The organism is Streptomyces africanus (assembly GCF_030816955.1).
In the GTDB taxonomy this organism is placed as follows: Bacteria; Actinomycetota; Actinomycetes; order Streptomycetales; family Streptomycetaceae; genus Streptomyces; species Streptomyces africanus.
The window spans coordinates 2,438,907-2,551,484 of sequence record NZ_JAUSYP010000001.1 but is presented as its reverse complement, the minus strand read 5'-3'; the positions used below and the strand labels follow the sequence as shown (position 1 = coordinate 2,551,484).

General features: G+C 71.8%; 104 protein-coding genes, 1 other RNA gene and 4 pseudogenes (2 of these 109 running past the window's edge). 53 read left to right on the top strand and 56 right to left on the bottom strand.

Going from position 1 to position 112,578, the window contains the following annotated elements:
• On the bottom strand, positions 1–167 hold the 5' end (the start) of the coding sequence (locus QF034_RS11850) for a DUF8825 domain-containing protein (protein WP_307174909.1). Its footprint begins 187 nt before the window's first position; the window shows 167 of its 354 coding nt (coding positions 1–167); it begins with the start codon at positions 165–167; its stop codon lies off the left edge, out of view.
• A 66-nt stretch (positions 168–233) separates the two neighbouring features.
• Positions 234–1,136, bottom strand: a complete 903-nt coding sequence (locus tag QF034_RS11845; protein ID WP_307174908.1) for a ketopantoate reductase family protein — start codon at positions 1,134–1,136, stop codon at positions 234–236.
• A gap of 102 nt (positions 1,137–1,238) precedes the next feature.
• On the opposite strand from QF034_RS11845, the gene QF034_RS11840 reads away from it, so the two are divergent.
• Entirely contained in the window at positions 1,239–1,469 is a 231-nt protein-coding gene (locus QF034_RS11840) for a DUF2277 domain-containing protein (RefSeq protein ID WP_307174907.1), read from the top strand.
• A 20-nt stretch (positions 1,470–1,489) separates the two neighbouring features.
• Here the strand turns inward: QF034_RS11840 and QF034_RS11835 are convergent, their stop codons facing one another.
• The 5 genes from QF034_RS11835 to QF034_RS11815 all read right to left on the bottom strand — a co-directional run bounded on the left by QF034_RS11835 (position 1,490) and on the right by QF034_RS11815 (position 7,294).
• A complete protein-coding gene (locus tag QF034_RS11835; RefSeq protein WP_307174906.1) occupies positions 1,490–2,086 on the bottom strand; it encodes a DedA family protein in 597 nt (198 codons plus the stop codon).
• Between the two features lie 216 nt (positions 2,087–2,302).
• On the bottom strand, positions 2,303–2,755 hold the full coding sequence (locus QF034_RS11830; protein WP_307174905.1) for a DoxX family protein: 453 nt from the start codon (positions 2,753–2,755) through the stop codon (positions 2,303–2,305).
• An 80-nt stretch (positions 2,756–2,835) separates the two neighbouring features.
• The gene (locus QF034_RS11825; RefSeq protein ID WP_307174904.1) at positions 2,836–4,749 is read right to left on the bottom strand and encodes an FAD/NAD(P)-binding protein; all 1,914 of its coding nucleotides are present in this window, start codon (positions 4,747–4,749) and stop codon (positions 2,836–2,838) included.
• A gap of 182 nt (positions 4,750–4,931) precedes the next feature.
• The gene (locus tag QF034_RS11820; protein WP_307174903.1) at positions 4,932–6,569 is read right to left on the bottom strand and encodes an alkaline phosphatase D family protein; all 1,638 of its coding nucleotides are present in this window, start codon (positions 6,567–6,569) and stop codon (positions 4,932–4,934) included.
• A gap of 80 nt (positions 6,570–6,649) precedes the next feature.
• Positions 6,650–7,294 (bottom strand): HNH endonuclease family protein, encoded by a 645-nt coding sequence (locus QF034_RS11815; protein ID WP_307174902.1) that lies wholly within the window; start codon positions 7,292–7,294, stop codon positions 6,650–6,652.
• A 399-nt stretch (positions 7,295–7,693) separates the two neighbouring features.
• Between QF034_RS11815 and QF034_RS11810 the strand changes: the two genes are divergently transcribed.
• Together QF034_RS11810 and QF034_RS11805 are read left to right on the top strand one after the other, a co-directional pair.
• Positions 7,694–8,275, top strand: coding sequence for a TMEM165/GDT1 family protein (locus QF034_RS11810; RefSeq protein ID WP_307174901.1), 582 nt, complete (start codon positions 7,694–7,696; stop codon positions 8,273–8,275).
• A 185-nt stretch (positions 8,276–8,460) separates the two neighbouring features.
• On the top strand, positions 8,461–9,120 hold the full coding sequence (locus QF034_RS11805; RefSeq protein ID WP_307174900.1) for an HAD-IA family hydrolase: 660 nt from the start codon (positions 8,461–8,463) through the stop codon (positions 9,118–9,120).
• A 32-nt stretch (positions 9,121–9,152) separates the two neighbouring features.
• On the opposite strand, the gene cpt is transcribed toward QF034_RS11805, so the two are convergent.
• Positions 9,153–9,683 (bottom strand): chloramphenicol phosphotransferase CPT, encoded by a 531-nt coding sequence (gene cpt / locus QF034_RS11800; RefSeq protein WP_307174899.1) that lies wholly within the window; start codon positions 9,681–9,683, stop codon positions 9,153–9,155.
• 27 nt (positions 9,684–9,710) lie between these two features.
• Positions 9,711–10,610 carry a peptidoglycan-binding domain-containing protein gene (locus QF034_RS11795; RefSeq protein ID WP_307174898.1) on the bottom strand — a complete coding sequence of 300 codons (900 nt, stop codon included), beginning with the start codon at positions 10,608–10,610 and terminating at the stop codon, positions 9,711–9,713.
• Between the two features lie 1,254 nt (positions 10,611–11,864).
• Between QF034_RS11795 and QF034_RS11790 the strand changes: the two genes are divergently transcribed.
• Entirely contained in the window at positions 11,865–13,916 is a 2,052-nt protein-coding gene (locus tag QF034_RS11790; protein WP_307174897.1) for an MFS transporter, read from the top strand.
• Positions 13,917–13,934: 18 nt separating this feature from the next.
• On the opposite strand, the gene QF034_RS11785 is transcribed toward QF034_RS11790, so the two are convergent.
• On the bottom strand, positions 13,935–14,426 hold the full coding sequence (locus QF034_RS11785; RefSeq protein WP_307174896.1) for a GNAT family N-acetyltransferase: 492 nt from the start codon (positions 14,424–14,426) through the stop codon (positions 13,935–13,937).
• Between the two features lie 157 nt (positions 14,427–14,583).
• Here QF034_RS11785 and QF034_RS11780 point away from each other — a divergent pair, with 157 nt between their 5' ends.
• Complete coding sequence (locus QF034_RS11780; RefSeq protein ID WP_307174895.1) at positions 14,584–15,300, top strand: hypothetical protein; 717 nt, start codon at positions 14,584–14,586, stop codon at positions 15,298–15,300.
• 5 nt (positions 15,301–15,305) lie between these two features.
• The gene (locus QF034_RS11775; protein ID WP_307174894.1) at positions 15,306–15,806 is read left to right on the top strand and encodes a hypothetical protein; all 501 of its coding nucleotides are present in this window, start codon (positions 15,306–15,308) and stop codon (positions 15,804–15,806) included.
• 22 nt (positions 15,807–15,828) lie between these two features.
• Here QF034_RS11775 and QF034_RS11770 read toward each other — a convergent pair.
• Positions 15,829–16,226, bottom strand: a pseudogene (locus tag QF034_RS11770) (DnaJ family domain-containing protein).
• Positions 16,227–16,314: 88 nt separating this feature from the next.
• Between QF034_RS11770 and QF034_RS11765 the strand changes: the two are divergent.
• On the top strand, positions 16,315–16,707 hold the full coding sequence (locus QF034_RS11765) for an FHA domain-containing protein (RefSeq protein ID WP_307174893.1): 393 nt from the start codon (positions 16,315–16,317) through the stop codon (positions 16,705–16,707).
• A gap of 9 nt (positions 16,708–16,716) precedes the next feature.
• Here the strand turns inward: QF034_RS11765 and QF034_RS11760 are convergent, their stop codons facing one another.
• Both QF034_RS11760 and proP read right to left on the bottom strand, forming a co-directional pair.
• Positions 16,717–17,388, bottom strand: coding sequence for an O-methyltransferase (locus QF034_RS11760; protein WP_307174892.1), 672 nt, complete (start codon positions 17,386–17,388; stop codon positions 16,717–16,719).
• 104 nt (positions 17,389–17,492) lie between these two features.
• Positions 17,493–18,866 carry a glycine betaine/L-proline transporter ProP gene (proP, locus tag QF034_RS11755; protein WP_370880784.1) on the bottom strand — a complete coding sequence of 458 codons (1,374 nt, stop codon included), beginning with the start codon at positions 18,864–18,866 and terminating at the stop codon, positions 17,493–17,495.
• A gap of 287 nt (positions 18,867–19,153) precedes the next feature.
• Here proP and QF034_RS11750 point away from each other — a divergent pair, with 287 nt between their 5' ends.
• Positions 19,154–21,220 carry a bifunctional glycosyltransferase 87/phosphatase PAP2 family protein gene (locus QF034_RS11750; protein WP_307174891.1) on the top strand — a complete coding sequence of 689 codons (2,067 nt, stop codon included), beginning with the start codon at positions 19,154–19,156 and terminating at the stop codon, positions 21,218–21,220.
• Positions 21,221–21,223: 3 nt separating this feature from the next.
• Here the strand turns inward: QF034_RS11750 and QF034_RS41460 are convergent, their stop codons facing one another.
• From QF034_RS41460 to QF034_RS11730, 4 genes and pseudogenes are all read right to left on the bottom strand, one after another.
• The gene (locus QF034_RS41460; RefSeq protein WP_370880939.1) at positions 21,224–23,095 is read right to left on the bottom strand and encodes a WD40 repeat domain-containing protein; all 1,872 of its coding nucleotides are present in this window, start codon (positions 23,093–23,095) and stop codon (positions 21,224–21,226) included.
• A 1,060-nt stretch (positions 23,096–24,155) separates the two neighbouring features.
• Positions 24,156–25,430: pseudogene (locus QF034_RS41455) on the bottom strand (AAA family ATPase); the annotation flags it as partial.
• Positions 25,427–26,260, bottom strand: a complete 834-nt coding sequence (locus QF034_RS11735; protein WP_307174888.1) for a hypothetical protein — start codon at positions 26,258–26,260, stop codon at positions 25,427–25,429. The gene QF034_RS11735 and the pseudogene QF034_RS41455, both read right to left, overlap by 4 nt.
• Positions 26,261–26,290: 30 nt before the next feature.
• The gene (locus tag QF034_RS11730) at positions 26,291–26,701 is read right to left on the bottom strand and encodes an ATP-binding protein (RefSeq protein ID WP_307174887.1); all 411 of its coding nucleotides are present in this window, start codon (positions 26,699–26,701) and stop codon (positions 26,291–26,293) included.
• Positions 26,702–26,794: 93 nt separating this feature from the next.
• Here QF034_RS11730 and QF034_RS11725 point away from each other — a divergent pair, with 93 nt between their 5' ends.
• Both QF034_RS11725 and QF034_RS11720 read left to right on the top strand, forming a co-directional pair.
• Positions 26,795–27,643: a helix-turn-helix domain-containing protein gene (locus QF034_RS11725; protein ID WP_307174886.1), complete on the top strand. Its 849-nt coding sequence runs from the start codon at positions 26,795–26,797 to the stop codon at positions 27,641–27,643.
• Entirely contained in the window at positions 27,603–27,881 is a 279-nt protein-coding gene (locus QF034_RS11720) for a DUF397 domain-containing protein (protein ID WP_307174885.1), read from the top strand. The genes QF034_RS11725 and QF034_RS11720 overlap by 41 nt, the downstream gene beginning before the upstream one ends.
• On the opposite strand, the gene QF034_RS11715 is transcribed toward QF034_RS11720, so the two are convergent.
• A complete protein-coding gene (locus QF034_RS11715) occupies positions 27,865–29,034 on the bottom strand; it encodes a steroid 3-ketoacyl-CoA thiolase (protein WP_307174884.1) in 1,170 nt (389 codons plus the stop codon). The two genes, QF034_RS11720 and QF034_RS11715, sit on opposite strands and share 17 nt — an antisense overlap.
• Before the next feature lie 217 nt (positions 29,035–29,251).
• Here QF034_RS11715 and QF034_RS11710 point away from each other — a divergent pair, with 217 nt between their 5' ends.
• On the top strand, positions 29,252–30,487 hold the full coding sequence (locus QF034_RS11710) for a cytochrome P450 (RefSeq protein ID WP_307174883.1): 1,236 nt from the start codon (positions 29,252–29,254) through the stop codon (positions 30,485–30,487).
• 3 nt (positions 30,488–30,490) lie between these two features.
• Here the strand turns inward: QF034_RS11710 and QF034_RS11705 are convergent, their stop codons facing one another.
• Positions 30,491–31,081 (bottom strand): TetR/AcrR family transcriptional regulator, encoded by a 591-nt coding sequence (locus QF034_RS11705; protein WP_307174882.1) that lies wholly within the window; start codon positions 31,079–31,081, stop codon positions 30,491–30,493.
• Positions 31,082–31,205: 124 nt separating this feature from the next.
• Here QF034_RS11705 and QF034_RS11700 point away from each other — a divergent pair, with 124 nt between their 5' ends.
• Positions 31,206–32,126, top strand: a complete 921-nt coding sequence (locus QF034_RS11700; protein WP_307174881.1) for an alpha/beta hydrolase family protein — start codon at positions 31,206–31,208, stop codon at positions 32,124–32,126.
• Between the two features lie 235 nt (positions 32,127–32,361).
• On the opposite strand, the gene QF034_RS11695 is transcribed toward QF034_RS11700, so the two are convergent.
• The 5 genes from QF034_RS11695 to QF034_RS11675 are packed head-to-tail and all read right to left on the bottom strand — an operon-like array spanning position 32,362 to position 37,822.
• The gene (locus QF034_RS11695; protein ID WP_307174880.1) at positions 32,362–33,186 is read right to left on the bottom strand and encodes an ECF transporter S component; all 825 of its coding nucleotides are present in this window, start codon (positions 33,184–33,186) and stop codon (positions 32,362–32,364) included.
• Positions 33,183–34,838, bottom strand: coding sequence for an ABC transporter ATP-binding protein (locus tag QF034_RS11690; protein WP_307174879.1), 1,656 nt, complete (start codon positions 34,836–34,838; stop codon positions 33,183–33,185). The genes QF034_RS11695 and QF034_RS11690 overlap by 4 nt, the downstream gene beginning before the upstream one ends.
• Positions 34,835–35,992 (bottom strand): energy-coupling factor transporter transmembrane component T, encoded by a 1,158-nt coding sequence (locus QF034_RS11685; RefSeq protein WP_307174878.1) that lies wholly within the window; start codon positions 35,990–35,992, stop codon positions 34,835–34,837. The genes QF034_RS11690 and QF034_RS11685 overlap by 4 nt, the downstream gene beginning before the upstream one ends.
• Positions 35,985–36,611, bottom strand: a complete 627-nt coding sequence (locus QF034_RS11680) for an SCO2322 family protein (RefSeq protein ID WP_307174877.1) — start codon at positions 36,609–36,611, stop codon at positions 35,985–35,987. The genes QF034_RS11685 and QF034_RS11680 overlap by 8 nt, the downstream gene beginning before the upstream one ends.
• Positions 36,608–37,822 carry an SCO2321 family membrane protein gene (locus tag QF034_RS11675; RefSeq protein ID WP_307174876.1) on the bottom strand — a complete coding sequence of 405 codons (1,215 nt, stop codon included), beginning with the start codon at positions 37,820–37,822 and terminating at the stop codon, positions 36,608–36,610. Before QF034_RS11675 ends, QF034_RS11680 begins: the two co-directional genes overlap by 4 nt.
• 297 nt (positions 37,823–38,119) lie before the next feature.
• On the opposite strand from QF034_RS11675, the gene QF034_RS11670 reads away from it, so the two are divergent.
• Both QF034_RS11670 and QF034_RS11665 read left to right on the top strand, forming a co-directional pair.
• Positions 38,120–38,797, top strand: coding sequence for a phosphotransferase (locus QF034_RS11670; RefSeq protein WP_307174875.1), 678 nt, complete (start codon positions 38,120–38,122; stop codon positions 38,795–38,797).
• A gap of 45 nt (positions 38,798–38,842) precedes the next feature.
• On the top strand, positions 38,843–39,658 hold the full coding sequence (locus QF034_RS11665) for an SAM-dependent methyltransferase (RefSeq protein WP_307174874.1): 816 nt from the start codon (positions 38,843–38,845) through the stop codon (positions 39,656–39,658).
• A 21-nt stretch (positions 39,659–39,679) separates the two neighbouring features.
• Here QF034_RS11665 and QF034_RS11660 read toward each other — a convergent pair whose 3' ends face one another.
• The gene (locus QF034_RS11660) at positions 39,680–40,585 is read right to left on the bottom strand and encodes a Sco1979 family transcriptional regulator (protein ID WP_307174873.1); all 906 of its coding nucleotides are present in this window, start codon (positions 40,583–40,585) and stop codon (positions 39,680–39,682) included.
• A 166-nt stretch (positions 40,586–40,751) separates the two neighbouring features.
• Positions 40,752–41,777: a Strvi_7410 family MBL fold metallo-hydrolase gene (locus QF034_RS11655; protein WP_307179856.1), complete on the bottom strand. Its 1,026-nt coding sequence runs from the start codon at positions 41,775–41,777 to the stop codon at positions 40,752–40,754.
• Between the two features lie 113 nt (positions 41,778–41,890).
• Between QF034_RS11655 and QF034_RS11650 the strand changes: the two are divergent.
• Positions 41,891–43,343, top strand: a pseudogene (locus QF034_RS11650) (aldehyde dehydrogenase).
• 2 nt (positions 43,344–43,345) lie between these two features.
• Positions 43,346–43,579 (top strand): ferredoxin, encoded by a 234-nt coding sequence (locus QF034_RS11645; protein ID WP_307174872.1) that lies wholly within the window; start codon positions 43,346–43,348, stop codon positions 43,577–43,579.
• Positions 43,580–43,672: 93 nt separating this feature from the next.
• Here the strand turns inward: QF034_RS11645 and QF034_RS11640 are convergent, their stop codons facing one another.
• The gene (locus QF034_RS11640) at positions 43,673–43,993 is read right to left on the bottom strand and encodes a GYD domain-containing protein (RefSeq protein ID WP_307174871.1); all 321 of its coding nucleotides are present in this window, start codon (positions 43,991–43,993) and stop codon (positions 43,673–43,675) included.
• Positions 43,994–44,366: 373 nt separating this feature from the next.
• On the bottom strand, positions 44,367–45,029 hold the full coding sequence (locus QF034_RS11635; RefSeq protein WP_307174870.1) for a TetR family transcriptional regulator: 663 nt from the start codon (positions 45,027–45,029) through the stop codon (positions 44,367–44,369).
• Positions 45,030–45,240: 211 nt separating this feature from the next.
• Between QF034_RS11635 and QF034_RS11630 the strand changes: the two genes are divergently transcribed.
• The 3 genes from QF034_RS11630 to QF034_RS11620 are packed head-to-tail and all read left to right on the top strand — an operon-like array spanning position 45,241 to position 48,511.
• On the top strand, positions 45,241–46,701 hold the full coding sequence (locus QF034_RS11630) for a glycosyltransferase family 4 protein (protein ID WP_307174869.1): 1,461 nt from the start codon (positions 45,241–45,243) through the stop codon (positions 46,699–46,701).
• Positions 46,695–47,444, top strand: a complete 750-nt coding sequence (locus QF034_RS11625) for a class I SAM-dependent methyltransferase (RefSeq protein ID WP_184983240.1) — start codon at positions 46,695–46,697, stop codon at positions 47,442–47,444. The genes QF034_RS11630 and QF034_RS11625 overlap by 7 nt, the downstream gene beginning before the upstream one ends.
• Positions 47,441–48,511, top strand: coding sequence for a prenyltransferase (locus QF034_RS11620; protein ID WP_307174868.1), 1,071 nt, complete (start codon positions 47,441–47,443; stop codon positions 48,509–48,511). Before QF034_RS11625 ends, QF034_RS11620 begins: the two co-directional genes overlap by 4 nt.
• 122 nt (positions 48,512–48,633) lie before the next feature.
• Here the strand turns inward: QF034_RS11620 and QF034_RS11615 are convergent, their stop codons facing one another.
• The 7 genes from QF034_RS11615 to QF034_RS11585 all read right to left on the bottom strand — a co-directional run bounded on the left by QF034_RS11615 (position 48,634) and on the right by QF034_RS11585 (position 54,983).
• Positions 48,634–48,927: a hypothetical protein gene (locus tag QF034_RS11615; RefSeq protein ID WP_010048443.1), complete on the bottom strand. Its 294-nt coding sequence runs from the start codon at positions 48,925–48,927 to the stop codon at positions 48,634–48,636.
• 53 nt (positions 48,928–48,980) lie between these two features.
• Positions 48,981–49,991, bottom strand: coding sequence for an LLM class F420-dependent oxidoreductase (locus QF034_RS11610; protein ID WP_307174867.1), 1,011 nt, complete (start codon positions 49,989–49,991; stop codon positions 48,981–48,983).
• A gap of 97 nt (positions 49,992–50,088) precedes the next feature.
• Positions 50,089–50,919 (bottom strand): DUF5336 domain-containing protein, encoded by an 831-nt coding sequence (locus QF034_RS11605; protein WP_307174866.1) that lies wholly within the window; start codon positions 50,917–50,919, stop codon positions 50,089–50,091.
• A 159-nt stretch (positions 50,920–51,078) separates the two neighbouring features.
• Positions 51,079–52,044 (bottom strand): N-acetylmuramoyl-L-alanine amidase, encoded by a 966-nt coding sequence (locus QF034_RS11600; RefSeq protein WP_307174865.1) that lies wholly within the window; start codon positions 52,042–52,044, stop codon positions 51,079–51,081.
• A 63-nt stretch (positions 52,045–52,107) separates the two neighbouring features.
• Entirely contained in the window at positions 52,108–52,395 is a 288-nt protein-coding gene (locus tag QF034_RS11595) for a hypothetical protein (RefSeq protein WP_307174864.1), read from the bottom strand.
• Positions 52,396–52,502: 107 nt separating this feature from the next.
• Entirely contained in the window at positions 52,503–53,153 is a 651-nt protein-coding gene (locus QF034_RS11590; RefSeq protein ID WP_307174863.1) for a class I SAM-dependent methyltransferase, read from the bottom strand.
• A 90-nt stretch (positions 53,154–53,243) separates the two neighbouring features.
• Positions 53,244–54,983, bottom strand: coding sequence for an MFS transporter (locus QF034_RS11585; protein WP_307174862.1), 1,740 nt, complete (start codon positions 54,981–54,983; stop codon positions 53,244–53,246).
• 193 nt (positions 54,984–55,176) lie between these two features.
• On the opposite strand from QF034_RS11585, the gene QF034_RS11580 reads away from it, so the two are divergent.
• Entirely contained in the window at positions 55,177–56,604 is a 1,428-nt protein-coding gene (locus QF034_RS11580) for an MFS transporter (protein WP_307174861.1), read from the top strand.
• Positions 56,605–56,636: 32 nt separating this feature from the next.
• Here QF034_RS11580 and QF034_RS11575 read toward each other — a convergent pair whose 3' ends face one another.
• The 3 genes from QF034_RS11575 to QF034_RS11565 form a co-directional block, all read right to left on the bottom strand.
• Positions 56,637–57,254, bottom strand: a complete 618-nt coding sequence (locus tag QF034_RS11575) for a response regulator transcription factor (RefSeq protein ID WP_307174860.1) — start codon at positions 57,252–57,254, stop codon at positions 56,637–56,639.
• A complete protein-coding gene (locus tag QF034_RS11570) occupies positions 57,251–58,489 on the bottom strand; it encodes a polysaccharide pyruvyl transferase family protein (protein ID WP_307174859.1) in 1,239 nt (412 codons plus the stop codon). Before QF034_RS11570 ends, QF034_RS11575 begins: the two co-directional genes overlap by 4 nt.
• A 159-nt stretch (positions 58,490–58,648) precedes the next feature.
• Entirely contained in the window at positions 58,649–59,959 is a 1,311-nt protein-coding gene (locus tag QF034_RS11565; protein WP_307174858.1) for a sensor histidine kinase, read from the bottom strand.
• Between the two features lie 331 nt (positions 59,960–60,290).
• Between QF034_RS11565 and chsH3 the strand changes: the two genes are divergently transcribed.
• The 3 genes from chsH3 to QF034_RS11550 are packed head-to-tail and all read left to right on the top strand — an operon-like array spanning position 60,291 to position 63,213.
• The gene (chsH3, locus tag QF034_RS11560) at positions 60,291–61,148 is read left to right on the top strand and encodes an enoyl-CoA hydratase ChsH3 (protein ID WP_307174857.1); all 858 of its coding nucleotides are present in this window, start codon (positions 60,291–60,293) and stop codon (positions 61,146–61,148) included.
• A gap of 31 nt (positions 61,149–61,179) precedes the next feature.
• On the top strand, positions 61,180–62,256 hold the full coding sequence (locus QF034_RS11555) for a Zn-dependent alcohol dehydrogenase (RefSeq protein WP_307174856.1): 1,077 nt from the start codon (positions 61,180–61,182) through the stop codon (positions 62,254–62,256).
• A 9-nt stretch (positions 62,257–62,265) separates the two neighbouring features.
• The gene (locus QF034_RS11550) at positions 62,266–63,213 is read left to right on the top strand and encodes a 3-oxoacyl-ACP reductase (protein WP_307174855.1); all 948 of its coding nucleotides are present in this window, start codon (positions 62,266–62,268) and stop codon (positions 63,211–63,213) included.
• A gap of 69 nt (positions 63,214–63,282) precedes the next feature.
• Here the strand turns inward: QF034_RS11550 and QF034_RS11545 are convergent, their stop codons facing one another.
• Positions 63,283–63,459: a hypothetical protein gene (locus tag QF034_RS11545; RefSeq protein ID WP_086565458.1), complete on the bottom strand. Its 177-nt coding sequence runs from the start codon at positions 63,457–63,459 to the stop codon at positions 63,283–63,285.
• Between the two features lie 97 nt (positions 63,460–63,556).
• Positions 63,557–64,834 carry a hypothetical protein gene (locus QF034_RS11540; RefSeq protein ID WP_307174854.1) on the bottom strand — a complete coding sequence of 426 codons (1,278 nt, stop codon included), beginning with the start codon at positions 64,832–64,834 and terminating at the stop codon, positions 63,557–63,559.
• Between the two features lie 199 nt (positions 64,835–65,033).
• Here QF034_RS11540 and QF034_RS11535 point away from each other — a divergent pair, with 199 nt between their 5' ends.
• Genes QF034_RS11535 through QF034_RS11525 form a run of 3 tightly spaced genes read left to right on the top strand, consistent with a single transcriptional unit; the run spans position 65,034 to position 67,985 of the window.
• A complete protein-coding gene (locus QF034_RS11535) occupies positions 65,034–65,888 on the top strand; it encodes a Nif3-like dinuclear metal center hexameric protein (RefSeq protein WP_307174853.1) in 855 nt (284 codons plus the stop codon).
• Positions 65,885–66,628 (top strand): zinc ribbon domain-containing protein, encoded by a 744-nt coding sequence (locus QF034_RS11530; RefSeq protein ID WP_307179855.1) that lies wholly within the window; start codon positions 65,885–65,887, stop codon positions 66,626–66,628. Before QF034_RS11535 ends, QF034_RS11530 begins: the two co-directional genes overlap by 4 nt.
• A 19-nt stretch (positions 66,629–66,647) precedes the next feature.
• A complete protein-coding gene (locus QF034_RS11525; RefSeq protein ID WP_307174852.1) occupies positions 66,648–67,985 on the top strand; it encodes a bifunctional RNase H/acid phosphatase in 1,338 nt (445 codons plus the stop codon).
• Here QF034_RS11525 and eda read toward each other — a convergent pair.
• The 4 genes from eda to QF034_RS11505 form a co-directional block, all read right to left on the bottom strand.
• Complete coding sequence (gene eda / locus QF034_RS11520) at positions 67,960–68,619, bottom strand: bifunctional 4-hydroxy-2-oxoglutarate aldolase/2-dehydro-3-deoxy-phosphogluconate aldolase (RefSeq protein WP_307174851.1); 660 nt, start codon at positions 68,617–68,619, stop codon at positions 67,960–67,962. The two genes, QF034_RS11525 and eda, sit on opposite strands and share 26 nt — an antisense overlap.
• Positions 68,620–68,705: 86 nt before the next feature.
• Positions 68,706–69,488, bottom strand: coding sequence for a peroxide stress protein YaaA (yaaA, locus tag QF034_RS11515; protein WP_307174850.1), 783 nt, complete (start codon positions 69,486–69,488; stop codon positions 68,706–68,708).
• Positions 69,489–69,531: 43 nt separating this feature from the next.
• Positions 69,532–70,110, bottom strand: a complete 579-nt coding sequence (locus QF034_RS11510; RefSeq protein WP_307174849.1) for a hypothetical protein — start codon at positions 70,108–70,110, stop codon at positions 69,532–69,534.
• A complete protein-coding gene (locus tag QF034_RS11505) occupies positions 70,107–70,862 on the bottom strand; it encodes a MerR family transcriptional regulator (protein ID WP_307174848.1) in 756 nt (251 codons plus the stop codon). The genes QF034_RS11510 and QF034_RS11505 overlap by 4 nt, the downstream gene beginning before the upstream one ends.
• Positions 70,863–70,961: 99 nt before the next feature.
• Between QF034_RS11505 and QF034_RS11500 the strand changes: the two genes are divergently transcribed.
• The 5 genes and pseudogenes from QF034_RS11500 (at position 70,962) to QF034_RS11480 (ending at position 77,965) form a co-directional block, all read left to right on the top strand.
• Entirely contained in the window at positions 70,962–71,801 is an 840-nt protein-coding gene (locus tag QF034_RS11500; protein ID WP_307174847.1) for a helix-turn-helix domain-containing protein, read from the top strand.
• 19 nt (positions 71,802–71,820) lie between these two features.
• Positions 71,821–72,600, top strand: a pseudogene (locus QF034_RS41450) (DMT family transporter); the annotation flags it as partial.
• Positions 72,601–72,715: 115 nt separating this feature from the next.
• Positions 72,716–73,121, top strand: an RNA gene (gene rnpB / locus QF034_RS11490) — RNase P RNA component class A.
• Between the two features lie 571 nt (positions 73,122–73,692).
• Entirely contained in the window at positions 73,693–75,582 is a 1,890-nt protein-coding gene (locus tag QF034_RS11485; protein WP_307174845.1) for a DUF2075 domain-containing protein, read from the top strand.
• Between the two features lie 412 nt (positions 75,583–75,994).
• The gene (locus QF034_RS11480; protein ID WP_370880783.1) at positions 75,995–77,965 is read left to right on the top strand and encodes a DUF2075 domain-containing protein; all 1,971 of its coding nucleotides are present in this window, start codon (positions 75,995–75,997) and stop codon (positions 77,963–77,965) included.
• A 55-nt stretch (positions 77,966–78,020) separates the two neighbouring features.
• Here QF034_RS11480 and QF034_RS11475 read toward each other — a convergent pair whose 3' ends face one another.
• Positions 78,021–78,149, bottom strand: a complete 129-nt coding sequence (locus tag QF034_RS11475; protein ID WP_307174844.1) for a DUF6408 family protein — start codon at positions 78,147–78,149, stop codon at positions 78,021–78,023.
• Between the two features lie 417 nt (positions 78,150–78,566).
• On the opposite strand from QF034_RS11475, the gene QF034_RS11470 reads away from it, so the two are divergent.
• From QF034_RS11470 to QF034_RS11405, 14 genes are all read left to right on the top strand, one after another.
• Complete coding sequence (locus tag QF034_RS11470; protein WP_370880782.1) at positions 78,567–80,540, top strand: NERD domain-containing protein; 1,974 nt, start codon at positions 78,567–78,569, stop codon at positions 80,538–80,540.
• 576 nt (positions 80,541–81,116) lie between these two features.
• On the top strand, positions 81,117–82,175 hold the full coding sequence (locus QF034_RS11465; protein ID WP_307174843.1) for a lytic transglycosylase domain-containing protein: 1,059 nt from the start codon (positions 81,117–81,119) through the stop codon (positions 82,173–82,175).
• 56 nt (positions 82,176–82,231) lie between these two features.
• Positions 82,232–83,347, top strand: a complete 1,116-nt coding sequence (locus tag QF034_RS11460) for a sigma-70 family RNA polymerase sigma factor (protein ID WP_307174842.1) — start codon at positions 82,232–82,234, stop codon at positions 83,345–83,347.
• Positions 83,348–83,655: 308 nt separating this feature from the next.
• On the top strand, positions 83,656–84,585 hold the full coding sequence (locus QF034_RS11455; protein WP_307174841.1) for an ABC transporter ATP-binding protein: 930 nt from the start codon (positions 83,656–83,658) through the stop codon (positions 84,583–84,585).
• Positions 84,582–85,352 carry an MlaE family ABC transporter permease gene (locus QF034_RS11450; protein ID WP_010036858.1) on the top strand — a complete coding sequence of 257 codons (771 nt, stop codon included), beginning with the start codon at positions 84,582–84,584 and terminating at the stop codon, positions 85,350–85,352. Before QF034_RS11455 ends, QF034_RS11450 begins: the two co-directional genes overlap by 4 nt.
• A 3-nt stretch (positions 85,353–85,355) precedes the next feature.
• Positions 85,356–86,159: an MlaE family ABC transporter permease gene (locus tag QF034_RS11445; protein ID WP_307174840.1), complete on the top strand. Its 804-nt coding sequence runs from the start codon at positions 85,356–85,358 to the stop codon at positions 86,157–86,159.
• A gap of 8 nt (positions 86,160–86,167) precedes the next feature.
• The gene (locus tag QF034_RS11440; RefSeq protein ID WP_307174839.1) at positions 86,168–87,409 is read left to right on the top strand and encodes an MCE family protein; all 1,242 of its coding nucleotides are present in this window, start codon (positions 86,168–86,170) and stop codon (positions 87,407–87,409) included.
• Positions 87,406–88,443: an MCE family protein gene (locus tag QF034_RS11435; RefSeq protein ID WP_307174838.1), complete on the top strand. Its 1,038-nt coding sequence runs from the start codon at positions 87,406–87,408 to the stop codon at positions 88,441–88,443. The genes QF034_RS11440 and QF034_RS11435 overlap by 4 nt, the downstream gene beginning before the upstream one ends.
• Positions 88,440–89,606: an MCE family protein gene (locus QF034_RS11430; protein ID WP_307174837.1), complete on the top strand. Its 1,167-nt coding sequence runs from the start codon at positions 88,440–88,442 to the stop codon at positions 89,604–89,606. The genes QF034_RS11435 and QF034_RS11430 overlap by 4 nt, the downstream gene beginning before the upstream one ends.
• Complete coding sequence (locus QF034_RS11425; protein WP_307174836.1) at positions 89,603–90,727, top strand: MCE family protein; 1,125 nt, start codon at positions 89,603–89,605, stop codon at positions 90,725–90,727. The genes QF034_RS11430 and QF034_RS11425 overlap by 4 nt, the downstream gene beginning before the upstream one ends.
• Positions 90,724–92,028 (top strand): MCE family protein, encoded by a 1,305-nt coding sequence (locus QF034_RS11420; RefSeq protein WP_307174835.1) that lies wholly within the window; start codon positions 90,724–90,726, stop codon positions 92,026–92,028. The genes QF034_RS11425 and QF034_RS11420 overlap by 4 nt, the downstream gene beginning before the upstream one ends.
• On the top strand, positions 92,025–93,299 hold the full coding sequence (locus tag QF034_RS11415; RefSeq protein ID WP_307174834.1) for an MCE family protein: 1,275 nt from the start codon (positions 92,025–92,027) through the stop codon (positions 93,297–93,299). Before QF034_RS11420 ends, QF034_RS11415 begins: the two co-directional genes overlap by 4 nt.
• Positions 93,296–93,784, top strand: coding sequence for an Rv1363c family protein (locus tag QF034_RS11410; protein ID WP_307179853.1), 489 nt, complete (start codon positions 93,296–93,298; stop codon positions 93,782–93,784). Before QF034_RS11415 ends, QF034_RS11410 begins: the two co-directional genes overlap by 4 nt.
• 57 nt (positions 93,785–93,841) lie before the next feature.
• Complete coding sequence (locus QF034_RS11405; protein ID WP_307174833.1) at positions 93,842–94,624, top strand: Rv1363c family protein; 783 nt, start codon at positions 93,842–93,844, stop codon at positions 94,622–94,624.
• An 18-nt stretch (positions 94,625–94,642) separates the two neighbouring features.
• On the opposite strand, the gene QF034_RS11400 is transcribed toward QF034_RS11405, so the two are convergent.
• Positions 94,643–94,987: a MazG-like family protein gene (locus QF034_RS11400; RefSeq protein ID WP_307174832.1), complete on the bottom strand. Its 345-nt coding sequence runs from the start codon at positions 94,985–94,987 to the stop codon at positions 94,643–94,645.
• A gap of 45 nt (positions 94,988–95,032) precedes the next feature.
• Positions 95,033–95,590 carry a DoxX family protein gene (locus tag QF034_RS11395; RefSeq protein ID WP_307174831.1) on the bottom strand — a complete coding sequence of 186 codons (558 nt, stop codon included), beginning with the start codon at positions 95,588–95,590 and terminating at the stop codon, positions 95,033–95,035.
• 155 nt (positions 95,591–95,745) lie between these two features.
• On the opposite strand from QF034_RS11395, the gene QF034_RS11390 reads away from it, so the two are divergent.
• The 3 genes from QF034_RS11390 (at position 95,746) to QF034_RS11380 (ending at position 98,387) form a co-directional block, all read left to right on the top strand.
• Positions 95,746–96,072, top strand: coding sequence for a nuclear transport factor 2 family protein (locus QF034_RS11390; RefSeq protein ID WP_307174830.1), 327 nt, complete (start codon positions 95,746–95,748; stop codon positions 96,070–96,072).
• 60 nt (positions 96,073–96,132) lie between these two features.
• Positions 96,133–97,119, top strand: a complete 987-nt coding sequence (locus QF034_RS11385) for an aldo/keto reductase (protein WP_307174829.1) — start codon at positions 96,133–96,135, stop codon at positions 97,117–97,119.
• A gap of 125 nt (positions 97,120–97,244) precedes the next feature.
• Positions 97,245–98,387 carry a D-alanyl-D-alanine carboxypeptidase family protein gene (locus QF034_RS11380; protein WP_307174828.1) on the top strand — a complete coding sequence of 381 codons (1,143 nt, stop codon included), beginning with the start codon at positions 97,245–97,247 and terminating at the stop codon, positions 98,385–98,387.
• Between the two features lie 277 nt (positions 98,388–98,664).
• Here QF034_RS11380 and QF034_RS11375 read toward each other — a convergent pair whose 3' ends face one another.
• On the bottom strand, positions 98,665–99,453 hold the full coding sequence (locus QF034_RS11375; protein WP_307174827.1) for an SDR family oxidoreductase: 789 nt from the start codon (positions 99,451–99,453) through the stop codon (positions 98,665–98,667).
• A gap of 79 nt (positions 99,454–99,532) precedes the next feature.
• Positions 99,533–100,567 carry a Gfo/Idh/MocA family protein gene (locus tag QF034_RS11370; RefSeq protein ID WP_307174826.1) on the bottom strand — a complete coding sequence of 345 codons (1,035 nt, stop codon included), beginning with the start codon at positions 100,565–100,567 and terminating at the stop codon, positions 99,533–99,535.
• 85 nt (positions 100,568–100,652) lie between these two features.
• Between QF034_RS11370 and QF034_RS11365 the strand changes: the two genes are divergently transcribed.
• Together QF034_RS11365 and QF034_RS11360 are read left to right on the top strand one after the other, a co-directional pair.
• Positions 100,653–102,020, top strand: a complete 1,368-nt coding sequence (locus QF034_RS11365) for a multidrug effflux MFS transporter (RefSeq protein ID WP_307174825.1) — start codon at positions 100,653–100,655, stop codon at positions 102,018–102,020.
• 11 nt (positions 102,021–102,031) lie between these two features.
• The gene (locus QF034_RS11360; RefSeq protein WP_307179852.1) at positions 102,032–103,147 is read left to right on the top strand and encodes a serine hydrolase domain-containing protein; all 1,116 of its coding nucleotides are present in this window, start codon (positions 102,032–102,034) and stop codon (positions 103,145–103,147) included.
• A gap of 64 nt (positions 103,148–103,211) precedes the next feature.
• Here the strand turns inward: QF034_RS11360 and QF034_RS11355 are convergent, their stop codons facing one another.
• Positions 103,212–104,429, bottom strand: coding sequence for an ABC transporter substrate-binding protein (locus tag QF034_RS11355; RefSeq protein WP_307174824.1), 1,218 nt, complete (start codon positions 104,427–104,429; stop codon positions 103,212–103,214).
• Between the two features lie 212 nt (positions 104,430–104,641).
• Between QF034_RS11355 and QF034_RS11350 the strand changes: the two genes are divergently transcribed.
• The gene (locus QF034_RS11350) at positions 104,642–105,628 is read left to right on the top strand and encodes a small ribosomal subunit Rsm22 family protein (protein ID WP_307174823.1); all 987 of its coding nucleotides are present in this window, start codon (positions 104,642–104,644) and stop codon (positions 105,626–105,628) included.
• Between the two features lie 28 nt (positions 105,629–105,656).
• Here the strand turns inward: QF034_RS11350 and QF034_RS11345 are convergent, their stop codons facing one another.
• Positions 105,657–107,003 carry a S28 family serine protease gene (locus QF034_RS11345; RefSeq protein WP_307174822.1) on the bottom strand — a complete coding sequence of 449 codons (1,347 nt, stop codon included), beginning with the start codon at positions 107,001–107,003 and terminating at the stop codon, positions 105,657–105,659.
• Between the two features lie 116 nt (positions 107,004–107,119).
• A complete protein-coding gene (locus QF034_RS11340) occupies positions 107,120–107,329 on the bottom strand; it encodes a DUF6243 family protein (protein ID WP_307174821.1) in 210 nt (69 codons plus the stop codon).
• Between the two features lie 108 nt (positions 107,330–107,437).
• Here QF034_RS11340 and QF034_RS11335 point away from each other — a divergent pair, with 108 nt between their 5' ends.
• A complete protein-coding gene (locus QF034_RS11335; protein WP_307174820.1) occupies positions 107,438–108,064 on the top strand; it encodes a TetR/AcrR family transcriptional regulator in 627 nt (208 codons plus the stop codon).
• Here the strand turns inward: QF034_RS11335 and QF034_RS11330 are convergent.
• Entirely contained in the window at positions 108,043–108,951 is a 909-nt protein-coding gene (locus QF034_RS11330) for a glycerophosphodiester phosphodiesterase (protein WP_307174819.1), read from the bottom strand. The genes QF034_RS11335 and QF034_RS11330 overlap by 22 nt on opposite strands.
• A 210-nt stretch (positions 108,952–109,161) precedes the next feature.
• Here QF034_RS11330 and QF034_RS11325 point away from each other — a divergent pair, with 210 nt between their 5' ends.
• Positions 109,162–109,893 carry a bifunctional DNA primase/polymerase gene (locus tag QF034_RS11325; protein WP_307174818.1) on the top strand — a complete coding sequence of 244 codons (732 nt, stop codon included), beginning with the start codon at positions 109,162–109,164 and terminating at the stop codon, positions 109,891–109,893.
• 24 nt (positions 109,894–109,917) lie between these two features.
• Here QF034_RS11325 and QF034_RS11320 read toward each other — a convergent pair whose 3' ends face one another.
• The 3 genes from QF034_RS11320 to efeB all read right to left on the bottom strand — a co-directional run.
• Positions 109,918–110,919, bottom strand: coding sequence for an SCO2278 family lipoprotein (locus QF034_RS11320; RefSeq protein WP_307174817.1), 1,002 nt, complete (start codon positions 110,917–110,919; stop codon positions 109,918–109,920).
• A gap of 407 nt (positions 110,920–111,326) precedes the next feature.
• Positions 111,327–112,172 (bottom strand): iron uptake transporter permease EfeU, encoded by an 846-nt coding sequence (gene efeU / locus QF034_RS11315; RefSeq protein ID WP_307174816.1) that lies wholly within the window; start codon positions 112,170–112,172, stop codon positions 111,327–111,329.
• A gap of 5 nt (positions 112,173–112,177) precedes the next feature.
• On the bottom strand, positions 112,178–112,578 hold the final stretch of the coding sequence (gene efeB, locus QF034_RS11310; RefSeq protein ID WP_307174815.1) for an iron uptake transporter deferrochelatase/peroxidase subunit. The gene runs 844 nt beyond the window's last position; only the last 401 of its 1,245 coding nucleotides appear in the window; the start codon falls outside the window, past its right edge; it ends in the stop codon at positions 112,178–112,180.

Below are 112,578 nucleotides of genomic sequence, written 5' to 3'. Positions count from 1 at the left end.
GAGGCGGGGCGCTCCACCTTGCGCCAGCCGTTGTCGTCGCTGAAGCCGTCCAGTGGTTCGACCGACCAGGGGAGCCGCTTCAGCAGGGCCGACAGTTCGGCCCGGACCTGATGGAGTTCCTCCTGACCGGCGAGGAGGTCACTCGGAAAGTCATAGGTCGTTGCCACGGCCCAATGATACGCCTGTTCGAATTAGCCAGGCGAGTTTCTTCCCGTGGTTCACGCGGCGTGCCGCTACGGATGTGCCCCGGCGGACAGCTCGCCCACCACCCGGGCCGTCACCGGAGCCGGTACGCCGTGCCGCTCGGCCGCGCGGAGCAACGCGCCGCCGATGGCGTCCAGTTCGAGCGGCCGGCCCGCCTCGGCGTCGCGCTGCATCGAGGACTTCATCGGTGGCGGGAAGGCGTCGTAGCGAGCGAGGGCCCGCGCCGGGTGCGCCGGGCCGCCGCACGCGCGGCTGATCGCGGCCGTCTCCTCGACCAGTGCCGTCAGTTCGTCGCGGTGACGGGTGCGGACGTCTCCGAGAGGGACGCCGTGGCGGGTGGTCAGCAGGGCCATGGGGGCCAGGAACGACATCTTCGCCCACAGGGTCGCCGTCTCGTCGTCCTGGACCCGGGTGGCCGGGCCGGCGGCGGTGAGGGTCTCGGCGAGGGTGTCCAGGCGCGCCCGGGGCACCGCCGTGCCGGTCAGGTCGATCTCCGCGAAGGGGCTGCCGTGGTCGATGACGCCCGGGGCGACGCGGGTCGACTCGACGCGGATGACGGCGGGGGCGACGCGGTCGGGGCGGTAGCGGGCGCGCAGGGTCGCGGGGTGTTCGACGCCGTTCAGGAACGGCACGAGGAGTCCGTCGGCCAGCGCGGGCGCGGGGACGCGCGCCAGGGCGGCGTCGAGGGCGGTGTGTTTGACGGCCACCAGGCACGCGTCGACGGGTTCGCGCAGGTGCGTGTCCGCCTCGACCCGGGCCGTGAAGTCGCCGAAGTGTGCGCTGCGGACCCGGATGCCGTCCGTGCGCAGGGTACGGGCCGTTTCCTCGCCGGACAGGCAGATCACCCGGTGGCCGGCGCGGGAGAGCAGGGCGGCGAGCAGACCCCCCACGCCGCCGGGGCCCAGGACGGCCACGGTGAGTTCGTTCCCCATGTCGGGTTCCTCTCGTCGGTCGGCCCCACGGTGGTGGCCGCCTCGCGGAGATCATGGCAGTCGGCGCTGTCGTACGGGGGCCGAAAGGGCGAGACTGGGGGCATGTGCCGGAGTATCAAGACCCTGCGTCCGCCCGCCCTGCCCGAAGAGGCCACGGAAGCGGACATTCGGGCTGCCGCGTTGCAGTACGTGCGGAAGGTGTCGGGCTTCCGCGCCCCCGCCGCTCACAACCAGGAGGTGTTCGACCGCGCCGTGGAGGCCGTCGCACAGGCCACGGCCGAGTTGCTGGACGGGCTGGAGATCCGCGGCGCCCAGGCGCAGCGGGCAGGCTAGCGCCCCTGGCCCGCGGAGCCCTACGACACCCCCGGCTCCCTGCGCACCAGGTACGCCGCCCCCGCCCCGGCCCCGAACAGCGCCGCCACCGACACCGCCGTCCCCAGCCAGCTCGCGCCCAGCCAGTGGGCGCCGAAGTAGCCGAGGGCGACGCTGTACACGGCCCAGGTGAGACCCGCCAGGGCCGACCAGGGGAGGAAGTCGCGAGCGCGATGGCGGGCGGCGCCCGCGCCCAGGGAGACGACCGAGCGGCCGGCGGGCGCGAAGCGGGCGAGGACGACGAGGGCGCCGCCACCCCGCGCGAGGGCCGTGCCGAGACGTTCCTGCGCGGTGGTCAGGCGCCGGGAGCGGGAGATCGCCCGGTCCAGCCGGTCGCCGCCGCGCCAGGCGAGGCGGTAGGCGGCCAGGTCACCGAGGACGGAGGCGGTGGCCGCGCAGAGGGTCAGTACCAGGATGTCGGGCACGTCGGCCGCCGTACCCGCGGCCGCCGCCGTCGCCGCCGTGATCACCAGGACGCCGCTGGGCAGCACCGGCAGGAACACGTCGAGCAGGACGGACAGGGTCACCACCGCGTAGATCCATGGGCTGCCGAACAGCGACCCCACATGCTCCAGCACCGCGACTCCCCGTTGGTCCCCCGTGGGCCAGACCGTGCCGCGATGGCGCGGCGGAGCGGCAGGAGTGGCCGATGACAGCCATACAGCGTACGCCTGGGCGTGACGGGCGGTTCACGGGGGTTCGGCACGGAAACCCTGCGCACGCGGCAAGCAGAACGGCGCCTCCCCTCACGCGAGGGGAGGCGCCGCTTCGCTCAGTGCGGTCCGAGCCGCGGCTCAGGCCGCCACCGGCGTCTGGTCCGTGGCCTGCCGGCCCTGCGCCGAGGTGCGCTTGGCGAGCAGCCGGTCCACGCCGAACGCGCCGGAACCCGTGAAGATCAGCAGGAACATCGACCAGCAGTACATGGCCGCGCCCTCGCCGCTGTTCTCGATCGGCCACAGGCCCTGCGGCTGGTGGACCTTGAAGTAGGCGTACGCCATCGCGCCGGAGGCGACGAACGCCGCGACGCGGGTGCCCAGGCCCAGCAGCACCAAAGCGCCGCCGACGAGTTCGATGACGGCCGCGTACCAGCTCGGCCAGGCGCCGGTCGACGCGGTGGCGCCCTTGCCGTCCACACCTCCGAGGACACCGAAGAGTGCGACGGCGCCGTGGCAGGCGAAGAGCAGGCCGATGACGATCCGGAACAGTCCGAGAGCGTACGGCTGCGCGCCATTGAGGCGTGCGGTCATGTGGGGGTCTCCTTCGGTCGGCCGGCCTGGGGAGGGCCGGTCCGGGGACAGAACCGATGAGTAACCCACGTTAGGCGCGCCTAATAGATGGTTGCAAGTTCAACATTTGGCCACTGGTTCACCTGTGGTTGGGGCTCGATTTGCGTCACAGCCGCACGTAGAGCGGCTCTCGCCACCGCGTCCGCGTCCGAAAGTGTGACCGAATCCACCCCCGGGCGAGCCCCCGCCGCCGTCACCCAGTGCACGCCCTCTGTCGGCACACCGAAGGCGAACCGACCGCTGTGCGCCACTCCTTGACGGTCTATCAGATGATAAGGGCGCGGTGTCACATCCAACCCGCCTGTCTCGTAACCGTCGACGGTGTGCGGACGGCACCGCCCGGTCCGCAGCAGCTCCGCAAGGAGTCCGTCGGCTGATTTCCGCAGGTCGGGTTCCGGCAGACGGGCCTCTATGAGGGTTCTCACGCGGACGGCCGAACCCGGCACGTCGGGTGAGTGCGCCGCCCAGGCCCCGTCCGCCTCCGTCACCCTCAGGCGCGGCCCGAGCACCCGCACCACCCCCGCCTCCACCAGGGCCGCCAGCTCCTCGACGCGGCGCCGGGGCGGGCCGATGGACAGGAAGGCGTTGAGCGGGGTGTACCAGCGGTCCAGGTGGTCCCGGCGGGAGGCGCCGGCGAGACCGCCGTGGTCGACGATCAGCCGGAGCTCGTTACGCAGGTCGCGCAGCACGTCGAGAGCCGCCTTCAGCGGGCCGCGCACATTGCCCAGAGCCGCCTGCGCGGCATCCTCGCGCAGATACGACAGCAGCCAGTCACGCCACTCGCCGGGGTGCGCGAAGTCCCGTCCGGCATACGGCCGCGAGATCCGCTCCCAGCTCCAGCGGTCGCCCTCCGCCACGCCGAACTCGCCCAGCAGCACGGCCTCCTGGGGATCTCCGTGCGGTACGGACAGGAAGTGACCGGTGAACTCCTGGCACCGGCGCGCGGAGGCTCCCGCCCGCCGGAGCAGCGCGGTGCAGTACACCGTCTCCACCTCCTTCGCGACCAACGGCCATATCTCCGCCAGGAAGTCGGGCGCCTCCCCGGAGTCGGCGCGCTTGCGGAAACCCGCGATCACGTCCACCGTGAGGACCAGCGGGACGTGCCGGCCGTACGCCCCCTTCGCGTTGTCGCCGCGCGCCTGGTACGGGACGCCGCGCCGGGAACCGGCGTACAGCCGCGGTTCGCGGCCGGAGGGGAGATAGCGCAGGCCCCGGGCGTCCGGTACGAAACGGCCGCCGCGGCCGGTCGTCAGCAGGGCCGTGTGGTCGAAGAAGTTGAGGCCGAGGCCGCGCAGCAGGACCGGCTCGCCGGGCGGTACGCAGGACAGGTCGACGTCGGCCGGGTTGGCGGGCGGGACGTGGCGCAGGCCGTGGTGTGCGGCGTGGGCCGCCAGGCGCCGCTCGGCCGGGTCAGCGGTCGCCGGCAGGTGCCCCTGCGCCAGGACCACGGCGGACAGGCCGGTCAGGGTGCGGCCGTCGTCGAGGGTGAGGGCCTGGTGACCGCCGGGGGTGTCGTCGAGCCGTGTCGCACGGGCGCGGTGGGTCTCGACGCGGACGGTCGCCGGCGCGTCCCGTACGACGCGTGCGAACACCCACTCCAGGTAACGGCCGTACTCCGCCCGGGTCGGGTACTCGTCCGGGCCGAGCGTGCCGCGCGCCCACTCGTGCAGGCTCGGGCCCGGGCGGATCGGGCCCGAGCAGTCCACGCTGTCGTCGGTGAACAGGGTCACCTGGCAGGCCACGGTGTTCATCAGCAGCTCGGGCGACTGGTCGGTACGCCAGACGCGGCCCGGGCCCGGCGGGTCCGGGTCGATCACGTGGACCGTCAGCCGGGCTCCGGGCGGGAGGAGCTCCGGGGCGGAGGCGCAGAGGCGTTCCAGGACGCTGGTTCCGCGCGGGCCGGCACCGACCAGGGCGACGGCGAACAGGGCGGATTCTGCGGTCGGCGCAGGCAAGGGTGGGACTCCCGGGCGTGTGGGGCGCGGTGGGCGGTCCGTCGGTGGGGAAGCGGACGGTCCGCCTCATCATGCCGTCGCCGGGAGCGGGAACCGAGGACCGTGGCGAAGGATTGACCTCGCTGTGGGGCGCGTCACGAGCATCACGGGTCACAGGGCAACAAACGGGCGGAACAGGCTCCTTATCGGGCAAGCTCGGAGTCCAGGAGGGTCGTCAGGCGCGGGCCCTTCCCCTCCCGCGTCCGCGCCTGCTCCAGCCGCAGCCGTGCCGAACGGCCGCGCAGGGTCAGCGTCATGAGCTGGTTGCCGAACCAGGGGCCGCCCGTCTTGCGCCAGCTCACCGGCGGCCGGGGGAGGCGTCCGTGCCGGGCGAGCCCGCGGCCCAGCCCGCGCGCCACCGCGCTCCAGCCGATGCGGAAGCCCATCCGGATCGACGCGGGGACGGAGTTGTGGACGGGCGAGCAGACGAGCTGCACCACCCGGGCGTCCGGGCCCTGCCCGGGCCACGAGGGCTCGGCGACGTAGGCGTGGTGCACGTCCCCGGACAGCACGCACACCGTCGCCGGGGCGTCCCGTCCCGAGCCGGCCTCGGCGATCAGCTCCGCCAGCCCGGCGAACGACTCGGGGAACGCCGACCAGTGCTCCAGGTCCGCGGCCCGCCGCACCTTCTCCCCGAACCGCGCCCAGCGCTCGCCCCGTTCGCCCCGGCACAGCGCCGCGTTCCAGCCCTCGGCGTCGTGCACCAGATGCGGCAGCAGCCAGGGCAGCGAAGTGCCGAGGAGGAGGTGGTCGTACGACCCGGAGCTGTCCAGCACCTGCTCGCGCAGCCAGGCCTCCTCGCCCGGGTCGAGCATCGCGCGGCTGTCTTCGGCGAGGACCCGGGCCGCCCGGCTGTCGATCATGAGCAGGCGGACGCGTCCGAAGTCGCGCCGGTAGCTCCAGCGGGCCGTGGCCGGGTCGGCGTCGGCCCGGGCGGCGAAGGTGCGCAGTACGTCGGTGCCGTCGGGGACCTTGCGGACGCCCTCGTACACCGGGTCGGCCGCCAGCTCCGCCGGGGAGAGGTTCCCCAGGTGCTGGTGGACCCAGTACGACATCAGGCCGCTCAGCAGCCGCTCCCGCCACCAGTCGGTGGCCCGCATGTCGGCGAGCCAGGCGGCGGAGGTGTTCCAGTCGTCGATGACGTCGTGGTCGTCGAAGATCATGAAGCTGGGCACGGTGGACAGCAGCCAGCGGATGCGGGGGTCGAGCCACGACTCGTAGTAGAGGTGCGTGTATTCCTCGTAGTCCGCGACCCCGTTGCCCGGCGGTTCGTCGAGGTCGCGGCGGGCCGCCAGCCAGCGCTGCGTCGTTTCGGAGGTCTCGTCGGCGTACACCTGGTCGCCGAGCAGCAGCAGGACGTCGGGCCGCTCGTCCTCCGGGTCGGCCACGAGGCGGGTGGCCAGCGCGTCCAGGGCGTCCGGGCCCACCGGGTCGTGCCCGCCCGCCGGGGGCGCCGCCCAGCGGCAGGAGCCGAAGGCGACCCGGAGGCCGTCCTCGCCGCCCGGCGCGTGGATCGCCGAGGGCGGGAAGGGGGATTCGGGCAGCGGCCACACGCGGGTGCCGTCGAGGAAGACCTCGTACGTCGTGGCCGTACCGGCGGTGAGCCCGGTCACCGGGATCAGCGCGTAGTGGTGGCCCGCCACCTGGAAGGTCGGGGCCGTGCCGCCGGCGCCGTCGGCGCAGCGCACCGCGGCCGTGCACGGACGGCTCGTCTCGACCCATACGGTCGCGGACGAGCCGTCGGTGTACCTCAGCAGCGGTCCGAGCCGCAGTCCGGCCATCGCCGATCCCCTCTCCGTCGCCCCGTACGGTACGCAGCGACGGAGGTCGGCGGGGAGGTCCCGGCGCGAAATCGCGCGTGTCAGCAGTTCGCGAGGTAGTTCTGGAGCGCGGACTTCTCGGCCGAGTCGACCGAGAGGCCGTAGTAGTACTTCACCTGGACCCAGGCGCGGACGTAGGTGCAGCGGTACGCCGTCCGGGAGGGCATCCAGGTGGCCGGGTCCTGGTCGCCCTTGGCCTGGTTGACGTTGTCGGTGACCGCGATGAGCTGCGGGCGGGTCAGGTCGTTGGCGAAGGACTGGCGGCGGGAGGTCGTCCAGGAGTCGGCGCCGGAGTCCCAGGCCTCGGCCAGCGGGACCAGGTGGTCGATGTCGACGTCGGCGGCGGCGGACCAGGTCGCTCCGTCGTAGGGGGAGTACCAGCTGCCGCTGGTGGCGGCGCAGGAGGAGTCCTGCTGGACGTTCGTGCCGTCGCGCTTGAGGACGACCTCGCGGGTGTTGCAGGCGCCGGACTGGGTGATCCAGTGCGGGAAGAGGTCGCGGTCGTAGCCGGTGCGGTCCTCGGTGGCCACGGTGAGCGAGGCGAGGTAGGAGCGGGCGGTGGCCCCGCTGACGGGGGTGGGCAGGGCGGCGGAGGCGGCCGGGCCGTTGAGCAGCCCGGCCGAGGCTATGAGACCGGTGAGGCCCGCGAGTATGCTGAGCCGTCGACGCGCGTAGAACTTCGGCATGCGAACTCCCTTGTGGGGTGGGGGCGTTGGGCTGCGAGCGAGGGAATGCTCGTCGCGCCGTGTTGCGGGGAGGTGTGCGCCCGGTGAGAAGTTAGTGACGCGTGCATGACATGACAAGCTTTAAGGCGGAACTTTTCGCTCCAGGGGTGTCGCGTACCATGGACGGCGCAGAAGGGGAGTAGCTCTTCGCCGGACCGTCGACATACTGCTCAGCTCGTCTGAGCCGGCGCCCGGAGGCAGGTCCTACTGGTCCGTCCAGGGGCCCCGCCAGCGAGACCTTCGGCAAGCAGTGCACGCCCGTGCCCCACGGCACGGGCGCCGAGTGTGCTGCCGTGCCGAGGTGTCGTGTGTGAGGATCCAGCACTCTCGGTGGGGCAGCCCCGACCGATTGAGGAACCCTTGATCAGCCTGACCGTGACGGCCGTCGTCTTCGGCGTCGTCTTTCTCGCCGAACTGCCGGACAAGACCGCCCTGGCCGGCCTCGTCCTCGGCACCCGTTATCGCGCCTCCTACGTCTTCGCCGGTGTCGCCGCCGCGTTCGCGCTGCATGTCGCGCTCGCGGTCGCGGCCGGCAGTGTGCTGACGCTGCTGCCGCAGCAGCTCGTGCAGGCGCTGACCGGCGTGCTCTTCCTGGGCGGGGCCGCGGTGCTGCTGCTGAAGAAGGGCGAGGACGAGGAAGAGGTCCGCAAGCCGGAGAATCAGTCCTTCTGGAAGGTCTCGGGGGCGGGCTTCATGCTCATCCTGGTCGCCGAGTTCGGTGATCTCACGCAGATCATGACGGCGAACCTGGCCGCCCGCTACGACGACCCGCTCTCCGTCGGCCTGGGCGCGGTGCTCGCGCTGTGGGCGGTGGCCGGGATCGGCATCGTCGGCGGAAAGGCGCTGATGAGGAAGGTGCCGCTGCGGCTGATCACGCAGATCGCGGCGCTGGTGATGCTGGCTCTCGGGGTGTGGAGCCTGTGGGAGGCCGTGGCCGGATGAGCCGGGGTGAGCTGAACGGGGAGTGAACGTCTGCGTTGAGGCCCTGGCCGATCCGGGGATTGTTTTGTACCGTGGAGAAACAAAGTGGCTCCCGCCCGTTTTCCCTGACCGGCGGGCGGGGCCGCCTTGTCCCTCCCGGGGGCTGAGTTGCGCCCTCGTTCGCGTCCTGAGCCTTGGAGCTGCCGATGACGGCCACCGCCGTGCTCACCGCCCGCGCCCTCCTGCTGGACATGGACGGCACCCTCGTCAACTCCGACGCCTCGGTCGAACGCGTCTGGCGGCGCTGGTCCGAGCGGCACGGGCTCGACCCGGACGAAGTCATGAAGGTCGTCCACGGACGGCAGGGATACGCGTCGATGGCGCTGCTGCTGCCCGGCCGGCCGATGGAGCAGAACCACGCGGACAACGCCCGGATGCTCGCCGAGGAGACGGCCGACACCGAGGGCGTCGTGCCGATCCCCGGGGCGCCGGAGTTCCTCGCCTCGCTGCGGGGGCTGCCGCACGCGCTCGTGACCTCGGCCGATGTTCCGCTGTCGACGGCGCGGATGGCCGCGGCCGGGCTGGACCTGCCCGAGGTGCGGGTGACCGCGGAGTCCGTCGGGGCGAGCAAGCCCGACCCGGAGGGCTTTCTGAAGGGCGCCGCCGAGCTGGGTGTGGCGCCTGAGGACTGTGTGGTGTTCGAGGACTCGGGGGCCGGGATCGCGGCCGGGCGCGCCGCCGGGATGACGGTGGTCGGGGTCGGGTCCCGGGCCGCGTTCCACGAGCCGGACGTGGTGGTGGCCGATCTGACGCGGGTGCGCGTGGAGGCCGTGGGGGACGGGACGATCCGGCTGCACGTCGGGTGAGGACCGCTCGGGGGTGTCTGTCGTCCGGTCGGTCAGACGTGGGCGGCGATGGTGTGCGCGCACGCCAGAGCCTCGGTGTGGGTGGTGTCCACCTCCACGTCGTAGCGCACGCCCTCGTGGACGACGTGTGCCTGTGACGCGGCCATGCCCCGGACCCGGTCGCCTCGGGCGATCTCACGCCCCTCGGCGACCGCGCCGTCGCACCTGACGCCGACCCACAGCACGTCGAGTCCGGCCAGGGCCTTCTGCCAGCGCTCCCGGGAGTGCGGTCCGCCGAGGAAGACGTCGTCGACGATGACTCCGGCGCCGGCGCGGGCCATCGCGGCGATGCCCTCGGCCCAGGCCGCGTCCAGTGCGCGGAACTCCGCGCCCACGCTCACCCCGCCGTCCGCCGCGAAGGTGATCCCTTCCTCCGAACCCTGCATCTTCGCGGGCAGCGCCTCGACGAACGAGTCGACGCCGAAGGCCAGCCACGGGTCCGGCAGCACGTCTTGCAGACACCGTACGATCCCGGACTTGCCCGAGCTCGAACCGCCGTTGAGCACGATCACCTGTGTGGTCACGGCGTCACAGTAGGGCGGCCGGGGCGGTCATGGCTTCTTGGTTTCCGACTCCAGCTTCTCCCGCGTCTCCCGGTCGTAGACGCCGAGGTCGTCGGTCTTGATGCCGCGTGACCACTGGTAGTTGCGGACGGCCTCCTCGAGCCGGCTGTCGTAGTCGCCGTCGGGGTCCTCGCCGTAGAGGTACAACTGGCGCAGCCGGAGCTGGAGTTCGGCGACCTCCGGGCCGCGGTCGCCGAGGCGCAGCACGGTGGGGCCGCCGCTCTGGCGGGAGTTGTCCGGGGGTGCTTTCCCCGGCCCGGTGGCCGTGGCGGACGTCCGGGGCGCCGACGGGCTGGCCGACTGCGACGGGCTCGGCGAGGCGCTCGACGCGGACGGCGACGGGGAGGCCGACGGGCTCCCGGTGGCCGACGGCGACGGCGGCGGTGCGGCGGGGGCCGGCGGAGTGGCCTGTGCGCTCCGCGCCGGGGGCGTGGACGCCGGGCTGCTCGACGGGGCGTCCGGCACGCTCGCCCGGAGGTCGTCCGGCAGCGCGGTGTCCCGGGACGGGGCCTCGTAGGTGAACAGCCCGCTGGCGTACCCGGCCGCGGCCACGACGGCGACACAGGCCCCGGCGGCCACACCGAGCAGCGCGCCCCGCCGCCGACGCCGGGTCCTCGACCCGGCCTCATCCGGTTCCGCCCTGCCCGGCCCCCGTCCGTTGCCGTCGAAAAGCCGCAGGTCGGTGACGCTGGGCTCGGTGGGGGAGGGGACCAGGGGGGTCGGCAGGGCGGAGGTGTCCGGGAAGGACGGTAGTACGGAAGTGTCCGGCGAGGCCGGCAGCACGGTGGTCGCGTCCGGGTCGACCGGGCGCAGGGGCATGGTCGTGTCGGCGGGGGAGGGCGGCGGGGCGGCGCCTTCAGCGCGCGAGGTGTGCCCGGGGTTCGTCACGGGCCGTCGCGGGGCGTCTTCGGTCGCCCGGCTGGGAGCATCGGCAGGTGAGGCCTGGCCATGCCGGGGTGAGGCGGAGTGGTCAGCCGGGGACGGTTGTGCGGGGCCGTCGGCGTGTCGGGGTTCCGTCGGGTGGGTCCGGGGCGGTCGCGGGGTGCTGTCGGGTGTCTGCCCGAGGGGCTGGCGCGGGGCGCCTTCGGTCGCCCGTGCGGGCTCCGGGCGCGAGAGCGGGCCGTTCGCATGCGTTTGCCGTGGGGTGCCGTCGGCCGGCCGCGCTAAGGCTTGGGGGTGTGAGTTCTCTGCCGACGAGGGCCGGCCGTCTGCGTGCCGTCGCTGCAGGGCGCCTTCGGCGGCCCGGCCGGGAGCGTCGGCCGGCGAGGTCCGGCCGTGCCGTGGTGAGGCGGCGTGGTTCGCCGGGGACGGCTGTGTGCGGCCGTCGGCGTGTCGGGGTTCCGTCGGGTGGGTCCGGGGCGGTCGCGGGGTGCTGTCCGGTGTCTGCCCGAGGGGCTGGCGCGGGGTGCCGTCGGGCGCCCGGGTCGGCTCCGTGGGGGAGAGCGGGCCGTCCGCGTGCGTTCGCCCTGGGGTGCCGTCGGGCGCCCCCGTGGGGCGCTCGGGGCCCGAGGCCTTCGCGTGCCAGAGCGCGGTCGGGACGTCCGCGCGGGCGGGGGCGTCCGCCGGGGACGGCTGTGCGGGGGCGTCGGAGCGCCGGGGCTCCGACGGGTGGGTCCGGGGCGGTCGCGAGGCGGCGTCGGGCGGCTGCCCCGGGGCCTCCGCGGGTGTGGGCGGGCCGTCCGTGCGGTTTTGCCGGGCCGCTTCGGCTGCCCGCGCGGCAGCGTCGGTGCGTGTGGGCGAGGCCTGCGCCGACGGGGCGCGTGGGGTGCGCTCGTCCCCGGAGGGGGCCGTGACCGTTTCGGGCGTGAGTTCGACGTACGGGCGGATGCGGAGTGGGTCGAAGTCCTCCGCTGCCGCCGCCTGAGTCGTACGGGTGTTGCGGAGGGCCTCCGCGGCGCGGTGCGTGCAGGTGCAGGACGGGGTGTTGTCCGGCTGTCTGGGCGTGCCGCACTCCGGGCACGGGTGGCCGTTCGGCTGTTCCACGCGTTCCTCCCTCCCCTCGCGAACTCCAGAGATTATCCAGATCTTCTCCACAGTGCGGACGGCCAGCTCCCGGAATGAAAGCTTCCAAAAGGACTCGGCGGGCCATAACAGGTCGCACCGGTCACGATGGAAAATGTCACAGGAGTCACGGGAGGTCTCATGGCCGGGCATGTGCACGCCACGAACGCTTCGGGCCAGGGCGCCGCCGTCCGGGAGCAGGTGCCCGGGAACGTCCTGGTCTCCATCGGCGCCCTGCTGCTCGGCATGCTGCTCGCCGCCCTCGACCAGACCATCGTGTCGACCGCGCTGCCCACCATCGCCAGCGACCTCGGCGGCCTGGATCACCTGTCCTGGGTGGTCACCGCCTATCTGCTGGCCGCGACCGCCGCGACTCCGCTGTGGGGCAAACTCGGCGATCAGTACGGCCGGAAGAGGCTGTTCCAGACCGCGATCGTGATCTTTCTCGTCGGCTCCGCGCTGTGCGGCACGGCGCAGGACATGACCCAGCTCATCGCCTTCCGGGCCGTGCAGGGGCTCGGCGGCGGCGGGCTGATCGTGTTGTCGATGGCCATCGTCGGGGATCTCGTGCCGCCCCGTGAACGCGGGCGCTACCAGGGGCTGTTCGGGGCCGTGTTCGGGGCGACCAGTGTGCTCGGGCCGCTGCTCGGCGGGCTGCTCACCCAGCACGCCAGCTGGCGTTGGGTGTTCTACGTCAATCTGCCCGTCGGGGTCGTCGCGCTCGCCGTGATCGCGGCCGTGCTGCACATTCCGCGCAGGGCCACGCGGCACGTCATCGACTACCTCGGCACGTTCCTCATCGCGGCCGTCGCCACCTGCCTGGTGCTCGTCGCCTCGCTCGGGGGCACGACCTGGGGATGGGGATCCGCGCAGATCGTCGCGCTCGCGGTGCTGGGCGTCGTCCTCGCCGCCGCCTTCGTGGCCGTCGAGCGGCGGGCCGCCGAACCCGTCCTGCCGCTGAAGCTCTTCCGGGTCCGCACCTTCACGCTGGCCGCCGTGATCAGTTTCGTCGTCGGCTTCGCCATGTTCGGCGCGATGACCTACCTGCCGACGTTCCTCCAGGTCGTGCAGGGCATCAGCCCGACCATGTCCGGTGTGCACATGCTGCCGATGGTGCTGGGACTGCTGCTGGCCTCGACGGCCTCCGGGCAGATCGTCAGCCGGACCGGCCGCTGGAAGATGTTCCCGATCGCTGGCACCGGCGTCACCACCCTCGGGCTGCTCCTGCTCCACCAGCTCGACGAGCACAGCTCCACCGCCGAGCTGAGCGGTTTCTTCTTCGTCTTCGGACTCGGCCTCGGCCTGGTGATGCAGGTCCTCGTGCTCATCGTGCAGAACGCCGTCCCGTACCAGGACCTGGGCGTCGCCACCTCCGGCGCGACCTTCTTCCGCTCCATCGGCGCCTCGTTCGGCGTGGCCGTCTTCGGCACGGTCTTCGCGGGCCGGCTCGGCGACCAGCTCACGGACGCCTTCCGGGGAACCCCGCTGCCGCCCGGCGTCTCGGTGGGCGCGCTGGAGGCCGATCCGCGCGGCATCGCCGCCCTGCCGCCCGGCCTGCGCCCGCCGGCCCTGCATGCGTACTCCGTGTCCATCACGGACGTCTTCCTGTACGCCGCCCCGGTCGCGCTCCTCGGCTTCGTGCTGGCCTGGTTCCTGAAGGAGGACCGGCTGCGCGGCTCGGTCACCGCGCCCGACGTCACGGAGACCCTGGCCAGCAACCCCGTCGAGCGGTCCTCGTACGACGAGGTGTGCCGTGCGCTGTCGGTGCTCGGCACCCGCGCGGGGCGGCGCGAGATCTACCGGAAGATCACCGCCCGGGCGGGCTACGACCTGCTGCCCGCGGCGAGCTGGCTGCTGCTGCGGATCAGGCGGTACGGCTCGGTGGAGCCGGCCGTGCTGGCCGAGCGGATGCCCGTGCCGCTGGCCGTGATCATGGAGGCCGTACGCCAGGTCGAGGAGCGGGGGCTCGCCGTGCGCACGGGCCTCGACATGGTGCTGACCGACCGGGGACGTGAGGTCGCCGAGCGGCTGGCCGAGGCTCGTGAGGCGTCCCTCGCCGAGCTGCTCGGCGACTGGTGGGGCCCGGACCGGCCGACCGATCTCGTACAACTCGTGCGGGAGTTGAACGACGAGCTGTGCGGCTCGCGCCGGGAGCGGCCGTATGCCGAGCGGCCGGTGGAGCGGGCGGTCTGAAAAGAAGAGGGCCCTGGTTCAGGTGAGGCTCTTGGCGAACCAGTGCTCGGCGTACGCGTCGTCGTTGTACCGCTCGGTCTCCTCGTAGCCGAGCCGGGCGTACAGCGCGCGGGCCTCGACGAGGTCGCTGCGGGTGTCCATGATCATCCGCCCCGCACCGAGCGCGCGGGCGGCGTGCTCGGCGGCCCGGACGAGCAGCGCGGCACCGCCCTTGCCGCGCATCGGCTCGCGCAGGAAGACCCGCTTGAGCTCGGCGGTCGTGCCGTCGATCAGCCGTACGCCCGCGGTGCCGGCCGGCTCACCGCCGTACCGGGCGACCAGCAGCCGCCCGCCGGGTGGGGCGAGATCGGTGCCCGGCTCCTTGGCGATCTCCCGCTCCAGCTCGTCCGGGTCGGTCCGGCGCCCCTCGTGCAGCAGGTACCAGCGGTCGCTGACCTCGGTGTAGTACGCCCGCCACAGGGCGGCGGCGACGGGGGAGTCGTACGGTTCCGGGGTCACGGTCCAGGTCATGACCGGCATTCTCCGAGGGGGCCGTAGCGGGTCCGCAACCCAATAACCCCGGGGGCGTGCGGGCCCCGGCGCCGTTTGGGGGCCTGCTTGCGGGCTACCCGGTCGGCGAACCGGCTCGCGAGGAGAGCCGGTTGGGCCGAGAACCCGGAAGGCATTCATGTCCACTGGCCTGATCATTGCTCTGATCGTGATCGCGGCGGTCGTCGTCATCATCGCGGCCGCCATGACCCTGCGCGCCCGAGGGGCTCGGCGCGGCCCGAGCCTGAAGCGGCGCTTCGGACCCGAGTACGACCTGGCCGTCGCCCGGCACGACGGCGACGCCAAGGCCGCCGAGCGCGAGCTGGCCGGGCGCGTGGAGCGCCACGGCGAGCTGCGCGAACGCGCGCTGGAACCGGCGCAGCGCGAGCAGTACGAGGCGCGCTGGACGGCCGCTCAGGAGCGGTTCGTCGACTCGCCGCGGGAGGCGGTCGCCGAGGCGGACCGGCTGCTCGCGGAACTCGCCGGTGCCCGGGGCTTCCCGGACGGCGGGCAGTACGAGGAACAGCTCGCGGCGCTGTCCGTGCACCACGCCCACCACGTGGACGGCTACCGGCGTGTCCACCGCGCGGCGCACCTGCGCGCGGACGACGCCCGGGACGGCGGCACCGGTACGGAAGACATGCGTGAGGCCATGGTGGCGGCCCGCGCCCTGTTCGAGGAGCTGGTGCGTCCGGCCCGCCACGACGGCGGAGACCACGTCGCCGGCCCGCACCTGGGCGGACGCCATGAGGGCGGACGGCACAAGGCCGGGCTGAACGGCGGCCGCGAGGCTCCGGCCGGCCGCGGCGGCCACATGCCGTGGGCGATGCACCGACGTCAGGCGAAGGAGAGTTGAGATCGATGTCCGACATGACCCGACCGCCCGGCGACGACACCCGCGACGCGCAGGTCACCTCTGACACTCGCGTCACCCCGGGCACCTCCCACACCCCCGGCACCCGTGGCTCCTCCGCCGGCCCCGACGCCCGAGGCGAGACCGCCCTGGGCACCGGCCACGGCACAGGCCTCACCGGTTCCCGGGAACGGGAAGGCACTCCCCAGGGCACGCCCACGCACCTGCTCCCGCACGACGAGTCCGACAAACTCGTCTCCCAGTTGCACCACGCCGTCGCCGAGTTCGTCGACGCGCCCCGGGCCGCCGTCGAGGAGGCCGACCACGTGCTGGAGGAGATCGCGGCCCGGTTCACCGAGGCCGTGACGCAGCGCCGCCGCACCCTGCGCCACTCCTGGCAGTCGGTGGAGGGCGGCGAGGGCAGGCCCGTGTCGAGCGGCGACACCGAGCAGCTGCGACTGGCCCTGAAGGACTACCGGGAGCTGGCGGAACGGCTGCTGCACGTGTGAGCCGGGTGCTCCCGAGCCCCGGTCACCGACCCGCCCGGCGCTCCCGCCATTGCCGTACGACGTCCTCGACGTCGTACGGCTTCTTACCGAGCGCGGCGGCTTGAACATCATCTCGCGGATCTTGTCGTTGATCTCGCCGATGATCTTCCTGACGGCCTGCTCCGAGGGCGCCGCGTACGCGGCCAGGAGGGCGTCCTCCGCCTCCTTGCGCAGTGCCAGCGTCGGCGGCAGGACCGAGAGGCCTTCGCGGGCCATCTTCCGCTTGACCCACCACAGTTCGTCGTAGGTGGCGTCCACATCGGCCGGCAGCGGTTTGCCCGCCCCCGGCAGCCGCTCGAACTCGCCGCGTGTCTCCGCGTCACGGATCTGTTTGTCGACCCAGGACTCGAAGTCGACGCCGGGTGGCTTCCGCTCGGTCATGAACCCATTGTGCCGGACACCGTGCGGCCTGGCGTTCTATCATGCGGCGGGCTTGCAGTCCCACCAGGACGTCTCAGGAGGAGCGCACGTGCTCGAACTCACCATGGCCGCCGTGTCCGCGGCGGAGGAGGGTGCCACGGCCGGCATGCTCATGGCCGACGCGCCCAGCGAGCCGGGCGCCGTGTTGCGGGTGGGCCGCGACAAGTCGGTGTGCCGGCTCTCCACTCCGGACGACTGGCTGTTCGTCTCCCGCGTCCACCTGGAGTTCCTGTGCGGGCCCGACGGGACCTGGCAGCTGACCTGGCTGCGCGGCTCCCAGCCCGACCCGTCCTCCGAAGTCCGGCTCACGGTGGGGGAGTACGTCCAGCCCCTCGCCTACGGCGGCACCGTCCCGCTGCCCAGGGGCGGCAGCGGCGAGGTCATCGTCCAGGACCGCACCGCCCCGCGCAGCGTCAACGTGGGGTTTTTCCACGAGGTGTGACGCTGCGGGTCAGGCCAGCACCCGTGCCAGCGCGAAGCCGTCGTACCCCTTCATGCCGACCGTCTGGATCGCCGTGCCGCTCAACCGCGGGTGGCTGCCGATCAGTTCGATCGCGGCGCGGGTGCCCGTCACGTCCGGTGCCGTGCTCGCCGCGTCGGTCACGCGGCCGCCGCGGACGACGTTGTCGAGGACGATCAGGCTGCCCGTGCTGGTGAGCTTCAGGGCCCACTCCACGTAGTGCGGGTTGTTGACCTTGTCGGCGTCGATGAAGACCAGGTCGAAGGGGGGCGGGTTCTCGTCGGCCAGCTGGGGCAGCGACTCCAGGGCCGGGCCCACCCGGACCTCGACGAGCTTGTCCAAACCGGCGCGGGCGATGTTGCGGAGGGCGACCTCGGCGTGCGTGGGGTCGTACTCCAGGGAGACCAGGCGCCCGTCGGCGGGCAGGGCACGGCCGAGCCAGATGGTGCTGTAGCCGCCGAGCGTGCCGATCTCCAGGATGTGGCGGGCGCCCTGGATCTGTGCCAGGAGCTGGAGGAGCTTGCCCTGGTTGCCGGCGACGTTGATGTGCGGAAGCCCGGCGGCGTCGCTGTCGCGCAGTGCGGCCGCCAGGGCTTCGTCGTCCGGGGCGAGGCGGGCGGTGAAGTAGGCGTCGACCTCGTCCCAGACGTGCGACTCGCTCATGCACCTCTACCTTTCGTACGCATAGTTAGCATCCCTAACTACTGGCGTGACGAAGATACGTGGTGCCCCGGTTCACTGTCAGGGGGATTTCCCCCCGGCGTGTCTCATTCGGCCACGGACGGTGCCGACCCCGGCAGCGGGCGCCCGGCCGACTCCGCCATGCGCCACACCGCGAAACCGCCGATGACGGCCGCGGCCATCATGTAGTAGGCGGGCATCATCATGTTCCCGGTGGCGCCGATCAGGGCCGTTACCACCAGCGGCGTCGTGCCGCCGAACAGGGACACGGAGACGTTGAAGCCGATGGACAGGGAGCCGTAGCGGACCTTCGTCGGGAACAGCGCCGGGAGCGCCGAGGGCATGGCCGCCGTGAAGCAGACCAGCAGCAGGCCGAGGGCGCCCATGCCGGCGGCGACCGCGAGCAGGCTGCCCTCGCGGATCAGCAGCAGGGCCGGGACGGACAGCAGCAGGAAGCCCGCGCAGCCGGCGGCGATCACCGGACGGCGGCCGACCCGGTCGGTCAGTGCGCCGGCGAACGGCTGGACGATCATCATCAGGGCCATCACGCCGAGCACGACGAGCAGGCCGTGCGTCTCGTCGTAGTGGAGCTGACCGGTCAGGTAGCTCGGCATGTACGACAGCAGCATGTAGTCGGTGACGTTGAAGACCAGCACCAGGCCGACGCAGAGCAGCAGTGCGCGCCACTGGCCGGTGATCATCTCGCGCAGCGGCACCTTGGGGCGGTGGGTCTCGGCCTTCTCGACCTCGGCCGCGAACGCCGGGGTCTCCTCAAGACGCAGCCGCAGGTAGAGGCCGATGATGCCCATCGGGCCGGCGATCAGGAAGGGGATGCGCCAGCCCCAGGAGGTCAGGTCGTCGGCGGAGAGCAGGGCCGTCATCACCGTGACCAGGCCCGCGCCGCCGATGTAGCCGGCGAGGGTGCCGAACTCCAGCCAGCTGCCGAGGAAGCCGCGCCGCTTGTCGGGGGCGTACTCGGCGATGAACGTGGAGGCGCCCGCGTACTCGCCGCCGGTGGAGAAGCCCTGCACGAGGCGGGCCACCAGGAGCAGGATCGGCGCGCCGACACCGATCGTCGCGTACGACGGGATCAGGCCGATCGCGAAGGTGCCCGCGGCCATCATGATCATGGTGACGGCGAGGACCTTCTGGCGGCCGACGCGGTCGCCGAGCGGGCCGAAGACCATGCCGCCGAGCGGGCGGACCAGGAAGGCCGCGGCGAAGGCGCCGAACGTGGAGAGCAGCTGGGCGGTGGGGTTGCCCGAGGGGAAGAAGACCTTGCCCAGCGTGACCGCGATGTAGCTGTAGACACCGAAGTCGAACCATTCCATCGCGTTGCCCAGCGCCGCCGCCTTCACGGCGCGCTTGACGAGCGCGGGGTCGGTGACGGTGGTGTCGGGGGTTTTCGCTGCGCGGCTCTTCAGGCCGGACGCGGGAGCGACGACTGAGACAGTCGACAAGACTCGCTCGCCTACCTTTCGACGGGGACAGGGACGCGGTCCGCGCGGCGGCGCTGTCGTACGGGCCGAAAAGCGACGATAGGCGAAGAAAAGCCCTTTACGAGCGGTACGCCTTTCGTTGCAAGGTGCATCTAAACACGGGCTATGCAGGCACGTATGCCCGACTGGGAGCGGTCCCCACGAGATCTTGATGTGATCCTTCTCGCGTCACGAGAGGCAACCGCGCGCCTCGCGCACTATCGTCAACCGGACGAAGGGGGGCATACCGGGTAGAGGGTCGACGAGGCGTGGCGAACGCGGAGCGCAGCGGACGACCGGCGGAAGCCTTCGGAGCGACAGCCGTCGGCAGGACCCGCACACCCACCCGCCCACCCCTGCGCGCGGCCTGTCTCGGCCTGTGGCTGATCGTCGCCGCCCTCGCCGCGCGACAGGTGAGCGTCGTTCTGGGCACCCCGCGCGGCGAGCGGCTGACAGATCTGGAGACCTGGGTCGGGCCGAACGGCGTCCTGCACGTGAACGGCTCGCTCTACGACTCGACCCGATTCACCGGCACCCCCTTCAACGGCCTCGTCCTCAAGCCCCTCACCCGCGCGGCCGAACAGGCCCTCGGCTGGGGCTGGACCTTCGGCACGCTGCTGCTGGTCGTCGCCCTCGGCCTGATCGCCGCCCGCGCCCTGCCCCAGCCCGTCGGCCGGCGCCCGGCGCTGCTGGCCGCCCCCGTCGCCATCGGCCTTCTCATGCTGTCCCTGCCGGTCCGCAACACGCTGTGGCTCGGCCAGACCAGCATCATCCCGGTCCTGCTCGTCCTGCTGGGCTGCTTCACCGCCCACGGCCAGCGGACCAGTGGCCTGCTCATCGGCGTCGCGGCAGCGCTCCAGCCCACCCTGCTGCTCTTCACGCCCCTGCTGTGGTGCACCGGCCGCAGACGCGCCGCGCTCTCCACCGGCGTCACCTTCGCCGCCTGCACCGCACTGGCCTGGGCGGCGATGCCGCACGACTCCCACACCTACTGGGTCCACCACATGGCCGGGGTCGGCCTCGGCGGCCGGGCCGACGACCTCGGCAACCAGTCCCTGCACGGCGCCCTGCTGCGGCTCGGCCTGAACGGCCCCCTGGAGGTCGCTCTCTTCCTGTCGCTCGGCGCCGCCGTCGCCGTCCTGGCCCTGCGCCGAGCCGTGCGCTGCTTCGGCGACGGCCAGCTGCTGCTCGCCGTCGCGATCACCGGCTGCGCGGCGATCGTCGTCTCGCCCACGGCCTGGCAGCACCAGCTGCTGTGGGTGCTGCTCGCGGTCGTCGGCCGGGCCGGCAGACGCGCCGGTGACCGGTACGTCTGGACGGTCACCGTCGTCCTGGTCATGACCCTGCCGACCAGGATGATGCTGCCGGACATGCGGGCGCTGGACCCGCTGCGCACCAACCTCGTCCTGCTGGCCGCCCTCGCCGCCGCCACGGCCGTGCCGTTCCTCTCCCGCACCTCCCCGCACTACCGGGCGCCGCTCCCGCCCGAGTACGCCCCCGCCGTCCCGGCCCGCTTCCGGCACGTCCCGCTCGTGCCCTTCCTGCGCCGGGTCCTCACCAGGCCGAACCTCCTCCTGGAGCTCCTCCTCATCCGGGTCGCCTACGCCGCCTACGCCCGGGTCCGGCTCGCCGCGACCGGCGGCAGCAACTCGGCGGGCCGGGCCGAGGCCGAGGAGAACGGCCGGCAGATCCTCGGCCTGGAACGGGCCCTGCGCATCGACATCGAGCGCTGGGCCAACCACACCGTCGTCACGATCGACCGGCTGCGGGACTTCTGCGACTTCTACTACACGTCGTTGCACTTCATCGCCCCGCTGACCGTCCTCGCCGTCCTGTACTGGCGCCGCCCGGCCGACTACCGCTGGGCCCGCTCCGCCCTGGGCTTCGCCACCCTGCTCGCCCTGGTCGGCTTCTGGCTCTACCCGCTGGCCCCGCCCCGTCTGATGCCGACGCTCGGCTTCATCGACACCGTCCACGGCGTCCAGGACTTCTCCCAGCCCGACTACGGCACGCTCACGTCCCTGACCAACCAGTACGCGGCGATGCCGTCGCTGCACTTCGGCTGGTCGCTGTGGTGCGGCATCGTGATCGCCGTCCTGGCGCGCCGCTGGTGGATCAAGGCCCTGGGGATGCTGCACCCGCTGCTCACCGCGTCCTCGATCGTCGCGACCGGGAACCACTGGGTGCTGGACGCGGCCGGGGGAGCGGTGGTCGTCGGCGCGGGCTTCGCGCTGACGTACGCGCTGTCGGGGCCCCGGGCGTCCACCGCTGCCGTGCGCCGGGCATCCCGGGCGGCGGACTCCAGCCCTGGCCGGTCGACGAGTTCGGTCGGCTGACGGTCATTCCCTGCTGAACACGCCGACGTCGTTGCCGAAGGCGCAGGCCAGCAGGCCGTCGTCGCTGAGCGAAACGGCGCTGCACGGGCCGGGCAGGTGGATGACGTCGAGGGTTGTGCGGTGTTCCAGGTCCCAGATGCGGACGGTGTTGTCCGCCGAGCCTGTGAGGGCGACGGAGCGACCGTCCAGTTCGGCCAGGGTCACGGTCCAGACCGATCTGGTGTGGCCGGTCATCGGCTCGCCCACGGGGTGGCAGCCGGGGAGCTCCCAGATGTGCACGGTCGAGCTCTCGGAGCAGGTCACCGCAATGGGACGGTCGTTCAGCCGCCCAACGGTGATGGCCCTGAACGGGTGACTGTGCGGTGACTGGCCGAGGGAGCGGCCGGTGGTCACATCCAGGACACGCAACGGCTTGTCCAGAGAAACGGAGGCGGCGACAAGGCGCCCGTCGATGACGCAAGCGTCGGTCCGCATCCCGAGGTTGCCGACGGCGAAGCGCTCTGTCAACGCGCCCGTGGCCAGATCCCATACTCGAACGGAGCCCTGCATCGTGCCCGTCACCACGACCTCGCGACCGTTCAGTTCCACACAAGCCGTGAACGCCCCGAGTTCGTCGGCCTGGTCTGCGAAGGGCGGATGCATCGCGCGACCCATGGCGAGGTCCCATACCTGCGCGCCGTATGTGGTGCCGAAGATGGCGATCGGTCGGCCGTTCAGCATTTTGCACGTCAACGGGTTGACCTCACTCGTGTGGTGGTTCAGCGGCTCGGTGCTGCGGAATTCCGCCGACAGTTGCCATATGCGCATGGTGGTGTCCTCCGAGCCGGTGACAACGACCGGTCGGCCGTCCACCACCGCGTGGTCGACAGCGAGAACGCGCTGGGTGTGCCCAACGACAGGGCTGCCGAAGGCCCGACGGGACAGGTCCCAGATCCGCAGAGTGTCGTAGGCACTGGTGATGACCACCGGCTGCCCCTCCAACTCGGCGTAGGCCACCGCGAGCACGGGGAAGGCGTGACCGCAGAGGAGCGCTCCTACCGGACGACGGTCCTCAAGGTCCCAGATCTGCGCCGTCCCGTCCTGATAACCGGCGACAGCGACCTGCTTGCCGTCCATCACCGCACATGACACCGATGATGCCCAGCCCTCGTGACCTTGGAACTCGCTCAGAATCCGGCGCTTTCTGAAGTCCCAGACCCGTACCCGCCCTTGACGGTCAGCGCTGATGGCGACCGGTCGGCCGTTCAGCTCCGTGCACGTCACCGCCTTGTACCAGACGGAACCGGCTCCTCGATCCAGTCGCCTCAGGCGTCGACGGGTGGTCAGGTCCCAGAGAGCCAACGAGTCCGTCGAACCGGTGACGACGACCGGCCTGCCTTTCAGCACGACACACGCAAGCGTGTTCACCAGACCTGTGCCCGTCACCGGCTTGCCGACGGCCTGACCCGTCCCCAGGTCCCACACCCGCAGTGTGTGGTCCCAGCCACCCGTGACAGCGACCTGGCGACCGTCCAGTTCCAGGCACGCCACCGCGCGGATCCTGTTGGAGTGACCAGACATCGGCGCCCCGATCGCCCGGCACGTGCCGAGGTCCCACAGCCGTACCGACTCGTCCCGAGAGACGGTGACGGCGACCGGTCGGCCGTCCAAGTAGGTGCACGCCACCGCCTCGATCGCTCCGGTGTGCCCGGCCATGGGGCTGCCGACGGGGTCGCCCGTGATCAGGTCCCACATCCGTACGGTCCGGTCCTCCGAGCCGGTGACGGCTGTCGGCCTGCCGTTCACCTCCGTGCATGCCAGCGCCTCCACCAACCCCGTATGCCCGGTAAGCGCATTCCGCAGATTGCTCGACAACTGCCCCCCGGACGCCGCCATCGGCTTCCACGCCCGCTTGGCTGCCCTCCCGTTGAGCGCCTCGACGAGATGCGGCACGTTGAACCGCGCCGCCTCCACCGCAAGCACCTGCCGGCGTGCCGCCGCGTCGAGATGCCGGAGCACGTGCAGGCAGGAGCGGAACACCGCGGTGTTGAGCTGGGCCTCGTCGCTTTCCGCATCCAGCAGACGCGGCATGAGCGTCTCGTAGTCGGCGTGGACTAGGTACTCGATGTCGGCCAGCAGGGTGTCCAGCAGTCCGGCAACGGCGGCATGCGTCGCCAGGTGCCGCAGGGCGTACGGGTGGGCCCGCGCCCAGTCGGGCGAACCATCGACGGCGTACGGAACCGCCCGCCGCAGCACTGTCGTGAACGCCCGCTGCACCCCGCTCCGGGTCCTGGCCCTTGCGCACATACTCGGCCATCGACTCGTGGTAAAGCCGGTACACCGACCGCCCGTCCTCCACCGCCTCGACGACGTACGCGCCCGCGTCGCGCCGCAGTTGGTAGAGGTCCTGGTTGGTGTAAGGCCGACCGGCGAGCTCCGCGGCGAGCGGGGCCCAGATGTCCTCCCAGGGAAGGCCCTGGCCCTGGGCGTAGGCCAGGGGACGCAGCAGGTCGAGGATGCGTCCGGCGTCCTCGCCGAAGCGCTGGTGCAGGTCGCGGTGCATGGCGTCGGCCGCCGCGCGGGGCAGGGAGCGGAGCCAGACGGGGTCCCTGGGATCGGGAAGCTCCGGGGTCGCGGCCAGGGTGCCAGCGGTGATGCGGGCGACCAGGAAGCAGTTGCCGGCAGCGGCGGCGACCGCGTCCGCCACCCCCATGCGCACGGCGTTGGAGCAGTGGAGGTACGGGGAGTCGGGGTGGGCGTCCAGGAGATTGCGGACGGTGTAGACGAGCACGGCGTCCGGATCGGCGTACAGGGGCGAGTCGAGGTCGATGTGGCCGTCCGGATGCAGACCGAGGGGAGCGAAGAGGTGGGGGCGGGTGCCGAGGAGGAGCCGCAGGTGAGGGGCCGCCAGTTCCATCAGCGGCCGCAGCACCTGGCCGCACAGGGTCGTCGGCGTCGCCGCCTCGTCCAGGCCGTCGATGAGGATGACATGGGGGCGGTCCGGCTCGGGGCGGGCGCCGAGGTGGTTGAGCAGGTCCGCCACCGCATCCGTCGGCGGCAGCCGCAGCGCCGCGCAGACCGCCCGCACGATCTGCTGGTCGGTGAGGCTCTGCGCGTACACGGTCGTCCCGATGGCCTGCGCGGGCGGTAGCTGTGTGTGGTGAAGTCCGATCGACGCCAGCGGCACCGTGCGCCGGTACTCGGGGTCGCTCACCGCCGCCAGCAGCCCGAGTACGGCTGTCTTGCCCGAGCCGGGAGCCCCGGTGACCACCAGCGCCGGGCAGGCCTCGGCCGTCGGGTCGCCCAGCCACTCGGCGATGTCGTTCAGGGCCTGGTGGCGACCCGAGAACCACCAGCCCACCCGGCTCGGATCGCTGTGTCCCATCGCCCGCCGCAGCAGCCGGGTCCGGAACTCTACGTCCCGGCGCTTGTCCTGCTCGTCCCACTCGGCCGCCTGTTGCAGCGCCATGTCCGTATGGGAGAGGCCGCTGCTGTGCTTGGTGTTGGGCAGGAACGGCGGGATCTCGCCCGTCAGGCCGATGATCTCCAGGCCGATGTGCTGGAAGTCGGGGCGTTTGGGGTTGGTGCGCGTGGCGTTCACGACCGCGTCCAGCGCCAGCAGCGGCGGACTGTACCCGGCCGTGGCCAGACTGGTCACCGCCTCCGTCAGCAGGTCCGGGAAGGCGCCCGTCTGCGCGAGTTCCCGCGGCTGCGCCGACGTGACCACCGCCAGCCCGGACTCGCCCTCGCGCCAGTCGTTCTTCAACCGGGCCATCGTCGCCAGCAGTTCGTTGCCGCCCTGCCCCGAGAAGCACGTGTCGAGCATCAGCAGCAGCCGGCGCACCTTCGTCCCGGCGAGGATCTTGCGCGCCAGCGTGCCGGGCAGCAGCGCGTCGTACAGGTCGTCCGGCTCGGTGTCCGCGGTGAGCAGGACGTAGTCGCCGTTGTCGAGGACCTCCCCGTGCCCCGCGACGTACACGGCGACGACGTCGTCCGTACGGCGGTCCGGGGCACGGCAGAACTCGCGTAACTCGCGCAGCAGTTGCTGCTTGCCCGGGTTCAGGCCGAGGTCGGACACATGCGTGTAGCCCAGCTCGCCGGTGAACAGCTCCACCACCTTGCGGCGGGCCTCCACCAGGCCGGGCCGGTCCCACTCCAGTTCCGCGGGCGCGTTGGGGTAGTGGCTGATGGCCGTCGCGATGAGGAAGCGCCGCGGCTCGGTCCCGCTCATGCCAGACCCTCCGCCACCGCTTCGCCCGTCTCCTTCGCCGTCAGATAGAGGGCGGCGTCATGCGCGTGCGAGCCGTTGTGGACGACCTTGCCGACCACGTCCGTTCCGAAGAACAGCGACAGGTCCTTCACCGCGGCGACGACATCGCCCTCGTCGACGACGTTCGTCCACGACGAGGCCCCCGGCCACACCTCCGGCCCGGGCCGCAGCCGGTCCACCACCATCCGCATCCCCAGCGGCGACCCCAGCGTCACCAGCGCGCGCACCCCGTGCCCCGGCAGGGCGCACAGCGCCTCGAACGCGACGACCGAGCCGAGCGAGTGCGCGACCACCACCCGCGTGTCCGGGCCGATCGCCTCCTGCACCCGGCTCCTGGCCGCCGCCCGCAGTTCCTCGTCCATCAGATAGCGGCGGACCTGCTTCAGGTCGAACACCAGCGCCCTCAGGGACACATCGGCGAAGAAACGCGAGTGCTGGAGGACCCGCAGCGCCGTCTGCGCGGCACGCGGCGAGCGGGCCAGCGTGTCCCCGCCGGGCGGCGGCACGTCCGGATCGACCCGGGCAGCCGCCGCCCACCACTCCAACAGCAGCTCCGTCTCGAACCCGTCGTCCACGTCGTCCGCAGTGAACATCGGGTCACCGACGGCCAGGGTGTGCCCGGGCGGCCGGAACAGGTCACCGTAGAACGCCATCCGCAGGTTGCCCGGGGCGAGTTCCGGACCGTCCGCCCGGTCGAGCCCGTCGGCGAGCGCCGGCTCCCAGTCCTTCAGCAGCGTCTTGCTCCCCAGCCGCTGCTTGCCCACTCCGTGCACACCGACAATCCGCGCCATCGCACCCGTCCCCCGAGCCAGCAGGACTGTTCACTCTAGGGCGACAGTCTCGGCTCCGCATTCGAACCACACGGTCTTCCCGCCCCCGCGCCACGGCGACACGCCCCACTTGTCGGCCATCGCGTCGAGCAGGAGCAGCCCCCGACCGCCCTCCGCCTCCGGGTCCAAGCGGGCCGGGGAGAGCGGCAGTTGGTCACTGCCGTCCGTCACCTCGACCCGTACCCCGGCCGGCTGCCGCAGCAACAGCAGCGCGCAGCGGCGGTCCGGGACGTGCTGGACGACGTTCGCCAGCAACTCGGTCACGCCCAGCTCGACGGCGTCCGACAGCTCGGGCATGCGCCACTCTTCGAGGAAGGAGCGGACGATACGGCGGACGTGGCGGGGGGCGTGTTCACCGACGGTGAGGCGCATCGAGTACTGGGCGGGAATGTATTCGTTCACAGGACGAGGCTGACGTGCCGTGACTACTCTGGGCTACGGAACGGATACAACCGGTCCCATTGTGGGCCGAGTTGCGTGAGAGGGGCTTCTGCCGTGACCCACATCAACGCCCTTGACCCGGGTGCGTCCCCGCTCGACTACTACGGCTACGAGCTGAGGAGACACCGGGAGGCCGCCGGGCTGACACAGAAGCAGCTCGGAGAGATCCTCAACTACACGGGCTCGCTCGTCGGCCAGATCGAGACGGCCAGGAAGCTTCCGACGCCGGAGTTCAGTGAGCGGGTGGATGCGGCGCTGGGGACGGACGGTATGTTCTCCCGGCTGGTCGAGCTGGTGCTGCGCAGTCGCCTCCCGGCCTGGTTCCAGCAGGTGGCGGAGCTGGAGGCGCGGGCGACGGAGATCGGCACCTCTCAGACGCATGCGATTCACGGTCTCCTTCAGACCCCCGAGTACGCGCGTGCTGTTCTCGGGGTGCTGGACGACACCGACCTGGAGGACCGCACTGCCGTCCGGCTGGCTCGACAGCGCATCCTCGACAAGGGGCAGCCTCCGGTCCTCTGGATGGTCGTCAGCGAGTCCGTCCTGTACCAGGAGGTGGGCGGCCCGGAGACCATGCGTGGGCAACTGGCCCATCTGTTGGCCTTCGAGCACATCCCGCTGGTCAACATCCAGATCCTGCCGTTCTCGGCCGGTGCCCACGCGGGAATGCAAGGCTCGTTCACCCTCTTCCGGTTCACGAGTGACCCGGCCATCGTCTACACCGAGGGCTATGGCAGCGGGCATCCGACCGCGAATCCGGACACCGTCAGGGACTGCTCGCTCCGTTACGATCATCTTCAGGCCGCCGCGCTCTCCCTCAGGGATTCGGCGGAGCTGATCCGGCGAGTGATGGAGGAACGCTATGGCGAGCAACACGATTCCGTCGGGGATCCTGTGGCGTAAGTCCAGCTACAGCGGCGATCAAGGCGGCGAATGCGTCGAATGCGCGCCGATCGGGGCCCTGGCCTGGCGCGCGTCCACGCACAGCGGCGACCAGGGCGGCCAGTGCCTCGAAGTCGCCGAAACCCCGCACACCACCGTCGCCATACGCGACTCAAAGAATCCGGCGGGACCGATCCTCACGCTCGACCCCGCCACGTTCACCACCTTCGTCAACTGGACGACTACAACCGCTGAATGATCGTGCCGGTGGCCAAACCGCCGCCCGCGCACATCGTGATCAGCGCGAACTCCTTGTCCGCGCGCTCCAGTTCATGAAGCGCCGTCGTGATGAGCCGGGCCCCGGTGGCCCCCACCGGGTGCCCGAGCGCGATCGCGCCGCCGTTCACGTTCACCTTCTCCAGGTCCTGCTCGAAGACCTGCGCCCAGCTCAGTACGACCGATGCGAACGCCTCGTTGATCTCCACGAGGTCGATGTCCTTCAGGGACATCCCGGCCTTGCCCAGCACGGCCTTGGTCGCGTCGATCGGGCCGTCGAGGTGGAAGTGGGGGTCCGAGCCCACCAGGGCCTGGGCCACGATCCGGGCCCGGGGGCGCAGCTTCAGGGCGCGAGCCATCCTCTTCGACGCCCACATGATCGCCGCCGCCCCGTCGGAGATCTGCGACGAGTTGCCCGCCGTGTGAACGGCCGTCGGCATGATCGGCTTCAGCGCGGCCAGCGCCTCCGCCGTCGTGTCGCGCAGGCCCTCGTCCTTGTCGACCAGGCGCCACATGCCCTGCCCGGCGTGCTGCTCCTCCTCCGTCGTGGGGACCTGGACCGCGAACGTCTCTCGTTTGAAGCGCTCCTCCGCCCAGGCGTGGGCGGCCCGCTCCTGGGAGGCGAGGCCCAGGGCGTCGACGTTCTCGCGGGTCAGGCCACGGTGGCGGGCGATGCGCTCGGCGGCCTCGAACTGGTTCGGCAGGTCGACGTTCCACTCGTCGGGGAACGGCTTGCCCGGCCCGTGCTTGGAGCCCGACCCGAGCGGCACCCGGGACATCGACTCCACGCCGCAGGAGATGCCGACGTCGATCACGCCCGTGGCGACCATGTTGGCCAGCATGTGGGAGGCCTGCTGGGAGGACCCGCACTGCGCGTCCACGGTCGTCGCGGCCGTCTCGTAGGGGAGCCCCATCGTGAGCCAGGCCGTGCGCGCGGGGTTCATGGACTGCTCGCCGGCGTGGGTGACCGTACCGCCGACGATCTGCTCGACGCAGTCGGCCGGGATACCGGTGCGGCCGAGGAGTTCGCGGTACGTCTCGCCCAGGAGGTAGGCGGGGTGCAGGTTGGCGAGCGCGCCTCCGCGCTTGCCGATGGGGGTGCGTACGGCTTCGACGATCACGGGTTCGGCAGCCATGGGTGCGGGTCCTCTCCGGGAGGCTACGCGGAACTAGTACGCGTTCTAGTTCTGCCTGCAGTGTGCTGAGGGTCACTTGTCCACCGCAAGGGTCGTGCGGGTAATTGGGGGGTCCGTGCCTCTTGCTACTTGTAGAACCCGTTACTACCGTCACCGCAACTCCGCACAGCTGATGGGCCGTCAGAATCAGAGTCGGTACGAGTGGTGGGAGCCGCCCATGTCCTGTCCCGCGCTGCCCGACGGGTTCGACTTCACCGACCCCGACCTGCTGCACAGCCGCGTGCCCCTGCCGGAGTTCGCCGAGCTGCGCCGGGTGGAGCCGGTCTGCTGGGTGCCGCAGCCGGCGGGTCTCGCCGGTTTCCAGGACGAGGGTTACTGGGCGGTCACCCGGCACGCCGACGTCAAGTACGTCTCCACACACCCGGAGTTGTTCTCGTCGTACCTCAACACGGCGATCATCCGCTTCAACGAGCACATCGACCGCGACTCCATCGACGCGCAGCGGTTCATCCTGCTGAACATGGACCCGCCCGAGCACACGCGGGTGCGGCAGATCGTGCAGCGCGGGTTCACGCCCCGGGCGATCCGCGCGCTGGAGGAGCGGCTACGGGCCCGCGCCCGGGCGATCGTGGCGAACGCCGGCGCGCATACCGGCCCGTTCGACTTCGTCACCCAGGTCGCCTGCGAACTGCCCCTCCAGGCGATAGCCGAGCTGATGGGCGTACCGCAGGAGGACCGGGACAAGATCTTCGACTGGTCCAACAAGATGATCGCGTACGACGATCCCGAGTACGCCATCACCGAGGAGGTCGGCGCCGAGTCGGCCACGGAGATCATCGCCTACGCGATGAACATGGCCGCCGACCGCAAGCAGTGCCCCGCCCACGACATCGTCACGCAGCTGGTCGCGGCGGAGGACCAGGGCAACCTCAACTCCGACGAGTTCGGCTTCTTCGTGCTGATGCTGGCCGTCGCCGGCAACGAGACCACCCGCAACGCCATCACCCACGGCATGCACGCCTTCCTCACCCACCCCGGGCAGTGGGAGCTGTACAAGAGGGAGCGGCCGTCGACGACGGCGGAGGAGATCGTGCGCTGGGCGACCCCGGTCGCCGCCTTCCAGCGCACCGCCACCCAGGACACCGAGCTGGGCGGCAAACTGATCCGCAAGGGTGATCGGGTGGGGCTGTTCTACGCCTCCGCCAACCACGACCCCGAGGTCTTCGACGAGCCGGACGCCTTCGACATCACCCGCGATCCCAACCCCCACCTCGGTTTCGGCGGCGGCGGCCCGCACTACTGCCTGGGCAAGTCCCTCGCCGTGCTGGAGATCGACCTCATCTTCAACGCCATCGCCGACGCCATGCCGGGGCTCCAACTGGTCGAGGACCCCCGCCGGTTGAGGTCCGCGTGGATCAACGGGGTGAAGGAACTCCGGGTTCAGGCCCAGTAGCGGTCACTGTGGTTGGCGTAGTCCCGCGACGAGGAGCGCGACCAGTCGGCGTGCGTCGTAGCGGGGGTCGCTGTCAGCGCCGACGCAGAGGTTTCCGATGCCGCGCAAGAACGGGTAGGCGTCGAGGTCGGAGCGGATCTCACCGGACGCGGCGGCGGCTTCCAGCAGTTGGGCGCACACCGGCAGGAGGCGGTCGAGGAAGTAGGTGTGCAGCGGCCCGAAGCAGGTGCTGTCCCCCTGCAAGGCGGTGGCCAGGCCGTGCTTGGTGACCAGGAAGTCGACGAAGAGATCGACCCACTGCACCAGGGCGGCATGGGGCGTCGGGCCGGCCGCCAGCAGGGCCGGGCCGGCTTCGGCGCAGGCGTCGACCTGGTGGCGGTAGACGGCGATGACCAGGTCCGCCCGGGTGGGGAAGTGACGGTAGATCGTGCCCACCCCGACGCCCGCCTTGGCCGCGATGTCGCGCACCGGCGCGTCCACGCCCGAGCTGACGAAGACCTCGGCGGCCGCGTCCAGCAGCGTCTGCTGGTTGCGCCGGGCGTCCTTGCGCTTGGACCGGGCTGAGCTTCCGGCGCTCTGGCCGCTGTCGTTCACCGTGGCTTCCTTCCGTGCGGTTGCGTGCGGTTGTAAAACGGAACCGCGTTCCGTATCGTGAGAGTGTAATCGGAACGGCGTTCCGTTTCGTTCATGATGACAGACCTGACCGGAAGGCATCACCATGCCCGGCACTTCCCTGTCCGACTCGACCACGGTGATCTCCGCGAAGCCGGTGGTCCTGCCCGCCCCGGGCCGCGGTGAGGATCTCCAGGTCCGCGTGTCCGCACCCGCGAGCGGCGGCGATCTGCCCGTCGTCGTCTTCTCGCACGGCTTCGGCTGGTCGATGAACGGCTACGCCCCGCTGGCGGACCACTGGGCCGCCCAGGGCTTCGTGGTGGTGCAGCCCACCCACCTGGACTCCAGGGCGCTGGGCCTGCCTCCCGAGGATCCCCGCACGCCGCGGATCTGGCGCTTTCGCATCGAGGACCTCAAGCGCGTACTGGACGGACTCGACGTACTCGAAGCCTCCGTACCGGGCCTCGCCGGACGCCTCGACCGCGACCGTATCGCCGTGGCCGGCCACTCCTGGGGAGCCCAGACGGCGGGCACGCTGCTGGGCGCCCGCGTCCTCGACTCCGACGGTGTTCCCGGCGAGGACATGTCCGACCCCCGTGTGAAGGCGGGTGTGCTGCTCGCCATGGCCGGTCTGGGCGACGACCTGACCCCGTTCGCCGTCGAGCACCTGCCCTTCATGAGGCCGTCCTTCGCCACCATGACCACGCCGGCGCTCATCGTCGCCGGGGACCACGACGACTCGGCGCTGACCACACGCGGACCCGACTGGTTCACCGACCCCTACACCTACAGCCCGGGGAACAAGAGCCTGCTCACGCTGTTCGGGGCGGAGCACTCGCTCGGGGGCATCCCCGGCTACGAGGTGGCGGAGACGACCGACGAGAGCCCCGCACGCGTCGCACTGCTCCAGCGCCTCACCACCGCCTACCTGCGCAGCGCCCTCTACCCCGGGGACACGAGCTGGAAGGCGGCGGCCGTCGCGCTGGAGGAGGACCCGGAGCCGCTGGGGAAGCTTCAGAGCAAGTAGGCGAGGGCGCAGAGAGGGGCGAAGGCGGCGGCCCCGGGGATCAGGGGGCCGCCGCCTTCGGTCTGGGGGTGGGCTCGGTTTTCGGGGGTGGGCCCGGCCAGAGAAACAGGCACGCCGGGTGCCCGCAAGGAACCCGCTACTAGGTGTGGCCGTATGGGCGCGGAAGGTCTGGCCCGTGACAGGGGGGTGTTCCTACGGCCCCGCTTCGTAGGTGACGGGGGTCATGTGGGGGGCTTCACGTCCGGGACGCGTCGAACGTGACCGGCGTCTCGAAGGCCGCCCGGCGGGTGGCGCGGCGCAGCGCCCGCAGGACCGCGGGGCCGAGCGTGAGGGTCAGTACGACCGTGACGACGGCCCGGCCCAGGTCCCAGCCCAGCGAGGTGGCCAGGCAGTACGCGAGGAAACGGGCCAGGTTGGTGGCGACCGCCGCGTGCGGGTCGAAGCCGACGCCCGACGCGAGAGCGCTCATGAAGGGCCAGCCGGCCAGGTTCATGACCGTGCCGTAGGCGAAGGCCGCGAGGAAGCCGTAGACCGCGAGCAGCACGAGCTCCGCCCGGCCGCGCAGCCGGTCCGGGCCCGGCAGCAGACCCGCGCCCATCGCGAACCAGCCCATCGCCAGCATCTGGAACGGCAGCCACGGGCCCACCCCGCCCGTGAGCAGCGCGGACGCGAACATCGTCACCGAGCCGAGGACGAACCCGAAGCCCGGGCCGAGGACCCGACCGCTCAGCACCATCAGGAAGAACATCGGCTCGATACCTGCGGTACCGGCGCCGATCGGCCGCAGGGCCGCCCCCGTCGCGGCCAGCACGCCGAGCATCGCGACCGCCTTCGGGCCGAGACCGGACTCCGAGATCGTCGCGGCCACCACCGCCACGAGCAGCACCAGCAGGCCCGCGAAGAGCCAGGGCGCGTCCTGCGCGTGCGCGCTGAGCCGCGAGGTGGGCGGGGTCAGGAACGGCCAGCCGAAGCCGGTGACGCCGACCGCGCTGACGAGGGCCAGGGCGGTGACCGAGCGGGGGCCGAGGCGGACGGCGCGGGCCTGGCGCCGAGTGTTCACGAGTTGGTCCCGGGCTGGAGCGCCGCGCGGACCTGGGAGACCGTGAGCCAGTGCTGCGGGGCCAGGATCTTGGTGACCTGCGGGGCGAAGGAGGGGGAGGAGACCACGACGTCCGCCGTCGGGCCGTCGGCGATCACCTCGCCGTCGGCGAGCAGCACCACCCGGTGGGCGATCTCCGCCGCCAGCTCCACGTCGTGCGTGGCCAGCACGATGGCGTGCCCCTCGGCGGCCAGGGTGCGCAGCACCGCGACCAGGCGGGCCTTCGCCGCGTAGTCCAGGCCGCGGGTCGGCTCGTCGAGCAGGAGCAGCGGGGGCCGGGCGGTCAGCACGACCGCCAGGGCGAGGGCGAGTCGCTGCCCCTCCGAGAGGTCCCGGGGGTGGGTGTCGTCGGTGACGCCGGGGAGCAGTTCGGTGACCAGGGCGCGGCAGGTGCCGGTTGCTGCGTCCGCGTCCTGGTCGGCCGCCGTGCACTCGGCGGCGACGGTGTCGGCGTAGAGCAGGTCACGGGGTTCCTGCGGGACGAGGCCGACTTTGCGGACGAGGTCCTTCGGGCGTGTGCGGTGAGGGACGGCTTCGCCGAGCCGGACGGTTCCCGAGCTGGGGGTGACCAAGCCGACCAGGGAGTTGAGCAGGGTGGACTTTCCTGCGCCGTTGCGGCCCATGAGGGCGATGGTCTCGCCGGGGGTGATGGTGAGGTCGATGTCGTGGAGGGCTTGGATGCGGGAGCGGGTGACCGAGAGGGAGCGGAGTGCGCCTACCGGGGTGGGCTGTTCGGACAGTTCGCGGGTGCGGGTTGTTCGTGGTTGATCGCGCAGTTCCCCGCGCCCCTTCGGGGCGCTCTCCAACTGTTGCCTCACATCTGCTGCCTTGCGCCTGGCGTCGCGGACCGTCATCGGCAGGGGGGTCCAGCCCACCAGTCGACCCAGGGCCACCACCGGTGGATACACCGGGGAGACGGCCATCACCTCGGCCGGGGTGCCCAGGATCGGGGGTGTGCCCGGGGCGGGCAGGAGGGCGATCTGGTCGGCGTACTGGATGACGCGTTCCAGGCGGTGTTCGGCCAGGAGGACCGTCGTGCCGAGGTCGTGCACGAGACGCTGGAGGACCGCCAGGACCTCCTCGGCGGCGGCCGGGTCGAGCGCGGAGGTCGGCTCGTCCAGGACGAGGACGCTCGGGTGCGGGGTGAGGACCGAGCCGATCGCGACGCGCTGCTGCTGGCCGCCGGAGAGCGTGGCGATCGGGCGGTGGCGCAGATCGGCCAGGCCGAGCAGGTCGAGGGTCTCCTCGACGCGGCGCCGCATCACGTCCGGGGCGAGGCCCAGCGACTCCATGCCGTAGGCGAGTTCGTCCTCGACGGTGTCCGTGACGAAGTGGGAGAGGGGGTCCTGGCCCACCGTGCCGACGACGTCGGCGAGTTCGCGCGGCTTGTGGGTGCGGGTGTCGCGGCCGGCGACGGTGACCCTGCCGCGCAGGGTGCCGCCGGTGAAGTGCGGGACGAGCCCGCTGACCGCGCCCAGGACGGTGGACTTGCCGACACCGGACGGGCCGGCCAGGAGGACGAGTTCACCCTCCGGGACCTCGAAGTCGACGCCCTGGACGGTGGGTTCGGAGGCACCGTCGTACGTCACGGACACATCCTCGAAGCGGATCACGACGGCTCCTTGGGATCGGGGGCGACGAACGCGGGCAGCAGGCCGAGCAGGATCGCCGCCGCGGGCCAGAGGGGAAGGGTCGGGGCCACGAGCGGCACCACGCCCGGGTGCAGGGCCGCGGGGTCGCGACTCGCGGCGAGCGTGAGGAGCGCGGCGACCGCCACGCCGGAGGCGACGACCAGCCAGGCGCGCACGTCCCAGCGGTCGGGGCGGTACCGGGTGCGGGGCGACCGCCGCCCGCCGAGCCGGAGACCCGCGAGGGCGGCGGCGAGGCCCGCGAGGAGGACGGGGATGCCGTAGGCGGCGCCCTCGGCGGTGAGCAGACCGTACGTTCCGGCGCACACGCCGAGCAGGCCGCCGAGAGTGAGGGCGGCGGTGGTGCGGCGGACGCCGGCGGGGACCTCGGCGGTACGGCCGTAGCCGCGGGCGTCCATCGCGGCGGCGAGCGACACCGAGCGCTCCAGCGCGCCCTCCAGGACCGGCAGGCCCACGTGCAGCAGGCCCCTCAGGCCCTTGTCCGGGCGGCCGCGCAGGCGGCGGGCGGCGCGCAGGCGCTGGACGTCGGCGATCAGGCTGGGCGCGAAGGTGAGGGCCACGACGACCGCTACGCCCATCTCGTAGAGGGCGCCGGGGAGGGACTTGAGCAGGCGGGAAGGGTTCGCGAGGGCGTTCGCGGCGCCGACGCAGATGAGGAGGGTGGCCAGTTTGAGGCCGTCGTACAGGGCGAAGGCGAGGGCCTCGGCGGTGACCTCGCCGCCGAGGCGGATGCCCTGGGCCCAGGCGGGGAGGCCGACTTCGGGGAGGGTGAGGAGGGTGTGCGTGCCCGGGATGGGGGAGCCGAGGACCGTGGCGAAGAGCAGGCGGATGAGCAGGACGGCGAGGGCGAGTTTGACGAAGGCGCCGTAGGAGCGGGACCAGGGGGTGTCGGGGCGGCGGGTGGCTACGACGTAGGCGGAGACCGTGATGAGGAGGGTGAGGAGGAGGGGGTTGGTGGTGCGGGTGGCCGCGGTGCCGAGGGAGAGGGACCAGAGCCACCAGGCGCCGGGGTGGAGTGGGGCGGGCTGCGCAACCCGGCGTTGCGGGGTGCCGCTCTTTGGGACGGGCGCCGCCCCAGCGGCACGACTGCCCGCAGGCTGGGGCGTCGTCCTACGCACGTCGGCGTACCTGCCACACTGCTGCTCCGCCCAAGGCCACCACCACTGCGATGCCCGCCACCAAGCCGAGGGACGGGCCGTCCTCCGAGGTGGTCTTCTTCTCTGCGGTCGGCTTCTGCCGCTTGGACATCTGCTCTCCGCACCCCTTCTCCGGGTAACCCGAGATGGCGCACAGGAGGGCGCTCGTGTCGTAGCGCAGGGGCTTGGCGACTGTCGCCAGAGCCTCGGCCGTCGTCGCGTCGGGGGAGACCTGCGCGCAGGCCGTCCGGGGAGCGGGCGGGGTTTCGCCGGACGGGGCGTCCGCCTTCGTGCCGAAGTCGAGGAGCAGGGCCACCCGCTTCCTGCCGTCCCGCGCGGGCGTCTTCGCGCAGATCGTCTTGAAGTCGGCCTGGCCGCGCGGCCGGGCCGCGTCCCCGGAGTCCTCGCTCACCGCGAAGCGGAAGCCCTGGACGTCACCGTCCGAGGGGCGGGCCGTGGACGGGCCCTGGGTGGCGTAGACCCAGCGGCCGCCGTCGCGGTCCCAGAACGACCAGTACCGGTAGCCCGCGGCCTGGGCCTGGCCCGCTCCCGCGCACAGCACGAGCGAGGCCAGGAGGAGGAGAACGGCCCGGCGGATCACGGCTGCTGCTTCTTCCGGCGGCCGCTGAAGAGGAAGCCGATGCCGACACCGGCGACGAGGCAGACACCGACGTACCACCAGACGCCGAAGACGTCCGAGTCGCTCCGCTTCTCTTCCGCCGCTTGAGTCTGCTCGGCGGACTGCGGGGCCGGGCCCGTCGCGTTCAGCCGCTTCACCAGGTCGGTGCCGCCGAAGTCGCGCGGGTTCGTGCCGGTCGCGCGGGCGGCGAAGATCAGCTGGGCGTAGGCGGCGGGGCCGTTCTGGGCGGCCCAGGGCGCGGCGTTCTTCGCCAGCCAGCGCAGGGACTTCGCCGCCTGCCCGGTGTCGCCGCGCGCGGCGAGCGCGACGACCGCATCGGCGGTGTTGCCGTAGTCGGGCCGGGGGTCCGAGCCGGGGGCGGGCGAGGTGAGGTGCCCGTCCTCGGCGAGAACCTTGGTGAGGTAGGCGGCTCCGTTGGCAGCGGCCTGCTCCGGCGTCGTCCTGTCCTCGCAGGCCTGGCCCTTCCCGGCCGCGGACTTCTCCCCGGGCTTCACCACCATGCCCTGGCCCAGTGCGCCCAGCACGCCCGCGGCCGTGGCGTCGGCGTTGGCGGCCAGTTGGCCCTTCTTGTCCGGCTGGAACGCGAAGGCGCCCGCGTCGTCGCCGTCACAGCCGAGGGCGAGTGTCAGCAGTGCGTCGTAGGGCGACTTGCCGCCCTTCTCGACCTGTTGCGGCTTCTCGCCGACGGCGGTCAGCGCGCCGATGACGACGGACGTGGAGTTGGTGTCGCTGGCGCCGCCGGGTGTGTAGCCCCAGCCGCCGTCCTTGTTCTGGACGGACTTCAGCCAGGTGACGGCCTTGCCGGTGACGGCGTCGTGCCCGCCGAGGGCGGTGAGCGCCTGTATCGCGGCGGCCGTCTGGTTCGTGTCGACCAGGGTCTTGGCGTCGCACGCGGCGGTGGGATCGGCGCGGTACGGGGCGAAGGAACCGTCCGCGCACTGCTGGCGTACCAGCCATTCCACGGACTTGGCCGCCGGCTTCACCCCGACGGTGTGCTGCGCGAGCAGGGCGAGGGACTGGCGCCAGACGCCGTCGTACCGGGGGTCCTTGTCGCCGTACAGGGCGGACGGGAACGCCTGGGACGGGGAAGGGGACGGGGCGGCGGCGGCCGGTGTGGCGGCGCCGATCACGGCGACGGCGGCCAGGACCGCGGCGCTGCGGCGGACGTTCATGATCGGCGGGTGCCTCTCCCTGCGGGGAGCCGGGCAGCACGGGGCACCCCCGGCGGCTCGGCTCCGTATACCTCGACGGTGCCGTGCACCGGCGGTCCGCCGGGCACGTGAGCCGGTCACGAACCGTACGGGGCGATCCGGCTCACCACCTCGGGCGGCGGTACACGGTTGCGGGTCAGCGCCGGAATTGCACCGGCTTCCCCCTGTACGGGTGTGATGACGACCTGCTTACTGTACCCGCACGTCCAAAAACGGGCTAAGGGTGCCGAGGACGAGGTGCCGGGGTAGCTTCGGCCCATGCCGTCGACACCCCTGGGACGACTGCTCGGCTCCGGCCGCAGCGCCGACGTGTACGAGATCGACGAGGCGTGGGTGCTGCGGCGTGAACGGGAGGGCGGGGGAGACGCGGCGGGCGAGGGCGCGGTGATGGCGCACGTGCGCGCCCACGGCTACCCGGTGCCCCGGGTCCGCCCGACCGGCTCGCGCACCGACCTGGTGATGGAACGGCTCTCCGGCCCGACCCTGCTCCAGGCCTGCCTGGCGGGCACGCTGGACCCGACGGAGGCGGGCTCCGTCCTCGCCCGGCTGCTGCGCGACCTCCACACCCTCCCCGCCCTGCGCTCCACCGACCCGGCCGTCCGCGTCCTGCACCTGGATCTGCACCCGGAGAACGTGATCCTCACCCCCGACGGCCCCCGCGTCATCGACTGGTCGAACACGGAGGAGGGCGATCCGGCCCTGGACCGGGCGGTGTCCGCCGTGATCCTCGCCCAGGCCGCCGTCGCCGGTGACCACCTCGCCGGCCCGGCCCGCACCATGCTGACCGCCCTCCTCGCCGACGCGTCCCCCCTCGTCCGGCCCGCTCTGACGGAGGCCCTGCGCCGCCGGTCCGCCGACCCGGCCATGAGCAGGGGCGAAGTCGAACTGCTGGGTGAGGCCGAGGAGTTGATCCTGTCTCAGGGGCGGACAAGCTGACGGACAAGCTAACGTGTGCCTCCACGACCACACGCAGGAGCGTCCATGAGTGATCAGGCGGGGAACTCCGGGCAGGAGCCGCTTCCCAAGATCGACACCTCCGTGCCGCACTCGGCCCGGATCTGGAACTACTGGCTGGGCGGGAAGGACAACTACGAAGTCGACCGTGTGGCCGGTGACGCGTTCCGGGAGATCTTCCCGGGCATCGAGACCGGGGCCCGCGCCGCCCGCTACTTCCTTGCCCGCGCCGTCCGCCATCTCGCCGCCGAGGAGGGCATCCGCCAGTTCCTGGACATCGGCACGGGGCTGCCCAACGTGGACAACACCCACCAGATCGCCCAGGGAGTGGCCCCGGAGAGCCGGATCGTCTACGTCGACAACGATCCGCTCGTGCTGGCCCACGCCCGCGCGCTGCTCACCAGCACCCCCGAAGGCGTCACCAACTACGTCGACGCCGACCTGCGCGAGCCGGGCACGATCATCCGGGAAGCCGGCAAGACGCTGGACTTCGACCAGCCCGTCGCCCTCATGCTGATGGGCATCCTGGGCCACATCGAGGACCACGACGAGGCGCGCTCGATCGTCCGGCAGCTGGTGGACGCCCTGCCCTCCGGCAGCTACCTCGTCCAGTACGACAGCACCGACACCAGCGAGGACTACGTCCGGGCCATCGAGCAGTACAACGACGGCGGCTCGATCCCGTACATCCTGCGCAGCCCCGAGCAGATCGCCCGCTACTTCGACGGTCTGGAACTGCTCGAACCGGGCGTCACGTCGTGTTCGCGCTGGCGCCCCGACGCCGCGGCCCTGGACCTCCCCGCGGAGGTGCACCAGTACGGCGGTGTCGCCCTCAAGAGCTGAACCCGGCCCGGCCCGGCGGGATCAGGTCTCCTGGAGGATGCGGTGAAGGATGGTCGGAGTCTCGTCCGGCGACTCGGCTTCGACCACCAGCCGGTTCATCGCGTCCCAGTAGCACTCGATCTCGGCCGGCCGGTCGGGATACAGCGCGGTGGTGAGCTGTTCGAGGTAGACCACGTCGGGCAACTCACCGCCGGGCAGGCGCACGATGGTGACCGGACCGCCCTCCGCGGCGTGGCCGCCGGCGCGGAACGGCAGGATCTGGACCGTGACCTGCGGCAGCCGGCAGATCTCGATGAGATACCTGAGCTGGGCGCGCATGACGGAGAGGCCCCCGACCGGGCGGCGCAGTGCCGCCTCGTCGATCACCGCCCACAGCCGGGTCGCCGGCTGCCGGTGCAGTATCCGCTGGCGGGTCATCCGCAGCGCGACCCGGCGTTCCATCTCCCGCGCAGTGGCGTCCGGGTGGGCGAGCCGGAGCGAGGCCCGTGCGTAGTCGGCGGTCTGGAGCAGCCCGGGAACGCGCTGGACCTGGAAGCAGCGGATGACGCTCGCCGCCTGCTCGGCGCCGAGGTACGTCTGCATCCAGGCGGGCACCACGTCGCTGTAGTACTGCCACCAGGCCGGGGTGTTGGCCTGCTCGGCCAGTGCCAGCAGGGTCGCGCGCTCGGCCTCGTCCGTGACGCCGTAGAGCGTGAGCAGATCGGCGACGTCCCGCAGCTTGAACCCGTGCCGGCCGGCCTCCATCCGGCTGATCTTGGACGAGGAGGCCCGGATGACATGCCCCGCTTCCGCCCGGCCGATGCCCCGCTCCTCGCGCAGTCGCCTGAGCCGGGCGCCCAGCACCAGCCGCGGCACCATGGGCCCGGCCGATCTGCTGTCCAGGGCTCCGCTGCCGGACATCGTACGAGCGGCCTCTTCGGTGCCCATGGGCGTATCTCCTTGCGGTGGAACGCAACTCCGCAGGCCTGCGAGCGCCGCGGCACAGTCATCCTAGGGGCCCTGCCCGGACACCATCTGGCTTATGCCAAAGGCGAGTTCGCGGCCGAGCGGGCCGCGCCGCCACGTACGTCACCTACACCGCCACGTACGTCACCTACACCGCCGCGTACGTCACCGGATCACTCCCCGGCACCGCTTCCGCCCGGCCCGCCTTGACCAGGCGGCGCAGATGGGACTCGGCCTCCGAGACGGCGATGGTGCGGGAGCCGTGGGGAATGTCGGTCCAGGGGCGGTTCCACTCCATGCGTTCGGCGAGCTGCCAGGGCGTGAGCGGCTCGGCGAGGAGGGCCAGCAGGTCGGTGAGGCGGGTCTCGTGGTGGGCGAGCAGTTCGCGGACGCGGGCGGCGGTGCCGGGGAACGGGTGCTGGTGGGCGGGGAGCACCTCGGCGGGGGCGAGGCGGCCGACGCGTTCGAGGGAGTCGAGGTAGTCGCCGAGGGGGTCGGTGACGGTCGTGTCGTCGGGGTCCTCGTAGAGGCCGATGTGCGGGGTGATCTCGGGCAGCAGGTGGTCGCCGGAGAACAGACGGCCGTGGCCGGGGAGCCCGGCGGGGTGGGTCTCCTCCAGGTGGAGGCAGACATGGCCCGGCGTGTGGCCGGGGGTCCAGATCGCGCGCAGGCGGCGGCCGGGGAGGTCGAGGAGTTCGCCGGGGACGATGTCGCGGTCGGGCAGGGCGGGGGAGAGGCCGGGCAGGGTGCGGGGCCGGGCCGCGCGCAGCGGCGCGATGTGCTCCTCCGGGGCGCCGGCGGCGGCGAGCTTGGCCGTCATGTACGAGAACCAGCGCTCGGGACGGGCCTCCCGGGTCCGCCGTACGACCGCCGTGTCCGCCGCGTGCATCGCGATCCACACGCCCGACGCCTCGCGGACCCGGCCGGACAGGCCGTGGTGGTCCGGGTGGTGGTGGGTGACGACGACGCCGTGGATCTCGGCGACCGAGGTGCCGCAGGCCGTGAGTCCGGCCGTGAGGGTGTCCCAGGACGTGGGGTCGTCCCAGCCGGTGTCGATCAGAACCGGGCCGCGGTCGGTGTCGACGACGTACACCAGCGTGTGGCCGAGGGGGTTGTCCGGGATCGGGACCCGCAGGGACCGGACGCCTCCGCCGTGGTCGTACACCGCCGGTATCGGCTCGCGGTCCTGGCTGCTCTTCATGTGCCCTCCGATCCACGGCCATTGCCCACTATAACGAGAACTGGTATCAGTTCCTGAAACACCATCAGATGTGAAGGCAGTCGGCCATGACCGAGCTCGTGGAACACGGACAGCTGTTCGTCGGCGGGGAGTTGACCGACCCCCTGGGTGCGGACGTCATCGAGGTGATCTCGCCCGCACACGGAAGAGGTCATCGGACGCGTCCCGCACGCCTCGACGGCGGATGTGGACCGGGCCGTGGGAGTGGCCCGGCGGGCCTTCGACGAGGGCCCCTGGCCGCGCATGAGCCTCGACGAGCGGATCGAGGTCGTGGGCAGGATCAAGGACGGGATCGCCGCCCGGCACGACGAGATCGCCCGCGTGATCTCCGCCCAGAACGGCTCGCCGTACTCCTGGAGCGTCCTCGCCCAGGCCCTCGGCGCCGTCATGGTCTGGGACTCGGCGATCACCGTCGCGCGGAACTTCACCCACGAGGAGCGGCGCGACGGCGTGCTCGGCCGCATCCTCGTGCGGCGTGAGCCCGTCGGGGTCGTGGCCGCCGTCGTCCCCTGGAACGTCCCGCAGTTCGTCGCCGCCGCCAAACTCGCCCCGGCGCTGCTCACCGGCTGCACGGCCGTGCTCAAGCCCTCGCCCGAGTCGCCGCTGGACGCGTACCTGCTCGGCGAGATCGCGCGGGAGGCCGGGCTGCCGGAGGGCGTGCTGTCGATCCTGCCCGCCGACCGGGAGGTGAGCGAGTACCTGGTCGGGCACCCCGGCATCGACAAGGTGTCCTTCACCGGGTCGGTCGCGGCCGGCAAACGCGTGATGGAGGTCGCCGCCCGCAACCTCACCCGCGTGACGCTCGAACTGGGCGGCAAGTCGGCCGCCGTCGTCCTGCCCGACGCGGACGTCGAGACGGCCGTGGCGGGCATCGCCCCCGCGGCCTGGATGAACAACGGGCAGGCCTGCGTCGCCCAGACCCGCATCCTCCTGCCGCGCTCCCGCTACGACGAGTTCGCCGACGCCCTCGCCGCCGCGGCGGGCGCGCTGACGGTCGGCGACCCGCTGGACCCCGCCACCCAGGTGGGCCCGCTGGTGGCCCGGCGGCAGCAGCGGCGCAACCTCGACTACATCCGCATCGGACTGGAGGAGGGCGCGAAGATCCTCACGGGCGGCGGACGCCCGGCCGGCCTCGACCGCGGCTGGTACGTCGAGCCGACCCTCTTCGGCGACGTCGACAACTCCATGCGTATCGCCCGCGAGGAGATCTTCGGCCCGGTGATCTGCCTGCTGCCCTACGACGACGAGTCCGACGCCGTGAAGATCGCCAACGACTCCGACTACGGACTGAGCGGCAGCGTGTGGACGGCGGACGTCGAGCGCGGCATCGAGATCGCCCGCCAGGTCCGTACCGGCACCTACTCGGTCAACACCTTCAGCCTGGACATGCTGGGCCCCTTCGGCGGCTACAAGAACTCGGGCCTGGGGCGGGAGTTCGGGCCCGAGGGGTACGGCGAGTACCTGGAGCACAAGATGATCCACCTCCCGGCGGACGCGTAGCGATGGGCGACCGCTGGCACGTGGAGGTCGACCGCTCCCTGTGCATCGGCTCCGCCCAGTGCCTCCACCACGCACCGGACGGCTTCCGCCTGGACGCCGCCCGGCAGTCCCATCCGGCCGCCCCGGACACGGACGCGAACGAGCGGGTGCTGGCGGCTGCGGAGAACTGTCCGGTGGAGGCCATCACGATCACGCTGGGGGACAGCGGGGAGCCGGTGTTCCCGCCGGAGGAGTAGGGGTATCCGCCGCGCCGGGGTCCGTCAGACGCCGGCGGGGCGGCCGGTTCAGGAGTCCCTCACGCGCCGGCGGGGCGGCCGGTTCGGGGTCCGTCAGGCGCCGGGGGCCCGGTAGTCCACCTGCTGCCGGACTGCCTCGTCCACCTCCTCGGGCGACAGCAGGACGACCGTGCTCGTGCGGACCCCGCCCGCGGCCGAGACGACCATGCCCATGGCCGCGGCGGAGGTGTTGCCCGGCAGCTCCGCCGTGACGTAGACGTCGTCGTCGCCGAAGGCCCAGTACATCGTCTCGACCCGGCCCCCGAGGCCCTCGACCATGCGCCCGACGACGTCACGCCGCGAGCTCCCGCCCTCCTTGATCAGACCCTTCAGTCCGTCCGGGGTCAGCTTCACCTTGAAGAGGTACTTCGGCATGGGGTCGCCCTTTCACTTCCGCCCGAGAAGTCGCTTTGACTCCCTCATGTTCCTTCCGGCTCGGTGGTTCGTCGCGGCGACGTGGGCCACAAGGGGGGTATATGGATTACTCGGGACATTTAGGTAAAAAATCCCGCCCAGGGGCTTCTCTTCACGGCCAGAAGTTCTAGCCTGGAATCAGGCCTACGGGACGAGTGAGGGAGTCCGACCGGAGTTGGCCGACTCTGGCAGGAAGCTTCGGCTTCCGCCGGTGCCGACTGCGACGGTAGGGCTGAGAGGCCGGAAGGTCGAAGGGCCGAGAGGTCCGGCGACCGGAAGGCGACCCCCAGAACCTGATCCGGACCATGCCGGCGAAGGGAACCCGTCTCGTAGGTCATTCATGTGCGTCGGGCGCCGTCAGGTCGATCAGCCGGCACACCGTCTCGATGTCGATCTTGACCTGGGCGATGGAGGCGCGGCCCGACAGCCAGGTGATGAGGGCCGAGTGCCAGGTGTGCTCGATGACCCGGACCGCCGACAGCTGCTCCGGAGTGGGGTGTTCCAGCCCCATCGCGTCCAGGATGATCGCCGTCGTCTGCCGCGAGACCTGGTCGACCTCCGGGCTCACGCTGCGGTCGGCGAAGGTGAGGGCCCGGACCATCGCGTCGGCCAGATGCGGCTCGCGCTGCAGGGCGCGGAAGGCCCGCATCAGCGTCTCCGCGACCCGCTCGGCCGCCGTCTCGCCCTGCGGCGGCTTCTTGCGCAGCGTGCCGTGCATGTGCTCCAGCTGGTCCTGCATGGTGGCGACCAGCAGGTGGATCTTGGACGGGAAGTAGCGGTACAGCGTGCCGAGCGCCACCTGCGAGGACTCCGCGACCTCGCGCATCTGCACGGCGTCGAAGCCGCCCCGGCTGGCCAGCTGTGCGCTCGCGTGCAGGATGCGGCGACGGCGGGCCTCCTGCCGCTCCGTCAGGGGCGGGGAGCCGGGGGCCGTGGCTCTGGCATCCACCTTGGCCACCTTGTTCACCTTGGCGCTCACCTTGGCTTCCGCGGGCATGGGTCGGGCCCGTTCCGTGACCGTCCGTGAGGACGAGTGATCAGACAGCATGACACGGCGCCTGCCGTGGCGTGAATCACCTGATCCACTGCTCACAGCGCCCCTACCTGCCGGTAGATTCAGAGCCTCCGAACGATCAAGTCTGAAACTTGTTCTAGATTAGCGTCCCGGCGTAATCTCGCGGGACAGAGCAGTCAGAAGGGGGCCCAGAGTGACCGCTGAGGCCAGGGAGGCCGGGGCTCCTCAGGACCCCGCCGCCGACGGCTTGCGACCGCTCCACATCGCGCTCCTCACCTATAAAGGGAACCCGTTCTGCGGCGGCCAGGGCGTCTACGTCCGGCATCTCTCGCGCGAACTGGCCCGCCTCGGCCACCGGGTCGAGGTCATCGGCGCACAGCCGTATCCCGTGCTCGACGAGGGTTACGACGGGCTGAGCCTCACCGAGCTGCCCAGCCTCGACCTCTACCGCCAGCCGGATCCTTTCCGCACCCCGAAGCGCGACGAGTACCGCGACTGGGTCGACGCGCTCGAAGTCGCGACCATGTGGACCGGCGGCTTCCCCGAACCCCTGACGTTCTCGCTGCGCGCCCGCCGCCATCTGCGCGCCCGCCGCGGCGAGTTCGACGTCGTCCACGACAACCAGACGCTCGGGTACGGCTTGCTGGGAGACGTGGGCGCGCCCCTGGTCACCACGATCCACCACCCCATCACCGTCGACCGGCAGTTGGAGCTGGACGCGGCGGAGGGCTGGAAGCGGCGCTTCTCCGTGCGGCGCTGGTACGGCTTCACCCGCATGCAGAAGCGCGTCGCGCGGCGGCTGCCGTCCGTCCTCACCGTCTCCGGCACGTCCCAGCAGGAGATCATCGACCACCTCGGCGTCCGCCGAGACCGCATCCACGTCGTCCACATCGGCGCCGACACCGACCTGTTCTCGCCGGACCCCTCGGTGCCGGTCGTGCCGGGCCGGATCGTGACGACGTCCAGCGCCGACGTGCCGCTGAAGGGCCTGGTCCATCTCGTCGAGGCGCTCGCCAAGGTGCGCACCGAGCACCCCGGCGCCCACCTCGTCGTCGTCGGCAAGCGTCCGGCCGAGGGGCCCGTCGCCCAGGCGATGGAACGTTACGGCCTCGAAGGCGCCGTGGAGTTCGTCAAGGGCATCTCCGACGCGGAACTCGTCGACCTGGTGCGCTCGGCCCAGGTCGCGTGCGTGCCGTCGCTCTACGAGGGCTTCTCCCTGCCGGCCGCCGAGGCCATGGCGACCGGGACGCCCCTGCTCGCCACGACCGGCGGGGCGATCCCCGAGGTCGCCGGCCGGGACGGGGAGACCTGCCTCGCGGTGCCGCCGGGTGACTCGGAGGCACTGGCGGCCGGGCTGGTCCGGCTGCTGGGCGACCCGGAGCTGCGCGCCCGGCTCGGAGCGGCCGGGCGGGAACGGGTGCTGCGGCACTTCACCTGGGCCAGGGCGGCGGAGGGCACGGTGGCGCGCTACCGCGAGGCGATCGCCAGGTCCCAGGACGGCGGAACGGGCCGCTCGGCATCCCCCGACGACCGTTCCGCGGTGACGCCCCCGGCCTCCGGCATCCCCGGCCGTTCCGCTGCTCCCGCAGGTGCTGTTCCCGCAGCCACCACAGATGTAGAAGGCGTCAACTCCGAAAGCAGGGCCACGTGCTGACCGTCGACTTCTCCCGGTTCCCGCTCGCCCCGGGCGACCGTGTCCTGGACCTCGGGTGCGGTGCCGGCCGGCACGCGTTCGAGTGCTACCGGCGCGGCGCGCAGGTCGTGGCACTGGACCAGAACGCCGAGGAGATCCGCGAGGTCGCGAAGTGGTTCGCGGCGATGAAGGAGGCCGGCGAGGCCCCCGAGGGCGCCACTGCCACGGCCATGGAGGGCGACGCCCTCGCACTGCCCTTCCCCGACGAGTCCTTCGACGTCGTCATCATCTCCGAGGTGATGGAGCACATCCCCGACGACAAGGGCGTCCTCGCCGAGATGGTGCGCGTGCTCAAGCCCGGCGGGCGCATCGCCGTCACCGTCCCGCGCTACGGCCCCGAGAAGGTCTGCTGGACCCTGTCCGACGCCTACCACGAGGTCGAGGGCGGCCACATCCGCATCTACAAGGCGGACGAACTGCTGGAGAAGATCCGCGAGGCCGGCCTGGAGCCGTACGGCACCCACCACGCCCACGCCCTGCACTCCCCGTACTGGTGGCTGAAGTGCGCGTTCGGCGTCGACAACGACAAGGCGCTGCCGGTGCGGGCGTACCACAAGCTCCTGGTCTGGGACATCATGAAGAAACCGCTGGCCACCCGGGTCGCGGAGCAGGCGCTGAACCCGCTGATCGGCAAGAGCTTCGTGGCGTACGCGACCAAGCCGCACCTGCCGCGCCTCTCCGACACCGGGGCGGACGCCCAGTGACGACTCCCCGGACGGAACACCTGGTCCTGCCCGGGGTCCTCACCGCCGGACAGGCCGCCGCGACCGTCGCCGGCATCCTCGCCGTGCAGCGCGAGGACGGCGCGATCCCCTGGTTCCGGGGCCACCACCTCGACCCGTGGGACCACGTCGAGGCAGCGATGGCCCTCGACGCTGCCGGTGAACACGAGGCCGCCGAAGCGGCCTACCTGTGGCTGGCCCGGCACCAGAACGGGGACGGCTCCTGGTACGCGGCCTACGCGGACGGCGACTTCGCCGAGGTCACCGACCGGGGCCGGGAGACCAACTTCGTCGCCTACATAGCCGTCGGCGTCTGGCACCACTACCTCTCCACCGGCGACGACACGTTCCTGGAGCGGATGTGGCCGGCGGTGTACGCGGCCGTGGAGTTCGTGCTGCGCCTGCAGCAGCCCGGCGGGCAGATCGGCTGGCGGCGCGACGACGACGGCACGGACACGGCGGACGCCCTGCTGACCGGCAGCTCCTCCATCCACCACGCGCTGCGCTGCGCGCTGGCGATCGCCGAACAGCGTGAAGAGGCCCAGCCGGACTGGGAGTTGGCGGCGGGTGCGCTGCGGCACGCCATACGCCGGCATCCGGAGCGGTTCCTCGACAAGAACCGTTACTCGATGGACTGGTACTACCCCGTGCTCGGCGGTGCCCTGACCGGCGCGGAGGCCAAGGCCCGCATCGAGGAGGACTGGGACCGGTTCGTCGTCCCGGGGCTGGGGGTGCGGTGCGTGGTTCCCAACCCGTGGGTGACGGGGGGCGAGTCCGCGGAACTCGCCCTGGCGCTCTGGGCGATGGGGGAGTCGGACCGGGCGTTGGAGATTCTCCAGTCGATCCAGCACCTGCGCGATCCGGAGAGCGGGCTGTACTGGACGGGGTATGTCTTCGAGGACGACGCGGTCTGGCCGCGGGAGTTGACCACGTGGACCGCGGGGTCGTTGCTCCTGGCCGTGGCCGCGTTGGGGGGACATGAGGCCACGTGCCGGGTCTTCGGGGGCGAGGGTCTGCCTGTGGGGCTGGACTCGGAGTGTTGCGCCTGAGAGCTCGGGGGGTTGTTGCCGTGTTGCGGGCGCGGGTTGTGTGTGGCTTGTCGCGCCCACGCGGCGGAGCCGCATATGGACACAGCCCCGCGCCCCTGAGGGACGAGCCCCTCACGGCAATTTCAGTGCCGGTGTACTCGATTGGCGATCGCGTGGCCCACGAACAGGTAGACCACCGCTGCCAGGCCATAGCCGGCGACCACTCGGGCCCAGGCCTCGTCGAAGGTGAAGAGGTCGTGGGACCAGCCCGCCAGCCAGCGGGCCGCGTCGTGGATGAACTGGACGAAGTCGTTCGCCCGGTTCGCGTCCAGCAGGTACATCAGAATCCACAGGCCCAGGATGAGGGCCATGATGTCGGCGACGACCGCGATGACCGTGCCGGCCTGATTCGCACCGTTGCGATATCGAGGGGACATACCCTCCGGGTTGCCCTTGAAGTCTGGATGAAACCCGTACGTGCGACATTCGCTCAGGCGTTCAACTCCGCGAGCACGCGCAGCGTCTCCGGGTCCGGCGCGAGTGCCAGCAGGTCCGTCACCGGCCCCTTGCGCCACAACTCCAGTCGTTCCGCGATGCGCTGACGCGGTCCGACCAGGGAGATCTCGTCGGCGAAGGCGTCCGGCACGGCGAGGACGGCCTCCTCCCGCCGCCCGGACAGGAACAACTCCTGGATCCGGCGGGCCTCCTCCTCGTACCCCATGCGGGCCATGAGGTCGGCGTGGAAGTTGCGGGCCGCGTGTCCCATGCCGCCGATGTAGAAGCCGAGCATGGCCTTGACGGGCAACAGGCCCTCGGCGACGTCGTCGCAGAGTCGGACCTGGGCCAGGGGGGCGATGAGGAACCCCTCGGGTGCGTCGGCGAGTGAGGCCCCGTACACCTCCGGCCGCGTCGGCGACCAGTACAGCGGCAGCCAGCCGTCGGCGATGCGGGTCGTCTGGGCGACGTTCTTCGGTCCCTCCGCGCCGAGCAGGACCGGCAGGTCCGGCCGGAGGGGATGGGTGATCGGCTTGAGGGGCTTGCCGAGGCCGGTGGCGTCCGGGCCCCGGTAGGGGTGGGCGTGGAAACGGCCGGCCAGCTCGACCGGCGCCTTGCGCCGCAACACCTGCCGTACGACGTCGACGTACTCGCGGGTGGCGGTCAGCGGCGACTTCGGGAACGGGCGGCCGTACCAGCCCTCGACGACCTGCGGGCCGGACAGGCCCAGTCCCAGCATCATGCGCCCGCCGGAGAGATGGTCGAGGGTGAGCGCCTGCATGGCGGTGGTGGTCGGCGGACGGGCCGCCATCTGGGCGACCGCCGTGCCCAGCTTGATGGTGGAGGTGTGGGCGGCGATCCAGGCGAGCGGCGTGAACGCGTCCGAGCCCCACGACTCCGCCGTCCACACCGAGTCGTAGCCCAGCCGCTCGGCCTCCTGTGCGAGCGGCACATGACCGGGGGAGGGGCCGCGGCCCCAGTAACCGAGGGCGAGACCGAGCCGCACGCCTGCCTCCTGACGGATCGTCAGCCGATGTGGGCGACGACTGTACGGCAACGGCCCCCCACCCGGAAGGGCGAGGGGCCGTACGTCGCTGAGGGGCTCAGCCGCGCTGGATGCCCGACGTGTCCTGCAGGACACCGCGACGGCCGTCCTGCGTCTGGGCGACCAGGGCGGCGCCGCGCTGCTCGACGGCCAGGTACCAGGTGCCCGGCGCGAGTTCGGCGATCGGCGTCGGCGAACCGTCCTCGGCGAACAGCGGCCGCGGCACCGGCACCGCGAACCAGAACGGCGAGAAGTCCCCGGCCGGCGGCTGCGGAGACTGGGCCTGCGCCTGCTGGGGCTGCGGCTGACCACCGTACGGCTGCCCCGGCTGCGGCTGGCCGTAGCCACCGGGCTGCTGCGCGCCCGGGTAGCCGTAACCACCGGGGGGCTGGGCGCCGTAGGGCTGCGGGGCGGCCGGGCGGGGAGCCGGGACGAGGGCGCCCTTGAGGGCCGGGATGAGGGGGGTGGCGATCGCGGCGGCGGCCATCAGCAGCGTGGCGATGAGGGCGATGATCAGACCGATGCCCGGGCTCGGGAGCAGGTCCTCGTTGCTCCCCTCGATGTTGTCGTAGCCGCCGGTCACGTCGAAGATGTTGCCGAGCGCGCTCCACGCGGCGAACACCGTGAAGGCGGCACCGAACTGGCCCAGCTCGATCCCCGCGACCTTCGGGGCCTGCGGCAGGCCCCGGGAGACGACGACGAGCGCGGCGCCGATGATCCCGGCCAGCACGACGCTGAACACGACCGGGCCGCTGCCCCACAGCATGGGGAGGTCGACGCTGTCGGGGACATTGTCGAACGAGTAGAGGTCGAGGAACGACGCGATCAACAGCAATACCGCTGCTCCGATCACCACGCCGTCGCCCCGAGTGAGGGAGCGGATATTCACTTCAGGTCCTTCGTAGGTCGTCTCATCGTCGGTAGAGGCGTCGCTGCCACCATGTCGCCGTCAGGCCCCGGTGTGAAGCGCGGGGGTGACCCCTCATCGTACGAACGGACCCTATCGTCCGCCCGACCAGGGTGTCCGCCCGGAACAGCCCGCCGAGAGCTACCCGCGCAGGAAACTCACGATTCCCTCAGAGATCCCTTGCGCCGCCTTCTGCCGCCACGCGCCACTGGTCAGCAACGCCGCGTCCTTGCTATCGCGCATGTTGCCGCACTCGATGAACACCTTGGGAACCGTTGACAGATTGAGACCGCCCAGGTCCTTACGCGTGACGAGACCCGTGCCGTCGCCGATGTAGTTGGACGGTGCGCTGCCGGTGACGGCCACGAAGCGGCCCGCGACGCGTTCGCCGAGATCGCGGGAGGGGGCGACGATCGCGCGGGTGTCGGCGGCGCCGGCGTGGACCGCGCCGGGCAGGATGACGTGGAAGCCGCGGTTGCCGGCGCCCGAGCCGTCCGCGTGGACCGAGACCACGGCGTCGGCCTTCGCCTGGTTGCCGATCCGGGCCCGCTCGTCGACGCACGGGCCGTACGGCCGGTCGCCGTCCTGTGTCAGCTTCACCGTGGCGCCCTGCTTTTCGAGGAGCGTGCGCATCCGGTGCGCCACGTCCAGGGTGAACTTCGCCTCGGTGTAACCGTCGTTGGTGGAGGTGCCCGTGGTGTCGCACTCCTTCCAGTTCGTCCCGATGTTCACCTTGCGGTTGATCTCGGAGGCGTGCTGGAAGTTCTCCGGGTTGTGCCCGGGGTCGATGACGACGACCTTCCCCTTGAGCGGGCCGGAGGCCGGGGCGGGTGCGGAGGTCGAGGACGCCGTGGGTTTCCGCGACGGCGAGGCGCTCGGCTTCTTGGCGTCGTCGGCGGGTGTGTCCGACGCGGAGGACACGGGGGGCGGGGAGGACCGTACGGTCGCCCGGCCCGAGCCGCCGTCGTCTCCCGAGCCGCCCACCGTCTCGTACACGAGCCAGCCGAGCAGCGCCCCGGGCACCAGCGCGGCGAGCGCGACGGTCAGGGGGCCGCGGCGGGGGCGGCGGGGCTGGGGTGGTTCGAAGTCCGGGCCTACGTACGACACGTGTGCCACCCTAGCGGCCGTCGGCAGGGGGCAGCGGGTCGAGGACGGCCAGGCGGGTGGCGGCTACTCCTCGTTCCCGTCGGGCTCTTTGTGCCGTACCGCCTCCTTCACCCGTGCCTCGATCTCCTGGCGCGGGGTGTCCTCCTGTTTCGCGTACGCGGTCACCGCCGCCTGGACGTCGCGGGCGAGGTCGCGCCAGGCGCGCCAGGCGGTCTCCCAGGTGGTGGTCTGCTGGGCGCTCCACGTGGTCTGGGTGGGCGGACCGTAGGCGTCCTGCAGTTGCCGCACGCGGGCGTACGCCTCGTCCGCCGCACGCTGCTTCTCCACGAGCTCTGCGAAGGTGTGTGCCACGCGCCCGGATCCTTGGGCAGCAGCGGTCGCCCGCCGACGCGCCACGCCGCCCGTGGGCCGACCGGGAGGGGGTGGAGGGGGCGCAGTTCACCCGCCCAGCCGTTCGGCTAGATGCCGGGGCCGGTGCGCCGCAGGACGCGCAGGGAGTCCGTCGCCGAGATCTCGGTGAACGCGCCGGAGGCGAGGGCCCGGAGGTAGACGCGGTACGGGGCCTGGCCGGTGAACTCGTCCTCCGGCTCGGGGAAGACGTCGTGGATGACGAGCAGGCCGCCTTCGGCCACGTGCGGGGCCCAGCCCTCGTAGTCGGCGGTGGCGTGCTCGTCGGTGTGGCCGCCGTCGATGAAGACGAGGCCGAGGGGGGTCCGCCAGATCGACGCGATCTGCGGGGAGCGGCCGACCAGGGCGACGACGTGCTCCTCCAGGCCCGCCTGGTGCAGCGTGCGGCGGAACGTGGGCAGCGTGTCCATCAGGCCGAGCTCCGGGTCGACCGTCTCCGGGTCGTGGTACTCCCAGCCCGGCTGCTGCTCCTCGCTGCCCCGGTGGTGGTCGACGGTGAGCGCGGTGACGCCGGCCTCCCGGGCCGCGTCGGCGAGCAGGATCGTGGAGCGGCCGCAGTACGTGCCGACCTCCAGCAGCGGCAGCCCGAGCCGCCCGGCCTCCACCGCCGCCGCGTACAGGGCCAGGCCCTCACCCACGGGCATGAACCCCTTCGCCGCCTCGAAAGCGGCCAGGATCTCGGGCTTGGGGGCCGTGGGCATGGGGTTCCTTCCGGTCGTACGACGGTCCGGGCGCCCATGCTGCCGGACCCCCTGCCGGGGGGCGACAGGGGGTCCGGGTGGGCAGCGCGGTCAGACGGAGACCGTCTCGCCCGGCAGTGACAGGTCCAGGTCGACCGGCCGCTCGTCGCCCGTGTGGGTCGCGGACGAGGCGAGCGGGCCGTGGCCGGTGGCGCGGGCGGCCACGACGTAGTTGCCGCCGGCCGGGACGGTGAGGACGTAGGCGCCGTCCTCGGCGGAGAGCGTCGCGCCCGCCTGGCGGCCCCGGCGGTCGATCAGCGTGACCGTGGCGCGGGCGACCGGCGTGCCGTCCGCCGCCAGGACGCGGCCGCGGAAGCCGCGCAGCACCGCTTCGGCGCGCTCCAGATTGGCGTCCTCCTCGCTGCTGGCGCGCAGCTGCGGCTTGTCCGACGGGCGGCGGCCGGGCAGGAAGAGGGCCAGGAGCAGGCCCACGGCGACCGCGCCGGTCGCGATGAGGAAGGAGAGCCGGAAGCCGTGCATGGTCGGGATCGCGACGCCGCCGACGTTGTCCGCGGTGTTCGCCAGCACCATGCCGATGACGGCGCTCGACACGGACGTGCCGATGGAGCGCATCAGGGTGTTGAGGCCGTTCGCGGCACCCGTCTCCGAGGCCGGGACCGCGCCCACGATCAGCGCGGGCAGCGAGGAGTAGGCCAGGCCGATGCCCGCGCCCAGCAGGACCGAGATGACCAGGCTCTGCCAGGCGGCGCTCATCAGGCCGAGGCCGGCGCCGTAGCCGATCGCGATGATCAGCAGGCCGAGGATCAGGGTGACCTTGGGGCCGTACTTCGCGGACAGCCGGGCGTAGACGGGCGCGGTGAGCATCATCGTCAGGCCGAGCGGCGCGACGAGCAGGCCCGCGACGACCATCGACTGGCCGAGGCCGTAGCCGGTGGACTTCGGCAGCTGGAGCAGCTGGGGCAGGACCAGGGAGACGACGTAGAAGGAGACGCCGACCATGATCGAGGCGAGGTTGGTGAAGAGGACGGCCGGGCGGGCCGTGGTGCGCAGGTCGACCAGCGGGGCCTTGACGCGCAGTTCCATCACGCCCCACAGGAGCAGGACGAGCGCGGCGGCGGCGAACAGGCCGAGCGTGGTGCCGGAGGTCCAGCCCCAGTCGCTGCCCTTGGTGATCGGCAGCAGGAAGAGCACGAGCCCGGTGGACAGACCGAGGGCTCCCGGCAGGTCGAAGGAGCCCGCGGCGCGCATCGGCGACTCGGGCACGACGAGCAGGGTGAGGGCGATGGCGAGGACACCGAGGCCGGCGGCGCCGTAGAACAGGGCGTGCCAGTCGCTGTGCTGGGCGACCAGGGCGGCGGCGGGCAGCGCGAGGCCGCCGCCGACGCCTATGGAGGAGCTCATCAGGGCCATCGCCGAGCCCAGCTTCTCCCGGGGCAGCATGTCGCGCATCAGGCCGATGCCGAGCGGGATGGCGCCCATCGCGAAGCCCTGGAGCGTACGGCCGGTGATCATGAGCAGCAGGTCGCTGGTGAGCGCGCTGACCAGGGCGCCGACGACCATGACCGCCAGGCTCGTGATCAGCATGCGCCGCTTGCCGTAGAGGTCGCCGAGGCGGCCCATGATCGGGGTGGCCACCGCGCCCGAGAGGAGGGTCGAGGTCAGGACCCAGGTGGCGTCGCTGGGGGCGGTGTCCAGCAGTTGCGGCAGGTCCTTGATGACCGGGACGAGCAGGGTCTGCATCACCGCGACAACGATGCCCGCGAAGGCGAGTACCGGGACCACGGCCCCGCTCGCTCTGCCGGCGGGACGGACTGTCGTCGTCTGCGTCATTGAGGGAGGCCTCCAGGCCAGGGGTGTTCGGGAGGTACGTGCTTACGTGGGGTGTGAACCTTGTATGCGTAGGCAACTATTCCGTTGCTTCGGCACTCTAACGAAATCTTGACCTTCTCTTGGGGAAGGAGCCGGGTGCTGCCGCAGCCCTAGGTCGAAATCCCGATGCCAGGAGCATGGAGTGGTTGAGAGCATGACACCCATGCTCGAAGCCGCCGAAATGACTCGTACGTCACGCCGTGCCGCGCCTCCCACCTGGCTCGTGATCGCGCTCACCTGCGCCGGGCAGTTCCTCGTCGTGCTGGACGTGTCCGTCGTCAACGTGGCGCTGCCGTCCATGCGGACCGGGCTCGGACTGAGCGAGCAGGGCCTGCAGTGGGTGGTGAACGCCTACGCCATCGCCTTCGCCGGGTTCATGCTGCTCGGCGGGCGGGCCGGAGACCTCTACGGCCGCAAGCGGATGTTCCTCGTCGGGCTCGGCCTGTTCACCCTGGCCTCGCTGGCGGGCGGACTGGCGCAGGACGACTGGCAGCTGCTGGTGGCGCGGGCCGCGCAGGGGCTCGGGGCGGCGGTGCTGGCGCCCTCGACGCTGACGATCCTCACGGCCTCGGTCCCGGAAGGTGCCGGACGGGCCCGGGCCATCGGGACCTGGACGGCGGTCGGTGCCGGCGGCGGCGCGGCGGGCGGCCTGGTCGGCGGGCTGCTGGTCGAGACACTGTCGTGGCGGTGGGTGCTGCTGATCAACGTGCCCGTGGGGGCGGTCGTGCTGTGCGGGGCCGCCTGGTTCCTCACCGAGGGCCGGGCCGGCGACGGGCGGCGGCTCGACCTGCCGGGCGCGCTGCTCGTGACGGGCGGGCTCGGCACGCTGGCCTACGGCATCTCCCAGACGGAGGCGGCGGGCTGGACGGCGGCGGCCACGCTGCTGCCGCTGCTCGCCGGGCTCGCGCTGATCGCCCTGTTCCTCACGGTCGAGGCCCGCACCGCCAGCCCCCTGATGCCGCTCGGGCTGCTGCGCCTGCGGTCGGTGTCATCGGCCAACGTGGCGATGTTCCTGTGCGGCTCCGCCATGTTCTGCATGTGGTTCTTCATGACCCTGTACGCGCAGAACGTCCTGGGCTACACCCCGCTGGAGGCCGGGCTCGCCCTGGTCCCGAGCTCCGTGGCCGTCATCTTCGGCTCCAAGCTCGCGCCCCGGCTCATGCGGGGGCTGGGGCCGCGGAACGTGGCGGCGCTGGGCACGCTGGTCGCGGTGGTGGGCTTCGGCTGGCAGTCGACGATGACCCCCGAGGGCGCGTACGCGACGACGATCCTGATCCCCGGAGTCCTGATGATGCTCGGCGCGGGACTGGCGGCCACCCCGCTGGCATCCGTGGCCACGTCCGGCGCGGCACCCGAGGAGGCCGGACTGGTGTCAGGGCTCGTCAACACCTCCCGCACGATGGGCGGTTCCCTGGGCCTGGCGGTCCTGTCGACACTGGCCGCGACCCGCTCGGCGGGAAGCGCGACGCCGGCGGCACTGACGGAGGGGTACGCGCTGGCGTTCCGGGTGGGGGCCGGGGTGCTGGCGGCCGGCGTGACACTGATGTGGGTCTGGCTGCCGCGGACGGCAGACGAGCGGTAGGACTGCCGACTGCGGTTGAGTAAGCCGTGGTCTTACAGCCAGCCCTGGCGGCGGGCCTCGCGCAGGGCCTCCGTGCGGTTGCGGGTGCCTGTCTTGCCGATGGCGGAGGAGAGGTAGTTGCGGACGGTGGACTCCGAGAGGTGGAGTCGGGTGGCGATGTCCGCGACCGTCGCGCCGTCCGCGGAGGCCTTGAGGGCGTCGCTCTCGCGCGGGGTGAGGGGGTTGGGGCCGGCGCTGAGCGCGGCCGTGGCGAGGGCCGGGTCGACGACCGTCTCGCCGGCCAGGACGCGGCGGATCGCGGCGGCGAGTTCCTCCACGGGGCCGTCCTTCACGAGGAAACCGGTGGCTCCCGCCTCCAGGGCGCGGCGGAGATAGCCGGGCCGGCCGAACGTGGTGAGGATCAGCACACGGCAGTCAGGCACCCGGGCACGCAGCTCGGCGGCGGCGTCCAGGCCGCTCTTTCCCGGGAGTTCGATGTCGAGGAGCGCGATGTCGGGGTGGTGGGCGAGCGCCGCGTCCAGGATCGCGTCACCGGCGCCCACCTGGGCGACGACCTCGATGTCGTCCTCCATGCCGAGCAGCAGCGCGAGCGCACCGCGCAGCATGCCCTGGTCCTCTGCGAGCAGCACGCGGATGGGTCTGTCGGTCACGGGCCCAGGGTAGGGCTCCCGGTGCGCCGGGGTGCGTCCAGCAACGAGGCCAGCGTCTCGGTGAACGCCGTCGCCGAGTAGTCGGCGTGAGCACGGATGCGCGCCGCCACGGCCTCGGCCCCGCCGCCCTCCACGAGGCGCACGAGCCGGTCGATACGGCGCTCGTGGCCTTCCCTGCTGTCGGGGAGGGTGGACAGGTAGAAGTCCGTCGCGTCGTAGGCCATGTGGAAGACGTGCTTCTTCACATCGCTCAGCGTCAGATAGTCGTCGTGGGTCTTGGGAGCCGGCTCGGGTGCGCCGACGCACACCGCGGGCGTGCCGGCACCCCAGGAGTTCACGGCCAGGTGGTAGGTGTCCGTGATGACCAGGCGGTAGCGGGGCAGGACCCCCACCAGGTCGCCGATGGTGTGCCGGCCCGGGCGCTGCGCGATGTGGCCGACCGGCGCGGGGATGTCCCGGTCGAACCAGGGCAGCCATTCGAGCGGGGCGCCCAGACGCTCGGACAGGTCCTGGCAGAAGGCGGGCAGCCACTCGGGGATCCGCGTCCGCGCACCGAGGAACACGCCGATCGCACCGCCGTCCGGGACCGCCCGGGACCAGTCCGTCGTCGGGAGGTGGTCGAGGTCGCCCGGGCGGGACAGCAGCGCCGCGTCCGAACCGAAGTGGTCGGTCGTACGGTCCCCGCGCAGATGCGCGATCTTCGCCGCCGAGAGCGGGTCACGCACCCAGACGCGGCGGCTTCGCGTCACCAGGCGTGAGAACAGGGGGCCGTACTCCTTGTCCTCGTAGTCGGACTGCGCGTTGTGCAGGATCGTCCCGCCGTAGCTGAGGGTCCGCGCGAGGAGTTCGTCCGGCTGGTCCGCGAACAGCAGGGTGCGGTTCAGCAGATTGCGCGCGGCCTCTCGGTCCTCGGCGAAACCGAAGTCGAGCAGGCGGTTCGTCGCGTCCTGCTCCAGGTAGTGCCGGGTGTGGAGGAAGTCGCCCCAGAAGACGACCGCGTCGTGGTCGCGGAGCGAGTCGAGGTGCTCGGCCAGGGGGTGGAAGCGGAACGGCAGGTCCGTACCTCGCGCGCACTCGCGCAGCGGCACGGTCTGCGGGGTGTGCAGGGTGTACCAGGTGGCCTCGGTCTCGGGGGCCGTACGCCGCCGCAGGGACTCGAACGCCAAGTCGACGGTCAGCATGCCGGTGTTGCGGTACCCGATGTTCGGCGCGGTGATGACGGCGACGCTTGCCATGTGCTCCATTTCCCCTAGCGGTTGCCGGCGCCGTCGACGTGTACGCGTACGTGTACGTGTGGCGCGCGCGGACCATCGGCCAACGTACACGCCCGCGCGGGTCGTACGGCGTCCCGCCCCCGGGTCGCCCGGACGCCCCGGGCGTCGTAAGGCGAACAGTCAGGCCCGTTCCACCACCCCCGGGTGCGCGCCCGGCACGCCCGCATCGAGCGGGAGTTCCGCCGACACGGCGAATCCGCCCCTGGCCCGCGGCCCCGCCGTCAGCGAGCCGCCCGCCGCCGCGAGCCGCTCCGTCAGACCGGTCAATCCCGTGCCGACGCGGACCCCCGGTCCGTCCTGCCCGCTGCCCGCACCGCCGGAAACCGCCGCAACCGCCCCCACCCCGTCATCCACCACCGACAGACGCACCCGTTCCGCCCCACCCGACAGCGTGATCTCGCACTGTCGCGCGGCGCTGTGCCGCACGGCGTTCGTGACTGCCTCGCGTACCACCCACCCCAGCAGCGCCTCGGTCTGCGGGCCGAGTGGAGGGCCGGAGCGGGTCACCGTGAGCGTGATGCCCGCCGCCGTCAGGGCCGAGTGCGCGCGGTCGAGTTCCGTGTCGAGGCTGCCCCGGCGGTAGCCGGTCACGGCCTCCCGGATCTCCGTGAGCGCCTGGCGGCCCACGGACTCGATGTCCGTGATCTGGGCCAGCGCGGCGTCCAGGTCGCGGGCGGCGAGGCGGCGGGCCGCCTCCGACTTCACGACGATCACCGACATCGTGTGCCCGAGCAGGTCGTGCAGGTCACGGGAGAAGCGGAGGCGCTCCTTCTCGACCGCCCGGCGGGCCAGTTCCTCGCGGGCCGCACGCAGTTCGCCCACCGCCTCGGAGAGCCGCAGGATCGCCGCCGTGACCATCGTCGAGATCCACGTGGCGTACGCGATGTCGAGGCCGCCCCAGCCGTCGTGGAAGAAGGACACCGCACCCGCCAGCACCGCCACCGCCGTACCGGCGGGTCGCAGGTGCGACAGGCGCAGCGCCGCGCCCGTCGCGAGGCCGAGCAGGGGGAAGAACAGCAGCCAGTTGCCGCCGTAGCCGGCAGCGAGCGAGCAGGTCACGGCCGTCAGCAGGGCGAGGGCCACCCGCGTGGAGCGGGCCTCGCGCGTCTCTCTGCGGAACGCGCGGAACGCCACGTAGATGTAGAGCGAGTTGAAGGTGAGCAGCCCCAGCGCGCCGATCCACGGGTTCGGCGTCTGGTCCTGGAAGAGGTTGGAGAGGGCGCCCATCCCCAGCAGGAGCCACGGCAGCAGGGTGAACCCGCTGGGCGGCGGACCGGGGTGCTCGGGAAGCTCGCCCGCTTTCCGGGCGGTGCGACACCCGGCCCTGAGCCGCGTCCTGTCCGCCGCGTGGTGGCGCCGGTGCTCCCGAACCTGCCGGACGGCCGCCCGGGTCGCCTCGAAGCGGCACCCGACCTTCAGTGTCCAGGACATGTCCCCGCCCCCGATCAGAGGTTCGCCGCGCCGCGGCGGTACGACAGTGGTCTGCGTGTCATGGCAGAACGCTACGGATCCGCCGGGGTCGGGCGGCAGATGCGGTTGTACGGAGTTCGGCAGGACAAATGTCATGGGTCGCGCCTCACCGCGGCGGCAATCTGACATGGTGTCAGGAGGCTTCACAAGTGCGGGAGCCTGGGCTATACAGAGGGCGCAGGACTGGAACGCGTTCCAGTTCGGCCGCAGACGGCCTCGGCGCGGCCGACGGTGCGGACGGCCGTGCCGAGGTCTTTCCCACGGTGGTCCTTCCACGGCGATCAGGAGCCCCATGCCCATCGACGCAGCCAAGGCGCTCGCCGCCGCACCCCGGAGCGGCGAGCTCTCCTGGGACCACAAGGACGTGCAGCTCTACCACCTCGGCATCGGCGCGGGCGTCCCCGCCACCGACCCCGACGAGCTGCGCTACACCCTGGAGTCCCGGCTGCACGTCCTGCCGAGCTTCGCCACCGTCGCCGGCGCCGGATCCCCCGGCGTGATCAGCGGGCTGTCGATGCCCGGCGTCGACGTCGACCTCGCGCGCGTCCTCCACGGCGGGCAGAGCCTCACGATCCACCGCCCCATCCCCGCCCGGGGCCGCGCGACCGCCACCGGCCGGATCGCCGCCGTGTACGACAAGGGCAAGGCGGCCGTCCTCGTCATGCGCACCGAAGTCGCCGATGTCGACGGGCCGTTGTGGACCAACGACGCGCAGATCTACGTCCGGGGAGAGGGCGGCTGGGGCGGCGACCGGGGACCGTCCACCCGGCTCGAACCGCCCGCCGGCGAGCCGGACTTGGTCGTCGAACGGCACGTCCGCGAGGACCAGGCCCTGCTGTACCGGCTGTCCGGGGACTGGAACCCGCTGCACGCCGACCCCGAGTTCGCCGAACGCGCCGGATTCGACCGGCCCATCCTGCACGGGCTGTGCACCTACGGCATGACGCTCAAGGCGGTCGTCGGCACGCTGCTCGACGGGGACGTGACCCGGGTGCGCTCGTACGCCACCCGGTTCGCCGGCGTCGTCTACCCGGGCGAGACGCTGCGCATCCGCATGTGGCGCCTGGACGGCGAGGTCCGGGTCGCCGTCAGCGCCGTCGAGAGGAACGACGCGCCCGTCCTCGCCGACACCGTCGTCGCACACACCTGAGTCCCACACGTCGTACGAGGGGAGCCGCACCATGCGCGCAGCCGTACTGCACGAGATCGGCCAGGACAAGCTGGAGGTCCTCGACGACGTCGAGGCGGTGGGGTTCGGACCCGGCAAGGTGCGGATCCGGGTGCGCGCCGCGGGACTGTGCCACTCGGACCTGTCCGCGATGAGCGGCGTGCTGCCGCAGCCCGGGCCGTTCGTGCCCGGGCACGAGGGGGCGGGTGAGATCCTCGAAGTCGGCGAAGGTGTCGGCCACTTGACGGCCGGTGACCGGGTCGTCGTGTGCTGGCTGCCCGCCTGCGGCGCCTGCCCCGCCTGCAAGCGCGGACAGACCGAGCTGTGCCTGGCCGGGTTCATGAACGCGGGCACCCCCAACTTCCGGCGGCCCGGCGGGGACGTCTTCGGCATGGCCGGCACCGGCACCTTCACCGAGGAGGTCGTCGTCGACGCCGGGTGCGCAGTCCCGATACCCGACGACGTGCCCTTCGACATCGCCGCCCTCATCGGCTGTGGCGTGACGACCGGACTGGGCGCCGCGCTCAACACGGCCGACGTGGAGGCCGGTTCGTCGGTGGCGGTCATCGGGTGCGGCGGCGTGGGCATCTCCGTGATCCAGGGGGCCCGGCTGCGCGGGGTCGCCGAGATCGTCGCCGTCGACCCGGTCGAGACGCGGCGCGAGGCCGCCCTGCGGTTCGGGGCCACGCGAGCCGTCTCGCCCGACGAGCTGGCCGACGCCAAGCAGCAGGTCACCGCCGGCGAGGGCTTCGACTACGTCTTCGAGGTCGTCGGCAAGTCCGCCACGGCACGCGCCGCGTACGAGAACACCCGGCGCGGCGGCACCCTCGTCGTGGTCGGCGCGGGCGCCATGGACGACTTCCTCCAGCTGAACATGTTCGAGCTGTTCTTCGACGAGAAGCGGATCCTGCCGTCCATGTACGGCGGCGGGGACATCCTGCGCTCCTACGAACGCACCATCGCCCTGTGGCGCGCGGGCCGCGTCGACCTGGCGGGCCTGATCACCCACAGGGTCCCCTTCGCCGACATCAACGAGGCCCTGGACCAGATGCGCACCGGGACCGCCCTGCGTACGTGCATCGAGATGTGAGGACACGCCATGCCGCTGCCTCTGCCCCTGAAGGGACTGTCCGCGATCGTCACGGGCGCGGGCCGCGGGCTCGGCCGGGCCGAGGCGCTGGAACTCGCCCGGCTCGGCGCCGCCGTCATCGTCAACGACTACGGGCGGCCCGGCCGCGACGGCACCGGCGAGACCTCCGCCGGGCCCGCCGAGGAGGTCGTCGCCGAGATCCGGGCGGCCGGCGGGAGGGCGCTCGCGCACACCGGCGACGTCTCCGACTTCGAGCAGGCCCGCGGGCTCGTCGAGTCGGCCGTCGCCGCGTTCGGCAAGCTCGACATCCTCGTCAACAACGCGGGCATCCTGCGCGACCGCATGGTGTTCTCGATGGCCGAGGAGGAGTGGGACGCCGTGCTCCGCGTGCACCTCAAGGGGCACTTCAACACCATCCGGTTCGCCGCCGCCCACTGGCGGGAGCGGTCCAAGCGGGCCGGGCAGCCGGTGTTCGGGCGGATCGTGAACACCTCCTCCGAGGCGTTCCTCGCCGGTTCCTCCGGGCAGCCCAACTACGCCGCCGCCAAGGGCGGGATCGTCGGCCTGACCACCTCCACGGCCCTCGCCCTCGGCAAGTACGGCGTCACCGCCAACGCGATCTGCCCGCGCGCCCGCACCCGGATGACCGAGGACGTCTTCGCGGGCGTCGAACAGCCCCCCGGCAACGGCCTCGACCCGCTCGCCCCCGAGCATGTCGCCCCGCTCGTCGGCTATCTGGCCTCTCCCGCAGCCGCCCATGTGAACGGACAGCTCCTCGTGGTGCACGGCGGCATGGTGGCCGTCGTCGAACGGCCGCGCGTCGCCGCCCGGTTCGACAGCAAGCAGGACACCTTCACGTACGAGGAACTGGAGGCCGTCCTCGGGCCGTACTACGCGGACCGGCCGGCGGGCGAGACGTTCGCCGCGGCGGAGGTGCTGGGGCTGAAACGCGGCTGAGGAACGGGAAACGGCCCCACCCGTCACAGACGGGGTGGGGCCGTTCGCCGTACGGGCGCTGACGTTCCGTCAGGCCGCCGTCTCGGTGCGCTCGGTCCGCTCGGTCTCCGCCACCGGCTTGCGGTGGCGGCCGCGCGGAGCCGTCTCGCCGACCTGCGTGGAGATCTCGCCGCGGTGCCGGCCGTGGCCGGCGGCGGTCTCCTGGACGTCGGCTGTGTGCAGCTGGTTCGTGCTGGCGTCGCTCATCGGATGGAATTCACCCCGTCAACATGATCTTTCAAACAGCCGGGCGAGTTTAACCGGCCCCCCGCACCCCGGATCCAGGCGGCCACGCCAACCGGCACTAGTTCGTTACAAGCCGTCCCAACGGCGCCTCTTGCAGCGGGACCGGGCGGGGGGTGGAGGGGGTCGGGGGCGGAGCGGGACCGTCCGGTGTGGCGGGCCGTGGGGCCTGCGAGAGGTGTCCTGTCGCCGTGGGGGGCGCCGGTTCCGGAGGGTGTCCCGTCGTGGGAGTCGCGCCGGCGGCCGGAGCGCCAGGCCCCTGACCCTGCCCCTGCCCCGGATGCGGCGGCATGACGCCGGGCTCGGGCGGTACGGCCGGGGGCGGGCTCACCTGCGCCACGCCGCACGGCACGGCCTCCGTCGCGTACGGCAGCCGCAGCACCCCGTCCGGCGTCCACAGGCCGGCGCCCGCCAGCCACCCCTCGGGCGCCGGGAGATGGTGCACCCGCCGCTCGGCCGGCCGCCACACGCCGACCCAGCTGCCGCGCGGCCCGTCGACGCGCAGTGCCACCGCGCAGCTCTCCGGCGTCAGCATCTGCCCCGGCTGGATCGCGAACGGCGTGACGGTGCAGTCCGGCAGCCGCAGGCACTCCGGGAAGCGCACCGGCAGGGTGCTGCCCAGGACACCCCAGCCCAGCCGGTTCTGTCCGGGCGAGGGCGCGTCCGAGCGGATCAGCAGCAGCCCGCTGTCGTGGTCGGCGAGCAGCAGCCGGTCGTCGCTGTCGGCGGCGATCTGAAGCAGCGGCGACATCTCCCCGCCGCGCTCCAGGTCCACCACGACGGCCTTGGTGCGCCCGCCGGTCTCCCGGTCCAGGGCCAGCAGCCGTCCCGTACGGTCCAGCCAGACCCCGCCCGAGCAGCGGCCGGGCAGCTCGGCCAGCCGCTCGGGCCCGAAGGCACCGCCCGCCACCAGCCACACCGTCGTCGCACGCGGGCCGACGGACAGGGCGTACGCCCGCTCTCCGCCGGGGGCGGGCGGCAACAGCCGCAGCCGGGCAGTGTCGTCCGGGCACTCCACCACGCCCAGGGGCAGCTCGCCGGTGCCGGGCCCGGTCGGGTACAGCAGCGAGAAGGCGTGCCGCCCGGCCACCAGACGGTGGATGAGGACCCGCCCGTCGCCCATCGGTTGCACCTCGGTGCCGGGTTCCTCCGGCTGGTTGCGGGGCAGGGGTACCGCGTACGGCTCGGGGCCGTCCAGGGTCCAGCGCTCGGGGAACCAGGAATCGCCGGCCGACGCGAGGCGTGCGGCGTAGGCACCGTCCGCGGTGAGTGTGCATCCTGCCGGCGCGGCCTCGTCGTCCTCGTGTCCCGCCGAAGGCTCGATCGCACACGCTGTCATCGTTCGGTCACCTCCAGTGACGAACGTAGTTTTCGTACGCGTAGCCGGGGAATGCGCTGGCTCCCGACTTCACACATAAGGGTGTTCCAGGAACGATTCGCCTGAGGGAAAGGGGACGGTTGTGCTCCGCGGGACGAGGGCGGGCGGGCTGGGGCGGTGGCGGTTCAACGCCACAGATCAGACGGGTAGCCTTGCACCCGTGCCCCGTCTGTCTGAAGTCATCGCCGAGCTGGAGAGCCTGTGGCCCGCCGAGCGGGCCGAGTCCTGGGACGCGGTCGGCACCGTCGCGGGCGACCCGGACCAGCAGGTCACGCGCGTGCTGTTCGCCGTCGACCCGGTCCAGGAGATCGTCGACGAGGCGGTCAAGCTGGGCGCCGACCTGCTCGTCACCCACCACCCGCTCTATCTGCGCGGCACGACGACGGTCGCGGCGTCGCACTTCAAGGGCCGTGTCGTCCACACCCTCATCAAGAACGACATCGCGCTGCACGTCGCCCACACCAACGCCGACACCGCCGACCCCGGCGTCTCCGACGCCCTCGCGGGCGCCCTGGACCTCAGGGTCACCGGGCCGCTCGTGCCGGACCCCACCGACCCCGAGGGCCGCCGCGGCCTCGGCCGCGTCTGCGCCCTGGACCACCCGCTGACCGTCCGCGAGTTCGCCGCCCGCGCCGCCGAGCGGCTGCCCGCCACCGCGCAGGGCATCCGGGTCGCCGGCGACCCCGAGGCGCTCGTCCGCACGGTCGCCGTCAGCGGCGGCTCCGGCGACGGCCTCTTCGACCACGTACGCGCGGCGGGCGTCGACGCCTTCCTCACCGCGGACCTGCGCCACCACCCCGTCTCCGAGGCCCGCGCCCACAGCCCCCTCGCGCTGCTCGACGCGGCGCACTGGGCCACCGAGTGGCCCTGGTGCGAGCTGGCCGCGAGCCAGCTCGACGAGATCTCCGACCGTCACGGATGGGACCTGCGCGTCCACGTCTCGAAGACGGTCACCGACCCCTGGACCGCCCACGCGGCCTCAACCACTTCTGACCCCCTGGGAGCCCCGAACTGAACGCCGCGCCCGCCGACCAGATCCGACTCCTCGACGTCCAGGACCTCGACGTCCGCCTCCAGCAGCTGGCCCACCGGCGGAGGTCGCTGCCCGAGCACGCCGAGATCGAGTCGCTGACCAAGGACCAGACCCAGCTGCGCGACCTGCTCGTGGCCGCGCAGACCGAGGAGAGCGACTGCTCCCGCGAGCAGACCAAGGCCGAGCAGGACGTGGACCAGGTGCGCCAGCGCGCCGCCCGCGACCAGCAGCGCCTGGACTCCGGTGCCGTCAGCTCCCCCAAGGACCTGGAGAACCTCCAGCGCGAGATCGCCTCGCTCGCCAAGCGGCAGGGCGATCTGGAGGACGTGGTGCTGGAGGTCATGGAGCGCCGGGAGTCCGCGCAGCAGCGGGTCGCCGAGCTGACCGAGCGGGTCTCCTCCGTCCAGTCGAAGATCGACGACGCGACCGCGCGCCGTGACGCGGCCTTCGAGGAGATCGACGGCGAGATCGCCACGGTCACCAAGGAGCGCGAGGTCATCGCCGGTTCGATCCCCGCCGATCTGCTGGGGCTCTACGACAAGCTGCGCGGGCAGCAGGGCGGCATCGGCGCGGCGAAGCTGTACGCGCGCAGCTGCCAGGGCTGCCGGCAGGAGCTCGCCATCACGGAGCTGAGCGAGATCCGCAGCGCGGCGCCCGACACGGTGATCCGCTGCGAGAACTGCCGCCGCATCCTGGTGCGCACGTCCGAGTCCGGCATCTAGGCCGCGGGGAGCCTGTCCGGTGCGGGAGTTCATCGTCGAGGCCGACGGCGGGTCGCGGGGCAACCCGGGGCCCGCGGGCTACGGGGCCGTGGTGAGCGACGCGGCGACGGGGGAGACGCTGCGGGAGGCCGCCGAGTACCTCGGCGTCGCCACGAACAACGTCGCCGAGTACCGCGGCCTGCTCGCCGGCCTGCGCGCCGCCCACGAGCTGGACCCGGCCGCGACGGTCCACGTCCGGATGGACTCCAAGCTCGTGATCGAGCAGATGTCGGGCCGCTGGAAGATCAAGCACCCCGACATGAAGCCCTTGGCGGCGGACGCGGCCCGGATCTTCCCGCCCGGGCGCGTGACGTACGAGTGGATTCCACGCGAGCGCAACAAGCACGCGGACCGGCTGGCCAACGAGGCGATGGACGCCGGGGCCAAGGGGGAGCAGTGGTCGGCCTCGACTTCCACGGCGGACCTGGACACCAAGGCCGGGGCCGTCGCCCCGCCTGCTCCACCGGGCCCGCCGGGTGACGCCGCGGCAGGCGCCGCGAGGGCCCGCGAAGCCCTGGCGACCGCCAGGGCTCCGGAAGCCGGGCCTTCTCCCGTGCCGTCTTCCGTCCCCGTGCCGTCTTCCGTCCCCGGGACGACGGAGCAACCGGACGCCGACGGCAGCGTGGCCAAGGCGGATGCCGATGCCCGTGCCGCCAAGGCCGTCGCCACGCCCGGGTGGGCCCCCGCCGACATGGGGGCGCCCGCCACCTTCGTGCTGTTGCGGCACGGGGAGACGCCGTTGACGCCGCAGAAGCGGTTCTCCGGCAGTGGGGGCTCCGATCCCGCCCTCTCCGACGCCGGTCGGGAGCAGGCCGAGCGCGCCGCGGCCCTGCTCGCCCGGCGGGGCACGATCCAGGCGATCGTGTCGTCGCCCCTCGCCCGCACCCGGGAGACCGCCGGCATCGTCGCCGCCCGGCTCGGTCTCGACGTGAGCGTCGACGACGGGCTGCGCGAGACGGACTTCGGTGCCTGGGAGGGCCTCACCTTCGCCGAGGTGCGCGAGCGCCACCCCGACGACCTGAACGCCTGGCTGGCCTCCCCGGACGCCGAACCCACCGGCGGCGGTGAGAGCTTCGCGGCGACCGCCACCCGGATCGCCGCCACCCGCGACAAGCTGGTCGCGGCGTACGCGGGCCGCACGGTCCTGCTCGTCACGCACGTGACCCCGATCAAGACGCTCGTCCGGCTCGCCCTCGGCGCCCCGCCGGAGTCGCTGTTCCGGATGGAACTGTCGGCCGCGTCCCTGTCGGTCGTCGCGTACTACGCGGACGGCAACGCCAGCGTCCGGCTCCTCAACGACACGTCCCACCTGCGCTGAGCGCCGCCGCCTCGCGGGCCAGCGCCTCGACCCGGCCCCAGTCGCGCGCCGCGACCGCGTCCTGCGGCAGCATCCAGCTCCCGCCCACGCAGGCGACATTGGGCAGCGCCAGATAGTCCGGGGCGGAGGCCGGGCCGATCCCGCCCGTGGGGCAGAACCGGGCCTGGGGGAGCGGCCCCGCCAGCGACTTCAGATACGCCCTACCGCCCGCGGCCTCGGCCGGGAAGAACTTCATCTCCCGCACCCCGCGCTCCAGCAGCGCCACGACCTCCGAGGTGGTCGACACCCCCGGCAGGAACGGCACGCCGGAGCCCCGCATCGCCTCCAGCAGCACGTCCGTCCAGCCGGGACTGACCAGGAAGCGGGCGCCCGCGGCCACCGTGTCCGCGACCTGCGCGGCGTTGATCACCGTCCCGGCACCGACCACCGCCTCCGGCACCTGCCCGGCGATCTCGCGGATCGCCTCCAGCGCCGCCGGGGTCCGCAACGTCACCTCGATCGCCGGCAGCCCGCCGGCGACCAGCGCCCGCGCCAGCGGTACGGCGTCACCGGCATCCTCGATGACGACGACGGGGACGACGGGAGCGAGGTCCAGCACGGAGGCGGGCAGGGAGGCGGGCAGGGGAGAGGCCATGGCCGTATCCTGCCGTCGGCCCAACAGCATGCGCAAAGCCCATTGCGCATGCTGCAACGGCGCGCCTTTTCGGCGGCAGCAAATCCTCAGTGCACCTCGGTCACCAGCACGTCCAGCGACCACGCCTGCCCCGCCTTCGCGGGCGCCTGCGCCTCCACGACGTACCCGAGCTCCCGCAGCACCTCCACCAGCTCGGCCGGACCCTTCGGAGCGGCCCCGGCGGTCAGCAGGCTGCGCACGATCCGCCCCTTCGTCGCCTTGTTGAAGTGGCTGACGACCTTCCGCGTCGGCGCGTGCAGCACCCGCACGGCCGCCGTCCGCCCGGCGACCTCGCCCTTCGGCTTCCACGCGGCGGCGTACGCGGCGGACCGCAGATCCAGCACCAGCCCGTCCCCGGCCACCTCGGGAAGCACCGACGCCATCGGCGTACGCCAGTGCGCGCCCAGCGCGCCGAGACCCGGCAGCTTCACCCCCATCGAGCACCGGTAGGACGGAATCCGGTCCGTCACCCGGACCGCTCCCCACAGCCCGGAGAAGACCAGCAGCGACCGCGCGGCACGCCGCTTGGCGGCGGCGTCCAGCGACGCCAGGCCGAGGGCGTCGTACAGCACACCGGTGTAGATCTCCCCGGCCGGCCGGGCCCCCGCCGTGCGCAGCTCCGCGTTCTTCGCGACCTCGCCCCGCAGCCCCTCGCTCAGTCCCAGCACCTCGCGCGCCTTCTCCTCGTCGCCGGCGCACAGCTCGACCAGCTCGGTCAGGACGGCCTCCCGGGCGGCGGCCAGCCCCGGCAGCGACAGCGACTCGGGCTTCAGCGGGGCACCGCGGCCGGAGGGGGCCTTGCCTTCGGACGGCGGCAGCAGGACAAGCACGGGCACTCCTTCGATCGAACTCCGCCGACAGCGTACGGGGAGCTCAGACGCGGGCCCGGCCGAGGGCGCGGACGAGGCCGGCGGCGTCGTCGGCGTGGAAGCGGACGATCCGTACCTGCCTGCGACGCCCGAAGAAGGTGACGTGCGTGACCGGTTCGGTCAGTTCCAGCGTGACGGTGGTCTGCGACCCCACCTCGACGTCGAGCTCACCGTCGGCCCGCTCGTGCGTCATCCGCAGCTCGCGCCGGACCGAGGCGATCCGCTCCAACGGCACCCGCAGGTCGACATGGACGGAGCGGCGGATCCGCAGCGAGCCGCCGTCCGGATCCAGCACGTGCGGCCGTACGACGGACGAGGCGTGCAGCGCGACGACGAACACGATGCCGTACACGTCAAGGAAGAGAAGCACGGCGTGCGCGGTCGGCCAGTCGCGCAGCAGCACGGACATCGCGACGGTCTCGACGAGACACACGAACCCGAACCCGAACATCATCGCGCCCTGCCCGCGCGCGTACCCGAAGACGTGTCCGCCGTGCGCCCCGTGCGTGCGCCGCACCACCCACAGCACGAGACTCGCGAACAACCGCGCCTCGTGCCGTACGAGCAGCCGCGCGGTCCTCATCGCCGCTCCTCAGTGAGGAGGCGCAGCGTCCGGCGGAGCGCCTCCGCCTGGGCCGGAGCCAGGTCCTCGTAGAAGGCGCGCAGCACACTGTCGTCGTGGTCGAGGTCCCCGGTCTCCGGGAACAACTCCGGCGGAATGCAGTCGGCGAGGGCCCGGGCGGCCCCGTCGACGCGCGGATCGTCCGGCTCCGCGCCGGCGAGCGCGTCGAGCAGGGCGTACGCCTGGCCGGCCCGCGCCACGGCTCCGGGCCGGCCGAGCACCTCACCCAGCGACGACACCAGCCGCTGCCGCGCCTCGGGCGGCATGGCCGTCTCCAGGAAGGCGATGACCTCGCGGTCCTTGGCCGCCATCGGCGAATCCGACAAATGAGCGGTCCCCGCGAACAGCGCGGCCAGCTCGGGCGACACCGGCCCCTCGGCCGGCAGCCCGCCCTCCGCCTCCAGCACCGCCCGCAACCGCGCCCGTCGCTCCCGGATGGCCTCCTCCTGCCGCGCCAGATCCTCGTCCAGCTCGGTCAGCACCTCGACGAGGTCCTTGGCCGCGTCGTCCGCCAGCACGTCCCGCACCTCCGCGAGCCCCAGCCCCAACTCCGTCAGCCGCCGGATCCGCGCCAGCACGACAGCGTGCCGCAGCCCATACTCCCGATACCCGTTCGCCCGCCGCTCCGGCTCCGGCAACAGCCCCTGATGGTGGTAATGCCGCACGGCCCGCGTGGTGACACCGACGACGCCGGCGAGTTCTCCGATCCGCATGGGACCAGTAGAGACGTTGACGTTGCGGCAAGGTCAAGCACCGCATCCGGCCTGGACACCACCGACTTCCTCTGATCCCCTGTGAGCCGGGGGTACGAGATGAGCACACAGGGGCGGACACGGGAACAGGCCCGCTGGGCCAGGGCGCGGCTGGGGCGGGGCGGGCCGCCGGTGGACCTCCTCACCGCCCACTTCGACCGGCACGTCTACGCTCCGCACGCGCACGACGAACTGACCGTCGGGGTCACCGTCGGCGGGTCGGAGGCCATCGCCTACCGGGGCGGGCTGATCCGCTCCTACCCCGGCTCGATCGTCGTCCTGGAACCGGGCGAGATGCACACCGGCGGTCCGGCCGCCCGCGACGGCTACGCCTACCAGGCCCTGTACGCCGAGCCGTCCCTCCTCACCGACGGCACGCTCGGCGGCATCCCGCACTTCCGCGACCCCGTCCTGCACGACCCCGAACTGGCCACCGCCCTGCGCGCCGCCCACACCGACATCAGCGCCTGCCCCGACCCGCTGGAGGCCGAGTCCCGGCTGCCCTGGCTGCTCACGGCCCTGGCCCGTCGGCACTCCACGGCCCGGGCGAGCGAGGACACCGTCCCCGGCGCCGGCCACATCGCCAGGGCCGTACGCGACCGCCTCGCGGACGAACTGCTGGAACCGCCCTCCCTGGCCGACCTCGCCACCGACCTGGGCCTGTCCCGCTACCAGCTGCTGCGCGCCTTCCGCACGACGATGGGCATACCGCCCTACGCCTGGCTCGCCCAGCACCGCGTGACCAAGGCCCGCGCCCTGCTGGAAACCGGCCTGCGCCCCGCCGAGGTCGCCGGCCTCGTCGGCTTCGCCGACCAGGCACACCTCACCCGCTGGTTCCGCCGCGTGCTGGGCGTGACCCCGGCGGCGTACCGCAACAGCGTTCAAGACGCGGCGGGATGAGGGGACCGAAACTCGCCGTATGACTGCACGCGGCTGGTTCCTGTTCTCCCTGATGGGAGTGGTCTGGGGCGTCCCCTACCTGATGATCAAGGTGGCGGTGGACACCGTGTCCCCGTCCATGGTGGTGTTCACGCGCTGCGCGCTCGGCGCCGCGCTCCTGCTCCCCTTCGCGCTCCGCCAGGGCGGCCTCGGCCGTACCGTCCGGACCCACTGGAAGCCGATGCTGGCCTTCGCCGTCATCGAGATCATCGGCCCCTGGTGGACCCTGACCGACGCCGAACGCCATCTGTCCAGCTCCACCGCCGGACTCCTCATCGCGGGCGTGCCGATCGTCGCCCTCCTCCTGGCCCGCTTCTTCGGCGCCGCGGAACGCGTGGGCGCTCGCCGTGTCGCCGGACTCGCCCTCGGTCTCGCGGGCGTCACCGTCCTCACCCTGCCCCACCTCACCGGCGGCGATGCCCGCTCCCTGGCCGAGGTGCTGGTGACGGTCGTCGGCTATGCCACCGCCCCGCTGATAGCCGCCCGGCATCTCAAGGACGTCCCGACCCTCCAGCTGATCACTCCCTGCCTCACGCTCGCCGCCGTCGTCTACGCCCCAGCCGCTTACCTGACCCGGCCCGCCACCATGCCCTCGGCCGAGGTCCTGGCCGCCCTCGCCGGCCTCGGCATCGTCTGCACCGCGATCGCGTTCGTGGCCTTCCTGGAGCTGATCAAGGAGATCGGCCCGACCCGGGCCGGCGTGATCACCTACGTCAACCCGGCGGTCGCCGTCGCCGCGGGCGCCCTCTTCCTGGACGAGGAACTGACCCTCGGCATCGGCGTCGCCTTCACCCTGATCCTGGCGGGCTCGGTGCTGGCCACGGCCGCGGCGCCGAAACGGGAGATCCGCCGGGTACCATGGTCGACACGGCAGACGAGCCGGGCGGACGGCCGCGTGGAGTCCCCCTGACGGGGAGCTTCCCGAGGAACGTCCGGGCTCCACAGGGCAGGGTGGTGGCTAACGGCCACCCGGGGTGACCCGCGGGACAGTGCCACAGAAAGCAAACCGCCGAGAGCTCCGGCCCTCGGTAAGGGTGAAACGGTGGTGTAAGAGACCACCAGTGCCTGGGGTGACTCAGGCAGCTAGGTAAACCCCACCCGGAGCAAGGTCAAGAGGGAGCACCTCGGTGCTCCTGCGCGGACGTTCGAGGGCTGCCCGCCCGAGTCCGCGGGTAGACCGCACGAGGCCGGCGGCAACGCCGGCCCTAGATGGATGGCCGTCGCCCGGGGCTCCGCGAGGGGCTCCGGGAACAGAACCCGGCGTACAGCCCGACTCGTCTGCCGCTGCCGGCTGCTTGCCTTGGAAAGGGCATCTGATCTGGGACGGAAGTCCTTTTCGATCTTTCGGGGCTTGCCGCGTCACGCGGCGGAAGTCCCTCGGGCAGTGCTGGATGCCCTCAAAAGTTCCATGGCGCAGATTCAGAGGGCAAGGTCTCTGCGCTGGCCGTTCGCGGCAGCCGTCAGAGCATGGTGCTGGAGCTGCTGGCGGTGGGGTTGGTCTTGGCTCGGCGGGATCACGCGGCCCGATCGCGGCTCGCGCCGGTGACTTGAGCTTCAGAGCGAGGCACTCGCCGGGTACTTCGAGCCTGAGGCCCGGCCTGATGCCCGCCGAGGGTTCCTGATTGACACGGCCGCATTCGCCGGAAGCACTCCGGTATCCGGACCTCGATAGGAGTGATCGGACGCCCCAATCGCTGCTGCCACTGTGACCACCGGTACGACCGTCCGTACCGCCAGGTACCCTCAAACCCATCGTCAACGCGGCCCGACGGGCTTCCGCTCCACCTCGGTGGAGTCTCGAAGGACATGCCCCCACCCGCACGAGTCTTTTCGTGCTGCCTGGGGGAAGTTCTTGCTGTTCCGCGCGTCCGCGAAAACGGTCGCCGTCATGGCACTCGACGGTTCGCTGTTCCTGCACCTCACCGACAACTTCGTCCACATGCACGGCTATCGGCCCGGCGCCTCGGAGGTGCGTTCCTGGGAGCGCAGCATCCCCGTCCTGGCCGCCGCCCTCAACGACGCAGGCCTGGGCGACGTGGAGGTCATGCTGGAGTACTCGCTCCCGCTGAACAGCAAGCGCGTCGACGTCGTCCTCGCCGGAGTACACCCGGTCACGGGAGAGCCGTCCTACGTCGTGGTGGAGCTGAAGCAGTGGAGCCAGGCACTGCCCCACGAGGACGACCCCACCCTGTGCCACGTCGGCGCCTATGCCCACCCGGTCCTCAACCCCATCGAGCAGGTGCGCCGCTACTGCGAGTACCTCGTCAATTTCAACGGGGCGGTAGCCGAACACCGGCATCGGGTGGCCGGAGCGGCATATCTGCACAACGCCACCGAGTTCGGCGTGACCGGGCTGCGGGAGATCGAGCGCGATGGCCACGGACTGCTCTTCACCGCGGAACGGCGGGGCGCCTTCCTCGACCATCTCCGTACGAGGCTGAGCGACGAACACTCGGGGGCCCAGGCGGCGGACCAACTGCGGGCAGGAGCCACCGTGCCGTCTAAGCAGTTGATGTCCGTGGCCGCCGAGGAGGTGCGTGAACGCCAGCAGTTCATCCTCCTCGACGAGCAGCAGGTGGCGTACCGCATGGTGCTCAACGCGGTGGAGAAGGCGAAGCAGGCCGACCGCAAAGAGGTCGTCATCGTCACGGGCGGACCCGGTACCGGTAAGAGCGTGATCGCGCTCCAACTGCTCGGTGACCTGTACCGCCGCGGAGTTCCCACGTTGCACGCGACCGGTTCGCAGTCGTTCACGAGGACAATGAGGAAAGTCGCCGGAGCCCGCAAGCGGGAAGTCCAAGACCTGTTCAAGTACTTCAACAGTTTCATGACCGCTGAGAAGAACAGTTTGGGTGCGCTGATCTGCGACGAGGCGCACCGCATCCGGGAGACCTCGGCCAACCGCTACACCCGTGCAGCACTCCGCACTGGCAGGGCACAGATCGACGAGCTCATCGACGTCGCCTACGTGCCCGTGTTCTTCCTCGACGAGCATCAGGTCGTGCGCCCCGGCGAGATGGGCACCGTGGCGGAGATCAAGGCGGCGGCAGCGAAGCGGGGCATCCCGTGCCACGTCGTCCCGCTCGACAGCCAGTTCCGCTGCGGTGGCAGTGATGCCTACCTGCGCTGGGTGGTACGCCTCCTCGGTTTGGAGCCGGGTGGGCCGGTCGTCTGGGAGCCCGACGACCGCATGCAGTTGTTGGTGGCCGACAGCCCGCAGGAGATGGAGGCCTTCCTGGAAGCCCGTCGGTCCCAGGGCTACGGTGCCCGTATGTCCGCAGGCTACTGCTGGCGCTGGTCCCCGGAACCCAAGCCGGGCGAGCCGCTCGCGACCGATGTCGTCATCGGCGACTGGGCCCGCCCGTGGAACCTGCGCGGCGACCGCTCGGTCTCCGGCGCGCCCCCGGCCGCGCTCTGGGCCACCGACCCGGCGGGCTTCGGACAGGTCGGCTGCGTCTACACCGCGCAGGGCTTCGAGTACGACTGGTCCGGCGTCATCATCGGTCCCGACCTGGTCTGGCGCGGCGACCGCTGGATCACGGACCGCACGGCGTCGAAGGACCCGGTCTTCAAGAAGTCCACGCCCGACACGGACGTGGACCGCCTGATCCGTAACACATACAAGGTGCTGCTGACCCGGGGCATGGTCGGCACGATCGTGTACTCGACGGACCCGGAGACACGGGAGAAGCTACGGGAGCTGGCGGGCGGACACCGGGACCGGGAACCCGCCACGGTCTGACGGGGCAGCGGGAAGCCCGGCGGGAGCGGCAGGCGGAACGGACAGCCCATCCTCTCTGCCTCTTTCGCGATGTCGTGCCCACGGCACTGACAGCGTGATCCGGCCACGATCCTTGCGGTTCGGGCCGACAGCCGCTCTGTCGCTCCCCCTGTAGGCCACCGCCTCCTTAAGATCGTCGGTACCAATTGCGGCCCGACGGGCTTCCTCGCGAGGACACGCCCCCATCCGCACGAGTCATTCGTGCCCTGGGGGGAACCACCTCGTGTCCATGCTCCTGCTGAAGCTGGCAGCGCAGGATCTGCTCACCTTGAACTCAAGACGCCGCATGGTGCCGCATCTAGCCGCCAGGTGGCGGCATTTCCGGGGAGCGGATGCGTCGCTGACGGAGCGTTCCGCTTGGGCGGAGAGCCTGGTGAGCCTCGCTAGCGACCTGGTCGCCGCCGGTCGCGGGAACGTGGAGATGATCGTCGAGTGTGCTGCCACCCTCAGCGAGACTGACCGCCCGGATGGCCCCCGGCTCATCGATGTCGTTCTCGTGGGCCATCATCCGCACCGGCGTCAGTTGTCCGTGCAACTTGTCGAACTGAAGCGCTGGTCGATGGTGACCAGGGTGGAGCAGGCGACCGCTGATCTCGTGCACGTACCGGGGATGGGCAGGAAGAAGCACCCGGCACTGCAGTTGCGCGAGTACTACGAGGCTTTCACGGGCACCGGCGGGCCGCTGAGCGGACTCGACTTCGAATGCGGCGGCTTCGCCTACCTGCACAACGCCACGGACGAGTCCGTACGGCCCCTGATCGACATCGACATGCCGACCGGCTCCTACGCCCGTGTGTACACCAACGACGGTCGAGAGAAGCTGCTGTCCGACCTCCGCGAGAACTTCGCCGAGGAAGGTGGCGCCTCTGCGGCCGAAGTACTCATGCGGAGCATGGGGTTACGCAACACGCCCTTGCTCGACGCCATGATCTGGTCGCGCGGAGAGGACACCGTGTTCACCCTGCGCGGGCGGCAGAAGGAGGTCGCCGACCAGATCCTGGACACGGCCTCCAAGGTCCTCCCCGACCCCTTGAATCCAGCCCTCGTCCCCGACGAGCGGCGCGTGGTCTTCCTGGTGACAGGTGGCGCCGGGACCGGCAAGAGCGCCATCGGACTGCAGATCAAGGCGGAGTTGGAAGCTCGAGGCCGGACGGTCAAGTACGCCAGCGGCAGCAGGGCCTTCAATGGCGCCATCCAGGAGCATGTCGGCTACGGAGACCGGGAGTTCCGCGAGACCTTCACCTACTTCAGCAGCTTCGTCACCCCGCCGGATCCGCCTCTGGACGTGCTGATCTGCGACGAGGCGCACCGCATCCGGGACCGCTCGACGAACCGTTTCTGGAAGCCCGAGCAGCAGGGCACCCAGCCCCAGGTGGACGAGCTGCTCGACGCGTCCCGGCTGACGCTCTTCTTCCTCGACGAGGGGCAGTCCGTGCGACCGAACGATGTCGGCACCGTCGGTCTGATCGAGGACGCGGCCAGGCGACGCAACGCCCGACTCGTGCGCTACGGCCTTCGGGAGCAGTTCCGGTGTGGTGGCAGCGACGCCTACATCCGCTGGGTGCGCGCCGTGCTCGGGGTGACGGACGACGCACCGGGGCAGTGGACACCGGACGGACTGATGCACGTGGAGGTGGCGGACACCCCGGATGAACTCGAACGCATCATCCGCAGCGAAGCCCTGGCCGGCGCGTCCGCGCGCATGGTCGCTGGCTACTGCTGGCCCTGGACGAAGCCTCTCGGCGAGGAGAAGCGACTGGAAACCGACGTCCGCATCGGCGACTGGCACAGGCCGTGGAACGCGGACAGCGACAGCTTCTGCGAGAACGACGCACCACCGTCGAAGATCTGGTCCGTGCACAAGAACGGTCTCGACCAGATCGGCTGTGTGTATACGGCGCAGGGTCTCGAATGGGACTGGTGCGGCGTGATCATGGGTGAGGACATGGTGCGCCGCGACGGCCAGTGGGTGTTCCAGCGGGGCAAGGAGCACGAGGAGCCGGAAACGGGAATCAAGCGCGTCGCCACGCCGGGGTCGTTCGACCCGAAGGTGAAGGCCGGCAGTGTGGACGACGGGGAATTCGCCCGACTGGTCCGGCATGCCTACCACGTGCTGATGACTCGGGCGAGCCGTGCGACGGTGCTCTACTCCACGGACGAGGAGACCCGGACCTACCTGAAGGAACTCGTTGGCGAGGTCCAGATCCACGGACTGCGCCCCACTTGGGAGAACCTGCCGAGGGAAGCGCGCGTACCGCACCTGCCCCGGCCCCGGAGAGGAAAGCGCCGCCGCAGGAGCCGGAACACGCCGGGCTCAGAGGGATCCGATCTGCGTCTGTTCTGACGGGTGCCGGCACTGACGCGGAGTGGCGGGCTCTCCGGGCCCGCCACATGTCTGGTCAGAGGACCAGGCGTGCTGCCGCGGTCAGGGCCGCCACCACGAGATTGGCGACGACACCTACGGCGACGTCGACCAGAATCTCGCGAAGCCGGTTACGACGTGCAGGCTTGTACTCAACGGGGTTCATGGGTAACCACTCCTTGGCGTGAGCTGGGAATGGCAGGGACGGCCCTACCGGGCATCCGCACTCACACCACGTGCAGCACGCGGTGGAAACCACTCGTCAGTCACAGCCGAGGACCGGCGCCTGAACGCCGCCGACGTACCCTCCGGGAAGGTGCGCAGCGGGAAACAACGTAGTGCAGCACCAAAATGTCGGTAGCCAATTTCGGCCACCGTGATCGCCGTCGCCGTCGCTTTCGTACGACAGCCCACGGAAGCGTTTCTTCGATGGCCTCGGCTGTCCAGCCGCCGTCTGTGTTCTCGGCCTCGATGCGTTCGACCCGCTCGACTATGTGGTGGCTCGTCGCTCTGCGGCACCTTCCGTGGCGTGGCGTGGGGTGCCACGGCGGCCCCTGGAAGTCACGAGGAGCGGGGAACAGGCATGCGGGAAGGCCGGTGGGTCACGGTCACCGAGTCCGAGTTCGATCACGAACGCCGCGGCCTGGAGGCGATCCGGGAGAAGCTGCCGGACTCCGACCCTTGGCGTGCCTGGTCGAACTTCACTTTCACCGCGAACACCGGTCACGTCCGTGAGGTGGACCTGCTGGTCGTCGCTCCCGGCGGCGTCTGCATGATCGAGCTGAAGGACTGGCACGGTTCGGTCACGTCCGAGAACGGCACCTGGGTGCAGACCACTCCCGGTGGCCGCCGCCGTACGCACGGCAATCCGCTGCACCTGGTCAACCGCAAGGCCAAGGAACTGGCCGGCCTGCTCGCGCTGCCCGGCAACAAGCGCGTCTGGGTCGCCGAGGCCGTCTGCTTCACGGACAACAGCCTCCGAGTACGGCTGCCCGCCCACGACCAGAATGGCGTGTACACCGTCGACGAGCTGGTCGAGATGCTCAAGCAGCCGCCGCGCGATGAACGGCGCCGCATCACCGCGATCAGCTCCCGCGAGATCGCGGGAGCCCTGAAGAACATCGGCATCCGCAAGAGCGACGCGCAGTACAAGGTCGGCCCGTACGAGCTGGAGCGGAAGTCCTTCGAATCCGGTCCCACCTGGGCGGACTACCTCGCCCGCCACAGCGACCTCCCCGAGGCCGCCCGCGTCCGCATCTACCTCAGCGACCGCGGCTCGGACGCCTCCCTGCGCCAGTCCGTCGAGAACGCGGCCCGGCGCGAAGCCGCGGTGCTGGGCCGTTTCAAGCACCCGGGCGTGGTCGAGCTCAAGCAGTACTTCCCCTCTGGTCACGCCGCCGGCCCCGCGCTGATCTTCGACTACCACCCGGACACCCTGAAGCTGGACGAGTACCTGGTCCAGTACGGCGAGAAGCTGGACATCCTCGGCCGCATGGCGCTGGTCCGCCAGCTCGCCGAGACCATGCGCTCCGCGCACTCCAGCCGCATCCACCACCGGGCGCTCGCCGCCCGCTCCGTGCTCGTCGTCCCCCGGCCGCGCGGCAGGAAGGGCAGGGCCGTGGGGGAGGATGGACAGGGCACCGAGGGCGGCGGACGCCCGCGCCGCCGCGAGGAGACCGTCGCCCGCCAGCTCCGCGAGAACGGCCGCCTCCAGGTCGACCAACTGGAGGCGTACGGCGACTACCTCTTCGGAGCCGTCGACTTCCTGGAGGGCGAGGGCGTCTGGCACCGCGACATCAAGCCCGACAACATCGCCATCCGCATCCGCCCCAACCGCACCCGCGAACTCGTCCTCATCGACTTCTCCCTCGCCGGCTACCCGGCGAAGAGCACCAACGCGGGCACAGACGGCTACCTCGACCCCTTCGTCGACGTCATCACCCGCGGCTCCTACGACTCCCACGCCGAGCGGTACGCCGTCGCCGTCACCCTGCACCAGATGGCCTCCGGCGAGCTGCCCAAGTGGGGCGACGGAAGTGTCCCGCCCCGCATGACCGACGCGAAGGAGTGGCCGTACCCGACCATCGCGGCCGAGGCCTTCGACCCGGCCGTACGGGACGGACTGGTCGCCTTCTTCCAGAAGGCCCTGCACCGCGACGCGGGCAAGCGGTTCCCCGAGCTGAAGCCCATGCGGGACGCCTGGCGCAAGGTCTTCCTCGACGCCTCCCAGACCGTCCCGTCCAGCCACCGTTCCCGCCACCCGGCCCCCGCGACCACGGGGGGGGACACCCGCAGAGGGCGCCGCCGCGGCGGCGATCGCGGACGCCGAGCCGGAGACCGCCGAACAGCAGCGCGACCGGCTTGCCGCCGAGGTCACGCGGCATACTCCGCTGACGGTCTCCGGACTTACGCCCGCTGCCCAGTTCCGACGAAGCCGGGCACCCCGACAGGGCCGCTGCCGGCCGGCTCCGCAGGCCTGCGGGCGAAGTGGAGCTCGACGCCCGGACAGGACCGTGAACTGCGGCGGCGCGGTGAAAGACGCGGTGAGCCGGGGTGAGGTTCTCTCGCAGGCGCAGCCAGCTGTCGGTGAACCGTTGCAGGGGGTCGGCTGAGTCGAAAAGCAGCCAAGGCCGCTTCAGACGGACGCCAGCTGTTACGCCCGCACCAACTGCTCCGTCACCCCAAGGCCCCGAGTCCCGGGCCCCGACTCGTCTGCCGCTGCTGGTGCGGGTGCAGGGGTGGCTCCACTGGGACGACGTCGGGGGTGAACTCTGGGCAGCGGCGCACCGTCCGGCCCGACACGCGAGCCCCTGAGGCGCTCCGAGCCCGGTCACGAAGACCCCGCTTCCCCGTCCTCCTCGAACCGCAGCACCGCGCCGGTCGTCGCTGACGTGACAGCGCCCGTACGCGTCGAAGGCTACGTGCACGGGCTGGTCCAGCCCCCCGGCGAGCACGATGCGGGTGTCGCCGTCGCCGATGGCCACGATCCGACCTCGAAAACCTCCGCGGTGGAAACGTGCCAAACCCCGCGACGGACCCGCCCCCCTCCCCCGTAGAGCAGACGACAGGCAGCTCACAGGGAGGGGAGCAGGACGTGGCAGGGCACAGGGGCAGACGTGTCAGAGGTGCGGCGATGGCAGTGGTGGCGATGGCGGCGCTCACCGCGTCGCAGGCGCCGGCGGCCGTCCCGGCGCGGGCAGCCGCACCAGCGCGCGGTCAGGCACCTGCCGAGGACGGCCCGAGCGTGTCCGGTGACGCCCCGTACCGGACCGAGCTTCCGCCGCTGCGGACCGGGAAGCGCTCGGGCGGCGGGGCGGCGGAGGAGGAGGAAGTGGGCGGCGCGCTGCCGGCGAGTGTGTTCGCCGCCTATCGGCGGGCCGAGGACCGGCTTGCGCGCGAGGTGCCTGGCTGCCAGCTGCGCTGGCAGTTGCTGGCGGCGATCGGGCAGGTGGAGTCGGGGCAGGCGCGCGGTGGCAGGGTGACGCCGGACGGTACTACCGTGGCGCCGATCCTCGGGCCGCGGCTGGACGGCGTGGCGTTCGCGCTGATCCGGGACACCGACGGCGGCGCCCACGATGGGGACCCGGCGTACGACCGCGCGGTCGGGCCGATGCAGTTCATCCCGTCGACCTGGGCCCGCTGGGGCGCGGATGGCAACGGCGACGGCCGTACGGATCCGAACAACGTCTTCGACGCGGCACTCGCCGCCGGACGGTATCTGTGTGCCGGTGGCCGGGACCTGTCCGTTCCCGCCCAGCTGGACCGCGCGATCCTCGGCTACAACCACTCGGCGGCCTATCTGCGCACGGTCAGGGCCTGGTACGCGTACTTCCTGGAAGGGCACCGGGTGGTGCCGGACGGCTCCGCCGGGCCCTTCGCCGGGTCCTCCTCCGCGCGCCCCGAGCCGTCGCGGTCCCCCTCGAAGCCGAAGGAGGCCTCGCCGACACCGACACCCTCCACCCGGCCGAGTGCCCTGCCGTCCCGCACCCCGTCGCCCCCCGCCTCCCCGGCCCCGGCCGGCACGCGCCCCGCCACCGACCCCGAGAAGCCGGACGAGCCACGACTCCCCACCCCCGACCCGGACTTCGAGCTCCCCGGCGACGACCTGCTGCCCAGCGCCGCCCCACTGGCCAGTAACAGCGCGGACTCGATGACCGCCTCCCCCTCCACAACCGGCGATACTCGGCGGTAATGTCGCCCCACCCGCCGGACAGCACGAGACCGGTGGGTGAGCGCGAAGGGGCCCTCATGGCGACGGACATGCCTGCGGACATGCCCGCAGAGACACCTGCAGTGGTGACCGCGGCCGACGAGCGGTGGCGGCGCATGTGGAGCCACCGCGAGCACCTGCTCAAGGTGGCCCGGCGCAGGTCGATGAGTGCGGAGGACGCCGAGGACGCGGTGCACGAGGCGATGCTGCGCGCCGCCGAGCGGCCCGACCTGGACGACGAGCGGCTGGCGGCCTGGCTGACGACGGTGACGATGCGGCTGTGCGTCGACCGCTACCGGCAGGTCAACCGCGAGGCCGAGGTCCGCACCAGCCCGACGCTCATCGCCCCCGGCCCGGTGCCCGTCGAGGAGGCGGTGTGCGACCGGGCCGAGGCGAGGTGGCTGGCCGTTCGCAGTGGTGAGCTGCCCGCGCGGCAGGCCGAGGCTCTGCGGCTGAAGTCGGAGGACCTCGACGTCGGCCAGGTCGCCGTCCGGATGGGGCTGAGCTACCGGACCGTCGAGTCGCTGCTGGCCCGGGCCCGGCGGACGCTCCGGCAGTCGCTGGCGGCCACGTTCGGGGTCGCGCTGTTCCTCATCGGGTGGGGACGGCCGCGCGGAGTCGGCAGGGCGCAGTCCGTGGCGGTCGCCTCGACGGCGGCGTCTCTGGTGGTGGCGGGGTTCGTGCTGCCGTACGCCCTCGACGGCGGCGGAGGCGGGGGCGGTACGGCGCCTCGGCCCGCGGTCGCTTCGCCGGGCGCGGAGACGTTGCGGCCGGACGGCGGTGGCGGGGGTCGTACACCTCGAGGGTCCGAGCCCACGGCGGCGGCAGCCGACCGCAGAGCGGCCGGCTCCCCGGCCGATGGGGACGAATCGTTCCTCCCGCTGTCCGTCCCGTCGCTGTCGGCGGTCCCAGGCGTCCCGAATATCCCGGACGTTCCGGACTTCCCGGTGGCGCCGCTGCCCGTGCTGCCCGCGCCCGAGGTCCCGCAGGTGCCCGACGTCCCGAAGCCCGAGGTTCCCGACCTGCCGGTGGAGCCCTCCGCCGTGCCGACGGACACGGCGGTCCCGGCGGTCCCGGAAGCTCCGGAGGATCCGGAGGCTCCCGCCACACCGTCCGCCTCGCTCCCCGAGCCCACGGTGCGCCCGCTTCCGTAGCGCTCGACACTCGCCTGTAGCGTTCGAAACCCGCCCGTAGGGCACGAAAGTCGCTGGTAGCTCCCGAAGCAAGGCCGTAGTTCCCGAAATCCGCCTGTAGCTCCTGTAATCCGCCTGTAGCTCCTGTAATCCGCCTGTAGCTCCCGAAACTCGCCCATAGTGCCCGGAAGCTCACCCGTAACGTCCGAAAACCCGCCCGAAGCGCCCGGAAACCCGCTCGAAAAAAACCGCCACTCGAGCGACGGACCCCCCTCCCCTCCCCGTAGAGCAGATGTCAGAGCTGCTCCAGGGGCCGAAGGGTGGACCGGATGGGTGTCGAGATCTGTGTGGAAGGGCTGACCAAGTCCTTCGGTCACCAGGTCATCTGGCAAGACGTCTCGCTGACGCTGCCCGCCGGGGAGGTCTCGGTCATGCTCGGCCCCTCCGGCACGGGCAAGTCGGTGTTCCTCAAGACGCTCGTCGGTCTGCTCAAGCCGGAGCGCGGGTCGATCATGATCCAGGGCCGGGACATCACCAGGCTCCGCGAGCACGACCTGTACGAGGTGCGGAAGCTCTTCGGCGTGCTGTTCCAGGACGGCGCGCTGTTCGGCTCGATGAACCTGTACGACAACATCGCCTTCCCGCTGCGCGAGCACACCCGCAAGTCCGAGAGCGAGATCCGGCGCATCGTGCTGGAGAAGATGGACATGGTCGGGCTGATCGGCGCCGAGGGAAAGCTGCCCGGCGAGATCTCCGGCGGGATGCGCAAGCGCGCCGGGCTGGCCCGGGCCCTCGTCCTCGACCCGGAGATCATCCTCTTCGACGAACCCGACTCGGGTCTCGACCCGGTCCGCGTGGCCTACCTCAACCAGCTCATCGTCGACCTCAACGCCCAGATCGACGCGACCTTCCTGATCGTCACGCACGACATCGCCTCGGCCCGCCAGGTGCCGGACAACATCGGGCTGCTGTTCCGCCGCGAGCTGGTGATGTTCGGGCCGCGCGAGGAGCTGCTGGCCAGCGACGAGCCCGTCGTACGGCAGTTCCTGAACGGCCGGATGCAGGGTCCGATCGGCATGGCGGAGGAGAAGGACGCCGCCCAGGTCGAGCAGGAGCTGGCGCAGATCGACGACAGTGCGCATGTCCAGGAGCTGACTCCCCGCCTGCTGCCGGGAGCAGGCATCACCCGGCCGCCCCGCTGGCAGGCGATCGCACGGCGCGAAACCCAGCTCCACCACAAGGAGGTGGCCGGCGCATGAGCCTGTCACCCGTCGGAGCGCTGCGGCACTCGGGCAGCCTCTTCGCGATGGCGCTGGACGTCGTCCGGACGATCCCCCGACGGCCCTTCCAGGCGCGGGAGTTCATCCAGCAGACGTGGTTCGTCGCGAGCGTCACCATCCTGCCGACGGCCCTGGTCTCCATCCCGTTCGGGGCGGTCATCGCACTCCAGATCGGCAGCCTCACCCGGCAGTTGGGCGCCCAGTCCTTCTCCGGGGCCGCCTCCGTGCTCGCCGTACTGCGCGAGGCCTCACCGATCGTCACCGCGCTGCTGATCGCGGGCGCCGGCGGCACGGCGATCTGCGCCGACCTCGGGGCCCGGAAGATCCGCGACGAGATCGACGCGATGCAGGTGCTGGGCATCGACCCCATCCACCGGCTGGTCGTCCCCCGCGTGCTGGCGTCGATGCTGGTGGCGGTGCTGCTCAACGGCCTGGTGTCGGTGGTCGGAGTGGCGGGCGGCTACTTCTTCAACGTCGTCCTCCAGAACGGCACTCCGGGCGCCTACCTGGCCTCCTTCACCACCCTCGCCCAGCTCTCCGACCTCTGGGCGGCCGAGGTCAAGGCGCTGGTGTTCGGCGCGATCGCCGGGATCGTCGCCTCCTACAAGGGCCTGACCGCGAAGGGCGGACCCAAGGGCGTGGGCGACGCGGTGAACCAGTCGGTGGTGATCACCTTCATGTTGCTGTTCGTGACGAACTTCGTGATGACCGCCGTGTACTTCCAAGTCGTTCCGCAGAGGGGATGAGGCATGGCGCTGCTGAATCGTCTGGAGGAGCTGGGCGCCCAACTCTCCTTCTACGGGCGGTCGTTGGCCTGGACCGGCCGTACCGTGCGCCGCTACAAGAAGGAGATCCTGCGGCTGCTCGCCGAGGTCAGCTTCGGCCGGGGCGCGCTCGCCGTCGTGGGCGGCACGGTCGGCGTGATCGCCTTCCTGTCGTTCTTCACCGGCACGGAAGTGGGGTTGCAGGGGTATGCCGCGCTCAACCAGCTCGGCACCTCCAACTTCGTCGCGTTCCTCTCGGCGTACTTCAACACCCGTGAGATCGCCCCGCTGGTGGCCGGGCTCGCGCTCTCCGCGACCGTCGGCGCCGGGTTCACCGCCCAGCTCGGCGCGATGCGGATCAGCGAGGAGACCGACGCGCTGGAGGTCATGGGCGTGCCCTCGCTGCCGTTCCTGGTGACGACCCGGATGATCGCCGGGTTCGTGGCCGTCATCCCGCTGTACGTGATCGGCCTGCTGTCCTCGTACCTGGCCGCCCGCACCATCACCACCGGCTACTACGGGCAGTCGGCCGGCACCTACGACCACTACTTCCAGCAGTACCTGCCGCCCGTCGACGTGCTCTGGTCCTTCGGCAAGGTGCTCGTCTTCGCCGTCCTGATCATCCTGGTGCACTGCTTCCACGGCTACTACGCGAGCGGCGGTCCGGCGGGCGTCGGCGTCGCGGTGGGCCGCGCGGTGCGGACCTCGATCGTGGCGATCAACGTCCTGGACTTCTTCCTGTCGCTGGCGATCTGGGGCGCCAGCACGACCGTTCGGATCGCGGGGTGAGCCGCCGTATGAGGGTGCTGAGACTGCGGTTGTACGGCGTCGTCTTCATCGCCGTGCTCGCGTTGCTGCTGTCCCTGTCCGTCGCCGTCTACCGGCAGGTGTTCACGCCGGTCGTGCGGATCACGCTGGAGGCCGACAGCCTCGGCAACCAGCTCGATCAGCGGGCCGACGTCAAGCTGCGCGGGCTGCTGGTCGGCGAGGTGCGCGAGGTGCGGGCCGACGGGACCAAGGCGACGCTCGACATCGCGCTCAAGCCGGAGCACGTCGCCCACATCCCGTCCGACGTGCACGCGCGCCTGCTGCCCAAGACGCTGTTCGGTGAGAAGTACGTCGACCTGGTCCCGCCCGCCGGCTCGTCCGCCCGCCCCATCCGCGCCGGGGACGTCATCACCCAGGACCGCACCCGCGTCGGCATCGAGGTCCAGCAGCTGATGAACGATCTGCTGCCGCTGCTGCGGACCGTGCAGCCCGGCAAGCTCAACGCCACGCTCTCCGCGTTCGCCACCGCCCTGGAGGGACGGGGCGACCGGATCGGCGACAACCTCACGCGAGTGGAGGCCTATCTGCGCCGCCTCAATCCGCACCTGCCGTCCCTGAAAGAGGACATCGCACGCTTCGCCGACGTGGCCGAGGTCTACGGTGACGCGGCGCCCGACCTGATGGAGATCCTGCGCAACACCGTCACCACCAGCCGCACGATCACCGAGCAGAAGGACCGGCTGGCCGCGGCGCTGAAGACCACGGCCACCGTCGCGGGCACCGCCGAGGACTTCCTCGACGCCAACGGCGACCGGCTGATCACCCTCGGCCGGGTCTCCCGCCCCACGCTGGAGCTTTTCGCCCGCTACTCCCCGCAGTACCCCTGCCTGCTGGCCGGCCTGGTCCGGCAGGAGAAGGCGTCCGAGGAGGCGTTCCGGGGCGGAAAGATGCACATCACGCTGGAGGTCGTACGGCCGCAGGGTGCCTACGAACCGGGGGAGGTGCCGCGCTACGGCGAGCGGTCGGGCCCCGACTGCCGTGATCTGCCGCATCCCCCCGTGCCCGCGCCCGGTGCCCACCTCAACGACGGTTCCAAGAGCACGAGTTCGTCCCCGGGCGGCCCGTCCGGCGTCTCCGCCACCCGGGCCGAGCAGCGGGCCGTCGGCTCGCTCGTATCTCCGGTGCTGGGCGTGCCCGCCGACGAGGTGCCGCCGGTCGCGACGCTGCTGTTCGGGCCGATGGCGCGCGGGACGGCGGTGAGCGTCGCATGAGCACCACGGGAGCCCGGCAGACCGCCGCTCCGCTGATCAAGTTCAGCCTCTTCGCGCTGGTGACGGTGCTGGCCACGGCCCTGCTCGCCGCCACCATCGTGAACATCTCCTTCACCCCCGAGCACGAGTACCGCGCGGTCTTCAGCGACGTCACCGGCCTGGAGGAGGGCGATGACATCCGGGTGGCCGGAGTGCGGGTGGGCGAGGTCGAGGGCATCCGGATCAAGGACCGGACGCTGGCCGAGGTCACCTTCACGGTCAGCCAGGAGCGGCCACTGCTCAGCAGCACGGGCGCCGTCATCCGCTACCGCAACCTGGTCGGGCAGCGGTACGTCGCGCTGACCGAGGGCGCCGGCGACGGCACCCGGATGCGCCCCGGCGGCACGATCCCCCTCGCGCGCACCCAACCCGCCCTCGACCTGAACGCGCTGCTGAACGGCTTCAAGCCGCTGTTCGCCGCGCTCAGCCCGAAGGACGTCAACCAGCTCGCCACCGAGATCATCAAGACCCTCCAGGGCGAGGGCGGCACCGTCAACAGCCTGCTGACGCACACGGCGTCGCTCACCACCACGCTGGCCGGGCGCGACAAGCTGATCGGCTCGGTGATCGACAACCTCAACACCGTGCTGAAGACGCTCGACAAGCGCGGCGCCCGCTTCTCCGGCCTGCTCAAGCAGCTGCGCCGGGTCATCTCCGGCCTGTCCGCCGACCGCAAGCCCATCGGGGAGTCGCTGGTGAGCATCGGCGATCTGACGGGGGCCACCTCGGGCCTGCTGAAGGACGCCCGCCCGCCGCTCAAGGACGACATCGCGGAACTGACCGACCTCACCGGAACGCTGAACGACAACGAGAAGACCGTGGAGGGCGTGCTGAAGCGGCTGCCGAACAAGCTGAACGAGCTGACGGGGACGGCGTCCTACGGCTCGTGGTTCAACTTCTACCTGTGCGACTTCGACGGCCGGATCGTGCTGCCGAAGACGAAGCAGGTGCTCACGCCCGAGATGCACGTGGCGAGGGCGAGGTGCGGGGCATGAGCCGCAAGCGCCGTCCGGAGCCGCTGGTCAAGGTGCGGGTGGAACCGCCGAAGCTGCCTCGCGTGCGACTGCCGAAGGCACGGCTCCTGCCGCGCCGCAAGCCGCGTCCGCAGCCGCTGATCAAGGTCCGTGTCGAGCCGCCGAAGTTGCCGAAGATCCGGCTCCGCCGTCCGCGCCTCGGCCCCTTCCGCGAGCGGAACCCCATCGTCATCGGCGCGGTGGGCCTCACCGTCCTGGCGCTGCTGACCGTGGCCGCGTTCAACGCCGACCGCCTGCCGGTGATCGGCGACGGCGAGACGTACAGCGCCGCCTTCGCGGAGGCGGGTGGTCTCAAGCCGGGCGACGAGGTGCGGATCGCCGGGGTCAAGGTCGGCAAGGTCGAGGAGGTCGACCTGGACGGCGACCACGTCAAGGTCACCTTCAAGATCAAGGGCGAGCCGGGGTTCGGCACCGAGACCGGCGCGTCGATCCGGGTCAAGACGATCCTCGGCGCCAAGTACCTCGCCCTGCACCCCAAGGGGCGGGGCCGGCTGGAGCCCGGCAGCGAGATCCCGCTGAAGCGGACCGTCCCCGCGTACGACGTCGTGCAGGCGTTCAGCGATCTCACCACCACGACGGAGAAGGTCGACACGGACCGGCTGGCGAAGGCGCTGGACACCATCTCCACCACCTTCGAGGACTCACCGCAAGAGGTACGGGCCTCCCTCAAGGGCCTGTCGAAGATCTCCCGGACGGTGGCCTCGCGCGACAAGGCCCTAGGGGAGCTCCTCGACCATGCGAACGGCGTGACGGGAGTCCTCGCCGACCGGTCGGGCGACTTCACCGCCCTGGTCGAGGACGGCGACAAGCTGTTCAAGGAGATCAACAAGCGGCGGGCGGCGATCCACAAGCTGCTGAAGACCTCCGCCGCGCTCGGCATCCAGCTCTCCGGCCTGGTCCAGGACAACGAGAAGGAGATCGGGCCCGCGCTCAAGGGCCTCAACACCGTGGTCAAGATGCTCGAACGGAACCAAGCCGGCTTGGAGCGGAGCATCAAGCTCCTGGCCCCCTACGTACGGGTCTTCACCAACACCCTCGGCAACGGCCGCTGGTTCGACTCCTACGTCCAGAACCTGGTCGCCGCCCCGGTGGTGCCGCGGACGCGGACGGGGGGCGCGCAGTGAGCAACCGCTGGAAGAAGAGCCTGGCCCTGCTGACCGCCCTGGCCCTGGTCGCCGCGCTCACCTACGTCCTGTGGCCGCGGACCGAGCCGGCCCGCGTCACGGCGTACTTCCCCCGCACCGTCGGCATCTACCCCGGCTCGGACGTCCGCGTGCTGGGCGTGCGGATCGGTGAGGTCAGGAAGATCACGCCGGAGGGCGGCCGGGTGCGGGTGGAGCTGGAGTACGACGCGGACCGCAAGGTCCCGGCGGACGCGCAGGCCGCGATCATCAACTCCTCGGTGGTCAGCGACCGTTACGTGCAGCTGCTGCCGGTGTACCGGAGCGGTCCGGTGCTGCGGGACGGGGACGAGATCCCCGAGTCGCGTACGGCCGTCCCGGTCGAACTGGACCGCGTCTTCGACAGCCTGCACACCACGGCCGAGGCGCTCGGCCCCGAGGGCGCCAACAAGGACGGCGCCCTGTCCCGGCTGCTCGGCGTCAGCGCCGACAACCTCGACGGCCAGGGGAAGAACCTCCACCGGACGGTCGAGGACCTCTCGGAGGCGGTGACGACGCTTTCCGACGGCCGCACGGACCTGTTCGGCACGGTCCGCAACCTCCAGGTGTTCACGGCGGCGCTGGCGGCCGACGACAAGAGCGTGCGGTCGTTCAACAGCAGCCTCGCCAAGGTCGCCGAGCAACTCGCGGGCGAGCGCAAGGACCTGGCGGCCGCGCTCAAGAACCTCGGCACGGCCCTCGGTGACGTGTCCGCCTTCGTGAAGAAGAACAAGAAGTCCCTGACCTCGAACGTGGAGGGCCTGAGCAAGGTGACCAAGGTGCTCGTCACCCAACGGGCGGCGCTGGAGGAGCTGCTGGAGGTCGCGCCGACGGGCATGTCCAACCTGAACAACGCCTACAACCCCGCCGCCGGCACCCTCGACACCCGCAACAATCCCGACCATCCGCAGGATCCGGCCTCCCTGCTGTGCTCGATCCTGAAGACGACAGGGGAGAAGACCGACTGCCGGGACCTGAGGGACCTCTTCGACTCCCTGCCCGAAGTGCCCGAAGTGCCCGAGGGCATCGCGGCCACCGGCACCGTCGACCGCACCCTCGGCGGAATCCTGGGGGCACGCGCATGAGGCCACTGCGCAAGAGCGGGGCCGTCGCATGGGCGACCGCCCTGACGCTGCTGCTGTCCGGCTGCGAGTTCAACGGCTGGTACGACGTCCAGCTCCCCGGCGGAGCCGCCGCCGACGGCCACGCCTACCACGTCACCGTCGAGTTCCGCGACGTCCTCGACCTGGTTCCGCAGTCGGCGGTCAAGGTCGACAACGTCACCGTGGGCGCGGTGGAGAAGGTGGAGCTGGCGGGCTGGCACGCGAGGGTCCGCCTGAGGGTCGCCGACTCGGTGAAGCTGCCCGCCAACGCCGTCGCCGGGCTGCGGCAGACCAGCATGCTCGGTGAGAAGTACGTGGCGCTGGCCGGGCCGCCGGAAGGCAGGCCGGTCGGCCGGCTCCGCGACGGCGACGTGATCCCCCTGTCCCGCAGCGGCCGCAACCCGGAGGTCGAGGAGGTGCTGTCCGCGCTGTCCGCCCTGCTCAACGGCGGCGGCGTCGCCCAGCTCAAGACGATCACCACGGAGCTGAACAAGGCCCTGGAAGGCCGGGAGAACCGGGTCAAGTCCCTGCTCAAGGAACTCGACACCTTCATCGGCGGCCTGGACGACCAGCGCCGGGACATCGTCCGCGCGCTGAAGGCCGTGGACCGCCTGGCCAAACGGCTCGGCAAGGAGAAGACGACGATCGCCGACGCCGTCGACGCGATGCCCCCCGCCCTGAAGGTCCTGGCCGACCAGCGCCGCGACCTGACGAGGATGCTCACCGCCCTGTCGAAGCTGGGCAAGACCGGCACCAAGGTGGTCAACGCCTCCCACGAGGACACGGTCGCCAACCTCAAGCAGCTGCGGCCGATTCTGCGACAGCTCAACAAGGCGGGCAGTGACCTGCCCAACTCCCTGGAGCTGCTGACGACCTACCCGTTCCCGCGCAATGTGGTGGACGCCATCAAGGGTGACTACGTCAATCTGCACATCACGGCTGACCTCGACCTGCCCGGGATCTACGGCAACCTGACGGACGAGCCGGGCGGCGGGAACGGCGGGGACACTCAGGTACCGGAGCCTCCCGAGGCCCCGGACCTGCCGGACGTACCGGATCTCCCGGAGGCCCCGGATCTGCCGGACGTGCCGAAGCCCACCGCGCTGCCGAGCGGTCCGAGCGTGCCGTCGCGCCCGTCGGCCCCCTCGGGCGGCGACGACCCGCTGTGCCCGCCGGTGTGCACCGCCGGCTACGGCTCCAGCGGCTACCCCACCGGGGGCGACTGGCCCGAGGGGATCAACCTCGAACTCGCCGAGCTGATGCTGAAGGGGGTCCAGCCGTGATCACCCGTACGGTCAAGGCGCAACTGATCGCCTTCGCCACCCTCACCGCCGTAGGTGTGTCGTACGTCGGCGCCGAGTACACGGGCCTGGTGGACGAGGTCCTGGACCGCGGCTACACCGTGCGGGCCGACTTCCCCGACTCCGGGGGCGTCTTCCCCGGCGCCGAGGTCACCTACCGCGGGGTGCCGGTGGGCAAGGTCGGCGCCCTGCGCCTGACCGGCCCGGACGGCGTCTCGGTCACGCTCGACATCGAGGACGGGGCGCCGCGCATCCCGGCGGACACGCTGGCCGTGGTCGCGAACCGTTCGGCGGTGGGTGAGCAGTACGTCGACCTCCAGCCCCGCACCTCCCGCGGCCCGTACCTGCTGAACGGCAGCACGATCCCGCGCGAGAGCACGCGGGTGCCGCTGTCGACGACGGACATGGTCCTCAGTCTGGACCGCCTGGTGAACTCGGTCGGCAAGGACGACCTGGGGGTCACGGTCGACGAGTTGGGCAAGGCGTTCGCCGGTACCGGCCCGAACCTGAGCCGCCTGGTGGACTCGGGCAACACCCTGGTCGAGTCGGCGTCCGAGGCGCTGCCGGAGACGACCGCCCTGATCGAGGACTCTCGGAAGGTCCTGAAGACACAGGCCGACCAGGGCTCGTCGATCAAGTCGTTCGCGCGCGATCTTGCGGCGCTCTCGGCCCAGTTGAAGACGAGCGACGGGGACCTGCGCAAGCTGATCGGCAACGCGCGGCCGGCGGCGCAGGAGCTGAACGCGCTGCTGAAGTCGACCGGGCCGCAGCTGTCGGTCCTGCTGGCCAACCTGATCAGCGGCGGCCAGGTCACGCTGGCCCGCCTCCCCGGCGTGGAACAGGCCCTGGTCACCTTCCCGCTGATGGTCGCGGGCAGCTACACGGTCATCCCGGGCGACGGCACCACCCACTTCGGCCTGGTGCTGAACGCCGACGACCCGCCGGCCTGCACCCAGGGGTACGGCACGGCACGCCGCGACCCCGCGGACACCAGCACACGCGAGGCGAACACCGACGCCCGCTGCACGCTCCCGCGCGGCAGCCAGTCGTCGGTACGGGGCGCGCAGAACGCCCCGGGCGCGTCGGCCGACGGCGGCGCGAACCAGGCGGCGTACGTCACCCCGTACGACCCGGAGACCGGTACCACCACCGGCCCGGACGGAAGGAACGTCGAGATCGGCTCGACGGGCGGCCAGCAGGCCGTGTTCGGAAAGGAGTCGTGGCAATGGCTGCTCGTTGGCCCCGTGGCATGAGGCCGGTGCGCCCCGGAGTGATGACGGCGGGACTCGTCGCGGCGACCGTCCTCACCACAGCACTGTCACTCTGGCTGGCCTTCGGCCTCTACGAACACCGCGAGGCGGACCAACGACGCCAGGGCATCCTGGCCGCGGCCCGCCAGTCGGCGCTGAACTTCACCTCTCTCGACTACCGGCACTACGACCGCGACAGCGCGAACGTACTGGCGGCTGCGACCGGCGAGTTCAAGAAGCAGTTCACCGCCCAGACGGACCAGCTGACGAAGCTGGTGGCCCAGAACAAGTCCGTGTCGCAGGGCCAGGTCCTGGAAGCGGGCATCGTCCGCTCCGACGAGGACTCGGCCCGTGTGCTGGTGGTCGCCGACAGCAAGGTGACCAACACCGCCGCGCCCGAGGGGGAGGCGCGCACGTACCGGCTCCAGCTCGACCTCGTACACGAGGACGGCCGCTGGCTGACGTCCGACGTCGAGTTCGTCGGCTGATCCACGGGCCGATCCGCCGACCGACAAGCACCGACGAGGAGCACGAGGAGTACCACCATGCCGAAGACGACCACCGGCCGCGCCCCCGGCCCCGGCACCCGCCGCACCATGACGGCGGCCGCCCGAGCGGCGGCGAAGCGCGCGGAGCGCGGCCACCGGGAAGCGGGCGCGGCGGCGGCCGGCGACGAGGGGCCCCCGCGCCGGGCCGAGCGGCCACGCGCCGGACGCACCGTCCTCATCGAGGCCCCGAAGGACGGCTGGGACGACCCGCCGGAGCCGTCGCCGGAGTCGTTCGAGGAAGACGCGCCACAGGAGCGGAGCGAGCCCGGCCCCGGCAGGCGCCGGAGGCCGCTCACCTTGCTCCTGGCCGCCCTGCTCGCCGTCGGCCTGGTCGCGCTCGCCGCCCTGGGATGGCAGTACCGCGACGGCCGCCTGTCGGAGACCGCCCGGACCGAGGCGCTCGCGGCCGCGCGGAAAGCGGCACCGGTCGTCCTGTCGTACGACTACCGCCACCTGGACAAGGACTTCTCCAGGGCCCGCGCCCACCTGACCGGCGACTTCCGCGACGAGTACGGCAAGACCACGAAGACCGTGGTCGCCCCGACGGCCGAGAAGTACCACGGCGTGGTGAAGGCCACGGTCGCCGCCCCCGGCTCCGGCGGCACCCCGGCCGCCTCCGTCGTCTCGGCCTCCCCCGACAAGGTCGTGGTCCTGCTCTTCGTCAACCAGGTCACCGAGAGCACCCAGGTGTCGGGGGCCCGAGTGGACCAGAACCGGGTGCGGATGACGATGGACCGCACGGGCCACGGGTGGAAGGTGAGCGGGGTGGACGCGCTGTGACGGCAGCTCCGCCCCGGATCAGCGCCGTGCCGAGGCCAGCGACCGCTCCCGCACCCCCTCCAGATGCCGCCCGAACACCTCCCGCGCCTCAGGCGTCAGCGTCCGCAGCGCCATCAGCGCGGTGATGACGACATCGCACAGCTCCGACTGCACGTCGTCCCAGGTGTGCGTCACGCCCTTGCGCGGGTTCTGGCCCGTCGCGCCGATGACCGCCTCGGAGACCTCGCCGACCTCCTCGGACAGTTTCAGGATGCGCAGGAGCACGCCCTCGCGGCCCTCGGCCGGGCGGTGGGTGTCGAGCCACTCGGACAGGGTGTCGATGGTGGCCCACAGGTCGGGCACGGGCGGCGTGTGATCACTCATGGGCGGCAGCCTGCCACGAGGGTCTGACAGTGCCCCCCGCCGCTGCTACTCCATGAACTCCTCTTCGAACAGCGCGTCCTGCTCGCCCTCCTTCGCCTTCCGCAGCCGCCGGGCCCGCGCCCCCACGATCAGCGCCGTCCCCGCCGCCGTCGCCGCGAACGCCGCCGGGATCATCCAGCCCCGGTTCACGGCGTGTCCGAGCGCGTGGTCCAGGGAGAGCCGGCCCGGGCCGGTGACGGCGAGGCCGGCGGCCGTGAGGCCCAGGGACGCCGCGTACTCGTAGCCGCCGCCCTGGTTGAAGAAGCCGTTCGGCGTGTGCACCGCCGCCGCGCCGGCCATCGCACCGGCCGCCGCTGCCCCGGCCGCCGGTGTGGCCAGGCCCAGGGCCAGCAGGGTGCCGCCGCCGGTCTCAGCGAGGCCCGCGGCCGTCGCGCTCGCCTTGCCGGGGGCGTAGCCGACGGACTCCATGAACTGGCCCGTCCCCTCGATGCCGTGCCCGCCGAACCAGCCGAACAGCTTCTGCGTGCCGTGCGCGGCCAGCACACCGCCCGTCCCCAGCCGGAGCAGCAGCAGGCCCAGATCACGTCGGTCGTAACGCCTCACGTCGTCTCCCGGAGCAGACAGCAGGAACAGAACACTCCCCGTCGCGTTTCCACCGTCGCACCCCTGACACCCCCAGACACCCGCCGGGCCCGCCCGGGACGCCGTTCGGGTGGCACCGGTGGCGTGGTCCGGTGGCCGGTACGAGGCTGACTGGCATGACGATTCAGACCACGCGTCTCAGCGACCCGGCCGTCCGCGCTTTCGTGACCGCCGTGAACAACCACGACCGCGAGGCCTTCATGGCGCTTCTCGCGCCGGGCGCGACCATGGCGGACGACGGCTCCGACCGCGACCTCGCCGACTGGGTCGACCGGGAGATCTTCTCCTCCCACGGCCACCTGGAGGTCGACAACGAGTCCAACGGCGGCCGTGCCCTCATCGCCCACTACAGCAACGACACGTGGGGCGAGATGCGTACCCGGTGGAGCTTCACCGTGGACGACGACGGCAGGATCTCCCGCTTCGAGACCGGCCAGGCCTGAAAAATCCCCTCCCTCCGGGGGCTTGTGTTCGCGTGCGCTCCAACTCCTAGCCTCCCGGTCATGGAAACCACACGGTCGCTCGGACGCAGCGGCATCGAAGTGAGCGCCCTCGGCTTCGGCTGCTGGGCGATCGGCGGCGAATGGCAGGACGCGGACGGGCAGCCGCTCGGCTGGGGCAAGGTCGACGACGAGGAGTCGGTGCGGGCGGTGCGGCGCGCCCTCGACCTGGGCGTCACCTTCTTCGACACCGCCGACACCTACGGCGCCGGACACAGCGAACGCGTGCTCGGCCGGGCCCTCGGCAAGCGCCGGGCCGAGACGGTCGTCGCCACCAAGTGGGGCAACGTGTTCGACGAGGACACCCGGACCCGCACCGGCGCCGACGCCTCCCCGGCCTACCTGCGCCGCGCCCTGACCGCGTCCCTGGACCGGCTCGGCACCGACTACGTCGATCTCTACCAGTTCCATCTCTCCGACGCGGACACCGAGCAGGCCGCCCTGCTCCGGGACGCGTGCGAGGAACTGGTCCGCGAGGGGCTGATACGGGCCTACGCGTGGAGCACCGACGACCCGGCACGCGCCGCCGTGTTCGCCGAGGGGCCGCACTGCGCCGCCGTCCAGCACACGCTCAACGTGCTCCAGGACGCGCCCGCGATGATCCGGCTGTGCGAGGAGGCGGGCCTGGCGAGCATCAACCGCAGTCCGCTCGCCATGGGGCTCCTCACCGGCAAACGCCGGGCCCGGCAGCCGCTGGAGGCCGGTGACATCCGCAGCAGGCCCCCGGCCTGGCTCCAGGGTTTCGGTGACGGATCCGGCGCCGACCCGGAGTGGCTCGCCCGCATCGACGCCCTCAGGGACGTCCTCACGAGTGAGGGCCGCACGCTCGGCCAGGGCGCCCTGGCCTGGCTGTGGGCGCGCAGCCCGCGCGCGATCCCCATCCCGGGCTTCCGTTCGGTCGCCCAGGCGGAGGAGAACGCGGGAGCGCTGGAGAAGGGGGCACTGACCGGCGCGCAGCTGGCCGAGGTCGACCGGCTGCTCGGGCGGTGACCGCCCGGCGCCGGGCTGGGCGATGTCCGGGCTCACGCCGAGCACCCGTGATCATTGCGGGACCTTGGGCGAGTCTTTGAACGTTCCGTGCACGCCGAGGTGGTTTCGCTTCGTAACGTCGCGGGATGTGTGACTCCGCCCGGCTGTCCAGACGTTCCGTGCTCGCCCTGGCCGTGGCCGCCCCGGTGGCCGCCGCGGCACCGGCCCGGGCCTCCGGGCCCGTGCTCGGCGGCGACCGCCTCGGCAGCGACGCGGTGCAGGCGGGCAGTACCACCGGACTGCCCGGGAGGCTCACCGCACGGTCCTGGCTGGTCGCCGATCAGGACAGCGGCGAGGTGCTGGCCGCCTACCGGGCGCACCGGCGGCTGCCGCCCGCGTCCACGCTGAAGATGCTGTTCGCCGACACGGTGCTCGACCGGTTCCCGCACGGCAGCCGGCACACCGTCACCGCCGCCGACCTGGCCGGCATCCCGGCGGGCTCCAGCCTCGTCGGCATCCGGGCCGGGAGCACGTACGCCGTCCGCCAACTCTGGCAGGGCGTCTTCCTGCGCTCGGGGAACGACGCGGTGCACGTCCTCGCCCACATGAACGGCGGTGTGGCGAGGACCGTCGCCGAGATGCGGGCCAAGGCGCGGGAGCTCCAGGCCCTCGACACGCACGTGGTCAGCCCGGACGGCTTCGACCACCCGGGGCAGCTGTCCTCGGCGTACGACCTGACGCTCTTCGCCCGATACGGCCTGCGCGACCCCGGCTTCCGCGCCTACTGCCGGACGAGAACGGCCGACTTCCCGGCCGGGGGCGGGAAGACGTTCCAGATCCAGAACACCGACCGGCTGCTGGACGGGGCGTGGGGCCTGCGGGCGTATCCGGGGCTGATCGGTGTGAAGAACGGCTACACGACCCACGCCGGCAACACCTTCACCGGCGCCGCCACGCGGGCCGGGCGGACCCTGCTCGTCACCGTGATGCACCCCGCCGACCGCGCCGACGCCGTCTACGAGGAGGCCGCCGCCCTGCTCGACTGGGGTTTCGCGCACGGTGCGTCGGCACGGGCGGTGGGCACGCTGGTCGAGCCGGTGAGCGCGGGACAGGGGGCGGAGCCGGCGCCCAGGCGAGGGACCGCCGCCGCCGGTACGGTCGCGCCCGGACCCTCGGCCGGGCGGCTCGTGGAAGGCGCCGGTACCGCGGTCGCGCTCCTGGCGGGCGGGGCCTGGGCGCTGCGCCGGCGCGTGGCGCGCCGGCCTGCGAAGGGACGGCACCGCGAGTGACGTCCAACAGCCCTACGGCACCCCGCCCTTGACGTTTGCGGCAGTCGTTCCACTCGTACCGGTGCGTACCCCGCGGTCCCACGCGGGGTCCACCCCCACCCGGTGCCATGGAACGACTGCCGCCCACCCCCCTGGATGTGGCCGACGGAAGCTGTCTGCTCCAACTGTGAAGCTTTCGTGTAGGAGATTTGAGCATAAGTGCCCGACCGGCCGCAATGGGGCGGACGTTCATATTCCGTTTGTGCAGGTTGACGAGTTGACGAATGCCGCTCCGGGATCAGCCGCGCCCGACGTACGGCATCGCCGTGGCCAGTACGGTCGCGAACTGCACATTCGCCTCCAGCGGCAGCTCCGCCATGTGCCGGACCGTGCGGGCCACGTCGGCGACGTCCATGACCGGTTCCGGGGCGACTTCGCCGTTCGCCTGCAGGGCTCCCGTCTGCATACGGGCCGTCATATCGGTCGCCGCGTTGCCGATGTCGATCTGTCCGACGGCGATCCGGTACGGCCGCCCGTCCAGCGACAGCGACTTGGTCAGACCGGTCAGCGCGTGCTTGGTCGCGGTGTAGGCCACCGAATGGGGGCGGGGCGCGTGCGCGGAGACCGAACCGTTGTTGATGATCCGCCCGCCCTGCGGCTGCTGCTCCTTCATCTGCCGGTACGCCGCCTGCGCGCACAGGAACGCCCCGTTGAGGTTGGTGTCCACCACGTGCCGCCACGCCTCGTAGGGCAGCTCCTCGACCGGCACGCCGCCGGGCCCGAACGTGCCCGCGTTGTTGAACAGCAGGTCCACCCGCCCGAAGTGCTCGACGGTGGCGGCGAACAGGGCGGTCACGTCCTCGGGCCGTGAGACGTCCGTCCGCACGGCGAGAGTGGCACCCTCGGGCACCAGGGCCGCCGTCTCCTCCAGCGTCTCGGCCCGCCGCCCCGCCAGCGCCACCGACCAGCCGGCGCGGAGCAGCTCCACGGCGACCGCCCGGCCGATGCCGGAGCCCGCCCCGGTCACCACCGCGATACCAGTTTGCTCGGCGCCAGTTTGCTTCGCACCAGTTTGCTTCGCGTTCATGGGCCCGCAGCGTACGGGAGGGCCCGCCGTCCAAAACTCGTTCGTCAGCCGGCGGGTGCCGGGTGGGTGTCCGCCAGGCTCACGCCGGCGTGAGCTCGGCCGTGAGGTCCTCGTCCGGGGTCTCTCCCGGGTAGCGGACGCCGACCCGGTCCCGGATGGCGTCGAGCGTCCGCATCACGGCGAGCGTGCCGTCGAGCGGGACGAGCGGGGACTCGGTCTCGCCGGCGCGCAGGGCGCGCATCACCTCGGCTGCCTCGTGCCGGAGGCTGTTGCGGGGTCCGTCCGCCGGGTCGGCCGTGAACTCCTCGGGGTCGCGGCCGTCCCGGTGCAGTACGAAGCGGTCCGGGAAGAAGAAGCCGTGCGGGATGTCGATACGGCCCTGGGAGCCGGTGACCGAGGCCGAGGTCGCCGTGCCGCCCACGATGGAGCAGTGCACCGAGCCGAGAGCGCCGCTCTCCCAGGAGAGCAGTGCTCCCGTCTGGAGATCGACACCCTCATCGGAGAGCACCGCTCTCGCCGCGATGTCCGACGGCTCCCCGAGCAGCAGCTGCGCGAACGACACCGGATACACGCCCAGATCGAGCAACGCGCCCCCGCCCAGCTCGGGGTTCCGCAGCCGATGCGAGGGCGGGAACGGCCCGGCCAGCCCGAAATCGGCCTGGACCGTGCGCACTTCGCCGATCGCGCCGTCGTCGACCAGCGACTTCAGCCGCCGCACCAGCGGATTGCAGTACATCCACATCGCCTCCATCAGGAAGCGCCCGTGCTCCCGCGCCAGCGCGACGAGTTCCGCCGCCTCGCGCACGTTCAGCGTGAACGGCTTCTCGCACAGCACGTTCCGCCCGGCCGCCAGACACAGACCGGCGGCGGCCCGGTGCGCCGTGTGCGGGGTGGCGACGTAGACGACATCGATGTCCTCGTCCCGGGCGAGCGCGTCCCAGTCGCCGTACGCCCGCGGAATCCCGAAGCGCTCCGCGAACGTCTTCGCCGACGCCTCCGAACGGGACGCCACCGCCACGACTTCCGCGTCCGGCAGGTCGATCAGGTCCGCGGTGAACGCGCCCGCGATCCCCCCGGTCGCCAGGATGCCCCACCGCACCGTGTCCGCAGTCATTCCCGCCCCGCCTTCACCTCGTAACCCGAGCAGCCCGTACGAGCTGAGAGCATAGGTGGCGATCGACTCGAAAAGGGAGGGACTCATGCCCGAGGGTGGGGCGTCCATACCGAACACCGCGCAGGGGGCCGCAGCCGGGGCGGAGCCCCCCGGCCTCACAGCGCACCGCCGCACCGGGCTCCTGGTCACCTTCCTCCTCGGCAGCCTGACCGCCGTACCCCCGCTGGCGATGGACATGTACCTCCCGGCGCTGCCGGAGGTCACCCGCGCCCTGCACGCGCCCGCCGCGACCGTCCAGCTCACCCTCACCACCTGCCTGGCCGGCATGGCGCTCGGCCAGCTCGTCGTCGGGCCGATGAGCGACCGCTGGGGACGCCGCCGCCCCCTGCTCGCCGGGCTCGGCGTCTTCGTCGTCGCCACCGTCCTGTGCGCCCTCGCGCCCACCGTCGAACTCCTGGTCGCCTTCCGGCTGGCGCAGGGCCTCGCGGGCGCCGCCGCGATCGTCATCGCCCGGGCCGTCGTCCGCGACCTGTACGACGGCATGGCCATGGCCCGTTTCTTCTCCACCCTCATGCTGATCTCCGGGGTCGCCCCGATCGTCGCGCCGCTCATCGGCGGGCAGGTCCTGCGCGTGACGGACTGGCGGGGCGTGTTCGTCGTCCTCACGGCCATCGGCATCCTGATCGGGGTCCTGGTCTGGACGAGGCTGCCCGAGACCCTGCCGCCCGCCCAGCGCCACAGCGGCGGCGTCGGCGAGGCCCTGCACGCGATGCGCGGCCTGCTCGCCGACCGCTCCTTCGCCGGCTACACCCTCACCGGCGGCTTCGCCTTCGCCGCCCTGTTCGCCTACATCTCCGCGTCCCCGTTCGTCATCCAGGAGATCTACGGCGCCTCCCCGCAGACGTTCAGCCTGCTGTTCGGCGTCAACTCGGTCGGGCTGGTCCTCGTCGGCCAGATCAACGGCAAGGTCCTGGTCGGCCGGGTCAGCCTGGACCGCGTCCTGGGGATCGGACTGACCATCGTCATCACCGCCGCGACCGCGCTGCTGCTGATGTCCCTGGGTGTGTTCGGTGAGGTCTCCCTCGCGCCCGTCGCCGTCGCGCTGTTCGTCCTGATGTCCGCGATGGGCATCACCCTGCCCAACACCCAGGCACTCGCCCTCATGCGCACCAAGCACGCCGCCGGCTCCGCGTCCGCCCTGCTCGGCACGTCGTCGTTCCTCATCGGCGCGGTCGCCTCCCCGCTCGTCGGCGTCGCCGGGGAGGACACGGCCGTCCCGATGGCCGTCGTCCAACTGGCCGCCGCCCTGGTGGCGCTGGCCTGCTTCGTGGGAATGTGCCGACCCTGGAAGACGGACGGGAGGACGGAAGAGACTCCGGACCGGAATCCGGCCGAGGAGACGGACGGGAAGACGGACGGCAGGCGCGCGAGCGTGGAGGGAGCAGGGAGCTGAGCGCACCACGACTGCGCCACGGCACGCCGGAACGGGCCGGGCTCGACCGCGGGGAACTGCGTCACCTGGTCCGGGAGGTCCACGTCCTCACCACCGGCCGGCGCCCCTGGGCGCCGGGCGCGGTCCTGGTCGTCGGCCGCGGCCCGGTGATCGCCGTGGAGGAGGCGGCGGGCTGGGCCGTGCGGTACTCGGCCTACGACGAGGACACCGACACCGGCGTGGAACTGCCCGTCGAGGACCGGGTCCCGATGACCGTCGGCACCCCCTTCGACCTGGCGTCCCTGACCAAACTGTTCACAGCCGTGGCCGCCGTGCAGCAGATCGAGCGCGGCACCCTGGGCATCGACGCGCGGGTGGGGGCGTACCTGCCCGACTTCACGGCAGCCGCCCGGCACGGCATCACCGTACGGCAGCTGCTCACCCACACCTCCGGGCTGCGGCCCGACCTCCCGCTGTACGACTGCGCCGACGACGCCGGGCGGCTGGCCGCGCTGCAGTCGGAGGCGCCGGTCGGGGCACCGGGCACGTACCGCTACTCCGACCTGAACATGCTGCTCCTCCAGCACCTCCTGGAACGCCTCACCGGCCGCACGCTCGACGTCCTCTTCCGCGACGGCATCACCCGGCCGCTGGGCATGACGGCGACGGAGTTCGGGCCGTGCCCCGGGGCGGCGGCGACGGAGGACCAGCGGCGGCCGTGGGCCAAGGCGGACCGGGGGATGCTGCGGGGCGAGGTGCACGACGAGAACGCCTGGGCGCTCGGGGGAGTGGCGGGCCACGCGGGCCTCTTCTCCACGGGCCGGGACCTCGCGGTCTTCTGCCGCACCCTCCTGGCCGGCGGCTCCTACGGCCCCGCCCGCATCCTCGGCCCCGACTTCGTCGAACTCCTCTTCACGCCGCCCGGCCTGGGCTTCTCGCTCGACCAGCCGTGGTTCATGGGCGACCTGGCGGGACGCGGCGCGGCGGGCCACACGGGCTTCACGGGCACGTCCCTCGTGCTCGACCCGGCGACGGAGACGTTCCTCATCCTCCTCACCAACGCGGTCCATCCCCGTCGTCGCCGCCCGGACAGCGCGCCGAGGGCGGCGGCGGGGTCGCGGGTGGCGCGGGCGTTGCGGGGGATGTGAGACCCGCGTTCCGCCGCCGACCGCGTCGGGGGTGCCGCCACGGCCGAACCACAGGGACCGACCCTCAATCCTGCCCGGCCTGTCTTTGCACCTGCTCCAGGACCTGTTTCGCGGAACTCGTCCCGTTGAAGAGCTGGGCCCCGTACTGGTTGAGCAGGTGGTTGACCTGCTCCCAGTGTTTCGTCGTACGCAGCGGAATCGACGTGGCATTGGCGGCTTCGAGAACCTCTCGGGCGCCGGCGAGGTGGGCGCTCTCGTACCACGCGTGCTGTGCCGACTCACGTGACGGATAGGCACGTCCCACCCCGCCGAGCCACTCCAGTTGCTTCTTGGCGGTCATCAGCGTGATCGCCTTGAACGCCCGCTCCGGGTCCGGGCAGGACTTGGAGATGCCGAATCCGGAACCGGCCGAGTACGTCCTGCTTCCGTCCGGGCCGGCGGGAATCGTGGTCAGGCCCACCTGGAAGCCGGCCTGGTTCTTCAGGTTCAGCAGCGCCCACGGCCCGCTGGCGCCCATGGCCACGTCGCCGCTGAGGAACATTCTCTCGGCGAAGAATGCGGCATCGGCCCCGGGCAGGTGGGGAGCGACCTTCTTCCTGGCCGCCAGGTCGGCGTACCACTGCACGCCCCTGGTCATGGTGGCGGCGGTCAGTCGCAGGTTGCCCGCCGCGTCGGTGGGTTGCGCACCGGTCTTGGTCAGCACCATGGGAAACATCCACAGATCCTGAGGCGCCGCCACGAACCCGTACTTCCGGTCTCCGGTCAGCTTGCGTGCGACCGACTCGAACTCGGCCAGAGTCCATCCCGGCTTGGGCTCCGGCACCCCGGCGTTCCGGAACATGCCCTTGTTGTACGTGAGGATCACCGGGCCGAAGTCGTACGGCAGCGCGTACTGCTTCCCGTCGGCACTCAGACCCTTCATGATCGATTTGTCGAAATCCGTCACATCGAACTTGTTCTTGGCGATCAGATCGTCGAGCGGCAGCATGCCCTGGGTGTAGCCGGCGGTGCGGAGCGACTGCATCGAGACGATGCAGGGCGCATCGCCCCTGTCGAAGCGGGTGCCGAGCTTGGCGAAGTAGTCATCGAAGGACGAGGTCTCAAGCTTGATCGTGATCTGCGGATCCTCGCCGGACACACGGTCCGCGAGTTCACGCCAGACCTGATGTTCCTCACCGCCGTCGGCCCACATCGACCAGGTCAACGTCTTCGAGCCGCCACCGTCGGCGCCGCACGCCATGACCAGCGTCCCGGCCAGCGCCAGGGCGACGGCTGCCCGCACTGCGGTGAGCGGTCCTTTCACAGCATGTCCAAACGTCCCCTTTGGTGGCATATGCACGGATTATGACATGGTTCACATGTGCATGCCTCGCCGACCGCGACGAGGTGATCCACGGGGAGAGGGGGCAACCTGTCATGCCGACCGCACCACATGCGCAGGCGGCCGGTCCGGACGGGTGAGTCTCCGGGTCCGGGCCCTCGTAGAATCGCCGGGTGAACGCCCCCGCACCCTCGGCCGAAACCCTCCGCACCGCCCTCGCCGGTCTGCTCGACGGGCTGCCGCCCCGGCAGGCCGCGCAGGCGGTCGAGCGGCTGATCGCCAGCTACCGCGGGGCCACCCCGACCGACGCGCCGATCCTGCGGGACCGGGCGGATGTGGCCGCCTACGCGGCTTACCGGATGCCCGCGACCTTCGAGGCGGCGCGGTCGGCGCTGGAGGCGTTCGCCGAGGCCGCGCCCGCGTGGGTGCCCGGATCGCACACCGACGTCGGCGGCGGTACCGGTGCGGCGGCCTGGGCCGTGAGCGCGACCTGGGGCGGGGAGCGGCCCGTCACCGTGCTCGACTGGGCCGAGCCCGCGCTCGCCCTGGGCCGGGAGATCGCCGCGGCCGACCCGGCCCTGCGGGACGTACGGTGGCAGCGCTCTCGGATCGGAGCGGCGCTCACCCTGGAGAGCACTGATCTCGTCACCGTCTCCTACGTCCTCAACGAGCTGACCGCCCCCGACCGCACCGCCCTCGTCGACGCCGCCGCGGCCGCCGCCCAGGCCGTCGTGATCGTCGAACCCGGCACCCCCGACGGCTACGCCCGCGTCATCGAGGCCCGCGACCGGCTGATCGGCGCCGGCTTCCACGTCGCCGCGCCCTGCCCGCACAGCGCCGCCTGCCCCATCGCCCCGGGCACGGACTGGTGCCACTTCTCCGCCCGGGTCAGCCGTTCCTCCCTGCACCGCCAGGTCAAGGGCGGCTCCCTCCCTTACGAGGACGAGAAGTTCAGCTACGTCGCCGCCGCCCGCTTCCCCGTCACCCCGGCCCCCTCCCGCGTCGTCCGGCGCCCGCAGATCCGCAAGGGCCAGGTCCTCCTCGACCTGTGCGAGACCGAACCGTCCCTGCACCGCACCACCGTCACCAAACGCCACGGCGACCTCTACAAGGCGGCACGGGACGCGGACTGGGGCGACCCCTGGCCTCCGGCGCCCTGACCGGAGCCGGTCAACCCTGAGGAGCCCGTCAACCTTGACCGGCCCAGCGGGACAACGCCTCCTGCGCCGACGCCCGGTCGGCGGGGGACAGGTCGGCGATGTCGACACCGTGATTGCCGCCCGGCACCCACAGGACCCGTGAGTCGGCCCCGCCGGGCCGGAAGTACTCGGCCACGGAGGGGTCCTGGGTGCCGTAGACGAACAGCAGCCGGCTGCCGTGGCGGCGGACCCAGCGGTCGATGTCCGGCATGGCCTCCGGGTCGAAGACCATGGGGATGTCCCTGGGGACGAAGGTGCGCGCCGCGATGCCGTCGGGGTGGCGCAGCAGGTCCGCCACGTGGTCGGTGGGGACATCGCCGTACCCCAGTTGCGTGCCGATCTGGTACCAGTACGGGACGTACCGCCGCGCAGCCGTGTCGGCGTACAGGGACAGCCCCGCCCATTCGTCCAGCCACGCGTACAGCTCGTCGGTCGTCGCCTCCGGGCCGGGGATCGCGGCGACGTCCGTCGGCGTTGCGCGCTGCCAGAACATGAACAGCACACGCAGCACGGCGATTTCGAACGCCTGGTCGGCGCTGCCGATGATGCGGAAGGCATCCCCCCGGGAGGTCGCCCAGGCCTCGTAGCGGGCGACCATCTCGGCCCGGCGCAGCAGCATCTGCCGCTGGGCGGCCTTGACGGCCTCACGGTCGGGGGCGGTGCCGACCGTCTCCAGGAAGCGGAGGTAGGCGGAGTCGTCGCGGTCGTCGACGTTGTTCGGCGCCGAGTAGACCACCGTGCCGTCCACGTCGTGGGGGTGGAAGCGGCGGTGGTAGACGCTCGCCATGCCGCCCTTGCTGCTGCCGGTGGAGATCCACGCGCCCGGGTAGAGCCGGCGGAAGAGGCGGACGACGCGGTGGTGGTCGTCGGCGGCCTGGCGGATCGTGAGGTGGGCGTAGCCGGGCCCGGCAGGGAGCGAAGCCCCGAAGTAGCGGTGTTCCACCTGGAGTTGGTTGGCTCCGAGCAGGATCGTCGGTTCGCTCCGCCAGGGTGTGAGGACCGCGTGGTAACCGGTGGTGGTGAGCACCATGGGCCGGTCGGCGGCGGTGTGCAGCAGGGTGAGGCGCTGCTCGAAGGTGCCGGCCGCGGGGTTCGTGTGGTCGACCGGCTGGCGCACGCCGAGGACGAAGTGCCGGTAGCCCGGTTCGGCGTCCTGCCGCTCCTCGATCAGCCGCAGCCCGGGCAGCGCCCGCAGCGCGTCCGCGATGTGGCCGGTACCGGGACGGGCCGCTCCGGCCGCCGCCCGGGCGGGCAGGGCCGTCGTCGCGGCCAGACCCGCCGCCGAGACGGCCGTCGCCGCCGAGGTGAGCAGTCGTCGTCTCGTCCACACGCGCATCGTGAGTCCTCCCGGGTGTCCGTCGGCCGTGGTTTCTCGGCCGCTTCAGTACATCCGCCGGACGTCCCGGGAGGATCCCGCGCGCGAGGGGACCGTCTCCCCCGGGCGGGGGAGGCTCACGACGACTTGTCGGTCGTACGGTCCTCCTGTCCTTCCTGCTGCTGCCGTTTCTCCTGAAGCTTGCGCAGCAACTCGCGTTTCTGGGCCTGCGGATCGAGGCCGCCGCCGATCCGGCCGCCCCGGCCGCCGCCGCGCAGCGCCTCGCGGCCGAGCTTCTGGCGCGATCCGCCGACACCCAGCAGGTTTCCGGCTCCGCCTCGGGTCATGTGGGGGCTCCTTCCCTGACTCTCCTCCGCGACGAGACGGTTCGTCTCGCCCATGGTGCTTCACTGTCCGCGAGACGCTCCGTCTTGTCAACCTGATAAATTCGAGCCATGGCCGCACAGAAGTCCGTCCAGCCCGCCCCCGACTCCACCCGGCGCAGTGAGAAGTCCCGCCGCGCCATCTACGACGCCGCCCTCGCGCTCGTCGTGGAGGTCGGTTATCCGAAGACCACCATCGAGGGCATCGCCGCCCGCGCGGGCGTCGGCAAGCAGACGATCTACCGCTGGTGGTCGTCGAAGGCGGACGTGCTGATGGAGGCGTTCCTCGACCTCGCCGAGCAGGCGTCACGCGAGGGGGGTCACGAGCCGTACGCCTTCCCGGACACCGGCGACCTCGCCGCCGACCTCAAGGTCGTACTGCGGGCCACCGTCGACGAGCTGAAAGACCCCCGGTTCGAGGTGCCGTCCCGTGCCCTGGCCGCGCAGGGCGTGGTGGACGAACAGTTCGGGCGTCAGCTCGTCGCCAAGCTCCTCCAGCCCTCACTCGACCTGTACATGGAACGGCTGCGCGCCGCCCAGGACGCCGGGCAGGTGCGCCCCGGCATCGACCCGCGCATCGCCCTGGAGCTCTTCGTCTCCCCGCTGGCCCAGCGCTGGCTCCAGCACACGGGCCCGATCTCCTACGAGTACACCGACACCCTCGTCGACTACGCCCTTCACGGCCTCGCGCCGCGCTGAGGGCCGCGCCGGCCGGCCCGCGCGAGGCGCCCCGGCGCGTCCGTGATCACGCCGTCGCAGCCCAGCGCCAGTACGCGGTCCCGCTGGGCGTCCGTCACCACCGTGTGCGCCCACACCCGCCGGATCCCCGACTTCACCGCCCGCGCGAGATCCGTGTCACGCGCCCGGTGGTCCACGTCCAGCAGGTCCACGTACGACCGCCAGCGCTCCGGACGGTCCGTGCGCAGTTGCCGCGCCGAGCGCCACAACTGCGTGAGCAGGCCGAGGCGGTGGACGCGCCGGGCCACCTCGGGGTCGTTGGAGTTCACGAACACCGAGCGGGTCAGGCCACGGGCCCGGATCAACCCGGCCAGCCGGTTCAGGCTGCGCGGGTCCTTCGCCTCCAGCATCAGCACGATCCGCCCGCCCAAACGGTCCAGCACCTCGGCGACCGTCGGCGGCCGTTCCGACCGCCAGCTGCCGGGCAGCGCGTCCTTCGGGCGCAGCCGTACGCCCTGCCACTCCCGGGCGTCGAGTCCGCGCACCTCGCCGCCGAGGTAGGTGGTGCGGTTCAGGGTCTCGTCGTGGAACACCACGGGCGTCCCGTCGCGCAGCAGCCGCGTGTCGAAGTCCAGCACGTGCGCCGTACCGCGCTCGTAGGCGGCCACCAGCCCCGTCATGCTGTTCTCGGGGACCTCGCGGGCGCCGCCGCGGTGGGCGACGTAGGTGATCCGGGGGAGCGCCGCCACGGTCAGCGGGCCGGTGCCCCACTCCAGCGGGTGGGTGCGCCCCGCCGGCGGACGGATGCCCGCCGGCAGGGCCGGGGCGGCGCCGGCCGGTCCCGTGAGGGTCAGCGAGACCACCGAAACCGCGGAGGCGAGGCCCGTCAGCGCGATCCTTGTGACCATGGCGACTACGGTAGGGCGCCATGTCACGGCAAAGCGGGCAATGACACCCGATCACGGTGCGGAGTACCTCTCGCCCCACGGGCATATGCCTCGCCCCACCGGTACCCGTCTCGGTCCTCCTGCCCCGGATGTGGGCACTGGCCCCCCGGCGCGCGGCAAGATGGGACCATGAGGCATGCTGTTGCGCACGACAGCGAGGCGAGGGGATAGATGAGCGCGGAGTACGGCGGCAGGACCGGCCTACAGGGCAAACTCACCCAGTGGCTGCGCGCCGGGCGCCGGCCCAAGGAGACCGCCGGTGACGGCGGCCGTGAGGCCCTGCTGCTCGCCGCCGCCGGAGCGGGACTGCCGCTCGCGCCCGCCGCCCACCCGGCCGGCTACCGCTGCTCCTGCGACCGCGTCGGCTGTCCCACCCCGGCCCGGCACCCGGTGTCCTTCGCCTGGCAGACGCAGTCGACCACCGACCGCGCCCAGATCGAACGCTGGGCCCGCCATCAGCCGCAGGCCAACTTCATCACCGCGACCGGCATGGTGCACGACGTCCTCGACGTGCCCCTGGATGCCGGTCGCAGTGCGTTGGAGCGGCTGCTCGCCGCAGGTGTCGAGGTCGGGCCCGTCGCCGAGAGCGACGACGGCCGCATGCTGTTCTTCACCCTCACCCGCGGGACGCCCGAGGACGAGGACGAGTGGTGGCCGTGCGAACTGGACTGCCACCCCGAGACGATGGACGAGCACCCCGGGCTGCGGTGGCACTGCCGCGGCTCCTACGTCCTCGTACCGCCGGCGCGGCTGCCCGGCGAGCACCAGGTGCACTGGGTGCGCGGGCCCGAGCATCCGCTGCCCGATCCACTCACCCTGCTGGAGACGCTGACCGAGGCCTGTGCCCGGTACGCCGGTGAGGACGCCGGCCACGCTGAGGCGGCCTGGCCGCTGCGGCACTGAGCCGACCCGGCTTCGTTTCTGCCTTTACGAGCCCTCTGCCGAGGTCATTCCCTGGATCCGGCCGAGGATCGTCACCTTTGGGCTGCCGCTGCCCTTCGGCGGGTCCAGGGCCACCTCGTTGGAGACGAACTCCATCAGGAGGGACTGCTTGACCTCGCCGTCCGTCAGCGCGAGGACGTCCTTGTTGGGGATGGGGAACGTCGTGCCCGCGTAGGCCGTCTGCTTCTCGTAGTGCCGTGTCGTGAAGAACACCAGCGCGCCGCCGTCCGCCGTGCGCAGGGCGAGGGGCTGGTAGTCGCCGTTGGTCAGCGGCTCGTCGATGTACTGGGTGACCAGGCCCGGCCTCTTGGCGTTCTTCGCGCGCAGGGCGCGCCACTGGCTGGTGTGGGAGCCGTCGGCGAAGGTGTCCCCGCCGCTCTTGAGGTAGGTCGTGTAGTCCTGGCTCAGGTCGCGGGGGGTGGCGGCCAGGCCGGTCGAGTTCACGGGGACGGACTCGGCCCAGCCGTCCGCGTCCTTCTTGAACTGCGGGACCTTGCCCGGTGCGACGAGGGTGAGGTACGCGACCTGGAAGGGGTCGTCCAGGCTGCTGCGGGTGAACACGAGCAGCCAGCGGGCGGCGCCGCCCTTGTTGCCGGCCGCGTCGACGAGGAACCAGCGGGGCCAGCCGGCCTTCTTGGGGATCGTGTACTTGGCGTCCGTCAGCTTCAGGGGCGTGTGGTTCGGGTTGCCGTCCGGGTTGTTCGTCTTGCCGGCCTTCAGGCGTGCCGAGTCGATGTCGGCCAGGGCGCCGGTGGTGTGGTCGGCGTCCAGGGAGGCGTCGTAGGCCTCGTCGGCCGCGTTGTACGCGGTCGTGAACTCCTGGAGGGCCTTGGCGGCTTCGGCGCGGGTGGTCGACGGGAGGATCTCCCGTTCCCCGTGCACCACGACGCATCCGCTCGCCGTCAACGACAAAGCGGTCACCGAGGCTGCTATGAGGGCGCTCCGGGCGGACCTGCGGAGCGTTCGAGGGTCGCGATCCCTGCTCATCGGGTTCCTTCACCTTCCCCTTTCCGGAGGCGAACCCTACCGGGTGCCTCCGGCGGTTGGGCGGGGGGTGCCTGCGGCGGCCTGCGCGGGTGCGGTGGGGGTGCGCGTAGCGCCTTACGCCGGGTGGTGGGTCGGGGCCGCGCCGGGGGGTGTCCGTCCTCGGAACGGCGCGATGGGGTTATCCACCAACTAACCGGCGTTGACGCGCCAACCGCTGCGGGCGGACACCCCCCGACACGTCCCCTTCCGTGCGTACGCGAGTGCGGGTGCGTCGTGGCCGCCCTAGCTGCGGGCAGTCGTGCCTCCCCCAGTGCCTTAAGGGCCTGGGAGGTGCCCCCAGGGCGGCACGGGTGGGCGCAGCGGCACCCCGTTCCGCCGGGTTGCGGGCCCACCCCGCCCCGGCGGTGTCAGACCTTGTCGCGTACCGGTGTTGTGGTTGTCCGGCGGCGTCCGAAGTCCGTCGGGGCCAGGAACAGTGCGAGGGTCGGGAGTAGATACAGCAGCCACACCGTGACCTGGAGGACCGTCGGGTCGGGCTGGAAGTTGAAGATGCCCTTCAGGAGGGTGCCGTACCAGCTGGACGGATCGACGGTGTCGCTGATGTCGAACGCCAGGTTCTTCTCGCCCGGCAGGAAGCGGGCCTCCTGCAAGTCGTGGAAGCCGTACGCCAGTACGCCCGCCGCGACGACGACCAGCATGCCGCCGGTCCAGGTGAAGAACCGGGCGAGATTGATGCGCAGGGCGCCCCGGTAGAACAGCCAGCCCAGGAGGACCGCCGTCAACAGGCCCAGGGCGACGCCGAGAAGAGGGCGCGGGCTGCCGTCGCTGGCCGCGTGGACGGACGCCCAGACGAACAGGGCCGTTTCCAGGCCCTCCCGGCCCACCGCCAGGAACGCCGTGGCGACCAGCGCGCCCGTACCCATGGCGAGGGCCGCGTCCAGCTTGCCGTGCAGTTCGGACTTCAGGTGCCGGGCGGTGCGCCGCATCCAGAACACCATCCACGTCACCAGAGCGACCGCGAGGATCGACAGGGACCCGCCGAGGGCCTCCTGCGCCTCGAACGTCAGCTCCTGGGAGCCGAATTCGAGGGCGCAGCCGAAGCCGAGCGCGAGGGCGACCGCGATGCCGATGCCGATCCAGATCGGGCGCAGCGCGTCCCTGCGGTCCGTCTTGACCAGGTAGGCGATGAGGATGCAGACGACGAGGCTCGCCTCCAGGCCCTCGCGCAGACCGATCAGGTAGTTGGAGAACAACGGGCTCAGGCCTCCTTGGAGAACAGCGTCCGGCCCCACCAGTCGTCCTTGTCACGGACGCCCGGCGGGATGGCGAAGAGCGCCGAACCCACGTGCTGGATGTACTCGTTGAGCGCGTCCGTGGCCAGGTTGCGCTGGATCGGGATGAACCCCTTGCGGACGTCGCGCTGGTAGGCCAGGAAGAACAGGCCCGCGTCCAGGCGGCCCAGTCCGTCCGTGCCGTCGGTGAAGGAGTAGCCCCGGCGCAGGATCGTCGCCCCGTGGTTGGCGTCGGGGTGCGCGAGCCGGACGTGCGCGTCGGGCTTCATGGCCTTCAGGAACGGCTCGTCGCGCTCCTTCGCCTTGCCGACCGGGGCGCCCTCGCCCTTGTCCCGGCCGAAGATGTCCTCCTGCTCCTGGAGCGAGG

Coding starts and splice junctions, on each gene's coding strand:
- QF034_RS11845 (WP_307174908.1), bottom strand. CDS start 1,136: ATGGGGAACGAACTCACCGTGGCCGTCCTGGGCCCCGGCGGCGTGGGG.
- QF034_RS11840 (WP_307174907.1), top strand. CDS start 1,239: ATGTGCCGGAGTATCAAGACCCTGCGTCCGCCCGCCCTGCCCGAAGAG.
- QF034_RS11830 (WP_307174905.1), bottom strand. CDS start 2,755: ATGACCGCACGCCTCAATGGCGCGCAGCCGTACGCTCTCGGACTGTTC.
- QF034_RS11820 (WP_307174903.1), bottom strand. CDS start 6,569: ATGGCCGGACTGCGGCTCGGACCGCTGCTGAGGTACACCGACGGCTCG.
- QF034_RS11815 (WP_307174902.1), bottom strand. CDS start 7,294: ATGCCGAAGTTCTACGCGCGTCGACGGCTCAGCATACTCGCGGGCCTC.
- QF034_RS11805 (WP_307174900.1), top strand. CDS start 8,461: ATGACGGCCACCGCCGTGCTCACCGCCCGCGCCCTCCTGCTGGACATG.
- QF034_RS11790 (WP_307174897.1), top strand. CDS start 11,865: ATGGCCGGGCATGTGCACGCCACGAACGCTTCGGGCCAGGGCGCCGCC.
- QF034_RS11785 (WP_307174896.1), bottom strand. CDS start 14,426: ATGACCTGGACCGTGACCCCGGAACCGTACGACTCCCCCGTCGCCGCC.
- QF034_RS11780 (WP_307174895.1), top strand. CDS start 14,584: ATGTCCACTGGCCTGATCATTGCTCTGATCGTGATCGCGGCGGTCGTC.
- QF034_RS11775 (WP_307174894.1), top strand. CDS start 15,306: ATGTCCGACATGACCCGACCGCCCGGCGACGACACCCGCGACGCGCAG.
- QF034_RS11760 (WP_307174892.1), bottom strand. CDS start 17,388: ATGAGCGAGTCGCACGTCTGGGACGAGGTCGACGCCTACTTCACCGCC.
- QF034_RS41460 (WP_370880939.1), bottom strand. CDS start 23,095: ATGGCGGCGTCCGGGGGGCAGTTGTCGAGCAATCTGCGGAATGCGCTT.
- QF034_RS11735 (WP_307174888.1), bottom strand. CDS start 26,260: ATGGCGCGGATTGTCGGTGTGCACGGAGTGGGCAAGCAGCGGCTGGGG.
- QF034_RS11720 (WP_307174885.1), top strand. CDS start 27,603: ATGGCGAGCAACACGATTCCGTCGGGGATCCTGTGGCGTAAGTCCAGC.
- QF034_RS11715 (WP_307174884.1), bottom strand. CDS start 29,034: ATGGCTGCCGAACCCGTGATCGTCGAAGCCGTACGCACCCCCATCGGC.
- QF034_RS11710 (WP_307174883.1), top strand. CDS start 29,252: ATGTCCTGTCCCGCGCTGCCCGACGGGTTCGACTTCACCGACCCCGAC.
- QF034_RS11700 (WP_307174881.1), top strand. CDS start 31,206: ATGCCCGGCACTTCCCTGTCCGACTCGACCACGGTGATCTCCGCGAAG.
- QF034_RS11675 (WP_307174876.1), bottom strand. CDS start 37,822: ATGAACGTCCGCCGCAGCGCCGCGGTCCTGGCCGCCGTCGCCGTGATC.
- QF034_RS11670 (WP_307174875.1), top strand. CDS start 38,120: ATGCCGTCGACACCCCTGGGACGACTGCTCGGCTCCGGCCGCAGCGCC.
- QF034_RS11665 (WP_307174874.1), top strand. CDS start 38,843: ATGAGTGATCAGGCGGGGAACTCCGGGCAGGAGCCGCTTCCCAAGATC.
- QF034_RS11660 (WP_307174873.1), bottom strand. CDS start 40,585: ATGGGCACCGAAGAGGCCGCTCGTACGATGTCCGGCAGCGGAGCCCTG.
- QF034_RS11645 (WP_307174872.1), top strand. CDS start 43,346: ATGGGCGACCGCTGGCACGTGGAGGTCGACCGCTCCCTGTGCATCGGC.
- QF034_RS11640 (WP_307174871.1), bottom strand. CDS start 43,993: ATGCCGAAGTACCTCTTCAAGGTGAAGCTGACCCCGGACGGACTGAAG.
- QF034_RS11635 (WP_307174870.1), bottom strand. CDS start 45,029: ATGCCCGCGGAAGCCAAGGTGAGCGCCAAGGTGAACAAGGTGGCCAAG.
- QF034_RS11615 (WP_010048443.1), bottom strand. CDS start 48,927: ATGTCCCCTCGATATCGCAACGGTGCGAATCAGGCCGGCACGGTCATC.
- QF034_RS11590 (WP_307174863.1), bottom strand. CDS start 53,153: ATGCCCACGGCCCCCAAGCCCGAGATCCTGGCCGCTTTCGAGGCGGCG.
- QF034_RS11585 (WP_307174862.1), bottom strand. CDS start 54,983: ATGACGCAGACGACGACAGTCCGTCCCGCCGGCAGAGCGAGCGGGGCC.
- QF034_RS11580 (WP_307174861.1), top strand. CDS start 55,177: ATGACACCCATGCTCGAAGCCGCCGAAATGACTCGTACGTCACGCCGT.
- QF034_RS11570 (WP_307174859.1), bottom strand. CDS start 58,489: ATGGCAAGCGTCGCCGTCATCACCGCGCCGAACATCGGGTACCGCAAC.
- QF034_RS11565 (WP_307174858.1), bottom strand. CDS start 59,959: ATGTCCTGGACACTGAAGGTCGGGTGCCGCTTCGAGGCGACCCGGGCG.
- chsH3 (WP_307174857.1), top strand. CDS start 60,291: ATGCCCATCGACGCAGCCAAGGCGCTCGCCGCCGCACCCCGGAGCGGC.
- QF034_RS11555 (WP_307174856.1), top strand. CDS start 61,180: ATGCGCGCAGCCGTACTGCACGAGATCGGCCAGGACAAGCTGGAGGTC.
- QF034_RS11550 (WP_307174855.1), top strand. CDS start 62,266: ATGCCGCTGCCTCTGCCCCTGAAGGGACTGTCCGCGATCGTCACGGGC.
- QF034_RS11545 (WP_086565458.1), bottom strand. CDS start 63,459: ATGAGCGACGCCAGCACGAACCAGCTGCACACAGCCGACGTCCAGGAG.
- QF034_RS11540 (WP_307174854.1), bottom strand. CDS start 64,834: ATGACAGCGTGTGCGATCGAGCCTTCGGCGGGACACGAGGACGACGAG.
- eda (WP_307174851.1), bottom strand. CDS start 68,619: ATGGCCTCTCCCCTGCCCGCCTCCCTGCCCGCCTCCGTGCTGGACCTC.
- QF034_RS11510 (WP_307174849.1), bottom strand. CDS start 70,110: ATGAGGACCGCGCGGCTGCTCGTACGGCACGAGGCGCGGTTGTTCGCG.
- QF034_RS11505 (WP_307174848.1), bottom strand. CDS start 70,862: ATGCGGATCGGAGAACTCGCCGGCGTCGTCGGTGTCACCACGCGGGCC.
- QF034_RS11500 (WP_307174847.1), top strand. CDS start 70,962: ATGAGCACACAGGGGCGGACACGGGAACAGGCCCGCTGGGCCAGGGCG.
- QF034_RS11475 (WP_307174844.1), bottom strand. CDS start 78,149: ATGAACCCCGTTGAGTACAAGCCTGCACGTCGTAACCGGCTTCGCGAG.
- QF034_RS11470 (WP_370880782.1), top strand. CDS start 78,567: ATGCGGGAAGGCCGGTGGGTCACGGTCACCGAGTCCGAGTTCGATCAC.
- QF034_RS11465 (WP_307174843.1), top strand. CDS start 81,117: ATGGCAGTGGTGGCGATGGCGGCGCTCACCGCGTCGCAGGCGCCGGCG.
- QF034_RS11460 (WP_307174842.1), top strand. CDS start 82,232: ATGGCGACGGACATGCCTGCGGACATGCCCGCAGAGACACCTGCAGTG.
- QF034_RS11455 (WP_307174841.1), top strand. CDS start 83,656: ATGGGTGTCGAGATCTGTGTGGAAGGGCTGACCAAGTCCTTCGGTCAC.
- QF034_RS11450 (WP_010036858.1), top strand. CDS start 84,582: ATGAGCCTGTCACCCGTCGGAGCGCTGCGGCACTCGGGCAGCCTCTTC.
- QF034_RS11445 (WP_307174840.1), top strand. CDS start 85,356: ATGGCGCTGCTGAATCGTCTGGAGGAGCTGGGCGCCCAACTCTCCTTC.
- QF034_RS11440 (WP_307174839.1), top strand. CDS start 86,168: ATGAGGGTGCTGAGACTGCGGTTGTACGGCGTCGTCTTCATCGCCGTG.
- QF034_RS11435 (WP_307174838.1), top strand. CDS start 87,406: ATGAGCACCACGGGAGCCCGGCAGACCGCCGCTCCGCTGATCAAGTTC.
- QF034_RS11430 (WP_307174837.1), top strand. CDS start 88,440: ATGAGCCGCAAGCGCCGTCCGGAGCCGCTGGTCAAGGTGCGGGTGGAA.
- QF034_RS11420 (WP_307174835.1), top strand. CDS start 90,724: ATGAGGCCACTGCGCAAGAGCGGGGCCGTCGCATGGGCGACCGCCCTG.
- QF034_RS11410 (WP_307179853.1), top strand. CDS start 93,296: ATGAGGCCGGTGCGCCCCGGAGTGATGACGGCGGGACTCGTCGCGGCG.
- QF034_RS11405 (WP_307174833.1), top strand. CDS start 93,842: ATGCCGAAGACGACCACCGGCCGCGCCCCCGGCCCCGGCACCCGCCGC.
- QF034_RS11400 (WP_307174832.1), bottom strand. CDS start 94,987: ATGAGTGATCACACGCCGCCCGTGCCCGACCTGTGGGCCACCATCGAC.
- QF034_RS11390 (WP_307174830.1), top strand. CDS start 95,746: ATGACGATTCAGACCACGCGTCTCAGCGACCCGGCCGTCCGCGCTTTC.
- QF034_RS11385 (WP_307174829.1), top strand. CDS start 96,133: ATGGAAACCACACGGTCGCTCGGACGCAGCGGCATCGAAGTGAGCGCC.
- QF034_RS11380 (WP_307174828.1), top strand. CDS start 97,245: ATGTGTGACTCCGCCCGGCTGTCCAGACGTTCCGTGCTCGCCCTGGCC.
- QF034_RS11375 (WP_307174827.1), bottom strand. CDS start 99,453: ATGAACGCGAAGCAAACTGGTGCGAAGCAAACTGGCGCCGAGCAAACT.
- QF034_RS11370 (WP_307174826.1), bottom strand. CDS start 100,567: ATGACTGCGGACACGGTGCGGTGGGGCATCCTGGCGACCGGGGGGATC.
- QF034_RS11365 (WP_307174825.1), top strand. CDS start 100,653: ATGCCCGAGGGTGGGGCGTCCATACCGAACACCGCGCAGGGGGCCGCA.
- QF034_RS11345 (WP_307174822.1), bottom strand. CDS start 107,003: ATGCGCGTGTGGACGAGACGACGACTGCTCACCTCGGCGGCGACGGCC.
- QF034_RS11340 (WP_307174821.1), bottom strand. CDS start 107,329: ATGACCCGAGGCGGAGCCGGAAACCTGCTGGGTGTCGGCGGATCGCGC.
- QF034_RS11335 (WP_307174820.1), top strand. CDS start 107,438: ATGGCCGCACAGAAGTCCGTCCAGCCCGCCCCCGACTCCACCCGGCGC.
- QF034_RS11330 (WP_307174819.1), bottom strand. CDS start 108,951: ATGGTCACAAGGATCGCGCTGACGGGCCTCGCCTCCGCGGTTTCGGTG.
- QF034_RS11325 (WP_307174818.1), top strand. CDS start 109,162: ATGAGCGCGGAGTACGGCGGCAGGACCGGCCTACAGGGCAAACTCACC.
- QF034_RS11320 (WP_307174817.1), bottom strand. CDS start 110,919: ATGAGCAGGGATCGCGACCCTCGAACGCTCCGCAGGTCCGCCCGGAGC.